This window comes from Microcystis panniformis FACHB-1757, assembly GCF_001264245.1.
GTDB classification, from domain to species: Bacteria; Cyanobacteriota; Cyanobacteriia; order Cyanobacteriales; family Microcystaceae; genus Microcystis; species Microcystis panniformis.
On the sequence record NZ_CP011339.1, the window covers coordinates 1 to 115,343 of the forward strand.

General features: G+C 42.7%; 110 protein-coding genes and 22 pseudogenes (1 of these 132 running past the window's edge). 72 read left to right on the forward strand and 60 right to left on the reverse strand.

Annotation, left to right across the window (positions count from 1 at the left end; genetic code table 11):
* Position 1: 1 nt before the first annotated feature.
* The 3 pseudogenes from VL20_RS00005 to VL20_RS00015 all read left to right on the forward strand — a co-directional run.
* A pseudogene (locus VL20_RS00005) lies at positions 2–554 on the forward strand (class I SAM-dependent methyltransferase); the annotation flags it as partial.
* A gap of 99 nt (positions 555–653) precedes the next feature.
* Positions 654–1,207: pseudogene (locus tag VL20_RS00010) on the forward strand (YqeG family HAD IIIA-type phosphatase).
* Positions 1,208–1,676: 469 nt separating this feature from the next.
* Positions 1,677–2,462 (forward strand): annotated as a pseudogene (locus VL20_RS00015) (ECF transporter S component).
* Positions 2,463–2,787: 325 nt separating this feature from the next.
* On the opposite strand, the pseudogene ilvC reads toward VL20_RS00015, so the two are convergent.
* The 3 genes and pseudogenes from ilvC to VL20_RS00030 all read right to left on the reverse strand — a co-directional run bounded on the left by ilvC (position 2,788) and on the right by VL20_RS00030 (position 5,745).
* Positions 2,788–3,776, reverse strand: a pseudogene (ilvC, locus tag VL20_RS00020) (ketol-acid reductoisomerase).
* A gap of 305 nt (positions 3,777–4,081) precedes the next feature.
* The gene (locus tag VL20_RS00025) at positions 4,082–4,303 is read right to left on the reverse strand and encodes a hypothetical protein (RefSeq protein WP_052275223.1); all 222 of its coding nucleotides are present in this window, start codon (positions 4,301–4,303) and stop codon (positions 4,082–4,084) included.
* A 119-nt stretch (positions 4,304–4,422) separates the two neighbouring features.
* Entirely contained in the window at positions 4,423–5,745 is a 1,323-nt protein-coding gene (locus VL20_RS00030; protein ID WP_052275224.1) for a tetratricopeptide repeat protein, read from the reverse strand.
* 540 nt (positions 5,746–6,285) lie between these two features.
* On the opposite strand from VL20_RS00030, the pseudogene pilM reads away from it, so the two are divergent.
* The 8 genes and pseudogenes from pilM (at position 6,286) to VL20_RS00065 (ending at position 14,007) form a co-directional block, all read left to right on the forward strand.
* A pseudogene (gene pilM, locus VL20_RS00035) lies at positions 6,286–7,398 on the forward strand (type IV pilus assembly protein PilM).
* A gap of 19 nt (positions 7,399–7,417) precedes the next feature.
* Positions 7,418–7,666, forward strand: a complete 249-nt coding sequence (locus VL20_RS32010) for a hypothetical protein (RefSeq protein ID WP_284525942.1) — start codon at positions 7,418–7,420, stop codon at positions 7,664–7,666.
* Between the two features lie 437 nt (positions 7,667–8,103).
* Positions 8,104–8,427 carry a hypothetical protein gene (locus VL20_RS32015; protein WP_284525943.1) on the forward strand — a complete coding sequence of 108 codons (324 nt, stop codon included), beginning with the start codon at positions 8,104–8,106 and terminating at the stop codon, positions 8,425–8,427.
* Between the two features lie 595 nt (positions 8,428–9,022).
* Positions 9,023–11,111 (forward strand): annotated as a pseudogene (locus tag VL20_RS00050) (secretin N-terminal domain-containing protein).
* A gap of 440 nt (positions 11,112–11,551) precedes the next feature.
* A complete protein-coding gene (locus VL20_RS32020; protein ID WP_283160162.1) occupies positions 11,552–11,680 on the forward strand; it encodes a hypothetical protein in 129 nt (42 codons plus the stop codon).
* Between the two features lie 12 nt (positions 11,681–11,692).
* Positions 11,693–11,890 carry a DUF751 family protein gene (locus tag VL20_RS00055; RefSeq protein WP_002737592.1) on the forward strand — a complete coding sequence of 66 codons (198 nt, stop codon included), beginning with the start codon at positions 11,693–11,695 and terminating at the stop codon, positions 11,888–11,890.
* Positions 11,891–11,931: 41 nt separating this feature from the next.
* A complete protein-coding gene (gene rbfA / locus VL20_RS00060) occupies positions 11,932–12,324 on the forward strand; it encodes a 30S ribosome-binding factor RbfA (RefSeq protein WP_002735717.1) in 393 nt (130 codons plus the stop codon).
* A 102-nt stretch (positions 12,325–12,426) separates the two neighbouring features.
* Positions 12,427–14,007, forward strand: a complete 1,581-nt coding sequence (locus tag VL20_RS00065) for a glycoside hydrolase family 3 N-terminal domain-containing protein (RefSeq protein WP_072924537.1) — start codon at positions 12,427–12,429, stop codon at positions 14,005–14,007.
* Here the strand turns inward: VL20_RS00065 and VL20_RS00070 are convergent.
* Positions 14,004–15,200 (reverse strand): annotated as a pseudogene (locus VL20_RS00070) (lipid-A-disaccharide synthase-related protein). The gene VL20_RS00065 and the pseudogene VL20_RS00070 overlap by 4 nt on opposite strands.
* A 475-nt stretch (positions 15,201–15,675) precedes the next feature.
* Here VL20_RS00070 and tsaE point away from each other — a divergent pair.
* Positions 15,676–16,146, forward strand: coding sequence for a tRNA (adenosine(37)-N6)-threonylcarbamoyltransferase complex ATPase subunit type 1 TsaE (gene tsaE, locus VL20_RS00075; RefSeq protein ID WP_052275225.1), 471 nt, complete (start codon positions 15,676–15,678; stop codon positions 16,144–16,146).
* 37 nt (positions 16,147–16,183) lie between these two features.
* Here tsaE and aqpZ read toward each other — a convergent pair whose 3' ends face one another.
* Positions 16,184–16,945 (reverse strand): aquaporin Z, encoded by a 762-nt coding sequence (gene aqpZ / locus VL20_RS00080; RefSeq protein WP_284525944.1) that lies wholly within the window; start codon positions 16,943–16,945, stop codon positions 16,184–16,186.
* Between the two features lie 421 nt (positions 16,946–17,366).
* Here aqpZ and VL20_RS00085 point away from each other — a divergent pair, with 421 nt between their 5' ends.
* The 4 genes and pseudogenes from VL20_RS00085 to VL20_RS33510 all read left to right on the forward strand — a co-directional run.
* On the forward strand, positions 17,367–18,452 hold the full coding sequence (locus tag VL20_RS00085; RefSeq protein WP_052275227.1) for a class I SAM-dependent methyltransferase: 1,086 nt from the start codon (positions 17,367–17,369) through the stop codon (positions 18,450–18,452).
* A 115-nt stretch (positions 18,453–18,567) separates the two neighbouring features.
* Positions 18,568–18,934: pseudogene (locus tag VL20_RS00090) on the forward strand (DUF2887 domain-containing protein); the annotation flags it as partial.
* A gap of 41 nt (positions 18,935–18,975) precedes the next feature.
* Positions 18,976–19,785 carry a hypothetical protein gene (locus VL20_RS00095; RefSeq protein WP_052275228.1) on the forward strand — a complete coding sequence of 270 codons (810 nt, stop codon included), beginning with the start codon at positions 18,976–18,978 and terminating at the stop codon, positions 19,783–19,785.
* 3 nt (positions 19,786–19,788) lie between these two features.
* A pseudogene (locus VL20_RS33510) lies at positions 19,789–20,280 on the forward strand (DUF2887 domain-containing protein); the annotation flags it as partial.
* Between the two features lie 70 nt (positions 20,281–20,350).
* On the opposite strand, the pseudogene VL20_RS26635 reads toward VL20_RS33510, so the two are convergent.
* A pseudogene (locus tag VL20_RS26635) lies at positions 20,351–20,545 on the reverse strand (SUMF1/EgtB/PvdO family nonheme iron enzyme); the annotation flags it as partial.
* Positions 20,546–20,680: 135 nt separating this feature from the next.
* On the opposite strand from VL20_RS26635, the gene VL20_RS00100 reads away from it, so the two are divergent.
* Positions 20,681–22,186 (forward strand): IS5 family transposase, encoded by a 1,506-nt coding sequence (locus tag VL20_RS00100; RefSeq protein ID WP_052275229.1) that lies wholly within the window; start codon positions 20,681–20,683, stop codon positions 22,184–22,186.
* A 41-nt stretch (positions 22,187–22,227) separates the two neighbouring features.
* Here VL20_RS00100 and VL20_RS00105 read toward each other — a convergent pair.
* The 4 genes and pseudogenes from VL20_RS00105 to VL20_RS00115 form a co-directional block, all read right to left on the reverse strand.
* A pseudogene (locus tag VL20_RS00105) lies at positions 22,228–23,640 on the reverse strand (protein kinase domain-containing protein); the annotation flags it as partial.
* Between the two features lie 147 nt (positions 23,641–23,787).
* Entirely contained in the window at positions 23,788–23,955 is a 168-nt protein-coding gene (locus tag VL20_RS31530) for a hypothetical protein (RefSeq protein ID WP_167341528.1), read from the reverse strand.
* Between the two features lie 168 nt (positions 23,956–24,123).
* A complete protein-coding gene (locus VL20_RS00110; RefSeq protein ID WP_052275230.1) occupies positions 24,124–25,296 on the reverse strand; it encodes a CBS domain-containing protein in 1,173 nt (390 codons plus the stop codon).
* A 238-nt stretch (positions 25,297–25,534) separates the two neighbouring features.
* A complete protein-coding gene (locus VL20_RS00115; RefSeq protein WP_052275231.1) occupies positions 25,535–25,975 on the reverse strand; it encodes a recombinase family protein in 441 nt (146 codons plus the stop codon).
* A 274-nt stretch (positions 25,976–26,249) separates the two neighbouring features.
* Here VL20_RS00115 and trxA point away from each other — a divergent pair, with 274 nt between their 5' ends.
* The 3 genes from trxA to VL20_RS00130 all read left to right on the forward strand — a co-directional run bounded on the left by trxA (position 26,250) and on the right by VL20_RS00130 (position 27,655).
* Positions 26,250–26,576: a thioredoxin gene (trxA, locus tag VL20_RS00120; protein ID WP_052275232.1), complete on the forward strand. Its 327-nt coding sequence runs from the start codon at positions 26,250–26,252 to the stop codon at positions 26,574–26,576.
* Between the two features lie 83 nt (positions 26,577–26,659).
* Complete coding sequence (locus tag VL20_RS00125; RefSeq protein WP_002751596.1) at positions 26,660–26,986, forward strand: hypothetical protein; 327 nt, start codon at positions 26,660–26,662, stop codon at positions 26,984–26,986.
* 51 nt (positions 26,987–27,037) lie between these two features.
* On the forward strand, positions 27,038–27,655 hold the full coding sequence (locus tag VL20_RS00130; protein WP_052275233.1) for a CP12 domain-containing protein: 618 nt from the start codon (positions 27,038–27,040) through the stop codon (positions 27,653–27,655).
* Positions 27,656–27,845: 190 nt separating this feature from the next.
* Here VL20_RS00130 and VL20_RS26640 read toward each other — a convergent pair.
* The 5 genes and pseudogenes from VL20_RS26640 to VL20_RS00150 form a co-directional block, all read right to left on the reverse strand.
* Positions 27,846–27,962 (reverse strand): annotated as a pseudogene (locus VL20_RS26640) (type II toxin-antitoxin system YoeB family toxin); the annotation flags it as partial.
* Positions 27,963–27,966: 4 nt separating this feature from the next.
* Positions 27,967–29,010, reverse strand: a complete 1,044-nt coding sequence (locus VL20_RS00135; RefSeq protein WP_052275234.1) for an IS630 family transposase — start codon at positions 29,008–29,010, stop codon at positions 27,967–27,969.
* Positions 29,011–29,045: 35 nt separating this feature from the next.
* Entirely contained in the window at positions 29,046–29,309 is a 264-nt protein-coding gene (locus VL20_RS00140; RefSeq protein WP_052275235.1) for a type II toxin-antitoxin system YoeB family toxin, read from the reverse strand.
* A complete protein-coding gene (locus VL20_RS00145; protein ID WP_002763754.1) occupies positions 29,299–29,583 on the reverse strand; it encodes a type II toxin-antitoxin system Phd/YefM family antitoxin in 285 nt (94 codons plus the stop codon). Before VL20_RS00145 ends, VL20_RS00140 begins: the two co-directional genes overlap by 11 nt.
* 456 nt (positions 29,584–30,039) lie before the next feature.
* Entirely contained in the window at positions 30,040–30,897 is an 858-nt protein-coding gene (locus tag VL20_RS00150) for an IS5-like element ISMae4 family transposase (protein ID WP_052278330.1), read from the reverse strand.
* A 267-nt stretch (positions 30,898–31,164) separates the two neighbouring features.
* Between VL20_RS00150 and VL20_RS30895 the strand changes: the two genes are divergently transcribed.
* The 3 genes and pseudogenes from VL20_RS30895 (at position 31,165) to VL20_RS00165 (ending at position 33,411) form a co-directional block, all read left to right on the forward strand.
* Positions 31,165–31,557 carry a hypothetical protein gene (locus tag VL20_RS30895; RefSeq protein WP_052275236.1) on the forward strand — a complete coding sequence of 131 codons (393 nt, stop codon included), beginning with the start codon at positions 31,165–31,167 and terminating at the stop codon, positions 31,555–31,557.
* A gap of 449 nt (positions 31,558–32,006) precedes the next feature.
* Positions 32,007–32,778: pseudogene (locus VL20_RS00160) on the forward strand (IS110-like element ISMae40 family transposase); the annotation flags it as partial.
* A 330-nt stretch (positions 32,779–33,108) separates the two neighbouring features.
* Positions 33,109–33,411 carry a hypothetical protein gene (locus VL20_RS00165; protein WP_052275238.1) on the forward strand — a complete coding sequence of 101 codons (303 nt, stop codon included), beginning with the start codon at positions 33,109–33,111 and terminating at the stop codon, positions 33,409–33,411.
* A 678-nt stretch (positions 33,412–34,089) separates the two neighbouring features.
* On the opposite strand, the gene VL20_RS00170 is transcribed toward VL20_RS00165, so the two are convergent.
* From VL20_RS00170 to VL20_RS00195, 8 genes and pseudogenes are all read right to left on the reverse strand, one after another.
* Positions 34,090–34,302 carry a hypothetical protein gene (locus VL20_RS00170; protein WP_052275239.1) on the reverse strand — a complete coding sequence of 71 codons (213 nt, stop codon included), beginning with the start codon at positions 34,300–34,302 and terminating at the stop codon, positions 34,090–34,092.
* A complete protein-coding gene (locus VL20_RS00175; protein ID WP_128575104.1) occupies positions 34,277–34,789 on the reverse strand; it encodes a transposase in 513 nt (170 codons plus the stop codon). The genes VL20_RS00170 and VL20_RS00175 overlap by 26 nt, the downstream gene beginning before the upstream one ends.
* Positions 34,790–34,813: 24 nt before the next feature.
* Positions 34,814–35,857, reverse strand: a complete 1,044-nt coding sequence (locus VL20_RS00180; protein WP_052275240.1) for an IS630 family transposase — start codon at positions 35,855–35,857, stop codon at positions 34,814–34,816.
* Between the two features lie 297 nt (positions 35,858–36,154).
* The gene (locus VL20_RS00185) at positions 36,155–37,000 is read right to left on the reverse strand and encodes an IS5 family transposase (RefSeq protein WP_052275241.1); all 846 of its coding nucleotides are present in this window, start codon (positions 36,998–37,000) and stop codon (positions 36,155–36,157) included.
* Between the two features lie 21 nt (positions 37,001–37,021).
* Positions 37,022–37,177, reverse strand: a complete 156-nt coding sequence (locus VL20_RS30900; RefSeq protein WP_158499303.1) for a hypothetical protein — start codon at positions 37,175–37,177, stop codon at positions 37,022–37,024.
* Positions 37,178–37,399: 222 nt separating this feature from the next.
* The gene (locus VL20_RS32035; protein WP_256378249.1) at positions 37,400–37,525 is read right to left on the reverse strand and encodes a hypothetical protein; all 126 of its coding nucleotides are present in this window, start codon (positions 37,523–37,525) and stop codon (positions 37,400–37,402) included.
* A gap of 303 nt (positions 37,526–37,828) precedes the next feature.
* Positions 37,829–38,993: pseudogene (locus VL20_RS00190) on the reverse strand (ISAs1 family transposase).
* A gap of 598 nt (positions 38,994–39,591) precedes the next feature.
* Entirely contained in the window at positions 39,592–40,449 is an 858-nt protein-coding gene (locus VL20_RS00195) for an IS5-like element ISMae4 family transposase (RefSeq protein ID WP_052278332.1), read from the reverse strand.
* Positions 40,450–40,623: 174 nt separating this feature from the next.
* On the opposite strand from VL20_RS00195, the gene VL20_RS00200 reads away from it, so the two are divergent.
* Together VL20_RS00200 and VL20_RS00205 are read left to right on the forward strand one after the other, a co-directional pair.
* Complete coding sequence (locus VL20_RS00200) at positions 40,624–41,592, forward strand: endonuclease/exonuclease/phosphatase family protein (RefSeq protein WP_249265016.1); 969 nt, start codon at positions 40,624–40,626, stop codon at positions 41,590–41,592.
* A 184-nt stretch (positions 41,593–41,776) separates the two neighbouring features.
* Entirely contained in the window at positions 41,777–42,622 is an 846-nt protein-coding gene (locus VL20_RS00205; protein ID WP_052275241.1) for an IS5 family transposase, read from the forward strand.
* A gap of 442 nt (positions 42,623–43,064) precedes the next feature.
* On the opposite strand, the gene VL20_RS00210 is transcribed toward VL20_RS00205, so the two are convergent.
* Positions 43,065–43,376: a HigA family addiction module antitoxin gene (locus VL20_RS00210; protein WP_052275243.1), complete on the reverse strand. Its 312-nt coding sequence runs from the start codon at positions 43,374–43,376 to the stop codon at positions 43,065–43,067.
* A gap of 46 nt (positions 43,377–43,422) precedes the next feature.
* Positions 43,423–43,701 (reverse strand): type II toxin-antitoxin system RelE/ParE family toxin, encoded by a 279-nt coding sequence (locus VL20_RS00215; RefSeq protein WP_002785804.1) that lies wholly within the window; start codon positions 43,699–43,701, stop codon positions 43,423–43,425.
* 503 nt (positions 43,702–44,204) lie between these two features.
* On the opposite strand from VL20_RS00215, the gene VL20_RS00225 reads away from it, so the two are divergent.
* The 7 genes from VL20_RS00225 to arsS all read left to right on the forward strand — a co-directional run bounded on the left by VL20_RS00225 (position 44,205) and on the right by arsS (position 50,091).
* Positions 44,205–44,657, forward strand: a complete 453-nt coding sequence (locus tag VL20_RS00225) for an HPP family protein (RefSeq protein WP_260441228.1) — start codon at positions 44,205–44,207, stop codon at positions 44,655–44,657.
* A gap of 508 nt (positions 44,658–45,165) precedes the next feature.
* Entirely contained in the window at positions 45,166–46,248 is a 1,083-nt protein-coding gene (psbA, locus tag VL20_RS00230) for a photosystem II q(b) protein (RefSeq protein WP_045358920.1), read from the forward strand.
* A 109-nt stretch (positions 46,249–46,357) separates the two neighbouring features.
* Positions 46,358–46,927 (forward strand): Uma2 family endonuclease, encoded by a 570-nt coding sequence (locus tag VL20_RS00235; RefSeq protein ID WP_052275244.1) that lies wholly within the window; start codon positions 46,358–46,360, stop codon positions 46,925–46,927.
* 32 nt (positions 46,928–46,959) lie between these two features.
* Positions 46,960–47,166, forward strand: coding sequence for a hypothetical protein (locus VL20_RS00240; protein WP_081417909.1), 207 nt, complete (start codon positions 46,960–46,962; stop codon positions 47,164–47,166).
* Between the two features lie 2 nt (positions 47,167–47,168).
* Positions 47,169–47,399, forward strand: a complete 231-nt coding sequence (locus VL20_RS00245) for a type II toxin-antitoxin system RelE/ParE family toxin (RefSeq protein WP_052275246.1) — start codon at positions 47,169–47,171, stop codon at positions 47,397–47,399.
* 326 nt (positions 47,400–47,725) lie between these two features.
* A complete protein-coding gene (gene arsM / locus VL20_RS00250) occupies positions 47,726–48,700 on the forward strand; it encodes an arsenosugar biosynthesis arsenite methyltransferase ArsM (protein WP_170863948.1) in 975 nt (324 codons plus the stop codon).
* Between the two features lie 413 nt (positions 48,701–49,113).
* Positions 49,114–50,091, forward strand: coding sequence for an arsenosugar biosynthesis radical SAM (seleno)protein ArsS (arsS, locus tag VL20_RS00255; protein WP_052275247.1), 978 nt, complete (start codon positions 49,114–49,116; stop codon positions 50,089–50,091).
* Between the two features lie 38 nt (positions 50,092–50,129).
* Here the strand turns inward: arsS and VL20_RS00260 are convergent, their stop codons facing one another.
* Both VL20_RS00260 and VL20_RS00265 read right to left on the reverse strand, forming a co-directional pair.
* A complete protein-coding gene (locus tag VL20_RS00260; protein ID WP_052275248.1) occupies positions 50,130–50,402 on the reverse strand; it encodes a DUF3143 domain-containing protein in 273 nt (90 codons plus the stop codon).
* A 5-nt stretch (positions 50,403–50,407) separates the two neighbouring features.
* The gene (locus VL20_RS00265) at positions 50,408–50,902 is read right to left on the reverse strand and encodes a J domain-containing protein (RefSeq protein ID WP_052275249.1); all 495 of its coding nucleotides are present in this window, start codon (positions 50,900–50,902) and stop codon (positions 50,408–50,410) included.
* A gap of 445 nt (positions 50,903–51,347) precedes the next feature.
* Here VL20_RS00265 and VL20_RS00270 point away from each other — a divergent pair, with 445 nt between their 5' ends.
* Together VL20_RS00270 and VL20_RS00275 are read left to right on the forward strand one after the other, a co-directional pair.
* On the forward strand, positions 51,348–51,911 hold the full coding sequence (locus tag VL20_RS00270; protein WP_052278334.1) for a thylakoid membrane photosystem I accumulation factor: 564 nt from the start codon (positions 51,348–51,350) through the stop codon (positions 51,909–51,911).
* A gap of 170 nt (positions 51,912–52,081) precedes the next feature.
* Positions 52,082–52,621: pseudogene (locus VL20_RS00275) on the forward strand (transposase family protein); the annotation flags it as partial.
* Positions 52,622–52,636: 15 nt separating this feature from the next.
* Here VL20_RS00275 and VL20_RS00280 read toward each other — a convergent pair.
* Positions 52,637–53,851 (reverse strand): annotated as a pseudogene (locus VL20_RS00280) (ISL3 family transposase).
* Positions 53,852–53,982: 131 nt separating this feature from the next.
* On the opposite strand from VL20_RS00280, the gene VL20_RS00285 reads away from it, so the two are divergent.
* From VL20_RS00285 to VL20_RS26695, 6 genes and pseudogenes are all read left to right on the forward strand, one after another.
* Positions 53,983–54,666: an ISL3 family transposase gene (locus tag VL20_RS00285; RefSeq protein WP_369800487.1), complete on the forward strand. Its 684-nt coding sequence runs from the start codon at positions 53,983–53,985 to the stop codon at positions 54,664–54,666.
* Between the two features lie 353 nt (positions 54,667–55,019).
* Positions 55,020–56,582 carry an iron uptake porin gene (locus VL20_RS00290; RefSeq protein WP_002763778.1) on the forward strand — a complete coding sequence of 521 codons (1,563 nt, stop codon included), beginning with the start codon at positions 55,020–55,022 and terminating at the stop codon, positions 56,580–56,582.
* Between the two features lie 298 nt (positions 56,583–56,880).
* A complete protein-coding gene (locus VL20_RS00295; RefSeq protein WP_052275251.1) occupies positions 56,881–57,069 on the forward strand; it encodes a hypothetical protein in 189 nt (62 codons plus the stop codon).
* A gap of 48 nt (positions 57,070–57,117) precedes the next feature.
* Positions 57,118–57,336: pseudogene (locus tag VL20_RS00300) on the forward strand (transposase family protein); the annotation flags it as partial.
* 99 nt (positions 57,337–57,435) lie between these two features.
* Entirely contained in the window at positions 57,436–58,269 is an 834-nt protein-coding gene (locus VL20_RS32040) for a transposase (protein WP_284525807.1), read from the forward strand.
* The gene (locus tag VL20_RS26695; RefSeq protein ID WP_052275239.1) at positions 58,244–58,456 is read left to right on the forward strand and encodes a hypothetical protein; all 213 of its coding nucleotides are present in this window, start codon (positions 58,244–58,246) and stop codon (positions 58,454–58,456) included. The genes VL20_RS32040 and VL20_RS26695 overlap by 26 nt, the downstream gene beginning before the upstream one ends.
* Before the next feature lie 223 nt (positions 58,457–58,679).
* Here VL20_RS26695 and VL20_RS00310 read toward each other — a convergent pair whose 3' ends face one another.
* Complete coding sequence (locus tag VL20_RS00310; RefSeq protein WP_052275253.1) at positions 58,680–59,366, reverse strand: ISAs1 family transposase; 687 nt, start codon at positions 59,364–59,366, stop codon at positions 58,680–58,682.
* Positions 59,367–59,519: 153 nt separating this feature from the next.
* Here VL20_RS00310 and VL20_RS00315 point away from each other — a divergent pair, with 153 nt between their 5' ends.
* Positions 59,520–60,563 carry an IS630 family transposase gene (locus VL20_RS00315; RefSeq protein WP_052275254.1) on the forward strand — a complete coding sequence of 348 codons (1,044 nt, stop codon included), beginning with the start codon at positions 59,520–59,522 and terminating at the stop codon, positions 60,561–60,563.
* Here the strand turns inward: VL20_RS00315 and VL20_RS00320 are convergent.
* The 7 genes from VL20_RS00320 to VL20_RS26705 form a co-directional block, all read right to left on the reverse strand.
* Positions 60,550–60,807, reverse strand: coding sequence for an ISAs1 family transposase (locus tag VL20_RS00320; protein ID WP_052275255.1), 258 nt, complete (start codon positions 60,805–60,807; stop codon positions 60,550–60,552). The two genes, VL20_RS00315 and VL20_RS00320, sit on opposite strands and share 14 nt — an antisense overlap.
* Positions 60,808–60,812: 5 nt before the next feature.
* Positions 60,813–61,229: a hypothetical protein gene (locus VL20_RS00325; RefSeq protein WP_284525946.1), complete on the reverse strand. Its 417-nt coding sequence runs from the start codon at positions 61,227–61,229 to the stop codon at positions 60,813–60,815.
* Between the two features lie 139 nt (positions 61,230–61,368).
* Positions 61,369–61,668, reverse strand: a complete 300-nt coding sequence (locus VL20_RS00330; protein WP_369800424.1) for a hypothetical protein — start codon at positions 61,666–61,668, stop codon at positions 61,369–61,371.
* 94 nt (positions 61,669–61,762) lie between these two features.
* Positions 61,763–62,977, reverse strand: a complete 1,215-nt coding sequence (locus tag VL20_RS00335) for an ISL3 family transposase (protein WP_052275257.1) — start codon at positions 62,975–62,977, stop codon at positions 61,763–61,765.
* 139 nt (positions 62,978–63,116) lie between these two features.
* Positions 63,117–63,374 (reverse strand): hypothetical protein, encoded by a 258-nt coding sequence (locus VL20_RS32045; protein ID WP_284525948.1) that lies wholly within the window; start codon positions 63,372–63,374, stop codon positions 63,117–63,119.
* Between the two features lie 385 nt (positions 63,375–63,759).
* A complete protein-coding gene (locus VL20_RS00345; RefSeq protein ID WP_052275259.1) occupies positions 63,760–63,999 on the reverse strand; it encodes a transposase family protein in 240 nt (79 codons plus the stop codon).
* Between the two features lie 219 nt (positions 64,000–64,218).
* Complete coding sequence (locus VL20_RS26705) at positions 64,219–65,373, reverse strand: ISL3 family transposase (RefSeq protein WP_128575107.1); 1,155 nt, start codon at positions 65,371–65,373, stop codon at positions 64,219–64,221.
* A gap of 490 nt (positions 65,374–65,863) precedes the next feature.
* On the opposite strand from VL20_RS26705, the pseudogene VL20_RS00360 reads away from it, so the two are divergent.
* From VL20_RS00360 to VL20_RS00380, 4 genes and pseudogenes are all read left to right on the forward strand, one after another.
* Positions 65,864–67,301, forward strand: a pseudogene (locus tag VL20_RS00360) (folate/biopterin family MFS transporter).
* A 473-nt stretch (positions 67,302–67,774) separates the two neighbouring features.
* A pseudogene (locus VL20_RS26710) lies at positions 67,775–68,443 on the forward strand (IS1 family transposase); the annotation flags it as partial.
* A gap of 439 nt (positions 68,444–68,882) precedes the next feature.
* Positions 68,883–69,104: a hypothetical protein gene (locus VL20_RS00375; protein ID WP_052275261.1), complete on the forward strand. Its 222-nt coding sequence runs from the start codon at positions 68,883–68,885 to the stop codon at positions 69,102–69,104.
* Positions 69,094–69,501, forward strand: coding sequence for a PIN domain-containing protein (locus VL20_RS00380; RefSeq protein ID WP_052275262.1), 408 nt, complete (start codon positions 69,094–69,096; stop codon positions 69,499–69,501). The genes VL20_RS00375 and VL20_RS00380 overlap by 11 nt, the downstream gene beginning before the upstream one ends.
* Before the next feature lie 123 nt (positions 69,502–69,624).
* Here the strand turns inward: VL20_RS00380 and VL20_RS00385 are convergent.
* Positions 69,625–69,828, reverse strand: a pseudogene (locus VL20_RS00385) (PEP-CTERM sorting domain-containing protein); the annotation flags it as partial.
* 99 nt (positions 69,829–69,927) lie between these two features.
* On the opposite strand from VL20_RS00385, the gene VL20_RS00390 reads away from it, so the two are divergent.
* Complete coding sequence (locus VL20_RS00390) at positions 69,928–71,256, forward strand: hypothetical protein (RefSeq protein ID WP_052275264.1); 1,329 nt, start codon at positions 69,928–69,930, stop codon at positions 71,254–71,256.
* On the opposite strand, the gene VL20_RS00395 is transcribed toward VL20_RS00390, so the two are convergent.
* Positions 71,243–71,710 carry a PEP-CTERM sorting domain-containing protein gene (locus VL20_RS00395; protein ID WP_284526197.1) on the reverse strand — a complete coding sequence of 156 codons (468 nt, stop codon included), beginning with the start codon at positions 71,708–71,710 and terminating at the stop codon, positions 71,243–71,245. The two genes, VL20_RS00390 and VL20_RS00395, sit on opposite strands and share 14 nt — an antisense overlap.
* Positions 71,711–72,268: 558 nt before the next feature.
* On the opposite strand from VL20_RS00395, the gene VL20_RS00400 reads away from it, so the two are divergent.
* The 5 genes and pseudogenes from VL20_RS00400 to VL20_RS00425 all read left to right on the forward strand — a co-directional run bounded on the left by VL20_RS00400 (position 72,269) and on the right by VL20_RS00425 (position 76,001).
* The gene (locus tag VL20_RS00400) at positions 72,269–72,862 is read left to right on the forward strand and encodes an IS607 family transposase (protein WP_052275265.1); all 594 of its coding nucleotides are present in this window, start codon (positions 72,269–72,271) and stop codon (positions 72,860–72,862) included.
* Positions 72,834–74,072: pseudogene (locus tag VL20_RS33515) on the forward strand (RNA-guided endonuclease InsQ/TnpB family protein). The gene VL20_RS00400 and the pseudogene VL20_RS33515 overlap by 29 nt, the downstream one beginning before the upstream one ends.
* A 58-nt stretch (positions 74,073–74,130) precedes the next feature.
* Positions 74,131–74,508 (forward strand): helix-turn-helix domain-containing protein, encoded by a 378-nt coding sequence (locus VL20_RS00415; RefSeq protein ID WP_052275267.1) that lies wholly within the window; start codon positions 74,131–74,133, stop codon positions 74,506–74,508.
* A gap of 162 nt (positions 74,509–74,670) precedes the next feature.
* Entirely contained in the window at positions 74,671–75,561 is an 891-nt protein-coding gene (crtR, locus tag VL20_RS00420; RefSeq protein WP_052275268.1) for a beta-carotene hydroxylase, read from the forward strand.
* A 122-nt stretch (positions 75,562–75,683) separates the two neighbouring features.
* Positions 75,684–76,001, forward strand: coding sequence for a hypothetical protein (locus tag VL20_RS00425; RefSeq protein WP_002785814.1), 318 nt, complete (start codon positions 75,684–75,686; stop codon positions 75,999–76,001).
* Here VL20_RS00425 and VL20_RS00430 read toward each other — a convergent pair whose 3' ends face one another.
* From VL20_RS00430 to rplI, 4 genes are all read right to left on the reverse strand, one after another.
* On the reverse strand, positions 76,002–76,556 hold the full coding sequence (locus tag VL20_RS00430) for a hypothetical protein (RefSeq protein WP_052275269.1): 555 nt from the start codon (positions 76,554–76,556) through the stop codon (positions 76,002–76,004). It lies immediately after the preceding gene.
* A gap of 134 nt (positions 76,557–76,690) precedes the next feature.
* Positions 76,691–77,494 (reverse strand): exodeoxyribonuclease III, encoded by an 804-nt coding sequence (xth, locus tag VL20_RS00435; RefSeq protein ID WP_052275270.1) that lies wholly within the window; start codon positions 77,492–77,494, stop codon positions 76,691–76,693.
* A gap of 22 nt (positions 77,495–77,516) precedes the next feature.
* On the reverse strand, positions 77,517–78,101 hold the full coding sequence (locus VL20_RS00440) for a chromophore lyase CpcT/CpeT (protein ID WP_002766818.1): 585 nt from the start codon (positions 78,099–78,101) through the stop codon (positions 77,517–77,519).
* 99 nt (positions 78,102–78,200) lie between these two features.
* Positions 78,201–78,659, reverse strand: coding sequence for a 50S ribosomal protein L9 (gene rplI / locus VL20_RS00445; protein WP_002737358.1), 459 nt, complete (start codon positions 78,657–78,659; stop codon positions 78,201–78,203).
* A gap of 317 nt (positions 78,660–78,976) precedes the next feature.
* Between rplI and VL20_RS00450 the strand changes: the two genes are divergently transcribed.
* Positions 78,977–79,264, forward strand: coding sequence for a YggT family protein (locus VL20_RS00450; protein WP_002766817.1), 288 nt, complete (start codon positions 78,977–78,979; stop codon positions 79,262–79,264).
* On the opposite strand, the gene VL20_RS00455 is transcribed toward VL20_RS00450, so the two are convergent.
* Complete coding sequence (locus VL20_RS00455; RefSeq protein ID WP_002741759.1) at positions 79,261–79,701, reverse strand: hypothetical protein; 441 nt, start codon at positions 79,699–79,701, stop codon at positions 79,261–79,263. The two genes, VL20_RS00450 and VL20_RS00455, sit on opposite strands and share 4 nt — an antisense overlap.
* A 60-nt stretch (positions 79,702–79,761) precedes the next feature.
* Between VL20_RS00455 and VL20_RS32060 the strand changes: the two genes are divergently transcribed.
* The 5 genes from VL20_RS32060 (at position 79,762) to VL20_RS00475 (ending at position 82,229) form a co-directional block, all read left to right on the forward strand.
* Positions 79,762–79,884 (forward strand): hypothetical protein, encoded by a 123-nt coding sequence (locus VL20_RS32060; RefSeq protein ID WP_284525951.1) that lies wholly within the window; start codon positions 79,762–79,764, stop codon positions 79,882–79,884.
* Between the two features lie 286 nt (positions 79,885–80,170).
* Entirely contained in the window at positions 80,171–80,431 is a 261-nt protein-coding gene (gene grxC, locus VL20_RS00460; RefSeq protein ID WP_052275271.1) for a glutaredoxin 3, read from the forward strand.
* Positions 80,432–80,446: 15 nt separating this feature from the next.
* On the forward strand, positions 80,447–81,427 hold the full coding sequence (gene gshB, locus VL20_RS00465; protein WP_052275272.1) for a glutathione synthase: 981 nt from the start codon (positions 80,447–80,449) through the stop codon (positions 81,425–81,427).
* Between the two features lie 171 nt (positions 81,428–81,598).
* The gene (locus tag VL20_RS00470) at positions 81,599–81,910 is read left to right on the forward strand and encodes a DUF2499 domain-containing protein (protein ID WP_002790576.1); all 312 of its coding nucleotides are present in this window, start codon (positions 81,599–81,601) and stop codon (positions 81,908–81,910) included.
* Entirely contained in the window at positions 81,903–82,229 is a 327-nt protein-coding gene (locus VL20_RS00475; RefSeq protein WP_052275273.1) for a DUF3593 domain-containing protein, read from the forward strand. The genes VL20_RS00470 and VL20_RS00475 overlap by 8 nt, the downstream gene beginning before the upstream one ends.
* 118 nt (positions 82,230–82,347) lie before the next feature.
* Here VL20_RS00475 and VL20_RS30905 read toward each other — a convergent pair whose 3' ends face one another.
* On the reverse strand, positions 82,348–82,491 hold the full coding sequence (locus VL20_RS30905) for a hypothetical protein (protein WP_158499304.1): 144 nt from the start codon (positions 82,489–82,491) through the stop codon (positions 82,348–82,350).
* Between the two features lie 2 nt (positions 82,492–82,493).
* Between VL20_RS30905 and VL20_RS00480 the strand changes: the two genes are divergently transcribed.
* The 3 genes from VL20_RS00480 (at position 82,494) to VL20_RS00485 (ending at position 84,830) form a co-directional block, all read left to right on the forward strand.
* Positions 82,494–83,498 (forward strand): glycosyltransferase, encoded by a 1,005-nt coding sequence (locus VL20_RS00480; RefSeq protein ID WP_052275274.1) that lies wholly within the window; start codon positions 82,494–82,496, stop codon positions 83,496–83,498.
* A gap of 15 nt (positions 83,499–83,513) precedes the next feature.
* Positions 83,514–83,666 carry a hypothetical protein gene (locus VL20_RS30910; protein WP_158499305.1) on the forward strand — a complete coding sequence of 51 codons (153 nt, stop codon included), beginning with the start codon at positions 83,514–83,516 and terminating at the stop codon, positions 83,664–83,666.
* Between the two features lie 288 nt (positions 83,667–83,954).
* Positions 83,955–84,830, forward strand: coding sequence for a Tab2/Atab2 family RNA-binding protein (locus tag VL20_RS00485; protein WP_052275275.1), 876 nt, complete (start codon positions 83,955–83,957; stop codon positions 84,828–84,830).
* Positions 84,831–84,874: 44 nt separating this feature from the next.
* Here the strand turns inward: VL20_RS00485 and VL20_RS00490 are convergent, their stop codons facing one another.
* The 3 genes from VL20_RS00490 to VL20_RS30915 all read right to left on the reverse strand — a co-directional run bounded on the left by VL20_RS00490 (position 84,875) and on the right by VL20_RS30915 (position 89,376).
* Complete coding sequence (locus VL20_RS00490) at positions 84,875–86,368, reverse strand: carotenoid oxygenase family protein (protein WP_052275276.1); 1,494 nt, start codon at positions 86,366–86,368, stop codon at positions 84,875–84,877.
* A 404-nt stretch (positions 86,369–86,772) separates the two neighbouring features.
* A complete protein-coding gene (locus tag VL20_RS00495; protein WP_052275277.1) occupies positions 86,773–88,944 on the reverse strand; it encodes a glutamine synthetase III family protein in 2,172 nt (723 codons plus the stop codon).
* Between the two features lie 240 nt (positions 88,945–89,184).
* Positions 89,185–89,376 carry a hypothetical protein gene (locus tag VL20_RS30915; RefSeq protein ID WP_128575108.1) on the reverse strand — a complete coding sequence of 64 codons (192 nt, stop codon included), beginning with the start codon at positions 89,374–89,376 and terminating at the stop codon, positions 89,185–89,187.
* Between VL20_RS30915 and VL20_RS00500 the strand changes: the two genes are divergently transcribed.
* A complete protein-coding gene (locus VL20_RS00500; protein WP_052275278.1) occupies positions 89,354–90,073 on the forward strand; it encodes a PEP-CTERM sorting domain-containing protein in 720 nt (239 codons plus the stop codon). The genes VL20_RS30915 and VL20_RS00500 overlap by 23 nt on opposite strands.
* Here the strand turns inward: VL20_RS00500 and VL20_RS30920 are convergent.
* Positions 90,070–90,216: a hypothetical protein gene (locus VL20_RS30920; protein WP_158499306.1), complete on the reverse strand. Its 147-nt coding sequence runs from the start codon at positions 90,214–90,216 to the stop codon at positions 90,070–90,072. The two genes, VL20_RS00500 and VL20_RS30920, sit on opposite strands and share 4 nt — an antisense overlap.
* 18 nt (positions 90,217–90,234) lie before the next feature.
* On the opposite strand from VL20_RS30920, the gene VL20_RS00505 reads away from it, so the two are divergent.
* Positions 90,235–90,480 carry a type II toxin-antitoxin system HicB family antitoxin gene (locus VL20_RS00505; protein WP_052275279.1) on the forward strand — a complete coding sequence of 82 codons (246 nt, stop codon included), beginning with the start codon at positions 90,235–90,237 and terminating at the stop codon, positions 90,478–90,480.
* Positions 90,480–90,701 (forward strand): type II toxin-antitoxin system HicA family toxin, encoded by a 222-nt coding sequence (locus VL20_RS00510; protein ID WP_002732388.1) that lies wholly within the window; start codon positions 90,480–90,482, stop codon positions 90,699–90,701. The genes VL20_RS00505 and VL20_RS00510 overlap by 1 nt, the downstream gene beginning before the upstream one ends.
* A 106-nt stretch (positions 90,702–90,807) precedes the next feature.
* On the opposite strand, the gene VL20_RS00515 is transcribed toward VL20_RS00510, so the two are convergent.
* Together VL20_RS00515 and VL20_RS00520 are read right to left on the reverse strand one after the other, a co-directional pair.
* Positions 90,808–91,080: a Txe/YoeB family addiction module toxin gene (locus tag VL20_RS00515; protein ID WP_002763656.1), complete on the reverse strand. Its 273-nt coding sequence runs from the start codon at positions 91,078–91,080 to the stop codon at positions 90,808–90,810.
* Positions 91,064–91,363 (reverse strand): type II toxin-antitoxin system Phd/YefM family antitoxin, encoded by a 300-nt coding sequence (locus VL20_RS00520; RefSeq protein WP_002753456.1) that lies wholly within the window; start codon positions 91,361–91,363, stop codon positions 91,064–91,066. Before VL20_RS00520 ends, VL20_RS00515 begins: the two co-directional genes overlap by 17 nt.
* 166 nt (positions 91,364–91,529) lie before the next feature.
* Here VL20_RS00520 and VL20_RS30925 point away from each other — a divergent pair, with 166 nt between their 5' ends.
* The gene (locus VL20_RS30925; protein WP_158499307.1) at positions 91,530–91,703 is read left to right on the forward strand and encodes a hypothetical protein; all 174 of its coding nucleotides are present in this window, start codon (positions 91,530–91,532) and stop codon (positions 91,701–91,703) included.
* Between the two features lie 165 nt (positions 91,704–91,868).
* Here VL20_RS30925 and VL20_RS00530 read toward each other — a convergent pair whose 3' ends face one another.
* The 8 genes from VL20_RS00530 to VL20_RS00560 all read right to left on the reverse strand — a co-directional run bounded on the left by VL20_RS00530 (position 91,869) and on the right by VL20_RS00560 (position 98,522).
* Entirely contained in the window at positions 91,869–92,912 is a 1,044-nt protein-coding gene (locus VL20_RS00530; protein ID WP_052275280.1) for an IS630 family transposase, read from the reverse strand.
* A 35-nt stretch (positions 92,913–92,947) separates the two neighbouring features.
* Complete coding sequence (locus tag VL20_RS00535) at positions 92,948–93,430, reverse strand: ABC transporter permease family protein (protein WP_284525952.1); 483 nt, start codon at positions 93,428–93,430, stop codon at positions 92,948–92,950.
* 6 nt (positions 93,431–93,436) lie between these two features.
* Positions 93,437–94,381, reverse strand: coding sequence for a phosphate ABC transporter permease subunit PstC (gene pstC, locus VL20_RS00540; RefSeq protein WP_052275281.1), 945 nt, complete (start codon positions 94,379–94,381; stop codon positions 93,437–93,439).
* Positions 94,382–94,401: 20 nt separating this feature from the next.
* Complete coding sequence (locus VL20_RS26740) at positions 94,402–94,566, reverse strand: hypothetical protein (protein ID WP_284525953.1); 165 nt, start codon at positions 94,564–94,566, stop codon at positions 94,402–94,404.
* 312 nt (positions 94,567–94,878) lie between these two features.
* Entirely contained in the window at positions 94,879–95,736 is an 858-nt protein-coding gene (locus VL20_RS00545; protein ID WP_052278013.1) for an IS5 family transposase, read from the reverse strand.
* Positions 95,737–95,844: 108 nt separating this feature from the next.
* On the reverse strand, positions 95,845–96,621 hold the full coding sequence (locus VL20_RS00550; RefSeq protein ID WP_284525954.1) for a substrate-binding domain-containing protein: 777 nt from the start codon (positions 96,619–96,621) through the stop codon (positions 95,845–95,847).
* A 20-nt stretch (positions 96,622–96,641) separates the two neighbouring features.
* Complete coding sequence (locus VL20_RS00555) at positions 96,642–97,739, reverse strand: sulfate ABC transporter substrate-binding protein (RefSeq protein WP_052275282.1); 1,098 nt, start codon at positions 97,737–97,739, stop codon at positions 96,642–96,644.
* A 108-nt stretch (positions 97,740–97,847) separates the two neighbouring features.
* Entirely contained in the window at positions 97,848–98,522 is a 675-nt protein-coding gene (locus VL20_RS00560; protein ID WP_052275283.1) for a cadmium resistance transporter, read from the reverse strand.
* A gap of 336 nt (positions 98,523–98,858) precedes the next feature.
* On the opposite strand from VL20_RS00560, the gene VL20_RS00565 reads away from it, so the two are divergent.
* The 8 genes and pseudogenes from VL20_RS00565 to VL20_RS00600 all read left to right on the forward strand — a co-directional run bounded on the left by VL20_RS00565 (position 98,859) and on the right by VL20_RS00600 (position 112,933).
* Complete coding sequence (locus VL20_RS00565) at positions 98,859–100,121, forward strand: sulfonate ABC transporter substrate-binding protein (RefSeq protein WP_052275284.1); 1,263 nt, start codon at positions 98,859–98,861, stop codon at positions 100,119–100,121.
* Positions 100,122–100,133: 12 nt separating this feature from the next.
* Positions 100,134–100,202: pseudogene (locus VL20_RS26745) on the forward strand (thiol-disulfide oxidoreductase); the annotation flags it as partial.
* 465 nt (positions 100,203–100,667) lie between these two features.
* Positions 100,668–105,128, forward strand: a complete 4,461-nt coding sequence (locus VL20_RS00575; protein ID WP_052275286.1) for a hypothetical protein — start codon at positions 100,668–100,670, stop codon at positions 105,126–105,128.
* Positions 105,121–105,315 (forward strand): hypothetical protein, encoded by a 195-nt coding sequence (locus VL20_RS00580; RefSeq protein ID WP_052275287.1) that lies wholly within the window; start codon positions 105,121–105,123, stop codon positions 105,313–105,315. Before VL20_RS00575 ends, VL20_RS00580 begins: the two co-directional genes overlap by 8 nt.
* Positions 105,316–105,362: 47 nt before the next feature.
* Positions 105,363–107,672 (forward strand): hypothetical protein, encoded by a 2,310-nt coding sequence (locus VL20_RS00585; protein ID WP_052275288.1) that lies wholly within the window; start codon positions 105,363–105,365, stop codon positions 107,670–107,672.
* A 94-nt stretch (positions 107,673–107,766) separates the two neighbouring features.
* The gene (locus VL20_RS00590; protein WP_052275289.1) at positions 107,767–108,024 is read left to right on the forward strand and encodes a hypothetical protein; all 258 of its coding nucleotides are present in this window, start codon (positions 107,767–107,769) and stop codon (positions 108,022–108,024) included.
* Positions 107,988–110,909 carry a DUF6603 domain-containing protein gene (locus VL20_RS00595; RefSeq protein ID WP_128575109.1) on the forward strand — a complete coding sequence of 974 codons (2,922 nt, stop codon included), beginning with the start codon at positions 107,988–107,990 and terminating at the stop codon, positions 110,907–110,909. The genes VL20_RS00590 and VL20_RS00595 overlap by 37 nt, the downstream gene beginning before the upstream one ends.
* Positions 110,910–111,016: 107 nt before the next feature.
* The gene (locus VL20_RS00600; protein WP_052275290.1) at positions 111,017–112,933 is read left to right on the forward strand and encodes a hypothetical protein; all 1,917 of its coding nucleotides are present in this window, start codon (positions 111,017–111,019) and stop codon (positions 112,931–112,933) included.
* Between the two features lie 177 nt (positions 112,934–113,110).
* On the opposite strand, the gene sigC is transcribed toward VL20_RS00600, so the two are convergent.
* Both sigC and VL20_RS00610 read right to left on the reverse strand, forming a co-directional pair.
* Complete coding sequence (gene sigC, locus VL20_RS00605; RefSeq protein ID WP_052278338.1) at positions 113,111–114,355, reverse strand: RNA polymerase sigma factor SigC; 1,245 nt, start codon at positions 114,353–114,355, stop codon at positions 113,111–113,113.
* Between the two features lie 160 nt (positions 114,356–114,515).
* Positions 114,516–115,343, reverse strand: the 3' portion of a protein-coding gene (locus VL20_RS00610; protein ID WP_052275291.1) for an anthranilate phosphoribosyltransferase family protein. The gene runs 234 nt beyond the window's last position; the window shows 828 of its 1,062 coding nt (coding positions 235–1,062); the start codon falls outside the window, past its right edge — the gene reads right to left on this strand; it ends in the stop codon at positions 114,516–114,518.

Consider the following 115,343-nt stretch of genomic DNA (forward strand, 5'->3'; position numbering starts at 1 on the left):
TGCCCTAGCGGTGGGTGGGGAGACCCGTTTTCGGCAATTGGCCCTAGAAGGTTTAAAAATCGCTAAAAATGACCCTATCCTCGATCTCTGTTGTGGTGCGGGTCAAACCACCCGTTATTTAGTACCCCTATCCGATCGCTGTGTCGGTTTAGATGTCTCTCCCGGGCCTTGGAGCGAGCTAGTTTAGCGGTGCCGCAAGCGCATTATGTGGAGGGATTAGCCGAAAAAATGCCCTTTAATGCCGGAGAATTCGCCTTTGTTCATACTAGCGCCGCTCTCCACGAAATGGAACCGGAGCAGTTAGAGCAAATCCTTAAAGAAGTGTATCGAGTTCTCAGACCGGGGGAATTTTTGCCCTCGTGGATTTTCATCGACCCACTAACCCGCTTTTTTGGCCTTCTTTAGCCCTATTTTTGCAATTATTTGAAACCGATACCGCTTGGCAGTTTATCGATCGGGATCTGATCCGATCTTTACAGGCGATCGGTTTTCGTGATTGTCAACAAAAATTATACGCTGGTGGCAGTTTACAGGTGATTCGAGCGGCCAAGTAAAGGGATTGACCGGGCAAGATTTTCAGAGGCAGTCGGTCATTTATACTAAGTAGGGAAGCTGAGTTCGATCGACTCGGTGCCAGTTATTTTTGAGAAGTAATGACTAGAGCAAAAATTCTACAACCCGATTTAATTTTAGGGGATACGATTCTCGGTCTCACTCTGGAGATTTTGAGTCAGCATCGGATTAAGGGATTGATTCTCGATGTGGATGATACCCTTGTTCCCCTCCAGGAAACGGCGGTTTCTGACGATTTACAGCGTTGGGTCGATTCCTTGCGTCTTGATCTACCGATTTGGTTGGTCAGCAATAATCTCAGTGAAAATCGGATCGGTGCGATCGCTGATAATTTACAACTTCCCTACCTTCTCGGTGCGGTGAAACCCTCTCGACGCAAACTCCGGCAAGCGATGGCAGCCATGAGTCTTCCCCCCCAACAAATTGCTATGGTTGGCGATCGCTTGTTTACCGATTTTTAGCGGGAAATCGTCTGGGAATGTTTACCATTCTGGTGAAACCAATGGTAAATCCCTTGACGGGGGGGGCAGCTTATCCAATCCACGATTTTGAGGTGTGGATATCACAAATTCTCGGCGTTTCCCTCCATCCGCAGCATTACTTAATAAAACCTGACCAATCCTCACAGAAGTAAATATTAAAAAATAATTAAGTATAGAGGAAACGATGGAAAAGTAGGAAATACTATAGACAATTTGAAATGAGGTCAGCCGAGATAAAGACCTTAAATATATGAAAGTCAGTAGATAGAAGGTGCCAGTTTTTGCGGATATACGCCAAAAGCTGGCTCTACTGTTTTTGAGTTTTATCTGTTTGGATGTCATACTATAGCGGTTCTCACACTATGTGGCACAGTTAAACCTTTGCTGAACAAGCTTTTTAACATCGATAATGTACCTCTTGCGAACAGGAAACGCTATAAATCCAGTTGTTAAAGACTGATTATTTATTCTCCGTTTTGCATGGGTGCCTGTCCTGGTATGTAGCCCATACTCAACGGATTTAGGATCACATTACCGTGCGCTGTTATCGAAAAAATCAATAATTGCCCGAAGAAGATCAAACCAGAGGATGATAGAAAAGTTAGAATTACCCTTGCAACTATGACCCTAGATATTATCCCGAAGGGGAAGAACGCAAAGTGGAAGCTGTCAGTAGTGCCGCCATTGATGGTGCGCCGATCGCCTATATTGTCGTCTTAGCCGCCATTGTCACCACCCTTTCTTTTATTCCCTTCTCCATTGTCCTCGCTTCTGGCGGTAGTATGCCCCTCAGTCAAGCGGTTTTTCCCCTCTTGGGTTGGTTACTCGGCCCGATCGCTGGAGCGATCGCTAGTGGCATTGGGTCCTTAATTGGGGCTTTCCTTGCCCCTACACAGCAGGAATTCCCGCTATTTCGGTCTTTGGGGCGATTTTGTCTAGTTTTGTGGCGGGAACGATGGTTTTAGGCAAAAAACGCCGTTATTGGTGGTTAGGATTAACGTTAATTTTTCTGATTCCCCTGTTTATCTACGCTAACCGGGCGATCGGACTGAACGGCATTTCGCCACGAATCTTTATTGCCGGGGCTTTCGTCGATTGGTCAGCTTTGGTATTATTTATCCTACCAACCCGGACTCTTTTTACCCATTGGATCAAAGGCAGCAATTTGGCCCTAGTAGCGGCGGGAATTTTTGGGGTACCTGGACCGCCAGCGGCCTCTCCCATTTAGGGGCCGTCGCCATTACCTACTCGATTTTTAACTGGCCCGAAGAAGTCTGGATCGCTTTAATTGGGATCGTTCCCCTAGAAAATCTGATTCGTTCCTTTGTCGGTATGGTGATCGGTTGTGGTGTGATTGCCGGTTTACGGGCGATCGGTCTGGTCAAATCACGAGAGGCGATCTACTAGACCTCTTGTAAAAATCAAAAATTGTTGTTAGGGTTAGGAGTCAGTAGCCGTCGTCGGAGTCAGGAGAAGAAAAAAGACAAGAGACGACTAGACTATCCATAAAACCTAAGATTATGTCGAATTTATCCGAGCTTTTAGATATTGTGACCCAATAGCGGCTCGATAACTTATTTTTGCAGGAGGGCTACTGAAATGGGAATACAGCAGTTATCTTAAATGGTGACATAGGAGTTTTCCTTTTGGGGTGTGGGGTGTAGGGTGTCGGGACGGACGCAAGGGCAAGAATTGCCGCGTTGCGTCCAACCCCCACCGAAAAAAAAGAGAACTAGCGTTTAAGCCAACTCATCATTGCCCGCAGGTCTTGGCCGACTTCTTCGATCGAATGTTCTGCTTCTTGACGACGCATAGCGGTGAAACCCGGTTTACCTGCTTGATTTTCGAGGACAAACTCTCTGGCAAATTGTCCCGATTGAATTTCCCCGAGGATTTTCCGCATTTCGGTCTTAGTCGCTTCCGTCACCACCCGCGGACCGCGAGTGTAGTCACCGTACTCGGCTGTATTGGAAATACTATCGCGCTTTTGGCCAAACCGCCTCGACGATCAGATCGACGATCAGTTTCACCTCGTGTAAACACTCAAAATAGGCTAATTCGGGCTGATAACCAGCTTCCACGAGGGTTTCAAAGCCAGCTTTAATTAAAGCACTTAAACCACCGCATAATACTGCCTGTTCGCCAAAAAGGTCGGTTTCTGTTTCCTCGCGGAAAGTGGTTTCCAAAACCCCGGCCCGAGTGCCACCGATACCTTTAGCGTAGGCCATCGCTCGATCGCGTGCTTGGCCGGTAGCATCTTGATAGACGGCGAATAAACAGGGGACTCCTTGACCTTGTTCGTAGGTGCGACGGACGAGATGGCCGGTCCTTTGGGGGCAACCATAACCACATCGACATTATCCGGGGGAACCACTTGACCGAAATGAATATTAAAGCCGTGGGCAAAAGACAAAACCTTGCCTGGGCTTAAATTCGGGGCAATTTCGTGGAGATAAATCGTTTTCTGCACTTCATCCGGTAAGAGGATCATGATCCAGTCGGCAATTTTAGCGGCTTGGGCCACATCATAAACCGGAATACCGGCTTCTTTGGCTTTGATTGCCGATTTACTGCCGGGATATAGACCAACAATCACATTAACGCCACTATCCTTGAGATTTAATGCGTGGGCATGACCCTGGGAACCATAACCAATAATAGCGATCGTTTTCCCGCTAATAAATCTAAATTGGCATCCTCATCATAGTACATTCGTGCCATCGAACTCGCTCCTTAACTTCTTTTGTCACTGTGCAAACTCCTAATTATACGGGAAAATCACGCCCGTCAGAAGCATTTGAGCGCCGGTTTCCTGGAGTCACGAAAAAATAGTGTCTAAAAAAATGAACTAGGCTAATCCGCTTCGCGCTTGATTAGCTTTGGAAACGCTAATCTCACAGATTTTGTGCTTTTGACGCTTCCTTTGGCAGACTTACCGTTTGAGTCCTGACGGCTCGACTAGGCAGCGGTTTTACCATCCACGTCTGACGACGCTAGTTCCTAACACCGTGGCTAAATATTTAGTTTTAGCCAGAAATATCTAAGGGACAAAACCTAATTGACCAATTGTCAATAGAGTTTTCAATGCGCTCACCCTGAGACTTTCTTGAGTATTTATATTTAGTGAATTGTTCGGCTTTTTCTGTCTTTTCCTTTGTCTTTTTCCACCTGCGGAATTTGGGTTGTATTGATTCGGACAATACCGATGAGCCTTTCTCTGTCAAATCTTGAGGAGTCTTGCGTTTCATTTTTGAATTGGCGTTGTTTTACTCCCTGATGGAATGAGCAGTTGAGGCAGCATTAACTTGAGCGATCGCATTTAAAGGTAAAGATTGAACAGGCCGAATGTTTTAGGTTTACCTTGAGTTTATTGCTGTAATTCTTTCAACAAATCTAAGACTTTTTGAGCTTGTGCTGTGTCACCCTGTTGCTGATATAAATTGGCTGCTTTTTCCAAGTCGGTGATCGCTTTTTGACGGTTTCCTGACATTTCATAGACAAGCCCTCGCAGGTTGTAAGCATCAGCATAGTTAGGATCGAGGCGAATTGCTTGGGTGTAGTCGGCGATCACTTTTTGATATTCTTTTAATTGACCATAGGCATTACCTCGAAAAAGATAAGCACGAGCATCGTTAGGATTGAGGCGAATTGCTTGGGTGTAGTCGGCGATCGCTTTTTGATATTCCCCTAACTCAAAATATGCGTCGCCTCGAAGAATGTAAGCAATAGCATCGTTAGGATTGAGACGTATCGCCAGGTTAAATTGTGCCAGCGATTGCACAAAATTTCCTTTTTTCCATTCCTCTATTCCATAATTAAAAAACAACTCGGCAAAGGCTAGTTTAGAATTAGGATTTGATCGAATGCTATCGATCAAATCCTGAGTTACTTTGATTAAATCTATGGTTGTCTGGTATGCTTCTGTATCTCCCTGTTTTTGAAGTAATTCTGCCGCTTTTCGTAGCTCTGTGATCTGATTTTCTAAATCTCCTAAACCCTTATATGCCATTGCCATGCCCATGTAAGCTTGAGCATAGTCGGGTTTGAGTTGAATCGCTTGGCTAAAATCGACAATTGCACCATCAAAATCTGCTTTGTCATATTTATCCATCGCCTGAACAAAAAAATCCTTAGCATTCCTTCCATTGGAAAAATATTGAGCGAGCGCGTTAGTAGTGGAGATACTTTGTTGAGGTGTTCTTAATTTATTCTGAGCAATTTCTCGGCCACTAATTGCTTGAGTGAAATTAGGATTAAGTCGTATTGCTTGAGCATAATCGGCGATCGCTTTTTGAGAATCTCCTAATTGATCATACAAAGTTGCTCGGTTATAGTAAGCTACTGCTGAATTGGGATTAAAGCGAATAAATTGGTTATAATCAGCCAGGGCTTGGTCATATTGCTGTAAACGACTATAGGCAATTCCTCTGTTGCCATAGGCTTGAGCATAGTTAGGATTAAGACGAATGGCTTCATTAAAACTATTAATGGCAGCCTCTAGATCACCTTGTTGTAATCTTTTTACTCCCTGATTGAAAAAGTCCAGAGCAGTTGAGGCAGCATTGACTTGAGCGATCGCATTTAAAGTAAAGATTGAACGGGCCGAGGGAGAGAAAGGAAGCCTAAACCGAGACAGAGGGTAATTAAGATAGAGAAAGGACGGAGAAACATGATTGATTTTCCTTGACAATGTTTTAGGTTTACGTTGAGTTTATTTTTGTATTATTTTAATAACTTCTAAGATTTCTTGAACTTTTGTCTTGAGGAGTCCTGCGTTTCATTTTTGAATTGGCGGGCTGTGAAAATGCCTCTTAGCTTAAAACCCGATGCCCGACCCCCGACACCCTGCCCCCACGAAAAACTTTTTGCCGCAACCCCTAACTAGGGAAAGCTGACTTGATCTAGTGGAGCAGAAAAAAAAGGGGGGGTAATGGCCAATTTTTAGCTTGGACTTGGTTCTTTCACCAAAATTGAGTACAATGTCACTATCAATAGGCACTTCCTCTCCTCTCACCCAGTTAAGATTAACCTCGATCTGAACACAGATAATCGGGTTATTTAGGGACGAAATAGCTTCTCTCCTTCTCGATTTTTACCTTTTCTGGGTAATTTACCCAGTCAGGATCGTTTATAGACTGATTTACTGCCTTGATCGACCCTAGATAAAATCAGGTCAAAAATTATTTGCTTTGTTAATCACTAATTCTCTTAGAGCTGCCCAGGAAAATCTATGGTAAGTTTTTTTAAAAAGCTATTGACAAAAAAACCTCAAGGTGTTGGGTTAGAGATCACCCCAGAGCGCATTAACATAGCTCAGATCGCCAAACAGGGACAAAATTATCAATTAGTTAAATGTTGTTCGTCGGATATCCCGGAAGGCATCTTTGAGGAGGGAAAAATCGTCGATTCCCCCGCTTTAGCGGAATTAATCCAAGAAGTCCTCAAGGAAAATAAAATTAACAGCAAACGAGTCGCTACTGGGTGTGCCGATGCGCGAGTCAATTATCCGGATGATCCCCATTCCCTCGGAATTGGACGAATCAGGAATTGCGAAATCTGGTCTTAAATCATGAGGGCTAGTTTATACCTTCCCTATCCTCGCGAGGAAGTGGATCTCGACTACCAAAAACTAGGCTACTTTCAGGATGAAGACGGGATCGAAAAAGTGCAGGTTTTGCTGGTAGCCACTCGTCGGGAGATTACCGATGCCTACATGGAAACCTTCCAACAGGCAGGATTACAGGTAGATGTGCTAGAAATTAATAGTTTTGCCCTAATTCGGACGATTCGCGAGCATTTGCGACAGTTTAGTTCCAATGAAGCCGCCGTTATTGTTGATATAGAATTGATAACACGGAAATTGCCATCGTGGTGGACGGCGTTCCCAATTTTCCCGCACTGTCCCCATCGGCACTTTCCAGTACAAAATGCCCTCTCCAGGGCGATGAATTTGCCCACCTCCCCGCAGTCCTGAGATTCTTTTGGGGATGACAATTCCGATTATTGCTTTGATAGTCTTAGCACCAATACCGGCACTTCCGGGGCCCCTACTAACGCCGGGATGACGGCACTGATGCGCGTTTTAGGGGAATTAACCGATGAGTTACGGCGATCAATTAATTTCTATCTTAACCAAAGTGATGACCTGGAAATCGTCCAATTACTTTTAGCCGGTCCCGGGGCGGTTTAGCGCACTAGACGAATACTTTACTCAACGTCTCAGCGTCCCACCATGGCAATCGATCCGATCGCATCACTGAACTTAGATACAACTCAAGAGATTCCTAATACCGAAAGACCGGGATTAGGAACAGTTCTCGGTTTAGGATTACGGGAGGTATAGACAAAAATTATGTATAGTCTTGACGTTAATTTTCTTAAGGATCGCCATCTTACCAAACGGGAAAGGAACCCCCGCAGCCAAGATTTCCACCGCTATTAACCTGCGTAAACAAACACCCCTGTTGATCGGTGTGGGAGTGGGGGCCGGATTATTGACACTGACGGGATTACTCGGTTTAATCCTCGGTTGGCAAACCAGCGAAACTCAGGCCCTAATTCAGCAACTGGATGCGGAATTAGGTCAACTGCAAGCCCAAGCAAAAAGCTAGAAGACATGAAGCGCAACTAACGGCGGTAGGAGAAGAAAATGAAGCTCTGGTAACGTATTCAATCAGATTAGGCCTTGGTCAGCTATTCTTCAGGAAATTCCCTGCCAAACTCCCCCTAGTGTCCAGCTAACCAGTGTGCAGCAGTGGAGGTTCCCGCTGCCCCAGATCAAGGGCAACAGAATCGGGCTACTCGCTTAAAAATCAGTGGTTTTGCCAGTTAATACGAAGCAGTCAATGATTATCTCTTAACCCTACAAGCTTCTCCTTTTTTACAGGGTAGGCAAACGGTGATCGAAAGTGCTGCCCTGGCCGATTACCCGTAGAGGTGGATAATCAGTACAAAATATTAATGTTACTTTCCCCAAGCGGTTCAATTTGTGATCACCGCCCAATTAAGTATACTCCCGCTACGGAACAACTGCCCAATCTCGCCCGGAATGGAGCGATCGGAGTTATCACTAGGATTAACACTCTCAAACGCCAAGGAGCCATTCAACCATGACTTTACCGAAGAATTTGAAGATCGGGAATTAGAGGAATTTGAGGAGTATCCTATCGCTTTCGGGATAACTTTTACTCCCCGCAATAGTGGCATCGCTGCCGCTGTGCTAGGTTTACTTGGCTCTTTCTATCTGCTTTTTAACTGGGTGATGCCCGCTTATGATACCTTGCAACAGTTGCAAAACGATGCAGCTGGCAAACAACAACAGATAGATCAACAAAAAAAGCGGTCTCGGACCGGCCGAATTAGCAAAAATTGAGAGTCAGTTGCAACAAAAAGAGGCAACTAAAACAGCAAATTCTCGCGCTTTTTGCTCAGAAAAGAACTTAAGCACAATTCTCTTAGATATTAGCAAGATCTTTAAGTTCTCGCAATGTTAAGCTGATTAGTTTCCAACCCCAAGTACTAGAACCAGTGGTGGTTTCGATGGTTCCCTCGGTAGCGCGGTTAATAATAAGCTCAAAACGTCAAACTCTTAACGTCAAGATCGAAGGGAATATGCTAACACTCAAGAGGTTATTCGGGATTTAGAAAGATTACAGCCGCTCATTTTGCTCAACAGTCTCAATACCAGATGGAAAAGGAAGGATCGGCGGTTCAAGTGGTTAGTACTGCAACAATAAAGCCACTATCGTTCCCCAAGGCGATCAACCCGTTACTACCACCTTTCTTCTCGATGTGATTATTCCTCTCAATGCTGAAGAATTGGCGAAATTAGCACCGCCCCCCCCGCCGAAGGTCAACCCCCGCCGAAGGTCAACCCCCGCTAGTCCGCGCCATAATAGTTTTCAATCCGGTGTGAGTGTTTAGTTTTTGTCCGTTGAATACCCCAATTGTTGAGGAGTGAAATTAAAGTGAATTCGTCCCGTTATGCTCTGTTTGTCCCCCAAATTGCCTCGTTTTATTGATGGCTCCCCTGAGCACTTTGGCCGAAACCCCCGAGTCCTTCGATGGTTCAGAGTTAAAATCGACTACATCAAAAATTGAATTTTCGCAAGAGTTTAGTCAAGAAAATTTACAAAAAAGACCTAAGAATTTCGTTCCACCCCCGATGCCGTACAAAAGGAGATCAGCGATCGCATTTTAGCTAGTGAAAAACTGCTCGCCCAAAGTGCGCCCCTTGTCCCCAACCCGAAATTATCATTCAAGGCGCACCCCAAGCCCCCGGCGCTCCCACCTACCCCGGGCCGTCGCCCCACCGGTGGGAGATATTGCCATCTCTAACATCGATGCTAGTGCCGAAAAGGTCAAATTCGAGCGTAATATGATTGTACCTCGTGTTTTACTCCGGAAGCTTCCGCTAGAGAAGTGTTAATGACCCTTGCTAACTATGCCGGTTATAACGTCGTTTTCACCAGCGCCCAGGGGGAAACTAACGCCACCTCTCAGACAGTTTCCTTAGAATTTACTAACGAATCGGTGGAAAACATTTTTAATGCCGTATTGTTAATTTCTGGACTCCAGGCCAACCGTCAGGGTACAACTATCTTTGTTGGGGCGCAATTACCCCAAGGCGCTCGTAATCTGATTAGCCGCACCCTGCGTCTCAACCAAGTTAAATCCGTCGCCGCCGCCACTTTCCTCGCTACCCAAGGGGCAGAATACCAGCGTTTAGTTACCCAAACCGAGGATATCGTCGATCCCCTCACCGGACGAGTCATCGGTCGCCGGGATGTTCCTCCCACCCTAGAGCCACTGGCCCCCCAAGAAACGAAAGGCTCAAAAGCTGCCTTACTTTTAACTGGTTTAAGAGTTGCCGCCGACGAGCGCCTTAATTCTATCAATTTAATCGGCGAAGCGCGGCAAGTCCAGATCGCCACCTCTTTATTAACCCAACTAGATGCCCGTCGCCGTCAGGTGGTAGTTAATGTCAAAGTTATCGATGTTAACCTACTCAATACAGACCGTTTTAACAGTAGTTTTTCCTTCGGTTTTAACGATGGTTTCTTTGTTCAAGATAACGGGGCGGCAGTGCTGAACTTTGGTAATATCAACCCACCCACTAGCTCGACTGTAGGCAGAGCGGGGGCTTTTGCACAGCCTGTTGTGCCGATTTTCGATATCATATCGGGTACGGGGACAGCAGAAATTCAACCTTTTTTTGACATTCAGAATGGCGCTCCCTTTGGCCGTGTTAACCAAGGACCCAATGACTTTTCAGGGGGTCTAACACCCTACTCGCGCCCTAGTTTTGGTCGCACTGTTAACCCCTTCCAACCCGGTTTGAGTGATGTTAATATTGACCCAGAGACGGGAATAATAGAGTACGAATACGAACCCCCGACCCTATTCCAATATCCCCAAAAATTCCTGATGACCCTGCAAGCCTCAATTCAGACAGGAAATGCCAAGATTCTCACCGATCCCTCCCTGGTGGTGCAGGAAGGTCAACAGGCCACCGTTAAGCTCACCGAGAAAGTGCTAGAAAGTGTGGCGACAAGTGTAGATCCTCTCAGTGGCGTACGCACCACTGTCCCTGTACTGGCCGATGCTGGATTAACTTTAGCGGTAAACATCGATCAGGTGGATGATAACGGCTTTATTTCCCTGTCGGTTAGCCCCACTGTTGCCTCTCCGGGATCTCCAATTCGATTTGATAGCGGTGGTCTGACAGTCAACACCCTTACCCCTCTGATTCGTCGGGAATTGACTTCTGGTTTAATTCGTCTCCGGGATGGACAGAGTTTAATTCTTTCCGGGATTATCCAAGAGCGCCAACAGAGTTCTGAGACAAAAGTGCCGATTTTAGGGGATATTCCCATTTTAGGGGCTTTATTCCGCAGTCGTACCAATCGCAACGACCGCTCGGAGGTGATTATTCTCCTCACTCCCAAAATCATCGAAGATACGGCCACCTCTACCCTCGGCATCAACTATCAACCGGGCCAAGATGCGGCGGAAATGCTTCAGCGTCAAGGTTTCCCCGTGCAGCCGCGACAGTAATCAGTAATCAGTTATATAGGGCTGGCTGAATAAATCTTAAAACCTTGTTGGATAAGACTTTTAGACTTTTTGTCAATCAAAAAGTACCCGGCATGGGAGTGATCAGGGGGCAAATTCAGGGACTTTTTCCCTGAAAATGGGTAAAACCCCAGACCCTGCCCCACGAAAAACTTTTTCAGCAAGCCCTAAATAATACTAAATCCGGTTATTCATCCCACGGGCAAAAAAATCAAGTTTGTCAGTTCCCCAAGAAACAACTGTAGGAGAGCCTTGGATTTCGCCACCCAGTGATTCCCATCCACTCCAATTGCTAGGACTTCCATCGCCCTAATTATGATGCACAGCCCCATCTTTTTGTCCGCGTATAAATACTTCTACCTTACCCGTTATCACTTTAGTTTTACCAGAAAAACAGATAGCGATCGGTCGGAATCCAGAGGATGTTTTTACCGATCCTTCTCTCAAAGGTTATCGAATTATCCTTGAACATGGCTGTGGCTAAGTCCCTTGAATCGGGCGGCGTGGCAGCATCGAAGCTTACTGCTATAATTACTTACGGACAAAGATAATAAATAAAATTTATGGGCGACTTTTTTGATAACGTGAGCCGTTACCCCCGCTATCTGATTAGCTTTAGTTTAGGGATTTTCTTCGCCTTTTTCGGCTGGTTGGCCCCTTTATTAAAAAATCCCCTCACAGCGATCGCACTTGTGGGTTTTCTGGGGGGAACTTTCGCCTTTCTTTATTTCACCCTCAAAGCCATGCTCGGATTAGCTTGATACAATGGTAAGGGTTTCGCTGTTTTTAGGGGACAAAAATTATGGCTAACGACCGTCGAGTATCTCGCGTGTCCTCGCTAATTAAGCGCGAGGTCAGCCAAATGTTATTAATGGAAATTAAAGATGATCGGGTCGGTGCTGGTATGGTTAGCGTTACCGATGTAGATCTCTCCCACGACCTACAACACGCTAGGATTTTTGTGTCTATCTACGGCAACAAAGATGCAAAGGCCGAAACTATGGCCGGGTTAAAAGCTGCTGCGGGATTCGTCCGGCGCGAACTCGGTCAACGCATCCGTCTCAGACGTACCCCCGAAGTGGTCTTCCTAGAAGATTCTTCCCTTGAACGCGGCGATCGAATGTTACACCTTCTTGATCATATTAAAAGCGATCGACCCCCAGAAGATGACGATTCCGATATCAGTGACCAGTGACCAGTAGAGGATAACTAAATTTAGGCAAAACTGGATTTAGACAAAACTGGGAACTTAAAACTTAAACCTGATAACTGATAACTGATAACTGATAACTGAATAGTGAGCGATCGCATTTTATCCCTAAAAGAACGCATTGGTCAGATGATAGTAGTCCGCGCTTCCGGCTATCTCTTTGACCAACAAATCCGCTATCCTGCTTGGGAACCTGTCAACGCCACCCTGAAACATTGGTTAGAAACCCTCCACCTCGGTGGGGTGATTCTGTTGGGAGGCAGCGCCGCCGAAATCGCTCTCCGTAGCCAACAATTACAAAGTTGGTCCGGGGATAATCCTCTGCTCATTGCTGCCGATATCGAGGAGGGAGTCGGCCAAAGGTTTTCCGGCGCTACTTGGTTCCCCCCACCGATGGCTTTAGGAAAAATAGCTGAAAAAAGCTTGACAAAAGCCACAGAATATGCTAGGGAAATGGGAGCAATTACCGCGAAGGAAGCACTAGCGATCGGGATTAACTGGATTTTAGCCCCAATTGTCGATGTGAACAATAATCCCGACAATCCTGTTATCAATATTCGTTCCTTCGCTGAAACTCCCGAAATCGTCGCTAATCTAGCTCAAGCTTTTATTTTAGGGGCCGATTCCTATCCAGTTTTGACCACGGCCAAACATTTTCCCGGCCACGGTGACACCAGCAATGACTCCCATCTCGATCTTCCCATCATCAACCACGATCATCATCGCCTAGAAGCGATCGAATTGCCGCCCTTTCAAGCGGCGATCGAGTCGGGGGTTGATAGTATTATGTCAGGCCATCTGTTAATTCCCGCTTGGGATGCCGAATTTCCCGCTACTCTTTCCTCGAAAATTCTCGGGGAAAAACTGCGCCAAAATCTCGGTTTTCAGGGTTTAATCGTCACCGATGCCCTGATTATGGGAGGAGTGACTAAAATTGCCAGCGCTGCCGCCATAGCAGTGAGGGCGGTACAGGCGGGGGCCGATATACTGTTAATGCCTCCCGATCCGATCGAAGCGATCGAAGCGGTGTATAGTGCCGTGCAAGCGGGTACAATTAGCGAAGCCAGAATTAATGATTCTTGGCAACGTATTCAACGAGCAAAGGAAAAATTAGGGCAAAGACAGCCATCCTTAGAATCCTTAAGCAGTTTAGCGGCACCGCAAGCTCTAGAGATTGTCAGCGATATTTTAAAAGATTCCCAAACAGTTAGCGGTAATTTACCCATTAAAGCCACTCAAGGCCGCAATTTAATCATTATCGATGATTTACTCAACTGTGACTTTCTCGATCGCTCTTGTCCGGCGGTGACAATTCCCCGACAATGGGGTTATCAAACCCAAATAATCGACCGTAGCACCTTTAATCAGTCCCTCGTCTCCCCAGAAACGACTCTCCTACAAGTATTCATCCGTGGTAATCCTTTTCGGGGTAGTGCCGGATTAAGGGAGGAAACGAAAGCTATCTATCAAGCTTTGCTGAAAACTGGACAAATTCAAGCATTGATTATTTATGGTAGTCCCTACGTTTTCCAGTGGTTTCGTCAACAAAGCGGAGAAATTCCCTATCTTTTCAGCTATGGACAACAACCAAGCGCCCAAAAAATCGCCCTAGAAACTATTTTTGAGGGGCCCACTAGCGGCGAAAATCAGACCGATACTTTCGTTTAAGGGCAAAAATACCCTAGTAACCATTGGGCAATGCGATCGGAGGCACCGGCCGATCCCATTCTCTGACGACCATTAAAGGCGATTTCTTGCCACTTTGGGGGATTTTGTAATAAATATTCTAACTTGTCCGCCACTGAGTCGGCACTATCACCTAAGAGAATTGAACAGCCTAATAAACGCTGTTGCAGTTTGGCAAAATGGGGAGTAAATTGTGGTCCAGATCCCGCAATTGTGATCGCCGGTTTACCCAAACCGACGAGCTGTTCCGTGGCAGTTCCCGCCATGGCGATCGCTAGATGGCAACGGCCTAAATATTCGGCGTAATCCCTTTGAGAAATAGTTATAAATACCTCTTGACAAATAAACTTGTTTATGCTTTGTTCTCGCCAACCCCGGGAAGTTAAAGCAGCCGTAAAAGATTCTAGGGGGAGAGGAGGAGCGATCGCTGCCAAAAATTCCAGCTTGTAATCGGGAAAACGTCCGATCATGGCCGTCACAGCTGCGAGAATTTGCTGCCAATTGTGGAGAGATTCGGGAAAGCGCGAACCGGGTAGCAGCAGAATAGTTAGGCAATCTTGGGGAAAATCGCCCGTTATCGAGGGTAAAAGGTCATCCATCATCGGATTACCCCATCGACAACGGCAATTGACCACTGTTGTAAAATTTTGCTAGTTAAACTATCCCGGGGAAAAACCCCCGACAGCGAGGATGAGCCATTAACCAGCGTTCCCAGGGATAATAATAGGAACCCCAGAGGCGATCGATCATCGAGCTACTATCTAACCATCCCTGCTCATCCCGGAGATAGTATTCCGATTTAGCCGTTCCCACAAAAGCATAATCTGTCCCGCTCAACCAAGCAAGGGCAAGGGTAAGATATCTCCCACTGCGACAATTTTTCCCCCTTCTTGGCCCCAATTTTTGACCAGACGGTATTGACGGGAGGTTAATCCTAATAATCCCTCCCGCAGATCTCGCCATAATTGTTTGGCATCCCTAGTTATAAAACCCCCAGAGGGCATTTTTTGACCTCGATCGAGAAGGGGAATCCCCAGACGAGTATAAGCATAACCGTTACCCACTAGGGATAAAGCAGTAATATCCGGACAGAGGGGAGATGATTGCAGTCTTTTAATAATCCGGATCGCGATCTCATCTTCACCGTGGCCATTACTCAAAAATAATAATTTCACTTTTTTTCTTAACTTCTGGCTTAAAGTCCTAAACTTCGGTTGTTTTATTGCCTTCGACCCTAGACAATGCTGATGGTTAGGGAACCATCAATTTTATAAAAGCAGTTAACCAACTCCCATTTAGTCTAATCTACCGGAAGGTTTCGCCGATCGCTTATCTCTGCCCTGATGGCGACCATTTGACCAAAGGTAAGACTAAAAGATAAGAGATGAGTTTAACTGCTTCTATTTTTCTCGATCAAAAGACCAGATTTAGCCCACCAGGGCCAAGAAGGTCAGAAACCTGCTCTGATCGCTAAGTAGCTGGTTATAATTAAATTAAAAATGGATTTTAGGTTCGATCCCCCTGCCCCCCTTGATAAGGGGGGTGCCGGTAGGCGGGGGATCCCCTCTTAATAAGGGGGGCATCTGATAACTTTTAACGCCTACCTACTCATATTAGAATCAGTGATTAATTGGCATCCTAGCGGAAAAAATGATTATCGACTTACCCGATCGAGAAGCTACTGTCAATTTAGGGGAAAAACTGGGGCAAACCTTGGCCCCCGGCAGTGTAATTTTATTAAAAGGCGATGTGGGAGCGGGAAAAACCACCTTAGTACAGGGAATTGGCCTAGGATTGGGTATTCAAGAGCCTATAGCTAGTCCTACCTTCACCCTCGTTAACGAATATAGCGAAGGCCGCCTTCCTTTGTATCATTTGGATTTGTATCGTTTGCAGGGTCAAGATATCGAGGCGCTGTACCTAGAAAATTATTGGCAGGGAATCGAGGTGGATTTAGGGATAGTGGCGATCGAATGGTCAGAACGTTTAACTTTTTTGCCGGAAAATTATCTAGAGATTACTTTACTCGATCGAGGCGAGCAAGGACGACGAGCGCTGCTCAATTTTGTCGGTGGGGACGAAAAAAATAGCGACCCCACAGGAATCGCTATCAGCACTTGACTTTTGAAGCAATCAAACTTTAGCGGTAACTTTCCACTTATTCTCTAACTCGCCTTTCTTCTAAAGTTTCTTCAAAGAAACTATTGTAGAGGAAACCCGCAGCCACGGCCCCAACAATGGGAGCAATCCAGAATAACCATAATTGACCAACGAGAGCCATATTACCGCATAAAAGAGCAACACCGGTACTACGAGCGGGGTTAACGGAGGTATTGGTCACGGGAATGCTAATTAAGTGAATTAAGGTCAATCCTAAACCAATAGCGATGGGAGCAAAACCCGCTGGAGCGCGTCGATCGGTAGAGCCTAAAATGATAATTAAGAACATGAAGGTCAAGACCACTTCCGTGACCAAAGCGGCGAATAAACTGTAACCACCGGGAGAATGTTCTCCGTAACCATTGGTGGCCAGAGGGTTACGGCCTCCCAGAGCGAAACTAGGTTGACCACTGGCAATAATGTAGATAATTACCGCCGCTAAAATCGCCCCTAAAACTTGAGCGATGATGTAGGGAAGTAGTTCCGAACCGGGGAAGCGTTTACCTGCCCAGAGACCGAAGGAAACGGCGGGATTAAAATGTCCCCCCGAAATATGCCCGAAAGCGTAGGCAAGAGTAAGGACGGTTAAACCGAAGGCGAGGGCGACACCCACAAAAGAAATCCCCAGATGGATATTAAAATCAGCACCATCTACGACACTCTTGGCTTTACCCACAAATACTGCCGCTAAAACGGCACTACCGCAACCACCGAGAACGAGCCAAAACGTCCCGATGAACTCTGCTAGATACTTTTTCATCTCTATATCAAGGTTGAATGATTTTGCTTTTAGGTTATCTCCCATCAGACCGGATTAAACTGTTATAAGATATTAAAAAATAGTTATTTTTTACCTTCAATTTGCCGTTCTCATGGGGAAACTATCAGCTTTTTAGGGATATAATAGTAAAAAAATCGGGAATTTCTGATAATTTCACACTTTCTTTAGATTTACTTCTATCTTGATGTCTGATTGGTTTTGGCAGTGGTTGACCCTTTTCGATCCTAGTTAATCATGGAAAGACAAAAGAAGAGATCGAGTGCTAAGTAGGTGGGTGGAATTAAATATAAAATGAACGTAGGTTGGGTTGAAGCATGAAACCCAACGCCCGCTCATGTTACGCTACCGCTAACCCATCCTACAAATAATTGTGCCTACCTACTTAATTATGAGATGAGCGATGCAGGAAGAAAAAGCGATATTTAATATCAACAATACTTTTTATCGACTGGAGAGTAAAATCGTCCGAGATTTAGGAGTTTTAGGGGCGGCAATTGCCCAAAAAGAGCGGGGCAGTTTGCGCGTTTTAGAAGTAATGAGCGGCTCTGGTGTGCGAGCACTCAGGTATTGGTTAGAAAGTGGTGCGGATTGGCTGTGGGTTAATGATGGTAATCCAGAAATTAAGCCAACTTTAGACGCTAACTTAGAGAGTTTATTACAACAGAAAAAAATCAAAATAACCTATAAATCTGCCCAAGAAGTTCTCCTAGAATGTTATCTTAAAAAAGACCATTATGATCTAGTTGATATTGATGCTTTTGGTTCTCCCGCATCTCTGTTTAGTGCTATTCCTTTAGCCACTAAAATCGGTGGTTTAATTTATCTAACTAATACCGATGGACGGACGCTGACGGGTCATAATCTAGAAAATAGTTTAGCTGATTATGGAGCCTCTGCTCGCAATCATCCAGCTGCCCACGAACAGGGATTAAGATTAATTATCGCCGGTTTGCAATTAGAATCAGCCCGGTTAGGTTTAGGAATTACGCCAGTTTTTTCCTTCTTTTTCGGTCAAAGTTATCGGGTGATGGTGCGGTTAACAGCTAATAGACAATTAAATAGTCATAACTACGGTTTTCTCGGTTATTGTCATAGCTGCGGGGAATATCAATCAGTGCCTTGGCCGAAGTTAGGCAAGATAGTTTGTTCTGGGGACGGGCAACCTTTAACTTTAACCGGACCCTTGTGGTTAGGCAGTTTACACGATCGCTTTTATCTAGAAAAAATGGCAGATTTAGCCGATCAATGGCAGTGGAAAAAGGTAGTTAAATTGTTAGAAATAATGAGGGAAGAGAACGATTTTCCTCCCTATTTTTATAGCTTTCGTGAAATTGGTAGAAGGGGTAAATTAGATTTACCCAAAAGGGAAGATTTAATTGCGGCTCTCTTAGAACAAGGTTATCGAGCCGCTGCCACCCATATTAACCCGCAAGCGTTGAAAACTAACGCTTCTTTAGCCCAATGTATCGCAATGCTCAAGGACTAATTAATTAAGGTTTGCTGAATAAATCTAAAGGCTTTTTTAAAAGCAAAAAGTGCCAGTCCTTGCAGTGTTCAGGGGGTAAAATTCTGGGACTTTTTCCCTGAAAATTAGGGAAGTGGAATCCCTGGGAATATCGATGTTACAATTAATTATAGCACCCACCGCAAGAGCGATCGAGCAGGGAAAACAATTAATTCCACGGATTAGACAAGAATTACCTCAGGTCAAACAACAGCAAGAACTTTTAGAATTGATAGAGACAATCTTGGTTTATAAGCTACCCCAAGTCAGTAGAAAGGAGATAGAAGCGATGTTTAGTTTAAGTGATTTAAAACAAACTAAAGTTTATCAGGAAGCTTTGGAGTAAGGCAGACAAGAAGCTGAATTAACAGCGTTTATTGGCATTAGGATTAAACTTTGAACAGATAGCACAAGCTTTAGAATTAGAGATCGAACAGGTTAGACAAGCGACTCAAAGGGAATAGGAAAAGTTCAAAGCGATCGCAATAAGGTAACATAGCGTATCATGCTAAACGACTTTTGTACTATAGCAGAGAGACTAGCTGTGTCATCATTAGACATCTCCGAAAAAAACGTAGGGAAAATTCATGAATTTTACTCCGAAAATGTAGGGATAATTAATAAATTTTACTCCGAAAATGTAGGGACAATTCATGAATTATACTCCGAAAATGTAGGGATAATTAATAAATTTTACTCCAAAAATGTAGGGACAATTCATGATTTATACTCCGAAAATGTAGGTATAATTAATAAATTTTACTCCGAAAATGTAGGGATAGTTCATGATTTATACTCCGAAAATGTAGGGACAATTCATGATTTGTACTCCGAAAATGTAGGTATAATTAATAAATTATACTCCGAAAATGTAGGTATAATTAATAAATTATACTCCGAAAATGTAGGGACAATTCATGATTTATACTCCGAAAATGTAGGGACAATTCATGATTTATACTCCGAAAATGTAGGGACAATTCATGATTTATACTCCGAAAATGTAGGGACAATTCATGATTTATACTCCGAAAATGTAGGGACAATTCATGATTTATACTCCGAAAATGTAGGGACAATTCATGATTTATACTCCGAAAATGTAGGGACAATTCATGATTTATACTCCGAAAATGTAGGGACAATTCATGATTTATACTCCGAAAATGTAGGTATAATTAATAAATTTTACTCCGAAAATGTAGGGACAATTCATGAATTGTCCCTACCAATAATTTCAGGTTACGCATATTTAATTTTCGGAGATATCCATTCTCTATTATCTGGGATTATTGGCATATCTGTAATGATTTGAGGGCAAGGAAAACAATTAATTCCACGGATTAGACAAGAATTACCTAATCTCAAACAACAGCAAGAACTTTTAGAATTGATAGAGACAATTTTGGTTTATAAGTTACCCCAAGTCAGTAGAAAGGGCTCTTCTCGACTTTGTGTGATAATTTTTGCTTATGGAATCGTGAAATGCTTATCGGGCAAGACTTTTAGGGCTATTTTGCGGAAGAAAGTATCAGTATAGACCTCGTTTCCACACAGAAACCAGAAGAGCCTAGAAAGGAGATAGAAGCGATGTTTAGTTTAAGCGATTTAAAACAAACTAAAGTTTATCAGGAAGCTTTGGAGTAAGGCAGACAAGAAGCTGAATTAACAGCGTTTATTGGCATTAGGATTAAACTTTGAACAGATAGCACAAGCTTTATCTCGTTATCTCGTTATCTCGTTCCCAGGTTCTACCTGGGAACGCTCTCTTCAGGTTCTACCTGAATATTGCTTTAAGGCAGAGCCTTAAATATTGTGTTTCAAGGCAGAGCCTTGAAACAAGGGAAAAAGGGTAAAAAGGGAAAAAAAGGGAAAAAGGGTTATAGAGTCCTCCCAGCACCGCACACCACCCGAAAACCGAGGAAGTTGAGAGGGTAGTCGCGGCGGTTGACGAGGCTGCGGGAAGCAGAACGGCAGAGAACTGGATGGCTGCACCAAGAACCGCCCCGCAGTATTTGAAAATGATTATCCCTTATCAGCCAAGCACTGCCATCCCTTGGCGCATTCTCATAGCTAGGGTTTGCTGAATAACTGTGAAATACTTATGATATAAGGATTACAGCCATATTAAATTCCCAAAAAGTCAAGAAAAAGGGACAGAAAACGGCTAAAATTGCTAAAATACCCTTGCACTTATCCGACAAGAACATATGTACCGAAAAACGAACGAGTCTTCAATTGCCCCAGAAAACTTTGAGTTGCCTTTTGAGGGAAAATTATCAGCAGATAATCGCTGGATAATAATGGCAGAGTTAATTCCCTGGGAAGAATTTGAAGAAGAATATGCCCAAAATTTTGACGAAGAAATGGGTGCGCCAGCCAAACCATTTAGGATGGCATTAGGAGCATTAATTATTAAGGAAAAATTAAAAACAAGCGACAGGGAAACCATAGAGCAAATCAAGGAAAACCCCTATTTACAGTATTTTCTAGGGATGTCAGCCTATAGTAATGAAGCTCTATTTGATGCGACAATGTTCGTTAATTTTCGTAAAAGAATCAGTAAGAATTTAATCAATAAAATTAATAAAAGAATGGTGATGAGAGAGAGAAAAAAGAAGGAAATTGAAGAAAAAAGTGAAAGAAAAGAAGAAGAAAAAGAGAGTCAAATAAAAAATAAAGGAAAATTAATATTAGATGCAAGTTGCGCACCTGCTGATCTAAGTTATCCCCAGGATTTAGGGATATTAAATCAAGCAAGAAAGAAAACAGAAAACATTCTAGATTGTCTCTATCAAAGTTTGAGAATCAAGCTGAAGAAAAAGCCAAGAACTTATAGAAAAAGAGCGAGAAAAGATTATTTAAAAGTAGCCAAAAAACGTCGTTGTTCTCAAAAAGAAAGACGAGAAGCTATCAAGAAGCAACTGCAATATATCAAAAGAAATCTATCTCAAATAGAGAAATTAATCGAGGGGGGATCAGAGTTAAGTAGTCTCAGCAAAAGAAACTACAAAATGTTGTTAGTGGTGACAGAAGTTTATCGTCAACAATTGTGGATGTGGGAAAATAAATCATCGAGAATTGATGATAGAATTGTGAGTATAACCCAACCACACATCCGCCCTATCGTTAGAGGAAAAGCAGGAAAACCAGTTGAATTTGGAGCAAAAATCTCAGTAAGCTGTTTTGAGAGTTATGTATTTTTAGACCATTTAAGTTGGGATAATTTTAATGAATCTGGGGACTTACAAGCGCAAGTAGAAGAGTATAAAGAATTCACAGGATATTATCCAGAATCAGTTCATGTTGATAAAATTTATCGAACTAGAAAAAATCTAGCTTGGTGTAAAGAAAGAGGAATTAGAATCAGTGGAGTTCCTCTAGGAAGACCACCTAAAAATATTAGTAAAGAAACTAAAAAACAAGCTCTTGAGGATGAAGGAATTCGGAATGCAATTGAAGGTAAATTTGGTCAAGCAAAAAGAAGATATAGTCTTGATTGTATCATGACAAAACTTGATAAAACTTCAGAAACTTCCATTGCCATTACTTTTTTAGTCATCAATCTTTCTAACCTGCTTAGACAGGTTAACTGTCTTTTTTTGTCCCTATTTCTTTATACATCTAAATTTAGCTTTATTCATCCCTCTTTGATTAGAAAAGATGATAAAAAAGCTGATTTCTCAACAGAAAAACTTATCTTAAATTCGGGCTGATTTTTGAGAGTTTTTGTTTTTTACTTTTTCAGCAAACCCTAGCTATCATGCCAATTGTCCTCGCACCACTCAAAAACATTGCCACTCATGTCATACAGTCCCCAAGCATTGGGCTTTTTCTGGCCCACAGGATGAGTTTTATCCTGAGAATTTCCGTCATACCAAGCGTAATCTCCTAACTGATTAGCATCATCACCAAAATAATAGCGAGTAGTGGTCCCCGCACGACAAGCATATTCCCATTCCGCTTCCGTCGGTAGGCGATAGGTTTTCCCTGTTATTTGACTCAATTTTTGACAAAAGGCTTTAGCGTCGTTCCAACTAACATTTTCTACCGGATTTTGCTGATTATTTTTCAACCAAGAGTTGTTTTTAAAATGAGAGGGATTGGTTCCCATTACTGCTTGATATTGTGCCTGAGTCACTGGATATTTCCCAATCGCAAAACTGTTGACTTTAACTTGGTGTTGAGGCTTTTCATAGCTTTTAGCATCGGGATCACTGTCAGCAGATCCCATGAGAAATTGACCTGCTGGTAAGTTCACCATCTCTAGTGTGACTCGATTGGGTAGTTTTTCGGTAAATGGAGTAGGTGAAACAGGCTTTTTGACTGCTGCCGGTGCTGGTGGAGGTGACGGGGGAGAATTCCATCCCACAGGTTGTAAGGCATTTAAAACCTGTTGTGCTGTCCATCTTTGTTTTCTATCTTTTTGCAAACACCCTTCAATAATCGGTTTAAACTCTTTCGGTAAACTGGGGATTTGTAGCTCACAATTCATCACCTTGGCCATTAACTGGTTAATATCATTATTAAACTTATAGGGAAGTTGATTAGTCGTCATTTCGATTAACATAATACCTAATGACCACAGATCCCAAGCTGAGGAAATATCCCCCCTAAAGGCCTCAGGAGGCATATAAATAATTGTACCGCTATTGTGGACGGTTTGAGTGTGGCTTTTGTTATTTAAGGTTCTAATTAAGCCAAAATCTGCTAACTTGTATTGTTGATTAACCTTGAGGATATTACCCGGTTTTAAATCTCGATGGACTTTATTTTGTCCATGAAGATAATTTAAGCCCTGGGCGACTTGAGCAGTAATATTTTTAATCTCACTTGATGATAAACCGCCTTTGGCAATGTGATTTTCTAGGCTACCCTGTGCCAATTCCATCACTAAATAAAGCATTTCAGTATTGAGAAAAGTAAATTCCCCCACCGAATAAGCCTTAATTAAATTAGAATGTTCTAACTTTCTGGCATTTGTTAATTCAATTAATTTATCATCGCTACTTTCGGGGATAACTTTAATGGCAACTTCTTGTACCGATGTATTTCTGACCATTTCACTAGCATGAAATACACCACCAAAACCACCGGCACCGAGAAACTTATTAAGACGATAGGGGCCTATTTGTTGCCCTTCTAACATCTTCATCATTTGGTCTAGCATAATAATAACTCCTGAATTAGCCAATTTTTACGTTGTGTAACTATCCTATTAAGTGAGTGGTTATAATTATTAAATTGAAGATAGATTGTGCCTTTGATCCCCCCTTAATCCCCCCTTGATCCCCCCTTAATTCCCCTTGATCCCCCCTTAATTCCCCCTTGATCCCCCCTTAATTCCCCCTTGATAAGGGGGGCGCGGATCCTCCCTTTCACTAGCATGAAATACACCCCCAAAACCACCAGCACCGAGAAACTTATTAAGACGATAAGAGTTTATTTGTTGCCCTTCTAACATCTTCATCATTTGTTCTAGCATAATAATAACTCCTGAATTAGCCAATTTTATTGATAGTAGGGTTAATTGATAGTAGGGTTAATTGATAGTAGGGTTGATTCATGAATCAACCCTACCCCGATGTCGGGGGTTTAGGGGGTCTTGCTTCTTGCCTCGTCTCAACAAGCAATTTAAATTACGAACAGCTTACTAAGAGCTAATTTCACGGCCGAGGTACTCAAGCTTATCGAGAACAGATTGAAGCAAAGATCGCCGCTGCTCGACGACAATATCTAAGTTAGCCAACATATACTTTACGTCTTTGTAGGCATTGTCCAGCAAGGTAAGTAATAACTCGCGATCGCCTGCGCTCTCTTTTTCTGATGGGGTGCGGGTCCGTTGGGGTAATAAGTCCGCTGGTGGAGAAGGAGGGAAGGGCGATCGCTCGGACTCTAGCTGTTGAATCGTTTGCTGTAAATTTTCAATCACCCCATACATTTCCATCGGGTCAAAAACCCTTAACAGACTGGTTTGTGTAACAATACCCAACCCCCGACCCCAGTTCCAAGAAACCACCAAACGCCCCACCCGCCGTTTTTGCATTTCCTGATGGGCCGTCCACAGGGAATCCTCGGGACTGAGGAGAAATAAGGGCGTACTCATCACCGTCTGGGCCCTAGTTTTGTGCAGATCGATTTGAACTGCTTGAAACTGGACAAGATCTCGCTCTGTCACAATACCAACAGGGTAGTCATTGTCTTCGGAATTTCTCTGGGTGATCACCACACAACTGACACGATGTTCCGCCATTAACTGGGCCAATTGCAGGACTGTGGCGGTGAGTGGGGCCTGTACCACTTGACTGGTCATCACATCCGATACGCGACGAAATCGCAATAGATTGGCCGGACGCAATATCTGGCGAATACTTTCATGGGATATCACCCCGACTAATTGTCCTTGGTCATCGACAATCGGCAAATGGCGAATGCGGTAGCGCCGAAACAAAAACAGGGCAGCAAAAATGTCTTGAGCAGATTGCTGGGGTAACGTGATCAGGGGATGCACCATCACATCAGCAACGGTTGTCTCAGTCAGGTTAATTCCTTGAGCGGTGAGTCGCACCACATCCCGTTCTGTCAAAATTCCTAATAGCTCTTGCCCTTGCACCACCAGCAGACAGCTAACACGCACCTCTCCGGCCGGAGCAGCTAGAGGGGATAGGTCATCGGTGAGTAAACACAGACGGTTATAGGCCTGGCCGATCATGGCGATCGCATCTGCCAGGGAAGTGGTTGGCGGCACCGTCAAGGGTTGGCGATTGATCGCCTTTTCCAGATCGGGGGCCCAACTCAGAGGTGTATCGAGGGACATCAGCACCATCCTGCGATCGCAAAGGACAAGATAGACAGAACAGTCACTGGGCAAAGAACCCAGACTCTCAGAGTTGCCAAAACCCGTTCTAAAACTATCTCAAAGTGTAGCGTCATTTAACTTTTTCCTAAAAGATGTAACGTTTTGTTACAATTTTTATTAAACTCGTAAAGATTTTAGACCCACTTCGGTGTATCATAGAGGGATGTAACAGGTTAAAGCCTGAAACTTTTTATTTAGCGGTTATTCAGCCTCTAATGGTTTCAGGGGCGGCATCACCAGACGCTGGGGTGAGTACTTCCGGGTTCTGGTCGGCCTGAAGGGTTACTCCGGAAATTCTGGACACCTTTCCATAAAGTCGATCCAGCACTCGCTTTACGGAAATACGCTGCCATGGTAGACCGCGTTTGGTGGTGTAGCCCTGTTCATTAAGCCAATCGGCGATCTTCTGCAAGGATTTCCCTGATTTGTGATGACGGCGAATCAGTTCAATGACCCGGCACTCTTCCGGATCATCCACTAATTCCCCATCGATCGATCGTTGTCCAAAGGCAGGGGAGCCGTAGCCCGCATAACCACCGTTGCTTGCTTTTGCTTGTCTGCCTTGTTCTAGCCGCTCCCAGGCAGATAAATCGTTGGAAGGGGTCGCTGTCATAGGGTATCTAAATGCAATAACTTGCAAAACCATATTATCGCAACTTAACGTCGCAAATTTGTTTTGATTGGGGGCAGCCGATGACGACTTACAAAGTAAAACCCCTGCATGAGCAGGGACTAGATGTCACCATCGATGTCTGGGACAACCAAACTATAGACGATACCCCCGGGAGGCGGACAAAGTTAAAGGGTCAAAGGCCAAGCATTTTTAGATGAGGAGCGGTTCAAAGCTGAATTTCTATTGTAAAACGCAGCGATCAGAGAATTTGTCCTAAGTTACACAGCATCAATCTGGAGATATAAACATGGGTACGGCTACATTTATTCAAGATGAAACTGAATTTGATTCCCTCTTAAAGAGTGAATCCCTGTTGGTGGTAGATTGCACAGCAACCTGGTGTGGACCTTGCAAACTGGTGGCACCGTTGATCGATCGATTGGCCGATGACTATCGCGATCGTGCCAAAGTCTTTAAACTTGACCTAGACAGTAACAAACTCGTGGCCAAACGCTTTGGGATTAGAAGTATTCCTGCTGTCATGGTATTTAAACAGGGGGAATTGATAGAAACATTAGTTGGGGTTAAACCCTATGAAGAATTTACGGAAGCCGTAGAACGACAATTACGGTGATAGTCTTCCACCGTTAACAAACACTCTGGGCAAACCTCCGACGTTGACCCTTTCCTTCTCACACCACTATTTAATTTTGAGGTATGGCGATGAACAAGCTTATAGAAATTCGGTGTCCTAACTGTGGCAGCGTAGCTCAACGGCTCTTGAGCGATCGCCTACCCGCAGGATATAAGTGTCCGGCCCGACAGGTTGCTCAGACGGAATGCCCAGTGTGTGATTATTTCATTGCCATGTGTTGGCAAAACGGCGCTGTGCTGGAGGCCTATGCTCCAGGCATTCAGGGGAACACAGCTGCGGCCATGCCGCCCCAGCCCCAACCAGCGATCGCCCATTGGTCTTTGTCATCTGTGTTCAAAGTGGCACTCAGCCCACAAGAGTCTAGGAAATTGCTATCGGGGCAACCCTAGTCAACTTTTGCGTTTATACCGGTCCTTTCATTTAACCAAACCAAACCATATATGCTACAAGCTCAAGAAATTATGACTCAAAACGTTGTCACCATTCGTGGTTCGGCAACGGTTGCCGATGCCGTGCAATTGATGAAAGAAAAAAAACTGCGGGGTTTGATTGTCGAACCGCGCCATGAACAGGATCCCTATGGAATTGTCACCGAAACCGACATCGTTTACAAAGTGGCGGCCTTTGGCCACGATCCTAAAACTATGCGGGTCTATGAAATTATGGCCAAGCCCTGTGTGGTTGTCAATCCCGAACTGGGGGTGGAATATGTGGCCCGGTTATTTGCTCAAACCCGCATTCGCCGCGCCCCAGTGATTCAGGGTAAAACTTTGCTGGGCATTATTTCTGTGAGTGATATTCTCTTCAAGAGCGATTTTGTCGAAAAGCCGAAGCGGTTGTTCATTGAAGATGAAATTGAAGCGGCTCGCGAAGACGCGCGGGCAATTTGTGCGGCCAAGGGTGAAACCTCTCCCGATTGCGCTGCGGCCTGGGATGTGGTGGAGGAACTCCAGGCCGAAGCCTCCCATCAACGGGTCAAAAAACAGGGGAGTAACTCATTTCAGGCTTACTGCGAAGCCAATCCCGATGCCTTAGAGTGCCGCATTTATGACGATTAAATCCTGGAGGAATGTAAAGATTTATTAAATTGTAACATAGGCTACAGCTTTGCTTGGTTTATTGTGTATTGCTTCACTGTCCTCCTTCTGTCTTGGGTTGGGCTATCCCTTAACCCAAGCTACGAGGGGGAACGGACTACGTTCCTTGTCCCCTTTCTCCTGTAACAGTTCTTGATGGGTTTGTCTGAGTTTAGCCTGATTGATAATGATAGCGAGCTTGTAAAAAATAAACCTTATTTCCTGTGACTTTATAAACTAAACGATGCTCTAAGTCGATCCGTCGTGACCAAGTGTCGGCAGCAATATATACTTTAGACGTTCATAATCTGAGATTTATTAAACTTCTGAAATCGTAGAGTCAGCAAGGAATCCAGTTCTTTTTTATGTTTCAGATGGGCATCATTCAGACATTCATAAATAGCTGAAGAAAAGTCAGAAAAGTTCTCATAATATTTACCATATAAACATTTCTTTTTGACCAATTTCCACAGCCTTTCAATTAAATTTAGATTAGGTGAATAAGACGGCAGATAGAGCAGCTCTATTGACAAAGAAAGAGCCAATTCTTCAACAATTTTACATTTTTGATAGCGGGCATTATCTAAGACTAGAGTGATGGGAATCATTAGTCCTAAAGCAGCTATTTTTGACCGGAGTTCACAGACTTGAGTTGCCGTAATATAAGTTTCATATGTTACCAGAATAACTTCATGAGTTATTGCATTTAATGCTCCTAAAACATTGAAGCGTTTACGCCCGCTCGGTGACTTAACAAAAAGTCTCTCAAAACACCAAACAAAACCGAGAAATGCTCCCATGACGAAGTGAGCGGCATCAACAAAAAAAACAGCCCTTTTTCCTTCTTTTGCCTCATTTAGTCTGGGTTCTAGCTTTTTTTCTTTGTAGTCCTCTTGTTCATCTGGGTCAGCTTTAGAAGGAAGAGAACCTACTTTTAAACATTTCATTCCCATTGATTTTAAAAATTTTCTCACTTGGGTAGGACTTCGTTTTATTCCCGTCAATTCTTCTATCCTATATACAGCTTCATTTATTGTGGCTGGTGGATTTTTCTCGAAGTATTTTTTGAGGGTTTCTTTTTGAAACTCTAATTCACTTTTAGGGCGATAGAAGTTGATTTCTTTTAATTTTTCTATTCCGCCTTCTTGATAATCGCGAAGATAGGTTAATAAGGTATTTGGCGAGATTCCTGCTAACTGACAAATTTTTTGGTGCGGTATCTTTTGGCTTTTTAACCAGAGAACTTCCATCTTCAGTTGAACCCGGGGATGGGGATGATGAAATCTTTCATAATACAGTGAGTTCTTTTCTTCTTCCGTGAATTCTAGGTTAATCATGTTTTTAATGAGTGCTTTGCTTCTAATTATGACTCTTAAACTATATTATTGTCCTTGAGTAAAAAATGCAAGTTGTAGCCGTGCAAAGTATACTTAAGAGGTTCGGGTTTACCCAATCCTGTAAACGGATCGCCATCCAAAATATCTGCCACTAAGTCTAAAATTTTATCGCCTTTTTTCGGTTCGTTCCGATACCACCAAGCTAAATCTGCTTTGAAATCAGGACTAAAAACGGGCAAATAACCATGAATAGGATTATTTTGAGGTTTATCTGGCTTATTTTCTCTTTTAGGACTCAATTCCTAACTCCTCTTTCAATTCAGCTAATGTTTGAGGAGTTGCATCTTCTGTCTGGGTCCATGCCAAAGAGCGAAATAAGCGTTGGGCATTTTCTGGCGAGCGCAATAAATAAACACACTCTAATAAACTGGAAAGCTCATCTTCAGCAATTAAAGCCACATTTTTCTGATTGCGACGCTTAATGACGATAATTTGAGATTCGTCACACACCTGATCTAAGAGACTGGCTAAATTCATTCTCGCTTGAGAGTAGGTGGTTTCTTTGCTTAACATGATTTTTGGGGGAGACTTGTACAACCTTATTGTACAATTCCACGCTCTTGAACTCCCCAAAAACCCCAAAATCTGAAGGGAGAGGAATATAAAGATTTATTAAATTGTAGCTTTTGTGAGGGGGGAGTGTGTATTGTTCTACTATCCGCCTTTGGTGTTGGGTTGGGTTGTTGCTTCACCTAGCTGCGAGGGGGCGAACGCACTTTGAGGAGATACATTAGACCTCTTGCAAATTAATTATATGTTATAATGATGGGTTAACTAATTTTCCCCAAAAAATCAGTTAACCAGTACATTCATTCTAAATGAAAACTTGAAGTTTAACTTTTAACTCAAAACTCTTTAGATATGCTTTAATTTGGTTATCAAAACCTCTTTATTTAAGCGGCACAAACTATCTCAATTATAAAAATTGAGAATAAATTCTCCTTGACTTGATTAATCTTTAGGCAACTTTTAAGAAGCTGCTATACCTATCCCTAACTCACAGTTATAAATAGCCGCCAACAAGTTAACTCTTAAACTATATCTTCGACGACGATTCCGATATTTACAGGATAAGATTTTAAAGGTTTTGAGTTTCCTATTTATATGTTCAATGATAATCCTTTCTTTGGCTAAAGCCTTGTTATACTCTTTTTCTAACTCTGTTAATTTTCTATTTTTCGATTTCTTTTTCGGTGTATAACTATTACTATGGTATGCAGCTATTCCCTGATAACCACTGTCTTCTATGCTGGTAGTTAAAGGATGAAAACGAACTCGACTTTTTTTAAATAAACTAAAATCATGACCTCTACCTTTCCCACAAAAGACACAGATAATTTCCTCGGTATTTTGATCAGCTACTAATTGGGATTTTAAAGTATGATAACCTCTTTTACCTCCCAAAAAATCTTTCTGTTTCTTTTGGGGGCGTTCAATGGGAGTTTCCGTTACATCCATTACCGTTATGACCGGTATCTCTGCTTGATTGAGTAAAGCTTTTTTTCCTTTTAAACGGAAGTTTCCCGATTGTAAAAGCATTTTTTCCGTCTTATTTACAATCCGACATATAGTTGATTCTGATAGTTCCCAGCTTGTACCAATGTGAAAATATGTTCTATATTCTCGCCAATATTCTAACGTTACTAAAACTTGTTCTTCTATAGATAGTTTAGGTTTCGGTCCCCTTTTAGATGGTGAATTAGAGTCGGCTTCAACACTTTTTACTGATTCTACCATCTTTCTATAGGTTTGTTTATACACACCGAAACGGCGTTTGAATTGTTCATCTGATAAGTTTTGATAATCCATAATTTTGCTAATAAACATAGCAAAATTATAGATGATTTCCTGACCTAAGATCACATTTTATTCTTTTTTCCACTTCAATCTAAGAATTGAGAAAAAAGCAAAACCCTCCATTATACCATAAAAAAATTGGCTCTTCTCGACTTTGTGTGATAATTTTTGCTTATGGAATTGTGAAATGCTTATCGGGCAAGACTTTTAGGGCTATTTTGACGAAGAAACCATCAGTATAGACCTCGTTTCCACACAGAAACCAGAAGAGCCAAAAATTATGCAAGAGGTCTATTGATGAAAACAAGTGTAATATACATAACGGCTGTATTAACTTTATTGGGACTAACTGTGTCTCGACCCGTAGAATCAACAGGAGGCTCTAAAGTAGAGTCTAACCCTAAAAAATTTAACTTAAGTGAGAACAAAGACTTTTTAATAGCTCAATCTGGTCGAGTATATAGGTGTATTAATCGAAGTAACGAAACCTATATAGTGCCAGCTATGACTGGTGCATATGCCACTCAAGGAGCAGGAGTTGGTATTTGTTTTATACCCGTGAAATCAGGAAGATGTATGGAAAAAACTGTTTTTCGTAAAGCTCTTGTACCTTGTCGTACAAGTACAGGGGATAGGAGATATTATTGGATCGCTGCTTTCGGTGGTGAGACACCTTTCATCATATATTAATTCAACTCACTTTCCGCACTTCTTAACATTCAATTGATAATTTTTAGTGATATATTGCCTAAAACCCATTGCCAGACTCGTAGGTTGGGTTGACGCAAGGAAACCCAACAACTTCCTGGAATATTTTCACAATTTTTGTTGGGTTTCGCCTTTTGAGCCGATGGGTAATACCGAAGCAATAATGATAGCTCAACCCAACCTTGTATCTTGAGAAGTAGGCAACCCGTCCCAACCTAGGTAAAAAATACCGCTTTGTAGCTTGGGTGCCTATATTCTGAAAAAGGGCGTGGACATCCAGTTCAACCGAGGTGCTTGACACCGTTGGGTAGCCACCGGAGCCACGCCGTCATCCCGAGGAGACAAGCTCGAACAATCGCCCTTAGGATTAACCTCGTCTTCGCAAGGACGAGTTACCAAAGGGACAAAATAACTTAACCCCAGCATAAACGATGACAGAAGAAAAAACATGGGTAGGGATCGATGTCAGTAAAGAGGTTCTAGATATCTACGTGTTGCCGCAAGGTCTGACCTTGCAACAACCCAACAGCGACGTTGGCGTTCAATCGCTGATTGAACAATTACATCCTCTCTCACCGAGTTTGGTGGTGGTGGAATCGACGGGTGGATTAGAGCGCGCACTCGTATCGGGCTTACAAGCCGCCACCATACCGGTAGCGATCGCCAACCCCCGCAAGGTCAAAGGGTTTGCGACGGCATTGGGGAAAGCAAAAACGGACAAATTGGACGCACAGGTAATCGCTCAATTCGCACGAGCCGTGCAACCCCAACCCCAACCCGTGGTTGCCCCCCAAGCCCAACAATTGAGCGACCTAGTACGACGACGACAGCAGTTGGTGGAGATGCAGGTGGCGGAGAAAAACCGCCTCAGTCGTGCGTCTGAGACGGTGCAACTAGATATCAAAGCCCATATTGAGGAAATCCAACAGCGTATTGAAAGCCTCAACGAGCAGATTCAGTCCCTCGCCCAACAGCAAGCCGATTGGCAAGGCAAAAATGAAATCTTACAATCCGTTAAAGGGATCGGCAAAGTTTCATCTGCCCTATGTTTGGCGGAATTACCCGAGATGGGAACACTCTGGCGAAAAACAGATTGCCCGGCTGGTCGGGGTCGCTCCTATCAACCACGATAGTGGCCAGCACAAGGGTAAACGCATGATTTCGGGGGGACGCACCTCGGTTCGCTGTGGCTTGTACATGGCCTTCAAGGGGTGACAAGGCGACTAAAAGGCTTGCTGGATAAGGCGCATAGCCGTTAGACCCCTAGAAAAATCGGGGTGTTTTCCTGGCTTGAGGCGGATCAAAGAAAAGGCGAGTTCCGAGTACGCGTCCATCGACTCGATCCAGAAGCTCCCATAAGTAAGTAGTCGTGCAAAATTAATTTCCTAGTGAAGATAGGCAAGAGGCAAGGGGCAAGAGGCAAGAGGTGGTTAGCTGACTGACGGACACAAGTGGGTCAAAACCTGACAAGACAAGGGTTGCCAAAAAGAAAAATATCTGGGTAGATAGGGAAAAAGCAAGAATCCCTACAAGATGAAAACCGAGAACAGAATCTTCTCCCAAGTTTATTCCTATCTAGAACAAGGAAGCCGATTTGTGGATAAAAGACATTTAACCGTCCTCAGTTGGATGGTGACAGCCCTACTCAGTAGTCAAAGTCTCAATCAAGCCAGATGGGAACCCTTTGTACAAAGCAGAGCCGAACAAGCCAATAGTTATCAGAGACGGTGGAATCGCTTTTGCCAGAATGGAAGAGTAGCGGTGGAAAAGATATACATCCCCTTAATATTGAAAGCCATCGAGACTTGGAAGGAGAAGGGGGAAAGACCTGACTGACGGACACATTTTTCAATACAAAGACAAGTACTGTTATGTGAAAGCCTCAAACTCCTGAATAAAAGAAAAGGTAATTTTGCCATAATAATCCTGACGAGCTTTGCGAGAAGCAAAACAGGGAAAAGGGTCAACAGAAAATAAGTGGTCAAGTCGCAAGAAGGGACGCGCCTTATGAACAACTCCCGCCAGCCAACGTCAACCAATTTTCAAATAACTCAAACCACGCCGAAAATGAGCATCAACCTGACGGCGAGAGCCAGATTGTTGAACCGCCATGCCCTGACTGACGGACACATTTTTCAATACAAAGACAAGTACTGTTATGTGAAAGCCTCAAACTCCTGAATAAAAGAAAAGGGGTTCTTCGTTACTTGGTATGGTTCGATAGGGGGGCATAAATCGACTAAATCCTTATCTGACAAGAGACTTAATTGATTAGTTCGCTCTAGAGCAAAAACAATTGACAAAAATCGCTAAATGCCTTTCTATATAAAGGTTCCATCCCTTATAACCCCCGTCCATTGCATAACACAAACCGAAGAACCAGAAAAGGTAATTTTGCCATAATAATCCTGACGAGCTTTGCGAGAAGAGCCAACAGGGAAAAGGGTCAACAGAAAATAAGTGGTCAAGTCGCAAGAAGGGACGCGCCTTATGAACAACTCCCGCCAGCCAACGTCAACCAATTTTCAAATAACTCAAACCACGCCGAAAATGAGCATCAACCTGACGGCGAGAGCCAGATTGTTGAACCGCCATGCCAGTTAAAGTAGCAAAGAGAATAGAAATGGCAACAATGAGATAGAGACGTTCTAAACAAGCAGCAGAGCGAACACGAGAATGTTCCCAGTCAAAAACGCCCGATTTACTGCCCTTGAAAGAGATGTTCAATGGGAAAACGAAGACCATACTGCCAGAAGGTGTCAAGGGTAGGAGGTTCATCGCTCAGAATTGCCCAATTATCCTTAACCCCTGGAACAGAGGCTAAAGCAAGATGAGCAGTGATTCTAGCCTCCTGCCAGACTTGAACGTTGCGATCAAAGCAGGCTTGCCGTTTGGGAGGATAGAGTTCTCTGACCTCATAGCCAAAACCCCGACGGCGAACACCGTAAATGAGGGTATCGCAAGGTAAGCGAAGACACCAATGCCAAGTATTTTTCCTGAGCCATTGAATTAATTGCTGATTGGCAAAGCCTCGGTCGGCTAACAGCATGACATTCTCAAAGCCCTGAAGATAGCCTTTGGCTCTGTCCAACAAGGGTTCGTATTTCTCAAAAGCTAGGCTGGCACTACCATGTTCTAATCCCATCCACATCAAGGGGACGGCTCTCCCCCCGCAGACCACCGCTAGATAGACAAAGCAGTATTGATTCCACAACAGAGTGGTATCTATTGCTATACTTTAGACGTTCATAATCTGAGATTTATTAAACTTCTGAAATCGTAGAGTCAGCAAGGAATCCAGTTCTTTTTTATGTTTCAGATGGGCATCATTCAGACATTCATAAATAGCTGAAGAAAAGTCAGAAAAGTTCTCATAATATTTACCATATAAACATTTCTTTTTGACCAATTTCCACAGCCTTTCAATTAAATTTAGATTAGGTGAATAAGACGGCAGATAGAGCAGCTCTATTGACAAAGAAAGAGCCAATTCTTCAACAATTTTACATTTTTGATAGCGGGCATTATCTAAGACTAGAGTGATGGGAATCATTAGTCCTAAAGCAGCTATTTTTGAGCGGAGTTCACAGACTTGAGTTGCCGTAATATAAGTTTCATATGTTACCAGAATAACTTCATGAGTTATTGCATTTAATGCTCCTAAAACATTGAAGCGTTTACGCCCGCTCGGTGACTTAACAAAAAGTCTCTCAAAACACCAAACAAAACCGAGAAATGCTCCCATGACGAAGTGAGCGGCATCAACAAAAAAAACAGCCCTTTTTCCTTCTTTTGCCTCATTTAGTCTGGGTTCTAGCTTTTTTTCTTTGTAGTCCTCTTGTTCATCTGGGTCAGCTTTAGAAGGAAGAGAACCTACTTTTAAACATTTCATTCCCATTGATTTTAAAAATTTTCTCACTTGGGTAGGACTTCGTTTTATTCCCGTCAATTCTTCTATCCTATATACAGCTTCATTTATTGTGGCTGGTGGATTTTTCTCGAAGTATTTTTTGAGGGTTTCTTTTTGAAACTCTAATTCACTTTTAGGGCGATAGAAGTTGATTTCTTTTAATTTTTCTATTCCGCCCTCTTGCTCATCTCGAAGATAGGTTAATAAGGTATTTGGCGAGATTCCTGCTAACTGACAAATTTTTTGGTGCGGTATCTTTTGGCTTTTTAACCAGAGAACTTCCATCTTCAGTTGAACCCGGGGATGGGGATGATGAAATCTTTCATAATACAGTGAGTTCTTTTCTTCTTCCGTGAATTCTAGGTTAATCATGTTTTTAATGAGTGCTTTGCTTCTAATTATGACTCTTAAACTATATTATTGTCCTTGAGTAAAAAATGCAAGTTGTAGCCGTGCAAAGTATAGATACAGTCTTTCCCCCTTCTCCTTCCAAGTCTCGATGGCTTTCAATATTAAGGGGATGTATATCTTTTCCACCGCTACTCTTCCATTCTGGCAAAAGCGATTCCACCGTCTCTGATAACTATTGGCTTGTTCGGCTCTGCTTTGTACAAAGGGTTCCCATCTGGCTTGATTGAGACTTTGACTACTAGACCTCCTGCAAAAGTCTTATTCAGCTACTTGATGATAGCCTAAAGCAAGTTCATAGTTGTAAATGCCAGCGATTAAATTAAATCTCAGACCAAAACGCCGTCTCCGATTCCTATATCTTGATGATAAAATTCTAAATATCTTCAGACTTCTGTGAATATGTTCGATAATAATTCTTTCTCTTGATAACTGGCGATTAAATTCTTTCTCTTCTGAACTTAATTCTTGATTTTTCTTCTTTTTGTCAGGAATCCTACTATTTTCATGCTGTTTTTGGATTCCTTGATAGCCCTTATCTGCTAAACATTCAATACTTTTATCTATCCCAATTTGACTATTTTTCCAAAGGTTAAAGTCATGTATTCTTCCCTTTCCATGAGCGGTACAGATTATCATTCCTGTTTTTTGAGCCGCAAGAACTTGAGATTTTATTGTATGATAGCCCTGTTTCCCGCTATAGTAATCTTTCTGCTTCTTTTGAGGTCTTTCTATCTCATGCTCTGCTACATCTACTACCACTACCTCTAGGTCACTATTGGCTTGTTGAACTGTCTTTTTACCTGGCAGATTAAATAATCCTGATTTCATGAGAATACCTTCTACCCTTCTAGTGATTCGTAGGGCTGTTGTCTCATTAATCTCCCAGTTAATTGCGAGATGGAAATAAGTCCTATATTCCCGCAAATACTCTAAGGTCATCAAGATTTGGTCTTCTAAACTTAATTTACTTGGTCTTCCCGATTTTTTTTGCAGAACTTTTTCGGCGGCCAGAACTTTCACCATATCCTTAAATGTTTCAGGATATACTCCACAAAAGCGTTTAAACTCTTCTGGATTCAAATTTTTTACTTTTTCGTAAGTCATTGTTTTTCTGAGTGTTTTACTTTATTTTACATAATCAGTTCCTATTTTTGCAGGAGGTCTACTGAGTAGGGCTGTCACCATCCAACTGAGGACGGTTAAATGTCTTTTATCCACAAATCGGCTTCCTTGTTCTAGATAGGAATAAACTTGGGAGAAGATTCTGTTCTCGGTTTTCATCTTGTAGGGATTCTTGCTTTTTCCCTATCTACCCAGATATTTTTCTTTTTGGCAACCCTTGTCTTGTCAGGTTTTGACCCACTTGTGTCCGTCAGTCAGACTTGAATCTTTTCCCAAAAGCTCTGAATATTCGACGCTAAGTGCTCATGTACCCTTCTTCTATCGAACTCATGATGGAGCAGATAATGAACTAAACAGTATTATGCCCATTCGAGTTCCATCTCAAATTGCCAAAAGAATTTTAGGCAAATTATAAGTGCGATCGCTATTGCCGTAGCCGTAGGGTGCGTTCCCTAAGGTCAGTCCTACTACTGCACCGATAGATTTTGGGGAACGCACCTTACTCATTCATTGAAGTTGATAAGTCTAGGTAATCTAATATCCTCTGCCAGATTAGCACTTAATTGGGGATAGATCATCAGGGTAATCGCGCGTTGACCGAGCCCTTGAATTCCGAGAAGTTAGTCTAAATTTTGGCGTTTGTTCCGATTCTATCCGAGTAATTTTCCGAAATTTAGGGGGTTTCTAATCCTCGAAAACCGATGAACTCAGAAGGAACTTTATCTACTGGGTTCTTTCATTCCAGACTGGATTGGTCGCAACGCGCTCGCTGCGCGAGAACGCTCACAAGTCTAATTGACACCTCCTTTTTCAGTCAACCGCACTGGCCTCCAAGATTTTTACCATGAAATTATCATCCATGCTCGCCCTATAACGTTTCATTTTCAGACTCATTTTCGAGGGCTCCTGCTTCAACAAATTCACACTTAAACGGCGCAACAGACCTAGGTTTTCCGCTCCATGCCCCAGACGAACCCGACTGGCATCTTCATTAAAGGTAACATCGAGTACCCAATGGAGACTATTTTCAATACTCCAATGTCCGCGAATCACCTCGGCGTGTTTTTGGGCATCCGCTGCTAAACTACTGATGAAGAAGCGAATTTCTGTCGTAGTTTTATTCCATAATTGGCGGACACTGCGAACCATGACTACGGTGGTTAGGCCAGGCCACAGACTCTGCCGATGCAGGGGCGGTAATTGGGACACCGGCACCACCCAAATTTGACGGGTTTCGATCCGGTGATGCCCCGACTCCACCTTTTCGTGGTAGCTGTATTCAATCCCTTGCCAATCCCCGGCTATAGCTTGGTCAAACCAGCCTTCTACTTGTTGAAAGAGCTTGCCCTGATTGCCTTTGAGGGCTAAGACGTCATCTCCGCCCCCAGACTTGATTTGTTGGGCAATTTCCGTCTGGGTTCCCATGGCATCCAAAGTGACTATCGCTCCCTTGAGATTGAGCAATTGCACTTCTGAGCGGCACGGCGGTAATTTCATTGGATTTACTGTCCACTTTTTCTTGGGCTAAGACTAACCCATGTTCGCTACTCCAAGCACTTACTGTGTGCAAAGCCTTTAGTTTCTTTTCACGGTCATAGGAACCCTTGGCGGTTTTCCCATCTATGTGGATTAGTTCTAGGTTCAATTTTTCGGTGATTTCCCCGATCCACCCTAGGAATCCCGACCTTAATTGCTCGGGTTCTAGCATTCCTAAGACTCGACCCAAGGTGTCGTGGGAAGGTATCCCATTGGGTAATTCCAAAAAGGTTTTCAACCAGGATTGTTTGGCTTTTCCGTAGGCTTCTATGGCGACAAACCCGTCGGCACCCGCTAAGACCGCCAAAATGGCTAGGGCAATTAGGGATACCAGGCTGTGATTGCGTCCCCTGTCCGCTCTGGGGTCTTCTAGGTGCTGAAAATGTTTCAAGACACTCTTTCTTAAAAGTTTTGCCTCTCGCTCTTGCTTGGGGTTCAAGACTAGGGGACCAAATCCTTCTGCCATACTCAACCACTAAAATACAGGATTTTTCACTTCCTCTCAGATTAACTCAGGCCAGTTCGTCGTCACCAAATTAACAGTTAGGGATTTTTGTCTGTTACCATCTATACAAAACGACGCGCGATTACCCTGGATAGATCATCTATTTCTTACATTAGTATGATCGCTGCTCTGGTAGTGGTGGAGGGTTCATAAAAAAATGTGCTAATCGGCATAACAGACTTATTGTCGTGTTATTGGGAAAGTTTCTTGCGATCGCTCTATTTGAGAGTAATATAGAGAAAGATTTTTTTTAAAATGTGTATTGGGGGTGATGTGTGGAAAGTTTTCGTATAATAGAACTCTTGCAAATTAATTATATGTTATAATGATGGGTTAACTAATTTTCCCCAAAAAATTAGTTAACCAGTACATTAGTCCTGAATGAAAACTTGAAGTTTAACTTTTAACTCAAAACTCTTTAGATATGCTTTAATTTGGTTATCAAAACCTCTTTATTTAAGCAGCACAAACTATCTCAATTTTTATAATTGAGAATAAATTCTCCTTGACTTGATTAATCTTTAGGCAACTTTTAAGAAGCTGCTATACCTATCCCTAACTCACAGTTATAAATAGCCGCCAACAAGTTAACTCTTAAACTATATCTTCGACGACGATTCCGATATTTACAGGATAAGATTTTAAAGGTTTTGAGTTTCCTATTTATATGTTCAATGATAATCCTTTCTTTGGCTAAAGCCTTGTTATACTCTTTTTCTAACTCTGTTAATTTTCTATTTTTCGATTTCTTTTTCGGTGTATAACTATTACTATGGTATGCAGCTATTCCCTGATAACCACTGTCTTCTATGCTGGTAGTTAAAGGATGAAAACGAACTCGACTTTTTTTAAATAAACTAAAATCATGACCTCTACCTTTCCCACAAAAGACACAGATAATTTCCTCGGTATTTTGATCAGCTACTAATTGGGATTTTAAAGTATGATAACCTCTTTTACCCCCCAAAAAATCTTTCTGTTTCTTTTTGGGGCGTTCAATGGGAGTTTCCGTTACATCCATTACCGTTACGACCGGTATCTCTGCTTGATTGAGTAAAGCTTTTTTTCCTTTTAAACGGAAGTTTCCCGATTGTAAAAGCATTTTTTCCGTCTTATTTACAATCCGACATATAGTTGATTCTGATAGTTCCCAGCTTGTACCAATGTGAAAATATGTTCTATATTCTCGCCAATATTCTAACGTTACTAAAACTTGTTCTTCTATAGATAGTTTAGGTTTCGGTCCCCTTTTAGATGGTGAATTAGAGTCGGCTTCAACACTTTTTACTGATTCTACCATCTTTCTATATGTTTGTTTATACACACCGAAACGGCGTTTGAATTGTTCATCTGATAAGTTTTGATAATCCATAATTTTGCTAATAAACATAGCAAAATTATAGATGATTTCCTGACCTAAGATCACATTTTATTCTTTTTTCCACTTCAATCTAAGAATTGAGAAAAAAGCAAAACCTTATATTATACCATAAAAAAATTATGCAAGAGGTCTAATATCTGGTTAGTCCCCGGTGACAAAGTCATTGGATTTTCAATAGATGTTATGCTGACCAGTATTTTGCTGTGGTCGATCGCACTTAGCCTGTTGCTAATCAGCTTCACACCTGGAGTATGGTATAAGCTATGGTTTTTTGAGATTTTGGGGACAGGCTATCTTTGGTTTGCGGGCTTGACTTTGATCTTGCTGTTGGCTCTGTTTTTACCCAGGTTCCGCCCTTCGCGCTGGAAATTGATGATCACGTTAGCTGTCGGACTGGGGTTTTATGCCAGCACAATTGGTACCTGGTATGTTCCGAGGTTGCGAGATGCTAGAACTGGTGGTTTCCCATTGACTGTAATGACCTACAACGTCAACTACCAACTATGGGAGACCAGTGCCGTGACTGACCTGGTTCGGGCAAATCCCGTAGATGTATTCGGGTTAGTTGAACCGTTCAAGGAGCAGGCAGCAGAGCTACTAGACAATGTGCAGGATCTTTATCCTTACTATTACCGCGCAACGGGAGGCGGACTGAGTTTATTTAGCCGCTATCCCATTACAGAAGCAACGACTGACAACTTGGGAACCCGCCACCATAGCCTATTCGCAAGCGTTAATGTGACAGGACACCCCATTCGGGTTGTTGTTGCCCATCCCCTTGCCCCTATATCTATGCCTAACTTTATCAATCGTAACCAGGCGATGGTGGCCCTGGCAGCCTATGCAGCACAGCAGTCAATCACTACCGTAATAATGGGTGACTTTAACCTCACCTCCTGGTCGATTTATTTTCGCAACTTTATCATTAACTCAGGATTACGCAGTGTCAATCTAGGGCATGGACTAAATCCAACCTGGTTTTATACTGACGAAGCGCGATCGCTATCCCATCTCGATCATTGGAAACAAGCTCTAAAAATTCCCATTGACCACATTTTCGTCAGCCAAAATGTCAGGGTTGATCAGGTCATCACACTGCCTTCAGGTGTATCTGATCATCGTCCAGTGATTGCAAAACTACGCGTGATGTAGCTTGTTTTAGCTCAGGTTCATAGCGATCGCAATACGGGGCAATGCGATCGTTATCGCCGTAGGGTGCGTTCCCTAAGGTCAGTCCTACCACTCCACCGATCGATTTTGGGGAACGCACCTTACTAGACCTCCTGCAAAAATAGGAACTGATTATGTAAAATAAAGTAAAACACTCAGAAAAACAATGACTTACGAAAAAGTAAAAAATTTGAATCCAGAAGAGTTTAAACGCTTTTGTGGAGTATATCCTGAAACATTTAAGGATATGGTGAAAGTTCTGGCCGCCGAAAAAGTTCTGCAAAAAAAATCGGGAAGACCAAGTAAATTAAGTTTAGAAGACCAAATCTTGATGACCTTAGAGTATTTGCGGGAATATAGGACTTATTTCCATCTCGCAATTAACTGGGAGATTAATGAGACAACAGCCCTACGAATCACTAGAAGGGTAGAAGGTATTCTCATGAAATCAGGATTATTTAATCTGCCAGGTAAAAAGACAGTTCAACAAGCCAATAGTGACCTAGAGGTAGTGGTAGTAGATGTAGCAGAGCATGAGATAGAAAGACCTCAAAAGAAGCAGAAAGATTACTATAGCGGGAAACAGGGCTATCATACAATAAAATCTCAAGTTCTTGCGGCTCAAAAAACAGGAATGATAATCTGTACCGCTCATGGAAAGGGAAGAATACATGACTTTAACCTTTGGAAAAATAGTCAAATTGGGATAGATAAAAGTATTGAATGTTTAGCAGATAAGGGCTATCAAGGAATCCAAAAACAGCATGAAAATAGTAGGATTCCTGACAAAAAGAAGAAAAATCAAGAATTAAGTTCAGAAGAGAAAGAATTTAATCGCCAGTTATCAAGAGAAAGAATTATTATCGAACATATTCACAGAAGTCTGAAGATATTTAGAATTTTATCATCAAGATATAGGAATCGGAGACGGCGTTTTGGTCTGAGATTTAATTTAATCGCTGGCATTTACAACTATGAACTTGCTTTAGGCTATCATCAAGTAGCTGAATAAGACTTTTGCAGGAGGTCTATTCATTCATTGAAGTTGATAAGTCTAGGTAATCTAATATCCTCTGCCAGATTAGCACTTAATTGGGGATAGATCATCTACTTCTTACATTAGTATGATCGCTGCTCTGGTAGTGGTGGAGGGTTCATAAAAAAATGTGCTAATCGGCATAACAGACTTATTGTCGTGTTATTGGGAAAGTTTCTTGCGATCGCTATATTTGAGAGTAATATAGGAAAAGATTCTGAAAAAAATGCTTATTTGGCGTGATATATGGAAATTTTCTGGATAATATCTAGTTAGGCTGCTTAAATTTTTGGTGAGATAGTATTTTAAGTTTATCTGTCAAATCTTCAGCAGAATGCTATATGAACTCTTATCTCGACAGGTAAGAGTTCATATCACAATTTAAACTTAGCTAACAAGCCAGGATAGATGTATCCCGTTATGCTATCGTTGGCAATTTTTTATATTCTTCCTTATGCTTTTGTATCGCATCCCAGATGTCAACCTTTTGCTGAAGGTTGAGCCAAAGTTGAGGACCATTCCCTAAGGTTTGCCCAATACGAATTGCCATGTCCACCGTGATTGATCTTCGACCTTTAATAATTTCATTAACAGTGCGCCGAGACACACCGAGAAGCTCAGCAAAGGTTGTTTGAGTCATTTCAAGATCTTCAAGCACATCTGAAATGACCTCTCCAGGATGTACTGGTCTTATTTGCCTCCCATTAATAATGTCTTGTAAGTCTTTCATAAATTATTTTCCTGCTTGAATCAAAACTCTTTGTTTTTCGTTATAGTCAGTGATAATCTTCAAGGTTTAAATCGTAGGCATCATTATTGATAAATGTGAAAGTAATACGCCAGTTACCTGATACCTTTATTGACCAAGTTTCTCTTCTATCCCCTTTAAGCTGGTGTAAATCATAACCCGGTATTTTAAGGTCATCTATAGCTGTTGCAGAATCTATCACTTCAAGTCTTCTCCTTATTCTTTTTTCTAAATCTTTGGGTACACCTTTTGCATTACCTTCTTTTAATAATCTTTCTAATGCCTTATTTCTAAAAGTTTGTATCATTCAATGGATTTCTCCTATATTTGATATTAAATCTTCGTCTATAAAAGTTTAATGAGAGTTTAATCTTATACATAAATATATTTTTTGTAACTTTGTAGGTTACAACTCTACTGTAATGTGGAAGGTTACAAATGTCAAGGCTCAAACTACTATGAAAGCAAAAGGGGTTCTAACAAAAGGGGTTCTAGCAAATGCGGCTCTCTTCGGTTTGGTGGGTAAAATGTATTCTAAGATACAGTCTTGCGGGCGAGCGAGTGGAAGGAACCACAGAGACACAGAGGACACAAAGATCGATCACTACTATATAAGTTAAACTGACCACACAAAGAATAAGAGAGCCTCTAGGCTTTGCAAGGAATCAAAAAGCTTGGAACCTAATTTTTGCTGCTATAGATGCCTCTGAATGAACATCATAATCAAAAAATCTGTAAATTTGAATACTTTTTCAAAGTTTCTTGAGGAAGTCATGATATTCTAACTTCAGTAACAATTATTACCATTTTATGCTCTCCTACAAAAAGATTCGATCGATGTGGGAAAACTATTGGTTCAAAATCTTCCACCGATGGCGCTCCTGCTCTTTAGCCTGTCCAGTCGAGAAGCCTCATCATCGACACGTTTTTTGGAGTTGGTTCGGCAGTTTTATGGCAATCTCGATTTGTGCTTACCTGACGATGGAAACGAATTCGCCCTTGCTGATGGCTCCGTTTGGTGCCACCAGTGTTTTGATTTTCGGCGCTCCCGATAGCCCATTGGCGCAACCGCGTAATGTCATCGGCGGGAATGTCTTAGGGGCGCTTGTCAGTCTAACACTTCTGCATTTTTTCGGGGCTTCACCTCTAGTCGTTGGCATGGCAGTATCGCTAACGATAGGCATTACGCAACTTACCGGAACGTTGCATCCTCCCGCAGGTGCTGTTGCCTTAGTTGTGATGTTGACATCCTCGCCGCCCTAAAAGTGCGGCGATTCCTAAACCTCACGATTTAAGTTTCTGCTTCCACCACCGTCGCATACCACAGTTAAAAAACCATGTACTGTCTTACACAGAGTCCACAGACTTTCGCCCCATTTCAGAAGCCCGATTCCCGGTGTCCCACGGTACGTTGACCGCCTATAGCTTCTTGTACTTGTTGCGCGCGACTTTTTACCCGGCCAAGCTTTTCTGGTCGGAACCCCCTAAGCCGAGTTTTCAAGGTGCTGCGCCGTCCACTTGGTTTTCGAGACTGGCCTTTTAATTCTAACGTAAAGCCAACCTAGAACGGCGGGGTTTCAGACCCAAAATTTCCGATGAGTTTATTGTCGGCAAATCGATCGCTTCGACCAACTAACCGAACATAAGCCCACCTTATCATTCCGACAAGAAATACTTTTGTCAAACCCCTTTACAAACCGTTACAAACTCTCTAAGATAGAAACATCATCAATCAATCGTACCTCGATAACTTAATAGGAATCATAAACCAATGACCACCACTCTACAACAGCGCGAGAGCGCTTCCCTGTGGGAGCAGTTCTGCCAGTGGATTACCAGCACCAACAACCGTTTATACATCGGTTGGTTCGGTGTCATCATGATCCCCACCCTGCTCACCGCCACCACCTGCTTCATCATCGCCTTTATCGCCGCTCCTCCTGTAGATATCGACGGTATTCGCGAGCCTGTAGCTGGTTCCCTACTCTACGGAAACAACATCATCTCTGGTGCAGTTGTTCCCTCTTCTAACGCAATTGGACTCCACTTCTACCCCATCTGGGAAGCAGCTTCCTTAGATGAGTGGTTATACAACGGTGGTCCCTACCAGTTAGTCATTTTCCACTTCTTACTAGGTGTCTTCTGCTACCTCGGTCGTCAGTGGGAACTGTCTTTCCGTTTAGGAATGCGTCCTTGGATTTGTGTAGCTTACTCTGCACCTGTATCCGCCGCAACTGCTGTATTCTTAATCTATCCCATCGGACAAGGTTCCTTCTCTGATGGTATGCCTTTAGGAATCTCTGGAACCTTCAACTTTATGTTTGTGTTCCAAGCAGAACATAACATTCTGATGCACCCCTTCCATATGTTAGGTGTTGCTGGTGTGTTCGGCGGTTCCTTGTTCAGTGCAATGCACGGTTCCCTAGTAACTTCTTCTTTAGTGCGTGAAACCACTGAAATCGAATCTCAGAACTACGGTTACAAATTCGGTCAAGAAGAAGAAACCTACAATATCGTTGCCGCTCACGGTTACTTCGGACGTTTAATCTTCCAATACGCTTCTTTCAACAACAGCCGCTCTCTGCACTTCTTCTTAGGTGCATGGCCGGTAATCGGTATCTGGTTTACGGCAATGGGTGTTAGCACCATGGCGTTTAACCTCAACGGTTTCAACTTCAACCAGTCGATTCTCGATTCTCAAGGTCGTGTAATCGGTACTTGGGCCGATGTGTTAAACCGCGCTGGTATCGGTATGGAAGTAATGCACGAGCGCAATGCACATAACTTCCCCTTAGACTTAGCTAGTGGTGAACAGGCTCCCGTAGCTCTGACCGCTCCTGCTATCAATGGTTAATTCCTAGTCTGAACGAAAAGGCACTCCCGCGAGGGGGTGCTTTTTTGTTGTTAGAATTGGGGAACAATGAAAAACGCTGCAAAATGCTTATTCTCAAACAATCATCATTATGACCGCTCTCACTGGAAAATATACTCTTAGTCAATATTTTGAGCAGGAAATACAATCCCAAACTCGTCATGAATATCTGGATGGAAAAATTATTGCTATGACAGGAGGAACACCGACTCATAATCGCATTATTAGTAATTTATTAGTGGCTTTATATACTGGACTAAAGAATCAACCCTATGCCGTTTTTGTCACCGATCAGCGTTTATGGATACCTGAGCGTCAAATAGCTACCTATCCTGATATTATGGTGATGCCTGAACCTCTCACTTATCAAGAAGGACGCAAAGATACTTTAATTAATCCTGTTTTGATTACTGAGGTTTTGTCTGCTGCAACGGCAAGTTACGACAGAGAAGAAAAGTTGGCCGCTTATCGAACCATTGCAACTTTTCATGAATATTTATTGATTTCTCAGGAAAAATGTTATATTGAACATTTTCAAAAGGAAGGCGATTGCTGGGTGTTTACAGCTTATGAATATGATACGATAATTCATTTAAATTCTTTGGAAATTCAGATAGTAATCGCAGATGTTTACCATAAAATTATCTTTGAAAATAATTAAAATATAAGGAAAATAGTTTAAGAGGTAAAATGATGACTTTGCAAGAAATGATCAAATCTTTTGAGAATTTATCAGAGGATGAACAAGAGTCATTGTTAGAGATTTTGTCTCAATATAGAGCTAAAGGAAGAGAAAGAGAAATTTTAGCTAATTTTAAGGAATTGAAACAGGCGATCGCTACTGGAACAGCCAGAAGGGGAACCGCAGAAGATTTGATTGCTGATTTGAATGAGGATTAACAATGGCTCTAATATGGAGTGATGGGTTTAAGCGTTCGTTTAAGAAGCTAATCAAGAAAAATCCCCAGTTAAAACCTAAAATTTTCGATGTACTTAGAAAGCTGGCAGAAGACCCATTTACACTGTCTTTAAAAACCCATAGGTTAAGTGGTAATTTAGAAGGGTTATGGTCTTGTACTGTGGCTTACGATTGTCGAATTATTTTTAGTTTTTCGGAAGATGGAGAATATTGAGAAGTTATCATCTTGTTAATTGATATTGGTAGTCACGATCAGGTGTATAGAAAATAGGCTAGACTAGAAAGCGATCCCGCAGGTTTCGGCGTTGCGGTAAGTAGTCATGCAAAATTAATTACCTGCCCGATCGAGCTAAAACCCTTACGGGGCAATGATCGTCATGTGTAAATAATTTTGCCTAGGTACTTATTTCGAGATCCCGGAGCATCAAGATAAGCTAAGACGAATTTTAACCGCTTATAGGTCAGTAGGAATGCTACGATAGCGTTGGGCGAGGATGTGAAGTCGGTCCTTGAATTGATCAGAGAAAAGGAGTTTAAAGGATGAAAATGACTTATCTGGAAGCTACTGCCAAATTTTACAGCGAAGTGGCCCAAACTCCCGAAGTGGGGCTATGTTGTGTTCAAAGCAGTCCTTTGCAACTACCGGGGTTAAAAATCCCTGCCATTATGCAGGAGATGAACTATGGTTGTGGCACGACGGTGCAGGCCAATGAATTAGGCAATTCTCCTAGGGTTTTGTATGTGGGTGTGGGTGGTGGTTTAGAAGCACTGCAATTCGCCTATTTTTCCCGTCGTCCGGGGGGAGTGATTGCGGTAGATCCAGTGCCAGAAATGCGTTGGGCAGCCCAAAGAAATCTCAGCGAAGCGCTGCTGGAAAATCCCTGGTTTAGTCTCGATTTTGTGGAAATTAGAGATGGTTCTGCCTTTGAATTGCCGGTGGAGGATGCCTCCGTCGATGTAGTGGCGCAGAATTGTCTTTTTAATATCTTTAAACCAGCCGATTTACAGTTAGCTTTACGGGAAGCTTTTCGCGTCTTAAAACCGGGAGGACGTTTACTGATGAGTGATCCGATCGCCCCTCGTCCAATTCCCGAACATTTGCAAGAAGATCAGCGTTTACGCGCTATGTGTCTATCGGGGGCCTTGACCTACGATGATTATATTCAACAGTTGATCGCTGCTGGTTTTGGTCAGGTAGAAATTCGGGCCCGTCGTCCCTATCGTTTACTGGACTGTCAGAGTTATAATTTAGCCGAGCCGCTCCTCTTAGAAAGTTTAGATTCCGTGGCTTTTAAAGTAGCTATTCCCGAAGATGGGGCCTGTATTTTTACCGGCAAAACTGCTATTTATACTGGTACGGAGGCAATTTTTGATGATGGTGCTGGACATATTTTAGCCAAAGGATTGCCAGTGGCCGTCTGTGATAAAACTGCGAGCAACTTGGCTCGTTTCTCTCCCCAAGATATCCTCATCACCGAGTCCACTTGGCACTATAATGGGGGCGGTTGCTGTTAAAAAAGTACGGTCGAGACAAGTTCGATCCCTCAGTTATCAGTTATCAGGAATTAAATATAAGATGAACGTAGGTTGGGTTGAAGCATGAAACCCAACGCCCGCATAGTTTACGCTACCGCTAACCCATCCTATAAATAATTGTGCCTCCCTACTTATCAGGCTCTTCTGGTTTCTGTGTGGAAACGAGGTCTATACTGATAGAATATCCGCAAAATAGCCCTAAAAGTCTTGCCCGATAAGCATTTCACGACTCCATAAGCAAAAATTATCACACAAAGTCGAGAAGAGCCCTTATCAGTTATCATTGATTAGTTATTGGTCACTGATTACTGTTCACTGATTACTGATTACTGATTACTGATTACTGATTACTGATTACTGATTACTGATTACTGTTCACTGATTACTCTCCCATGACTCCTTTTTTCGAGAAACTAAAAACTCCTTTAACTAAGCAAAAAATCTCGGTTATGCAAATTAATTTGGGAAAAAAATGTAACCTTGCTTGTAGCCATTGTCATGTGGAAGCTAGTCCAGTTCGCTCCGAAGAAATGACTCCAGAAGTGTGCGAACAAATTATCGAACTGATCGCAAGATTTCCCCAAATTAAAACCGTCGATCTGACTGGCGGCGCTCCCGAAATGCTCTACGGTTTTAAACCAATTGTGGAAACCTCTAGAAAAGCGGGAAAAGAGGTAATTGTGCGCTCGAATTTAACTATTTATTTCGAGAAAGGATTTACTGATATTCCTGAATATTGCGCTGGACATCAGCTGCGGGTGGTGGCTTCTTTACCCTGTTATCTTGCCGATAATGTGGATAAAATGCGCGGTCTGGGAGTCTATGATCGATCGATTGCTGCTTTACAATGGTTAAACCGTCTTGGCTACGCTCAAGAGCCGAATTTGATTGTGGATTTAGTCTATAATCCCCAGATTCCTAAGTCAGAGAATTTTTCTCTCACACCAGATCAGGTATCCCTAACACAGGATTACAAAAAGTTCTTGCAAGAACATTTTAATATTTCTTTTAACAATCTGTTTACTATCACTAACCTACCCGTCGGCAGGACGCGCTTCCATCTGGAACACCAGCAACTCTATCAACCCTATCTTCAATTCCTCGAAGACCATTTTAATGGCGATACTGTCGAATATTTGATGTGTCGTAATCAGCTTTCGATCGATTATTTGGGTAATATCTATGACTGCGATTTTAATCAGATGGAGGGTCTGGCCGCTTGCACCAGTCAAGGCCAAAAATTAACCCTGCCGGATTTATTACAAGCGGGTACTTTAGAGCTAATTACAGAGGTACAAACCGCTTCCTATTGCTACGGTTGCACTGCCGGCAGCGGTTCCAGTTGTGGGGGAGCTTTGATTTCAGTCTGAACAAGTGTACTGGAAATAGTCAAAAGTTTGGCCGATGATTAGGGACCAGAAAAAACCGCCGATTCGATATCTTGGCGACTCAGGGAGTATTTAAAAGCGCGATTGATGTCACTGCCGTCATTGGCTGCCCGAAGGTAACGAACGGTGATTTCTTCGATATCGAGGCAGATTTCCGCTTTCCATGTCGGTTTTTCCACAGTCCAACAGTGGACATTCTCGGTATTTTTCCGACAACCTAATTTAACTAGCCATGCTTCGATCGCCGGTAAGGGATGATTATAGAGGGGAGTATCAGCAGTGGGAATCTTCATCGCATCTAAATCAAAAATAATTGGGCTACAGTGACAGCATTCTCTCCTCGAAGCATAGCAATAATCACCGCCAGTAACAAGCAGCCGAGCAGGGTGAGTGCCAAGATAAACAAAGCAAAAATCTCTCCCGAAGATAGGGGCCGATCAGTCGGATCGAGATAGGCGCTACGATTAGCTATGGGTTGATCGCTATCGGGGATGGTTTGGATGACATTCCAGCGCGAGTAACCTATCTGTAAATCATACAGGGAACGGCGATCGGGATTACTCAGGGTGGCATAAGCTTCGTTAAGACGCTGGAATTTAACCTTTGCCACTTCGGGGCTGAGTTCGGTAGTATCGGGGTGGTATCGTTTGCTTAGTTCCCGATAGGCGCGTCGCACTTCGATCACTGAGGCGCTCGGATGTAGTCCTAGAATGGCATAATAGGTATCGGCAAAGTGCGAGTTAGCGGCAATGACTCGCGGGGTAGTTTGGGAATTATCGCGCTCGAAGGTCACAAGATTTTTTACACTAAAAATTGGGTTTAAAGCCTCGCCCTTTTAGGGCGACTTTATGTGATGTATGATATTAAGAATAGCGGGCCGGGTAAGCAACCGCTTAAAAAACCCAGTCATCGCAGGATGAACGCACCTTGAAAACTAGAGTTATGGGGTTCTATAGGGGAATGCTCCTATAGGTAAAAGCTCTAAGCGTCAAGTACCAGAGAAACCAATTATTTTAGAGGTTTTGAACTGTATCGTAGGGCATACGAAAACAGGCTTCTGTAAGGGAGCGAAAGTCTGAGGAGAGAACCACCTCTGGGTGGGATTTCGCCAGGAATCTAATTCAAGTGGACTCGTTGAGCCAGAAATTCTCAGCAGTGATGCTAGAAGAATCCACGTCCGTTTACGGCGTGGGGTATGTCAAACTAAAAATTGTCTTAATATTCTAACCCTGTTGATCATGAAATCTCGTTATCGGCTGCGTCTTCGGATCTGTCTTGTCTTTCTCATTGTTGCTCTGACGAGTTTCTCTCCTTGGCTAACCCCTAGCGCCTATGCGGGAATCGATGACGATCGCCTTGATGGTAATATTTTTGTGGTCTATGCGGGTAATGGTTCCCTCGTACCACCGCGTTTAAATTTAGCGGAAACTTTTCAACGGAAAATTCCGGCTATTATTGTCTATTATCTGGATGATAGTAGCGATTGTAAGCGATTTGCGGCAATTGTCTCCCGTTTTCAAGAGTTTTATGGTCGCGCCGCCAGTATTATCCCCGTAAGTGTCGATTCTATCCCCTTAAAGTCTTCCTATCGTGCCGATGAACCGGGTTACTATTATCGCGGCGGGGTTCCCCAAACAGTGGTTTTAGACCAACAGGGTAAAGTGGTTTATGATGGTTTGGGCAATGTTAAATACGAAGATGTGGATGATGTCTTAAGAAAGGTTTTTGATCTTCTGCCTCGATCAGAATCGGTAGAGTTAAAAAGACGCTCTTTTAACGAGTTTAACGCCGAATTGCGCTAGTTACCTCTTTTTTATCCTCAATTGAACCAAAAATAATCATTTAGAGATGCTGTCAGCAGCGTCTCTATCTTGTTTTTAGGAAAAATAAAATTATTTACCTATTGTTTTTATGGCTCTTCTAGGTTCTGTGTGAGCATGGTATAATAGTAACACAGAACAGGAGGTGGGTTATGTGGATAAATTTTGATCAACTCCTCGATTTACCAAATGCAACAGTGGTCAATTATCAAAAAATTGCTCAGACAATTTTCCTAAAGCTTGCTCTTTTAAATGAAACAATTGAATGTCCGAATTGCCATCAAACCTTAGACAGAATCAATCAGACAGAGTATAATCTAGTCAGAGACTTGTCAATATTAGGTAATCCAGTATATTTAGAAGTACCACGCCGTCAGTTTCATTGTCAAAAGTGCCAAAAGTATATCAGCGAAAGACTGAGTTTTATGAGATTAAGACAGCATCATACAATTCGCTATGAATCGATGATTTATGAGAGAGTAAAAAATTGTAGCATCGAAGAAATAAGTCGAGAAGAAGGGTTAGGATGGTCAGAAGTTGAGTTAATATTTAATCACTGTGCTAAAGAACTAGAAAAGGAAGAGTGGGAAGCACCAGAACGAATAAGCTTAGATGAATTTAGTAACTTAAAAGGACATAAAGATTTCATCACAACGGTCGTAGATATGGACAAGAAAATTTGGCTCTTCGTTACTATTTATGCTAAATCAACAGACAAGATGCCAAGATAACATACTTCTAACCCAAAAATTACGAAAGTTTCTCAAGCCATAGGCTCTCCGTTTTATTAGTTTCAGTTTATTGTTGATTCCCTCGACCACCCCATTCGTTGTCCTTCGCTCGAAATAACTAATGATTTCTCCAAACCAGTTTCGGATTGTTTGACAACTCTTGGTAAAAACACTGGAGGATTTTGCCAACCATTCCGAGATGGATAGCAGTCCTTCTGTCGGATTCTCTGAGGTTTCATAAATCTTTCTAAATTCTTCCTTTAACTCGTGCATCTTTTTCAAATTTGGTCAATTTTCTTTGATAGCTTCTAGTTTGATTTTTTGAGTTTCCGTTAAATCTTTTTCATTTTTTAACAAGCTATATTTACTTCGCTTTAAAACTTCTAGCTTCGCTTCTTTTTTCGCTTTCTGTTTTTTATTTTTCTGCGCTTCTACGGCTCTTTTTTCTGCTTTTCTTTGTTCGTCTAACTCTTGATTAATTTGTTTCATTACATGGAATCTATCGGCGACTACCTCGGCCGATGGCATCAATTCTTTCACCAAATTTTTATAGGGCAACCAAAGGTCTATGCTGACTTCTTCAATTTGCTCTAACACCTCTTTTCCCCACCCTGTAAGCGTTTCCCTCAATTCTTCTTGTGTTCGCTTCTCTAGAATAGCTATTAGTTTTCCCGTATCTAAATTTACTAAAACCGCACAGTAATTTTTTTGTCCTTTGACTAGAGCGATTTCGTCAATTCCTAGTCTTTTTAATTTCGATAGGTCTGTCTCTGTAATTTCTTCAGCTATGTCCTCTATCATTCTTTGAATCTCTTCTTCCGTTACGTCATTTCTTCGACTAACATTTAAAATATCTCCTTCTTTTAATTGTTCGAGTATATTCTCGGCTAGTCTTTTCGTATAGGTTCGTTTCTTGGCGACAAAATCTAACTCTTCGCTAAAGGGTTTCTGACAATTATCGCACTTAAATTGACGACGATTAACCTGTAGGTACACTGGTTGTCCTGAGATTGGTAAATCTTTGACTAAATGTCGATGATTTTGGTGGAGTTTATCGCTCTCTAACCCACAACGAGGACAGGTTGCTTTTTGATTTTTCGATTCGATTCGGCAAACTATACCGATATTTTCTAGGTGTAGATAGCCTTGAATACAGGTTCCTTTTAGGTTCAAAAATTTGTCAAGTATCATAAGTAAAATAATCTCGTTTTTGGCTATTATATCAAATCTTAACTCAATTGTCTATCTTTTGGTATTAACCTGTTTGTGCCTTAAGTCCTTTCCTGTATGAATTTCAGCTACTTTTGAGCGTAGTTGCTCTCATCGAATTTTATTTGAAGTTAATTATTTGCATAACAATTCCCGAAGAGCCGAAAATTTTACTAGATGTGATTAAAGGACATAAGCAAGAAGAATTAATGGAAGCCTTAAAAGCACAGCCAGACGCAGTTCGGGAGAAAGTGAAAGAAGTGAGCGTCGATATGTGGTCAGGATTTACAGCAGTGATCAAGGAATTATTTCCCAATGCTAAAATCATCTATGACCGTTTTCATGTAATGGCTATCATCAATGACGAGCTTAATAAATTGAGAAAGTTAATGGGGGTGCATGAAAAAGGATTACCTCATTTATTATGGAAGAATAAAGAGGACTTAAAGGACGAGCAAAAACAACAACTAGAAGTTATTCTGAAAGAACATCCATGCTTAGGAATAGCCGGGGAAATGAAAGAAGAAATTAGACAAATTTATCAAAGTAGTAGAACGTTCAGAGGTGCTGAGAGAAAATTGGAAAAATGGATAAGAATAGGCGGGATATTATATGAAAGTAGTGCCAGGATGATCCAGAAGCATTTGCCAGGTATTTGTAATTACTTTGAAAATCAGACAACCAACGGATTAATTGAGGGAATGAATACCAAAATAAAGCTTATTAAAAGAATGAGTTATGGATTTACCAATTTTGAACATCTTCGACTTAAGCTGTTTGCTTGCTTTAATTCATAACAAAAATTAACACACGAAAACCAGAAGAGCCTTTTTTTTATTATCATTTAAGATTTATTTGAACCAATAAATGCTAGGCAATTCAGATTTTGGCTCTCTTATTCTTTGTGTGATCAGTTTAACTTACTATAGAAGCGATCAATCTTTGTGTCCTCTGTGTCTCTGTGGTTCCTTCCGCTCGCTCGCCCGCAGGACTGTATCTTAGAATACATTTTACCCACCAAACCTAAGAGAGCCAGATTTTATCTTAAATAACACTTAAAAAATATTGGCAACAGTGCCAAACTGGAAAAAGTTTGCTAACCTGATTACATTGATAATAAGAATCATTCTTGTAGGTGTGAGAGACAGCAATGAAAATCAAGCAAAATTTCCTAACAGCAGCGATATTACTGGGTTTTTCTGGTCCGGTACTGGCTAATAGTCTCGAAAACCTCTCTAGTAACCCCATGGCACAGGTAACAAGTGTCAATCAATTGCGGGATGTTTCTCCCACCGCCTGGGCGTTTGAGGCCTTAAGAAGTCTCGTGGAGAGGTATGGTTGTATAGTAGGTTATCCTGACCGTACTTTTCGCGGTGAACGCGCTTTAACTCGTTGGGAATTTGCCGCCGGGTTGAATGCTTGCTTAAATACCCTAGAAAGATTGATTCAAGAAGGAGTAGCGGTATTAAAAGAAGATCTAGACAAAATCAAGCGATTAGTTAGCGAATTCGAGACCGAATTAGCGGCATTGGGTGCTAGGGTTGATAACTTGGAAAATCGAGTCGCTTTTCTGGAAAATAATCAATTTTCCACCACCACTAAATTAACCGGGGAAGTGGTGATGGCATTATATGGGGTAGCCACAGGAGAAAAAAACGGTGGTGAAGGGATTCCCCAAGTGCCAGCTTTTGGTTATCGGGCCCGTTTAGAATTAAATACTAGCTTCACAGGCAAAGATTTACTCTATACCCGTCTAGCAACGGGAAATATTGCCGATTTAGCCGATACTACGGGAACTTTTGAAAGTACCTTAGCCTTTACCCAACCGGACGGCAACGATTTATTGCTAGAAGTTTTAAACTACAGTTTCCCCCTAACGGAAAATATCCAACTCTGGTTAGAAGCGACGGGAGGTGCTAAAGATGACTTTACCAATACCCTCAACTTTTTGGATGGAGATGGTGCTAGTGGGGCGCTTTCCGCTTTTGGTACTCGCAATCCCCTTTATTTTGCCCCCGGACAAACTGGACTCGGTTTACAGGGTAATTATGGGGCTTTGCAATTCAGCGCCGGTTATCTTGCCGGGGATGCTAACGATCCTAACCCGGGTGCGGGTTTATTTAACGGTTCCTATACTGCCCTAGGGCAGCTGGGTTATGTTCCTAACGAGAATTTTGGCATTGCTTTATCCTACCTTCATGGTTATAACCAATTAGATACGGGAACGGGAAGCCAGCGCTCGAATTTCCGATTTTTCACCGAAGAACTATTCGGGGAGGCCGTGCCGACAATTAATAATAGTTTGGGTTTACAATTTACTTGGCGAATTGTCGATGGTTTTGTCCTCGGTGGTTGGGGTGGCTATACAAAAGCTATCACTCTTAGCACCTTAGATGGACAACTAGAACGCGGGGATTTAGATATCTGGAATTGGGCGGTAACTTTGGCTTTTCCTGATTTATTTAAGGAAGGAAATACGGCGGGTATTATTGTTGGTATGCAGCCCTGGGTATCTAGTTCTAGTATTAGATTAAATGATGGCAGTGCTACTAATGATCCCGATACTTCCTTTCATATTGAAGGATTTTATGAGTGGAAACTCACTGATAATATTGCCCTTACTCCGGGGGTAATCGTGATTACTTCTCCTAACTCTAATAACAACAATTCCACCTTAGTTATCGGTACTATCCGCACGACTTTTACTTTCTGATTTGTCTAGGCAGCCAGTCAGAGATAAAGATAAAATATGACAGGACTTGAAATCATCTCTCCACTGGCTGCCATTTCGCACTCTAAACTAACTGAGTGAAGGGGGCATTTATGGTATTTTTAGAAGCAATTTAGCCTACTTTTGTGGTTTCTTTTTTGATGGATTTAGAGGGTTTTAGTTTATGCTTGAGGGTTGAAGTTGTGGCGAAGAGGTCAAGGACGATTTGAGGAACACTGTTAAATGTGATTAAATAGAGTACAATGAAAGTTGAAGATACACCTAGTTACCTAGTTAAGCCATGAAACAAGTTATCAAAAATATTAAGGTATCGGAGATTCCTACACTAATCGCTCAGTTAGGTCTTTCTCCTGAACAAGAAGTTAATCTGACAATTGAGGAAAATTCAGAAAGTCTTATCTCAATTATGGATAAAGTCGGCAAAAAGGCTCAAGCTAAAGGTTTGACAGAAGATAAACGGCTCTTCTAGGTTCTGTGTGAGCATGGTATAATAGTAACACAGAACAGGAGGTGGGTTATGTGGATAAATTTTGATCAACTCCTCGATTTACCAAATGTAACAGTGGTCAATTATCAAAAAATTGCTCAGACAATTTTCCTAAAGCTTGCTCTTTTAAATGAAACAATTGAATGTCCGAATTGCCATCAAACCTTAGACAGAATCAATCAGACAGAGTATAATCTAGTCAGAGACTTGTCAATATTAGGTAATCCAGTATATTTAGAAGTACCACGCCTGACTGACGGACACAAGTGGGTCAAAACCTGACAAGACAAGGGTTGCCAAAAAGAAAAATATCTGGGTAGATAGGGAAAAAGCAAGAATCCCTACAAGATGAAAACCGAGAACAGAATCTTCTCCCAAGTTTATTCCTATCTAGAACAAGGAAGCCGATTTGTGGATAAAAGACATTTAACCGTCCTCAGTTGGATGGTGACAGCCCTACTCAGTAGTCAAAGTCTCAATCAAGCCAGATGGGAACCCTTTGTACAAAGCAGAGCCGAACAAGCCAATAGTTATCAGAGACGGTGGAATCGCTTTTGCCAGAATGGAAGAGTAGCGGTGGAAAAGATATACATCCCCTTAATATTGAAAGCCATCGAGACTTGGAAGGAGAAGGGGGAAAGACTGTATCTAGCAATAGATACCACTCTGTTGTGGAATCAATACTGCTTTGTCTATCTAGCGGTGGTCTGCGGGGGGAGAGCCGTCCCCTTGATGTGGATGGGATTAGAACATGGTAGTGCCAGCCTAGCTTTTGAGAAATACGAACCCTTGTTGGACAGAGCCAAAGGCTATCTTCAGGGCTTTGAGAATGTCATGCTGTTAGCCGACCGAGGCTTTGCCAATCAGCAATTAATTCAATGGCTCAGGAAAAATACTTGGCATTGGTGTCTTCGCTTACCTTGCGATACCCTCATTTACGGTGTTCGCCGTCGGGGTTTTGGCTATGAGGTCAGAGAACTCTATCCTCCCAAACGGCAAGCCTGCTTTGATCGCAACGTTCAAGTCTGGCAGGAGGCTAGAATCACTGCTCATCTTGCTTTAGCCTCTGTTCCAGGGGTTAAGGATAATTGGGCAATTCTGAGCGATGAACCTCCTACCCTTGACACCTTCTGGCAGTATGGTCTTCGTTTTCCCATTGAACATCTCTTTCAAGGGCAGTAAATCGGGCGTTTTTGACTGGGAACATTCTCGTGTTCGCTCTGCTGCTTGTTTAGAACGTCTCTATCTCATTGTTGCCATTTCTATTCTCTTTGCTACTTTAACTGGCATGGCGGTTCAACAATCTGGCTCTCGCCGTCAGGTTGATGCTCATTTTCGGCGTGGTTTGAGTTATTTGAAAATTGGTTGACGTTGGCTGGCGGGAGTTGTTCATAAGGCGCGTCCCTTCTTGCGACTTGACCACTTATTTTCTGTTGACCCTTTTCCCTGTTGGCTCTTCTCGCAAAGCTCGTCAGGATTATTATGGCAAAATTACCTTTTCTTTTATTCAGGAGTTTGAGGCTTTCACATAACAGTACTTGTCTTTGTATTGAAAAATGTGTCCGTCAGTCAGCTAATTGACACCTCCTTTTTCAGTCAACCGCACTGGCCTCCAAGATTTTTACCATGAAATTATCATCCATGCTCGCCCTATAACGTTTCATTTTCAGACTCATTTTCGAGGGCTCCTGCTTCAACAAATTCACACTTAAACGGCGCAACAGACCTAGGTTTTCCGCTCCATGCCCCAGACGAACCCGACTGGCATCTTCATTAAAGGTAACATCGAGTACCCAATGGAGACTATTTTCAATACTCCAATGTCCGCGAATCACCTCGGCGTGTTTTTGGGCATCCGCTGCTAAACTACTGATGAAGAAGCGAATTTCTGTCGTAGTTTTATTCCATAATTGGCGGACACTGCGAACCATGACTACGGTGGTTAGGCCAGGCCACAGACTCTGCCGATGCAGGGGCGGTAATTGGGACACCGGCACCACCCAAATTTGACGGGTTTCGATCCGGTGATGCCCCGACTCCACCTTTTCGTGGTAGCTGTATTCAATCCCTTGCCAATCCCCGGCTATAGCTTGGTCAAACCAGCCTTCTACTTGTTGAAAGAGCTTGCCCTGATTGCCTTTGAGGGCTAAGACGTCATCTCCGCCCCCAGACTTGATTTGTTGGGCAATTTCCGTCTGGGTTCCCATGGCATCCAAAGTGACTATCGCTCCCTTGAGATTGAGCAATTGCACTTCTGAGCGGCACGGCGGTAATTTCATTGGATTTACTGTCCACTTTTTCTTGGGCTAAGACTAACCCATGTTCGCTACTCCAAGCACTTATACTTTGCACGGCTACAACTTGCATTTTTTACTCAAGGACAATAATATAGTTTAAGAGTCATAATTAGAAGCAAAGCACTCATTAAAAACATGATTAACCTAGAATTCACGGAAGAAGAAAAGAACTCACTGTATTATGAAAGATTTCATCATCCCCATCCCCGGGTTCAACTGAAGATGGAAGTTCTCTGGTTAAAAAGCCAAAAGATACCGCACCAAAAAATTTGTCAGTTAGCAGGAATCTCGCCAAATACCTTATTAACCTATCTTCGCAATTATCAAGAAGGCGGAATAGAAAAATTAAAAGAAATCAACTTCTATCGCCCTAAAAGTGAATTAGAGTTTCAAAAAGAAACCCTCAAAAAATACTTCGAGAAAAATCCAGCAGCCACAATAAATGAAGCTGTATATAGGATAGAAGAATTGACGGGAATAAAACGAAGTCCTACCCAAGTGAGAAAATTTTTAAAATCAATGGGAATGAAATGTTTAAAAGTAGGTTCTCTTCCTTCTAAAGCTGACCCAGATGAACAAGAGGACTACAAAGAAAAAAAGCTAGAACCCAGACTAAATGAGGCAAAAGAAGGAAAAAGGGCTGTTTTTTTTGTTGATGCCGCTCACTTCGTCATGGGAGCATTTCTTGGTTTTGTTTGGTGTTTTGAGAGACTTTTTGTTAAGTCACCGAGCGGGCGTAAACGCTTCAATGTTTTAGGAGCATTAAATGCAATAACTCATGAAGTTATTCTGGTAACATATGACACTTATATTACGGCAACTCAAGTCTGTGAACTCCGGTCAAAAATAGCTGCTTTAGGACTAATGATTCCCATCACTCTAGTCTTAGATAATGCCCGCTATCAAAAATGTAAAATTGTTGAAGAATTGGCTCTTTCTTTGTCAATAGAGCTGCTCTATCTGCCGTCTTATTCACCTAATCTAAATTTAATTGAAAGGCTGTGGAAATTGGTCAAAAAGAAATGTTTATATGGTAAATATTATGAGAACTTTTCTGACTTTTCTTCAGCTATTTATGAATGTCTGAATGATGCCCATCTGAAACATAAAAAAGAACTGGATTCCTTGCTGACTCTACGATTTCAGAAGTTTAATAAATCTCAGATTATGAACGTCTAAAGTATACTGTGTGCAAAGCCTTTAGTTTCTTTTCACGGTCATAGGAACCCTTGGCGGTTTTCCCATCTATGTGGATTAGTTCTAGGTTCAATTTTTCGGTGATTTCCCCGATCCACCCTAGGAATCCCGACCTTAATTGCTCGGGTTCTAGCATTCCTAAGACTCGACCCAAGGTGTCGTGGGAAGGTATCCCATTGGGTAATTCCAAAAAGGTTTTCAACCAGGATTGTTCAAGGGGTGACAAGGCGACTAAAAGGCTTGCTGGATAAGGCGCATAGCCGTTAGACCCCTAGAAAAATCGGGGTGTTTTCCTGGCTTGAGGCGGATCAAAGAAAAGGCGAGTTCCGAGTACGCGTCCATCGACTCGATCCAGAAGCTCCCATAAGTACCTATCCAAAAATCGCTATGTCTTTCCGGACCGCGTTTCGCTTCTTTGGAGCGACAAATATAATCGCGAGTTCCCGATTTCTTGAGATTTTGACCACGGGTTGTATTCAAAGAGTAAGCGATAGCGATTAATAAAATTAAGGCGAGAAAGCGAGGCTCGCTCACTTTCGTTTTTTCAAGATTATATCCTCCCGTTTGACAATCTTTGAACATCGCTTCAATCCCGAATCGAGATTTATATAACTTGAGAGTTATCTCTAAAGATTCTAGGTTGGTCAATAAATACCAAGGCTCTTTAGACCCTTTAGTTCGATAACCTCTTTTCCGGCTCTTCTCGACTTTGTGTGATAATTTTTGCTTATGGAATCGTGAAATGTTTACTGGGAAAGACTTTTAGGACTATTTTGCGGATATTCTATCAGTATAGACCTAGTTTCCACACAGAAACCAGAAGAGCCCTTTTCCCATAAGTTGCTAGGTTGAACCCCTCGATCTCATGGCTTTTCGTGTGGGTCACTCCCCGAAAGAAGTTTCGCTCGCCCCGGTTCGGTTCTAACTCGGAAAGGGCTTGATAGTTTTCTCCATCTTTCAATCGCGTGTAGGTACTTTTCTTTTGACGGAAGATAAAAGCTACACCTCTGTCGTCAAGCCACTTCCCTAATTGCGCTGACTGAAATTCACGGTCTCCCATTACGACGAGCGGATAGGGTTTCAACAACCCTAAGACTGGCTTGAGGAATTTTTTCGGTTCCCCGAGAGCGCTACTTCCTTTTTTATTCAGTAACAGGCTCTTCGTTACCCTTTATGCTAAATCAACATACAAGATGCCAAGATAACATACTTCTAACCCAAAAATTCCGAAAGTTTCTAAAGCCATAGCCTCTCCGTTTTATTAGTTTAAGTTTATTGTTGATTCCCTCGACCACCCCATTCGTTGTCCTTCGCTCGAAATAACTAATTATTTCTCCAAACCAGTTTCGGATTGTTTGACAACTCTTGGTAAAAACACTGGAGGATTTTGCCAACCATTCCGAGATGGATAGCAGTCCTTCTGTCGGATTCTCTGAGGTTTCATAAATCTTTCTAAATTCTTCCTTTAACTCGTGCATCTTTTTCAAATTTGGGAAATTTTCTTTGATAGCTTCTAGTTTGATTTTTTGAGTTTCCGTTAAATCTTTTTCATTTTTTAACAAGCTATATTTACTTCGCTTTAAAACTTCTAGCTTCGCTTCTTTTTCCGCTTTCTGTTTTTTATTTTTCTGCGCTTCTACGGCTCTTTTTTCTGCTTTTCTTTGTTCGTCTAACTCTTGATTAATTTGTTTCATTACATGGAATCTATCGGCGACTACCTCGGCCGATGGCATCAATTCTTTCACCAAATTTTTATAGGGCAACCAAAGGTCTATGCTGACTTCTTCAATTTGCTCTAACACCTCTTTTCCCCACCCTGTAAGCGTTTCCCTCAATTCTTCTTGTGTTCGCTTCTCTAGAATAGCTATTAGTTTTCCCGTATCTAAATTTACTAAAACCGCACAGTAATTTTTTTGTCCTTTGACTAGAGCGATTTCGTCAATTCCTAGTCTTTTTAATTTCGATAGGTCTGTCTCTGTAATTTCTTCAGCTATGTCCTCTATCATTCTTTGAATCTCTTCTTCCGTTACGTCATTTCTTCGACTAACATTTAAAATATCTCCTGATTTTAATTGTTCGAGTATATTCTCGGCTAGTCTTTTCGTATAGGTTCGTTTCTTGGCGACAAAATCTAACTCTTCGCTAAAGGGTTTCTGACAATTATCGCACTTAAATTGACGACGATTAACCTGTAGGTACACTGGTTGTCCTGAGATTGGTAAATCTTTGACTAAATGTCGATGATTTTGGTGGAGTTTATCGCTCTCTAACCCACAACGAGGACAGGTTGCTTTTTGATTTTTCGATTCGATTCGGCAAACTATACCGATATTTTCTAGGTGTAGATAGCCTTGAATACAGGTTCCTTTTAGGTTCAAAAATTTGTCAAGTATCATAAGTAAAATAATCTCGTTTTTGGCTATTATATCAAATCTTAACTCAATTGTCTATCTTTTGGTATTAACCTGTTTGTGCCTTAAGTCCTTCCCTGTATGGATTTCAGCTACTTTTGAGCGTAGGCGCTCTCATCGAATTTTATTTTAAGTTAATTATTTGCATAACAATTCCCGAAGAGCCCAGTAACACCCAATATACGGGCAAAGCTCTCCGACCACAAATCACACTGGCGACGAATAAATTTCTACCCTTCCAATCGGTTCTATCTATGACGACTAATAATCTTCCCGCGTGTTTCAGTTTTTTGAGCCTTCTTCTTGGCTCTCGATTTTTATTTTTTCCGCTAAATTCTAGCTTGACGATCTGTTTGATCAAAGGAAACCACAAGAGTTTCACGTTTAGTTGCGGGAGCTTAAGAAATCTCTGCAAATTCCGTCTTCTACTTTCAAAGGTTATCGGTTGCGGGAAAAGAGCGGCCAGTTTCTCTAGTTGGACTATCCGATGACTTTGTAAGAGCAGGATTAGGAGCTGTAAGGTCAAATAGCTCGCCTCGCTAAGGTTCGCCTGTAAACAAGCCTGATAGAATGAAGGTAAGTACCTAGGCAAAATTATTTACACATGACGATCATTGCCCCGTAAGGGTTTTAGCTCGATCGGGCAGGTAATTAATTTTGCATGACTACTTAACATTTTAAAATTTTGAGTGGTTGTCCTAACCACTCTATTTCTTTAGGGGGTCGTTTGGCTAGACCCCCGCTCTATCTAGCTTGTAGCCCCTCTGTCACCCCTTGAACCAGGATTGTTTGGCTTTTCCGTAGGCTTCTATGGCGACAAACCCGTCGGCACCCGCTAAGACCGCCAAAATGGCTAGGGCAATTAGGGATACCAGGCTGTGATTGCGTCCCCTGTCTGCTCTGGGGTCTTCTAGGTGCTGAAAATGTTTCAAGACACTCTTTCTTAAAAGTTTTGCCTCTCGCTCTTGCTTGGGGTTCAAGACTAGGGGACCAAATCCTTCTGCCATACTCAACCACTAAAATACAGGATTTTTCACTTCCTCTCAGATTAACTCAGGCCAGTTCGTCGTCACCAAATTAACAGTTAGGGATTTTTGTCTGTTACCATCTATACAAAACGACGCGCGATTACCCTGGGGTTACTGTCCAGTTGTCTCTATTCTAGCTCGACCAGGAAAATTGTTAAAGAATTACTGGCTCTTCTGGTTTTCGTGTGTTAATTTTTGTTATGAATTAAAGCAAGCAAACAGCTTAAGTCGAAGATGTTCAAAATTGGTAAATCCATAACTCATTCTTTTAATAAGCTTTATTTTGGTATTCATTCCCTCAATTAATCCGTTGGTTGTCTGATTTTCAAAGTAATTACAAATACCTGGCAAATGCTTCTGGATCATCCTGGCACTACTTTCATATAATATCCCGCCTATTCTTATCCATTTTTCCAATTTTCTCTCAGCACCTCTGAACGTTCTACTACTTTGATAAATTTGTCTAATTTCTTCTTTCATTTCCCCGGCTATTCCTAAGCATGGATGTTCTTTCAGAATAACTTCTAGTTGTTGTTTTTGCTCGTCCTTTAAGTCCTCTTTATTCTTCCATAATAAATGAGGTAATCCTTTTTCATGCACCCCCATTAACTTTCTCAATTTATTAAGCTCGTCATTGATGATAGCCATTACATGAAAACGGTCATAGATGATTTTAGCATTGGGAAATAATTCCTTGATCACTGCTGTAAATCCTGACCACATATCGACGCTCACTTCTTTCACTTTCTCCCGAACTGCGTCTGGCTGTGCTTTTAAGGCTTCCATTAATTCTTCTTGCTTATGTCCTTTAATCACATCTAGTAAAATTTTCTTGTCCATATCTACGACCGTTGTGATGAAATCTTTATGTCCTTTTAAGTTACTAAATTCATCTAAGCTTATTCGTTCTGGTGCTTCCCACTCTTCCTTTTCTAGTTCTTTAGCACAGTGATTAAATATTAACTCAACTTCTGACCATCCTAACCCTTCTTCTCGACTTATTTCTTCGATGCTACAATTTTTTACTCTCTCATAAATCATCGATTCATAGCGAATTGTATGATGCTGTCTTAATCTCATAAAACTCAGTCTTTCGCTGATATACTTTTGGCACTTTTGACAATGAAACTGACGGCGTGGTACTTCTAAATATACTGGATTACCTAATATTGACAAGTCTCTGACTAGATTATACTCTGTCTGATTGATTCTGTCTAAGGTTTGATGGCAATTCGGACATTCAATTGTTTCATTTAAAAGAGCAAGCTTTAGGAAAATTGTCTGAGCAATTTTTTGATAATTGACCACTGTTGCATTTGGTAAATCGAGGAGTTGATCAAAATTTATCCACATAACCCACCTCCTGTTCTGTGTTACTATTATACCATGCTCACACAGAACCTAGAAGAGCCAATTACTCTCAGTTACGAGTGCAAGACCTCCACCCAGAGCCAGCTAAATAGACATTATAAATAAACCTCCCCTATATCACACCAAATATACACTTTTTAAAAAATCTTTCTGTATAAGTAGTCATGCAAAATTAATTACCTGCCCGATCGAGCTAAAACCCTTACGGGGCAATGATCGTCATGTGTAAATAATTTTGCCTAGGTACTTATTAACAGAGCGATCGCAAAAAACTTTCTTGATAAAATGACAAGGAGCCTGTTATGCCGATTGGGAATAGGGAAGTGTGGAGCAGGGAAATTCCACTAAAACCCTAAAACCCAATACCCAACCGCCAAAACCTAAAGCTCAACAGTTAAACCCCAACAGCTAACGCACCGATCGAGCGCTCAATCATTATTATAGAGACAGTAACAAATATTTATGAAACTTCATGCTTATTAATCGCCTTGGCATCGATCGCGGGAAAAAATTCCTTAAAGAGAGTATCTTATTCGGAAATGACCCTAATCCCGAATTAATTGGCATTTTAGGGGTTTATTTCGTGCAGGGCATTCTCGGACTCTCCCGATTAGCGGTTAGCTTCTTTTTAAAAGACGATTTGGCCTTGAGTCCCCTCTCAGATGGGGGCATTAATCGGAGTGGCGGCGATTCCTTGGGTGATTAAACCAGCTTTTGGCTTTCTTTCGGATGGTTTGCCTATTTTCGGCTATCGTCGTCGGCCCTACCTAATTTTATCGGGAATTCTCGGGGTTTTAGCTTGGTTGGCCCTAGCAACTGTGGTGGAGAATGCTTGGCAAGCGATGGCCGCGATCCTGCTTGGTTCCCTTTCTGTCACCATTAGTGATGTCATCGTCGATTCTTTGGTAGTAGAAAGAGCGCGCAAAGAGTCCTTCACTCAATCCGGTTCTCTACAGTCCTTAACTTGGGGAATATCGGCGCTAGGCGGCTTAATTACGGCTTATCTGGGTGGTTGGTTACTGGCACACCTCGGCACTCGTCCTGTCTTCGCTCTCACGGCTATTTTTCCCCTGATTGCCTCAGCCATGGCGTTTTTAATTACAGAGGAAAAAGTCAAGAATAACAATGATTCACAATCCACGCCGAAAGTCAAGGAGCAAATCGGGCAACTATGGTCAGCCATTAGACAAAAATCAATTTTATTACCCACTGCCTTTATTTTTCTCTGGCAGGCTACCCCTAGCGCCGATTCTGCCTTTTTTTACTTCACCACCAACGAGTTAGGATTTGAACCGGAATTTTTAGGACGAGTGCGCTTAGTCACCAGTTTAGCCTCGATCCTGGGGATCTGGGTATATCAACGGTTTTTAAAAGCGATTTCCTTTCGTTTAATTTTGGGTTGGAGTACGGTGATTTCTGCGCTTTTAGGGATGACTACCCTACTCTTAGTTACCCATACTAATCGAGCGCTCGGTATTGACGATCATTGGTTTAGTTTGGGGGATAGTCTCATCCTCACCGTCATGGGACAAATTGCCTTTTTACCCGTCTTAATTTTATCAGCGCGTCTTTGTCCCGTGGGCATTGAAGCATCTCTATTCGCTTTATTAATGTCTATCTGGAATATGTCAGGATTAGTTTCCCAAGAAATCGGCGCTTTATTAACCCATTGGTTGGGAGTTACCGAAACTAATTTTGATAACCTTTGGTTATTGGTAGTGATTACTAATCTCTCTACTCTCCTACCTTTACCCCTAATTAAATGGCTACCTTCTACGGATCCCCAATCTCAGGAAGTCAAGAAAACTTTTCCCCCCGCAGAAGTCTTTGAACATCATGTTACTGGTTCTTTAGCTGAACCGGGTTTTATTCCTGAACTTGTCCCCGAATTAATCGAGACAAGAGATTGACACTCCCATTGATTATTCCAGAAAACGGGTTTCTTTGAGAAACCCGTTTTCTATGGCAAATTCTCAATGCCATCTTCATCTTGCTTAATTGAGAACAGTTTTTAACTTTTCCAAGACAGAATTGTTTAACGTAATTTTTCCCATTCTTCTAATATTTGCTGGCTGTAAAATTTTATCCAGCAAGCTTTTGCTGATATCTCCTTAGTGTGGATTAGGAATCCAGATTTTGGTAATGATTCGGTAGTAGTGGCGTAGCCCTCTTGCTTACCTGGTATGAATTGTGTAAAATATTTATTAATAAAAATAATTGGAACCCGCTCAGTCTTTAAACCTCTAGCTTGCTCATGACTTTTCTGATAAATATCTTTTTCTGGCTCCTGTCTGGCTTACTCAAATATCAGTCTAGCACCGAACAAAATACCCCCCCTAGTTCACCTCTATTCCCCTGTCCTAATTGTGGTTCTCACCGTACGATCAAGAATGGTTCTATTCCTAAGGGAAAACCCAAACGTCAAGGTAAAGAATGTGGTCAACCGTTTGTGATCAATCCCACTAATAAAACCTTCTCTGACGAAACCAAACAATTAATTGATAAACTCCTGCTCGAACGAATTTCCTGACGAGGAATTGCTAGAGTAACAGGAGTAAGTTGGTCATGGTAACAAAACTATGTTAATAATAAATTTAGCCAAGTTCCCCGCCAAGTCAAGATAACAGACAAACCTAAAGGCAAATTAATCATAGAAATTTCTGTGATGAGTTATGGTCATTCGTATTTTGTAAGAAAATCAAGGTATATATTTGGTTAGCTATCGATAGAACTACCCGAGAAATTATTGGTTGCTATGCGCGGAGATAGAAGTCGTCAATCAGCCAAAAAACTTTGGGGCCAGTTTACCCGGTGTTTACCGACAATGCGCGGTTGCTTACACAGACTTTTGGGAGTCCTATAAGACAGTAATTCCTAGTAAACGCCATCGACTGGTCGGGAAAGAAACTGGTCAAACTAATCCTATTGAAAGATTAAATAATACCTTTCGACAAAGGATTTCTCGGCTGGTGAGAGAGAGTCTATCTTTCTCTAAAAAAATGGAGAATCACGTTGGGGAACCCTTTGGTATTTTATCCATGACTACAATGCACAGCAAAGCAAAGGATTAAGCCGCCATCACTACTACCGAATCACCACCGCAAAAGGAACTTTTGAGTGGCATAGAACACATTGTTTAGCTAAATTCCCCCCTACTCTACCCTCGCCCGCCCATTTTGTCAAGATTTTTATCATTTATATTTCTTATACTTCATTTACCTATTGATTACTCGATTAGGGATTGAGGGCGATCTCCCAGAGATGCGCGAAGGGGTGCGCTTTTCTGGGGTGCGGGGGGTTATAGTATCATCAAAGAAATACTCTAGCCGCCGATCGCTCTTTTCATTGGCCAAAGACAAACAAAATAACTAGCATTAAAATAGTTATAGTCTCCGTTTCGGTGTTCCCGTTGTCCCAGTTCCCCTGATAGGATTTAATCGATCGCTTAACTCTAGAGCTAAAGTAGAGATAGGGTTTAATTGGAGCTATGTATGGAAGCGATCGAATTTAGGACGGTTATTTATGACGGTCAGGTGAGCGTTCCCCCCCGATATTCTTCTCGATGGGAAGGTAAGATGATGCGGGTGATTGTTTTGGATGACTCGGAAATCGTCCCCGATCCGAGCCAGAAAACTGAAAAAACGATGTTCGAGGCGATTTCTTTAAATACACGGGGATTTACATTCGATCGGGACGAGGCTAATGCCCGATAAAGTTTTTATCGATACTAATGTCTTAATTTGCGGGTATTCTGAGGATGAGCCGGATAAACGACAGCGAGCGATTGATTGTGTTCGATCAGGTGAGGCTTGGATTAGTACACAAGTTTTAAATGAAACGATAAATGTATTAAAACGGAAATTTTCCCTAAGCTATTCGCAAATTCGAGACGCTGTACAAGAGCTTTCCGAGGGATTCCCAATCGTCCTCGTTTCTGTTAATACGATAGAGATGGCATTGAATCTAGCGGAACGTTATCAATATAGTTACTTTGATAGTTTAATACTGGCCAGCGCTCTGGAAGCGGGCTGTCAAATTCTCTACAGTGAAGATTTACAAGATGGTCAGCGAATCGAGAATCAATTGATGATCGTTAATCCCTTTAGTTAAGTAGGTAGGCGTTAAAAGTTGTCAGACACCCCCCTTGATAAGTAGGGTTGATTCATGAATCAACCCTACTATGAATCAACCCCACCTTGATAAGGGGAGGCAGGGGGGATCAGTCGGTCAAAATTACCCTTCCATTTTCCGGCCTTTGCACAATAAACCGACCCCGGCAACGGAGAGTAAACCGAGAACCGTCGCCGGTTCGGGAACGGTGGGAGTACCAGCCGGGGTCAGGGAATAATTGGCGAGAACGAAGAGTTCGCCGCCTGGAAGAGGAACAGAACCGTAGCCACCGATGGAAGCGAACAGGTCGAACGGATTACCAACAACCAGCAATTCCAAATTCAAACGGTAGTGTAGGATACAGAATTGATTTCGCTTCTGTCCCTCAAAATAGAGTGAACGAGTTGCCCATTGGGTTTTGCAGGAATGGAAGTCCAAGATTTGAGTTTTATAGGGATGCTGAGCTACTTCCACAGGGCTATCGCTGGCATGGTTGACCCGCGCAGTGCTAGCAATGCTACTCGCTACAGTCTAAAAGACGCGGTCTTGGGGGCATTTGCTAGCTTCTTTATGCAAAATGAATCCTTTCTAGAATATCAGCGTCAATTGAATAGTCGTTGTGGACGAGATAATGCTCAAAGTCTGTTTGGTCTGGTTAATATCCCGACCATAGAACAGATAAAGAATATTCTCGATAGAATAGCCGCAAAGCCTCTTTTTTCACCGTTCAAATGGATTTATCAAGGTCTGAGAGAACAAGGCTATTTGAGGCTGTTTACAGCCTTGGATGGCAACTTACTCGTCGCCCTAGATGGGACTCAGTACTATGATTCAGAGAAAATTAGTTGTCCTTGTTGCTCAACCCGCACCTCGAAACAGGGGAAGGTAACTTATCACCATCAAGCTATTTTGCCTGTAATTGTCTCTCCTGACCAAAAATCGGTCATTTCCTTGCCACCAGAATTTATCACTCCTCAAGATGGCAGTGAGAAACAAGACTGTGAGCAAAACGCGGCAAAACGCTGGATAGCGAGCCATGCGTCCTGGTTTGAAGGCCAGCCCATCACCCTCTTAGGCGACGACCTCTATAGTCGCCAACCGATGGCTGAATATTGTTTGGAACACCATTTCAACTTTATCTTTGTCTGTTTACCGTCCTCCCATCCGACTCTCTATGAGTGGGTTTCTTTCCTGGAGGCTAATCAAGAAGTCAAAACCACTCAACAGCGACGTTGGAATGGGCGATACTTTGAAATTTGGGACTATCGTTATCTCAATCAAGTCCCCCTGCGCGAACAACAACCCGCCTTACTGGTCAATTGGTGTGAGGTGACCGTTAAGCGCGAGTCGGATGGTCAACTTCTCTATCGCAATAGCTGGATTACTAACCACGACCTGACTCCCCAACGGGTCATTCTGGTCTGCGCTGCTGGACGGAGCCGTTGGCGAACCGAAAATGAGAATCACAATGTGCTCAAAACTCGGGGCTATCATTTGGAGCATAATTTTGGACATGGTCAGCAACATTTGTCCTCTTTTCTGTTGACCCTCAATCTCCTGGCTTTCTTATTTCATACTGTTCTGCATCTAGTCGATGAACGCTATCAACGGGCTCGGATGCAAAGGGGGACTCGCAGAGGCTTTTTTAACGATGTTCTTTGCTTAACCAAGTATCTGCTGTTTGAAGGCTGGCACCACCTTTTAGACTTTATGCTCGATGAGGCCATCCCTGTTACTCGCGTTAATTCTTCTTGATTTTGGATGGGGAGCTACAGGGCAAAAGCGTTTTGTATTCTGTATTCCTTGCTACATTCTGAATTTGGAATTGCTGACCAACAACGTTAGGGGGTGAAAAGCCGAATCCACTACTACTACAAGCCGTGTTGTCACAAGCGGCAAAATCTAGTCCCGATCCGTCTAAGGATAGCACCGCCTGACCCGTTACAGAACCACTAGAGATGACACCGGCAAAAGAACCTACGAACGGAAGAGCGGGGGCGGGAGAGCCGTTAAAGGTGGTATTACTGATAGAACTGACGAATACCGTGTTGTTATCCGGTTGCAGGGTTCCGTCCACCGTCGCAGTGATGGTTCCTAAGCTGGAGGTGTAGGAAAAGTTAAAAGTTGCGGCGCTGGCAACTGGTGCGAGGGTGGCGGTGGCTACCGTGGCGAGGGCGACGGAATAGCAAAAGGAACTTTTGAGTGGCATAGAAGACATTGTTTAGCTAAATTCCCCCGAACTCTACCCCCCCCGCCCATTTTGTCAAGGTTGTTGCTATTTATATTTATTATGCTTTATCTACCTATTGATTACTCGATTGGGGATTGAGGGCGATCTCCCAGAGATGCGCGAAGGGGTGCGCTTTTCTGGGGTGCGGGGAGCGATCGGTCAAATTGGCATACACTATAATTATTAGAGCGATCGATGTTTAAGTAGGTAGGCGTTAAAAATTATCAGATGCCCCCCTTATTAAGGGTGATCCCCCCGCCTATCGGCACCCCCCTTATCAAGGGGGGCAGGGGGGATCGAACCTAAAATCCATTTTTAATTTAATTATAACCAGCTACTTATCTAAGTTAAAGACAACAATAAAACTAGCGATCGATGCACGTGATCAGTAAAGTTAAATTACGAGAGTTTTGGCAACGCCACTCGGACGCAGAAGACGCTCTTAGGGATTGGTATTGTAAAGTTTTGTAAAAAATATATGCAAATGACTGCAAACAACTGCTAATATGGTTAGTACAAGTTTACGTTGCAGTTCACATGAAACTATCAGATTATGCTAAGAAAAAAGGGATCAGTTATGACACTGCTTGGAGAATGTGGAATCGAGGGCAGTTACAAGGAGAACGTCTTCCTACAGGAACAATTATTATTTTTGAAGATGACCGTTCTTGCGGTGAAAATAAAGTAGCTATTTATGCGCGAGTTTCTAGTTCAGAAAATCAATCTGACTTAGAGACTCAGGCAAAAAGATTGGAAGCTTATTGTATGGCGAAAGGCTATCAAATTGTTCGAGTAGTTAAAGAAGTAGGAAGTGGAGTCAATGATCATCGAAAGCTATTATTAAAACTTCTAGAACAAACTGATTATAATTTGATTGTCGTAGAACATAAAGATCGTTTAAGCAGAGTAGGGTTTAATTATCTGAAAGTTCTTTTAACTCAAACAAATAGAGATCTAGAGGTCGTTAATCTAGCAGAAGAAAGAAAAGACGATTTAATGCAAGACTTCGTGAGCATAATTAACTCATTTTGCGCTCGATTATACTCATTAAGACGACGAAATAGAAAGACAGAATGTTTAATTAAATGCCTTGAGGAGAATGATGAAATTAGTTCAAAAACATCTAATTAAATTTAATCACAAAAATTATTCAGTAATTGATAAATTAGGATTTTTATCGAAGAATCTGTATAATTGTGCTGTTTATTTAAACCGTCAAGGTTTCTTTTCACATCAACCATTTTTAACAATGAATGAGTTACATCATGCCTTAAAAATGAGTCCAGATTATCAAGCCTTACCCGCCAAAGTAAGTCAGTTAGTATTAAAGCAAGTAGAAAAAACCTTTAAATCCTACCAAAAAGCGAAAGAACAATACAAAAAATCGCCAGATAAATTTACAGGAGAGCCTAAGTTGCCAAGATACAAAGACAAGGAAAAAGGTAGAAACGTTTTAACTTATAACTATCAAGCCATTTCTAAAAAAGCGTTGAAGTAAGGTTTAATCAAGCTATCAGGGACTAATTTAGAATTTAAAACTAATTTAAAGGAAGTCTTAGAGGTCAGGATTATTCCTAAATTGGGTGCTTATTGTTTAGAGATTGTCTATGAACAACCATCCTCATCAAGTCAAGAGGGAGAAAGATATGCTTTTATCGATTTAGGCTTAAATAACCTAGCTGCTGTTACCTCTAATATTCCCGAATTTCAGCCAACTTTAGTATGTGGAAAAGCCTTAAAATCCTGCAATCAAAAGTACAACAAGACACTAGCTAAACTCAAATCGGAATTACCCAGTCTCCAGAAGACCAGTAAAAGAATACAAGGTTTAACTTTAAAGCGTAATTGTAAGGTGGATTATTACCTCCACACCGCTAGTAAATATATTATTGATAAATTACTAGCTCATCAAATTAACCTTTTAGTTATTGGTCATAATCAAGGCTGGAAACAAAACCTTAATATTGGAGATAGAAATAACCAGTCATTCATAAATATTCCTCATTCAAGGTTTATCGAACAACTTACCTATAAAGCAAATTTAGTAGGAATAGAGGTCAAAAAAACTAATGAAAGCTATACCTCTAAATGTAGTTTCTTGGACTTAGAGTTTATTCAAAAGCAAAAAACCTATTTAGGCAAGAGAATTAAAAGAGGACTATTCAGAAGCTCGTCGGGTTATTTCTAGGGAGCAGATATTAATGGTTCCTTAAATATTGGAAGAAAGGTAGTCGGAGAGGCCGCCTTTAGCGGGAATCCGATAGAGAGGTTCGTAGTTAACCCAGTACGGGTCAAAGCGTACAAAGCTAATTCTAGATGCAATATTTGCGTACAGAATTAGTAACTATAACTTCGCTAGTAAGGCTAACTGGAAAAATTTAGTAGAGGTTCAAGGTCGCTTGCAGTATCAACCGAAACCGATTAATAACTCGCAAGAATACGAGCGATTTTTAAGCATAATTGAAGGGATGATGTCACGGGAGTTAAGCAATGACGAAGGACTATTATTCGATTTACTGGTCTTATTAGTGGAAGAATACGAGCGGAAATATTATCCGATCGCCCGAACAAATCCTACCGCTACGTTAGAATCTTTACTGCATGAATTCGATATCGATAGGGAGTGTCTTGTCGATATTTTCGGCGATCGGGATAGAGTAGAATCGGTGATGCTGGGGAAACAGGCGATCGCTCCCTCTCAAGCCGAGTCTCTGGCCGAATTTTTTAATCATTTAAGTGCGAAACTGGCGTTAAGCGCCCGTGATTTTCTCTTGTAGCCTCGTTTTTCCTTCGGGGACTGAGGGGGAAGACCATATAACAAATCCTTACTTTCTTCATAGCTTTAGATTAATTAAGATAATGTTACAAAACTTTATGAAAAAGGCGTAGTATGATAATTTACGCCAGTAAAGCGAACACAATAAGGAGCAACACCCATAATGCAGTCGGCCGAGATGTTGCTGACAGTCCCCAAAGAGTATTTAAAAGCACCGGGGGGCTTCAACCCAAACGTTACCATGTTTTTCAGTGCCTTGAGCCTAATAACCCTATCTACCTGTGGCTATTGGCTATGGTCCTGGCCGGACTGGATTTGTTTTAGTGCTAATGTCCTCGCTTTACATTTATCGGGGACAGTTATCCACGATGCCTCTCATAATTCTGCCCATAGGAATCGGGTATTTAATGCTATTTTAGGTCATGGTAGTGCTTTAATGCTCGGTTTTGCCTTTCCGGTCTTCACTAGAGTCCATTTACAGCACCATGCTCACGTTAACGATCCCGAAAATGATCCGGATCATTTTGTCTCCACTGGTGGACCTTTGTGGATGATTGCGGCCAGATTTTTTTATCATGAAATCTTCTTTTTTAAGCGGCAACTCTGGCGAAAATACGAACTGCTGGAATGGTTCCTCAGTCGTCTTTTTGTGGCTACCATAGTCATCGTCGCCTGTCAATTCGGTTTTATTGGCTATGTGATGAATTTTTGGTTTGTTCCCGCTTTAGTGGTGGGAATTGCCCTCGGTTTATTTTTTGATTATCTTCCCCATCGTCCTTTCCAAGAGCGTAATCGTTGGAAAAATGCCCGAGTTTACCCCAGTCCCCTCTTAAATCTGCTGATTTTAGGGCAGAATTATCATCTCGTGCATCATCTTTGGCCGTCGATTCCCTGGTACAAATACCAACCGGCATACTATGCCACTAAACCGCTTTTAGACGCAAAAGACTGTGAACAGTCTCTGGGTTTACTGCAAGGTAAGAATTTCTGGAGTTTCCTCTACGATGTCTTCTTGGGGATTCGCTTTCACTCCCATTCTTCTAAAACTTCTTGATCTCACTTATCGTAATGGTGAGGTACAAAGTTTTCATTTTAGGGATTCAGTGGTCGATTTTATGAGAAACTCTCTATCTGTACTGGTTTTGTTGTCAACCTGATTTTTTGAAGGAGGATTTTATGGGTCAACATTGGGGAAAAGCCTTAATTTTAACAACAACTTTCTTGACAATTAACATCAATTATGCTAGGTCTTTAACCTTTGGTGAGGCCGTTGGTATTGGAGCGGGGGCGTTGTTAATCAACCGAGCGGTACAGGATAATAGACAACGTTATCGATTTGTGCCACCAGAGCAAGAATTTCAGCGCGGACTAGAGGACGGTTTTAACTTTGCCCGCTATGATAATCCGCGCAATTCCAGAGACTACGATGACGGTTTTATCGAGGGACGAAGACGGCGGGAGTCGGGTTGGTCCAGTCCCAACCGGAGAAGTTAATTATTTTTTTGGTCTGCGTCCCACTTCGGCGGTTTCTTGAATGGAAAATATCCTCAATTTGCCGTCGATGGGAGCGACTTTAGCCACTGCTTCCGATGCCACTATATAGTTATCACCCTCGGTGTTGGTAATATTGACTACCCGCTCGCGAGTGATAATCGCCATCTCGTCATTAGCAAGAATATCCACGTCCCAATTCTCAGAAAGAACCTCTATACTTTTGATATTTTTGTAGGATTCCTCTAAAAATATTTTATGTTCCGTGATGCCATCTAACTCAAAAATTTCGGTACTAGCATCGGTTTTAATGGTCAATTGCGAGGAAATAAACGGGGCATAGTGTTTGAGGATTAGGGCGATATTTTTATCTTTAATAGCGGTTTCAATGTCTTGAATCATTGCTTTAATTTCCGCTTCACTGATTTTTTGTCCCCCATCGCGATTACTCGATTGTTTCACTGGCACTATCGAGGGACTAGCATGGACAAAAGCGGGGGAGATGCTGGGGAGAAAGGATAAACCGAGCAATAGAACAATTAATTGGGGAGAACGCATAATTTAATAAACTTGGTAAATTCAACCCGAATCATAGCATTTTCTCGTTACCGAATAAATCCTCAAGGTGAAAGTCCCCGGTTAGGGAAGCTAAGAGAGCAAAATTCTGGCTGTGCAAAGTCTAGGTTGATCCTTTAGCTATTTTTGCTTGATATTTCTAGAATAACAGGGGTATGATCGCTAGGTTTTTCTTGTTTTCTGGGTTCTCGATCGATCAGACAATTAACGGCTTTTTCGTATAGCTGAGGAGTTAAATAAAGATGATCGATTCGCCAACCTCGGTTACGAGCAAAACCACCGCTGCGATAATCCCACCAACTATAATGTCCTGCTGCCGAGGTGAATTTTCTAAAGGCATCTTGTAAACCAATTTCTAAGACCTTTTCTAAAGCTTCTCTTTCTTTAGCTGAAGACATAATATGATTTTCTTTGCCCTTGGGATCATAAATATCTTTATCTTCTAAGGCAATATTAAAATCACCACAGATACATAATTCTTGGGGTTGAGAATTAATTATTTTATCTAGATATTTCCTAAGAGTTTCTAACCATTTAAGCTTATAAATATACTTGTCACTATCTAGGGAAGAACCGTTAGGAACGTAGAGATTAATAATCCGAATATCGCCGATTACTCCAGTAATTAAACGTTTTTGTTCGTCTAGTTCTCCCGTTAAATTTTCGCCGATAATTGGACTAAATCCCACAGTGATATCGTCCATCGGTTTTCGGCTAAAAATCGCTACACCATTATAGGATTTTTGTCCAGAAATATAGAGATGATAACCCAAAGATTCAAAAGCTTCTCTGGGAAAATCTCGATCGATTACCTTAGTTTCTTGCAAGCACAAAACCTCAACGGGATTGAGTTGTAACCAATTAATTACCTGCTCTTGTCGGCTGCGAATCGAGTTGACATTCCATGTGGCGATTTTCATAGCTAAAAACCGAGAATTTTTCTCACACTTCCTCAGCAAAACTACTGCGACGCACAAACTCAAAGGGACCGGCGATCGAACCCCAGACTAATTGATCGGTTTCGGGATCTAAACCGCGATCAACGCTAATTAATCCCTGTTCACTAATTTCAAAACTATTATCCAAATAAGTCATTCTATCTTTGCGAAAGATTAAACATTGTTTCCCCGGTTTCACCACCCCTTTAAAACTGTTACCTGTCCAAGTTACATTCATATCACAACCCGGCATCGGTTCTAATAGGTCTAAGCTGAGATTTTTGAGACGTTGGGGTTCTCTAGAAGCACCAAAAAAGTTAGCTTCCTCTTTAACTTTAAAGTTTTCTAGTTCAATATGGTCATCGACTACCGATAATTTAAATACTCGCAAACGATAGGGAGTATTGAGCATAAAATCGTAGGCCTGCTCTAAAAATAAACTGGTTCCCTTCAGTAATTCATCGGGCAAAGGACGCATACACACGCGAATATGGGCAAAAAAAGGCGGATTAGCAAAAGCTTGTTCTTGATTACTAAAATCCGCCGCCATCCATCGTGCTAGGGTTTTTATGTCCGTGGAATGAGTCATAATTGTTGATATTTTAATGGTTATTAGCTAGCAGCCATTAGCTAGTTAATCGCTCTGATAAATTTTCACTGATTACTGATAACTATGCCCCGATAATTGTTATTGTGCGATTACTTTAATTTCGATATCGGCACTAACTTCGGGATGGAGTTTGACTTGTACTTTATAGACTCCCAATTGACCGATATCGGGGACGGTAATACCACGGCGATCGATTTCTAATTTAGCATTTTCTAGAATAACCGTAGCCACATCTTGACTGGTGACAGTACCGAAAATGGCCTCGTTTTCACCCACCTGTTTAGGGATGGTGTAGGGACTGAGTTTTTCGATCGCAGTTTTTCTGGTTTCCGCTTCTTGTTTTTCGGCAAGGAGACGTTGACGCTCTTTTTCTTTCCTAAATTCTGCCTGTTTAATCGCACCCTTGGTGGCTAAAACGGCCACCCCTTGGGGGATAAGGTAATTGCGCGCATAACCGGGTGCCACTTCCACCACATCGCCATTTTCACCCAATTTGCTGACTTTTTGATTGAGGATAACCTGCATTCGTTTCGCCATGATCTTGACCTAAAACAATAGTTCCAAAACCTTTATCATACCATGCAATCGTTTTTATCTGTCCTCCCATCCGGACCGTCAGTTAGCTATGGAAAAACTACTTGAACAATCCGAGTCTCCCCAAAAGGAAAACTTCGTACCTCACCATTAAGATAACTGCTGTATTCAGTTTTCTTACCCGGTGTCCGTCAACCAGAAGGAATAGCGATAGCTGGTCAAAACCACTAAGATAGGACGGCGAGAGTAACTTAAGACGATTTTTTTGGTAAGATCAAAGCTAAACTAACCATCACGCCCTCTTGAGGGAATATTTATTTATGAGCGATATAGGGTTTATTTTGACGATAATCAACAATTTCCTGCAAATTTACTCGGTAATCCTAATTGTTAGGGTTTTACTGACTTGGTTCCAAAATGCTGGTTGGGCCTATCAGATTATGTCTTTTCTCAGTCCGATTACCGATCCCTATTTAAACCTTTTTCGCTCGATTATCCCACCCCTAGGCGGGATGGACTTGTCCCCGATTCTCGCATTCCTGCTGCTCAACGTTGTTCAGAGTGTCGTAGCCACAGGGGCCACCAGTCTGGTCAGTAGCGGTTTCTAAATCCGCGGATCCACACTACTGGTAAAACCGGAAGCTTTGAATTTTTCCAGTCGCAGGGGGGTTGGTTGATTGGTAGAAACAGAAATTCTGATCTCGAAATCACTAATCCCCGGTGGCACTTCGGGAATTGCCCCGACTCGGCTACGATTTTGTAAAGCTGGTTCCCCGTTAGCATCGTAAATCCGACCAAAAACATCGGCATCATAGACGGTTTTTCCAGAATTATTTTTAGCTTTGCCGGTGATTAAAAAACAATTAGCCGGAAAACTGGTTCCCCCACTGGTGACACTCCCCTCGGCTAATTCGGGGGGACAGTCTTTGTAAGATACATCTAATAGTTGAATTGGGGTCAAAGCTTGAGCAGTAGGGATGATAAGCCAGCTAGACAGCCAGAAAAGAACAGAAAGGAGCAAAACGGTGAGCGAGCGTGGTGTCATAGATGAGTGATTTTACGGTATGATTTCCCCAATACTTAGATTATCGTGGATCGTCACCCTTTGAAATCAGCTTTTTTAGGACTCTCATGGGAATGGATTCCCACAGACGCTCTCGATAGTTGCGACGGGTTTACCTGTGAGGTAATAGGTGTAGGGCTAATTCATGAATTAGCCCTACAATAGGCGTTGTCAAATGGAAAAATGATCCGAATCAGCACCGGAACTGAAATTACTTTGATAGCAAGGATTGCATGGCATCTTTCCTCTTCTGATCTGACAACGCCGTAAATGAAAGTGAGGATGACTCCCACCCTGTTAGTTGCCGTATTCGCTTTCAAAACGGTGAAGAATGGCAAATACAAGCAATATATCAGTGGAATCGCCCTAATTGGCGTTTTCTGACTTGAAGGAAGATCACTGCTCGGTTATCGGCTAAAATTAAGAACTGTAAAGAAAACAGATAAATTTTATGGCCGCTAAAGTTGAGATCTATACTTGGAGTTCCTGTCCTTTCTGTATCCGCGCTAAAGCATTACTCAAGAAAAAAGGAGTGGAGTTTACCGAATATTGTATCGATGGTGATGAACAAGCGCGAGCCAAAATGTCCGATCGAGCCAATGGTCGTACAAGCGTACCACAAATTTTTATAAACGATCAACACATCGGGGGCTGCGATGACATCTATGCTTTAGAGAGAAGTGGTGGTTTAGCTCCCCTGTTGCAGAATTAAGGATAAAAACTATTAATGAAACTAGCCTTTATTATCGATCCGATCGAGTATCTAGATCCGGGCCATGATACCAGTGTAGCTATCATGGAAGCGTCCCAATTATTAGGTCATGAAGTCTGGATTACTTCCATCACCGATCTCAGTGCAATTGCGGGAAAAGCTTGGGCAAAACTAACTAAAATTGAACTGGTTCCTGTGGAGTTAAAAGATAATCATTGGGAGGCTGTATCTCAATGGTATCAAAGACAAGAAACAGTTTTTACCTGTCTAGAAAACTTCGATTTTGTCTGGATGCGAAAAGATCCACCCGTGACGATTGCCTATCTTTATGCCACCTATTTATTAGACTTGATCGACCCCCAAAAAACCCAAGTAATTAACTCAACTAGGGGTTTACGCCATGCCAATGAAAAGTTATATACTATTCACTTTGCTCAGGTAATGCCTGCTACAATTGTTTCCCAAGATAAAGCGACAATTAGGGAATTTGTCAACCAAAAAGGGGCGGCAGTTATGAAACCTTTGGGGGGTAAAGCAGGGGAGGGAATTTTATTTCTTAGTCCCGAAGATCGCAATCTCAATTCAATGATTGAAATTAGCACAAAATGGGGACAAGAACCGGTAATGATCCAAGATTATTTACCAGCTGCCAAAGAAGGAGATAAACGCATTATTGTCCTCAATGGTGAACCGATCGGGGCAGTTAATCGCATTCCCACCGGTTCAGAATTTCGCGGTAATATGGCCGTGGGTGGACGAGTAGCAAAAACAGAAATCACCGATCGAGAATTAGAAATCTGTGCCACTTTAGCCCCAAAATTACGAGAAGATGGCCTATATTTTGTCGGATTAGATGTGATTGGTGGCTATCTGACGGAAGTTAATGTCACCAGTCCCACCGGCATTCGCGAGATCGATCGATTAAACAATGTTAGCTTAGGTCAACAGGTAATTAAATGGCTAGAAAATTTTGCTTGTGCCAAGGCTCTGTCTTGACACACAATATTTAAGGCTCTTTATTAAAATATCCTTCAGGTAGAACCTGAATAAAGGGTTCCCAGGTAGAACCTAGGAACGAGATAAGAACTCAAATCTGATAACTGATAACTGATAACTGATAACTTACCCACTGATAACTGATAACTGATAACTGATAACTGTAAAAAAATGAATGCTTTATCAATACCGACGTGGATAGTTCATGTATCGAGTGTCGTAGAATGGATAGCGGCGATCTGGTTAGTGTGGACCTATGGCGAAATCAGTAGCGATCGATCGTGGCGAATGTTATCTTGGGGAATGTTACCCGCTTTAATTGGGGCCATGTGTGCCTGTACATGGCATTTTTTTGATAATATCAGTGCCTTATCCTGGTTAGTCACCCTACAGGCAGCCATGACTGTCTTAGGAAATTTTACCCTCTGTGCTGCCGGTTGGTGGCTGTGGCGTTCCAGTAAAATTAGCGTTAACAATGAATAAAGAGAGTTTATTTGCCATTTCCCTGTTTCCCTATCTGGGGTTTCTTTGGTTGATCACTCGTTCAGGAAAAATGCCCCGTTTAGCCTTAATTGGCTTTTATGTGCTGTTAATCTTCGTTTTTATCACCATTCCTGCCGGTATCTACGCCAAAATCCACTATGGTAAAGAATTAGCCAACGTCGATTGGTTACACGGCAGCGCCGAACTTTTCCTCACCCTCTCCAATATTCTTGTCGTTTTAGGTTTTCGTCAGGCAATTTTAGCCAAAAAGGAAACAGAGAACAGGGAACAGGGAACAGGGAGCAGTGAACAGGGATAAGGGGTGTAGGGTGTGGGGTGTGGGGTGTGGGGTGTGGGAAGTGGGGAAGTGGGGAAGTGGGAAGTGGGGGGTATTTTCAGGGAACAGTGGACAGTGAACAGTAAACAGTAAACAGTAATCAGTGAACTGATGACTGATAACTGATAACTGATGACTGATAACTGATAACTGATGACTGATAACTGATAACTGATAACTGATAACTGATAACTGATAACTGAATTGTGATACAATCGCCCCAAAACGTCCCCGCGTCAGTCAAATATGTCCCCGATTACACCGTCCATCAGTGTCAACGAACCCAACCCGCAGGCTGCTATCCAGACTTTATCGGTAGTGGTTCCCATATATAACGAAGTGGACAGTATTCCCCATCTCGTGGAGAGTATCGCCTCGATTTTGCGTTCTTATCAAATTAACTACGAGATTATCTGTGTTGACGACGGTTCTAAGGACGGTTCTACCGAGGTTTTAACTAATTTAGCCAAAAATCGCGATGATCTCAAGGCGGTAATATTGCGACGCAACTACGGACAAACCCCCGCCATGGCTGCCGGATTTAATTATGCCACGGGACAGGTCATCATTACCCTCGACGGCGATTTACAGAACGATCCCAATGATATACCCCTATTATTGGCCAAATTGGAGGAAGGTTATGACCTCGTGAGTGGCTGGCGCAAAAATCGCCAAGATGACAAGGTAAAACGGCTTTTACCCTCAAAAATAGCTAATTGGCTGATTGGCAAGGTAACAGGGGTCAAATTACACGACTACGGTTGTTCTTTGAAAGCCTATCGAGCCGAATTAGTCGCCGATATGAATCTTTACGGGGAATTACATCGCTTTTTACCCGCATTAGCTTTTATTGAAGGGGCAAAAATAACCGAAATTCCCGTTAATCACCACCCTAGAAGGTTCGGACAGAGTAAATATGGTTTAGGTCGCACAATTCGCGTGATTATGGACTTATTTACTGTCTTTTTTATGAAAAAGTTCCTCACCCGTCCGATGCACATTTTTGGATTCTACGGACTGTTATCGATGGTAGTGGGGATTATTTTAGGTACTTATCTGACTATTCTCAAACTCGGTTTCGGACAAGAAATCGGCGATCGACCTTTGTTAATCTTGGCCGTGTTATTCTTTTTAACTGGGGTACAATTACTCTGTTTTGGTCTTTTGGCAGAAATTTTGATGCGAACTTACCATGAATCCCAAAAACGTCCTATCTACCGCGTTCGTACTGTTGTCGGGAATAGGGGATAGGGAGACCACTTCGTTATGAATTATGAAGTGGGGAAGTGGGGAAGTGGGGAGATGGGGGAATTTCAACTAAAACCCCAACACCCCCCGCAACGCGTAGGACTGATTCATTCTCCGAATCTAATTCTTTTTTTGCTACCTTTAATCGCTTATGAGGTAAGCATCGACTAAAAACGTTGCCAGATAAAAATTTGAGAGAATGACATTTGATAGAATGAAACGACCCTACCCGGCTCTTCTGGTTTCTGTGTGGAAACTAGGTCTATACTGATAGAATATCCGCAAAATAGTCCTAAAAGTCTTTCCCAGTAAACATTTCACGATTCCATAAGCAAAAATTATCACACAAAGTCGAGAAGAGCCCCTACCCGCAACGCGCACGCAGTGACCACCCTAAAACCCCAACACCCTAACCCCTCACTGATAACTGATAACTGATAACTGATAACTGAAAAAAATATGACTATTTGGGAACTTGATTTTTATTCGCGGCCGGTGGTGGATGAAAATAATAAAAAAAGATGGGAATTATTAATCTGTGAAACTCCGGCAACAATCGATCGCCCCTCCGATACAATATTTAAATATGCCAGTTATTGTCCTAGTACGATGGTTAATTCCCAATGGTTAGGAGAGGCAATTACTGCAGCTATCAAGGCAGCGGGAGTAACTCCCAAAAAAATTCGTTTTTTCCGTCGTCAGATGAATAACATGATTAGCAAAGCTTGCGAGGATATCGGTATTCCCGCTTCCCCTAGTCGTCGCACTCATGCTTTAACGAGATGGATAGAAGAAAGAATGGTTAATTTCTATCCTCAAGAAGTTGGTTATGATCAAAATTTAACTAAAACTGCTTCCGTGAATTATCCCCCTTTAAATGCTGTTCCCCTTCCCGATGCTGTCCGAGGAGATAAGGCAGATAAATGGGCTTTTGTTACGCTAGAATTGTCTTCTTTTCATGATCTAAAAGATTGGGATATTAGCTTCGGAGAAAATTTGCCTATACTAGGGATGGGATTAGATAAGAATCTAAAAATCCCCGGTTTAGTTATTTTTTCCCCCCGCGCTTTACCCCTAGCTGGTTGGATGTCAGGGTTAGAAATGGCCTATTTAAAGTTAGAAACTGGTTCCCGTCCCGTGCTACGTTTAGAAACGGGTGCTAGTGATAGCTGGATTCTCGTCAATGTCACTAATGCCAAGACTTTAAACGAAGCCAAAAACTTTGAAGAAGCTAAACAAAAAGCCAATAATCTGCATTTTTTAGCCGTTCAATCTAACCCTGAATCGCAATCCTTCGCTGGTTTTTGGCTATTACAAGAAGGCTCTCAAGAGTAAAGTTTAGTCAAGGTGGGTTTTCAATCCACCCCTAGACAATTAACTTAAAAACATTGTCTGGCCCAACTACCGTGTAACCCGTAGGGAATATGATGTTTAAGATGGATAACCCCTAGGGAATTAGTGATATCTTTAGCATCTAAGATTACCACATTCGATCGATGATTGGCCGCATCGTAAGTAACTACCAATAACCAACCATCATCTTCAGCAATTCCATCGGGTTTAGGCACAAAAATTGGTTCACCTGCGAATCCCCGGGGAGCAAAAGAATGTAATTGTTTTTCTCCCGTTAATAAGTCCAGTTTTAAGATTGCTTGCAAAGGAGCATTACCGGTGGCATGATGAGTGGCAGCGATGTATAAGTAACGGTAATCTCGACCAACTTTTGCAGGATTGATGCTGGGAAACTCACAACAATGCTCTAGAATACATTCTCTTGTAACGGTATTTTCTGATAAATTTAGTGTAAATCGCCACAGATGTCCGGGTGCTAAACTATCAAAATCTACCGATTGAAAACTGCTATTTGAATCCAGTTGTGGTAAGGATTGATAACAAATAGAATCAATATAAATTTTCTCCCCCCCTTCGACGTAGCTCGGGGCAAGTTGTTCAAAAGCATTGCTATGGTGGAAGACAAAACCTGATGGAGTTTCTAAAACTTTCACTTCTCTTTTGTTAGGATCCCGGGGGATAATAATAATCTTAGTTAACTTGTCCGGTTGATTGATGACGCATTCTCCCGCACCTTTTAACCCAAAAAGAAAGGGAAAAGGATTATAACCAACCGGGTTTTGGAAAAAGATAGCGTAGTGGGGAGTAATAACAAAATCGTGGATAAAACAAAAGCCCGGTATACTGTGGGTATGACGACGTAATAACTTACCCGTGGGACTAATTTCGTAGAGAGTAATTGAACTAGACAAACCCGTTTTTATAGCAAAATTTACCAGACAAGGTTGATGATTATCGAAAATACAAGCGGGATCGATGCGAGGATGAGCGGCAAAAGCATCGCCTTTTTCTAAGATACCATCGAGATAGTCTAAACCAATAGTATCAAGGGTTTTAGAATCGAGGCGATGGGGTTCGGCCGCTTCCCAAAGTGCCAGTAATTTATCACCCCAGTAGATAACATTAGTATTAGCAATATTTTTCAGACGCAAATCAAAAGCATTGCCGAAAATTCCCCCCGGTTTTTTCGTGCCGAAAACACCGCGATAAAGGGGTTTTCCCGCTTCCTTTTCCTTGAGATAACCCTCAGTTTTCACAAAACGATTACGATAATGTACGCGGCCATGGTTGAAGCTAATCGCGCTGATCATACCATCCCCATCAAAGGGATGAGCGATCGCAGTGCCAGCGATATCGAGTAAACCGGGGCCGTTTTTAAAGACTGTACCCTGTAAATCGGGGGGAATTTGCCCCTCGATGTCTTCTACCTCGTAATCGTACTCGTTAGGTTGGGATTGATAGCCTTTTTGCCAATCCTGACGATTATAGGATTTTTCGCCAATTGTCGGAGTTAATACCATAGTAGTTTTACGTTTGTATTTACTTTTCTTAACATAACTTAAAACTACCAGAGCTAACGAAGGCAGGAGGCAGGAGGGAAGAATCTGACTAGAAGGCGAGGTTTTAGACAAGGGTTGTTGGGTGCATCTCACATTTGCAGAAATACCGACAATCAGCAATTATCAGTGACCCTTAAATTATTACAGATATATCAGCAGCTGCCTGTAAGCATCCCACCGAAAAACTAATGCGCTCTAGGGTTTGGGTAGGGTTGATTCATGAATCAACCCTACTATAGAGTTCTTGCATAATTAATTTTTGAGAGGGCAAAAATGAGATGCACCCAGGGTTGTTTCGATAACAGCTAAAAAGAAGGGGGTGGCCAATCATTTTTCCAGCTATTCACCCCCTCCTTGCCGTCATGTTATTTAACAAACAACATTTCTTGATAGGTAGGCAGCGGCCAGAAATTGTCGGCCACTTCCCCTTCCAGTGTGTCAGCATATTCGCGCACCTTATCCATCAAGGGACGGATCGTTTGAGCGGAATACTGCATATGTTCCTCGATCGAGTCAAAATCGTCTTTAGCCATGGCCTCACTCAGTTTGCTAACGCCATCCATCAGTAATTTAATTAAATTCGAGACGGTTTGGGCCCTTTCCTTATCCATCTCGATGCCGATCGCCGCCGCATTAGCGATCGCCAAAGACAATTCCGACAAGTAGCGAACGGCAGCGGGATAAATAATCGTTTTAGCCATACTCACCACCAGTTTCGCCTCCACCTCGATGGCCAGCAAATACTGTTCCGCATAGACATCAAAACGACTTTCCAGTTCAACGGGGGTAAGCACACCCATGCGGGTAAACAGTTCTTCAATATAATCGGCTTTCAGCACGGGTAAAGCATCGGCGGTGGTGCGGAGATTAGCCAAACCGCGCTCTTCTACCGCCATTTTGTGCCATTCTGGGGAATATCCGTTACCTCCGAAGATCACATTTCTGTGTTTGTCCATGATCTCCTTGAGAACACCCTGGGCGGCAGTATTGAGGTCTTCCCCGGCTTTCATCCGACTTTCTAAGTTATCCGCCACCCAAGTCAGGGAATCGGCTAGAATCGTGTTCATCGCCACCAGCGGCCCAGAAACTGACTGATTAGAACCCACGGCGCGGAATTCAAAGCGATTGCCCGTAAAAGCAAAAGGAGAGGTACGATTGCGATCGCCAGGATCCTTGGGGAATACCGGCAGGGTATCGACACCGAGATCCATCAACCCCGGAGCATCAGAACCCTCAATTCGGCCTTGGCTAATTTGGTCAAATACCTTTTCTAACTGGCTGCCCAAATATACGGAAATAATGGCGGGAGGAGCTTCATTTGCCCCCAAACGGTGATCATTGCTGGCAGTAGCCACCACTGCGCGTAAAAGCGCCCCGTACTTGTGAACACCACGAATTACCGCCCCACAGAATAACAAAAACTGCATATTAGCGTGGGGAGTATCGCCTGGATCTAACAAATTGCCCTGGGTAGCGTTGCCTACCGACCAGTTAACGTGTTTTCCCGAACCATTAATTCCCGCAAAGGGTTTTTCATGCAGTAGGCAAACAAAACCGTGTTTTTTAGCCGTACTTTTCAGCAAAGTCATAATTAACTGCTGATGGTCACTGGCCACGTTAGCAGCCTCGAAAAAGGGGGCAATCTCGAACTGTCCGGGAGCGACTTCATTATGGCGGGTTTTGGCCGGAATGCCGAGGCGATACATTCTTTCCTCCACTTCCTGCATAAACACCTGAACCCGTTCGGGAATCGCACCAAAATAATGATCGTCGAACTGTTGACCCTTAGCGGCGGGTTTACCAAATAGGGTGCGACCGGTGAGCAGTAAATCGGGGCGACTATGGGCAAAATGAGCATCTACGAGGAAATATTCCTGTTCAGCACCGCAGCTGGAGTTAACGGGGGCGACTTCCGTATGTCCTAATAGTTTAAGCACCCTGGTGGCGGCTTTACTCATCGATGAAATCGAACGTAAAAGGGGCGTTTTTTTGTCGAGGGCCTCTCCTGTCCAAGAGATAAAAACCGTGGGGATACAGAGGGTGACACCATTATCCGTCTCCATAACGTAGGCGGGACTGGTGACATCCCAAGCGGTGTAACCCCGCGCTTCAAAGGTGGAGCGAAGTCCGCCGTTAGGAAAGGAGGACCCGTCCGGTTCTCCCTGTACTAAGACTTTGCCGGTAAATTCTGTGATCACTGAACCATCGCTCTGCACGGAGATAAAGCCGTCGTGTTTTTCGGCGGTGGCGTTGGTCATCGGATAGAAGACGTGAGCATAGTACAGCGCCCCTTTGGACGTGGCCCAATCTTTCATCGCTGCCGCTACCGCACTGGCGATGGAAACGTCTAATTTTCCCCCGGTTAAAATCGTGTTTTTGACCGATTTGAATACGTCTTTGGGAAGACTGGCCTGCATTTTGCTCAGGGTAAACACATCGGTTGCCCAGAGGGCCTCTAAACGTTGAGGAATTTTGCTAGGTAGGGGTTTACGATCCGTTACTTGAGAGATAGCTTGAACACGCGTTCCATAACTCATAAGTATTTTTCCTATTGTGTTGTGTCGTGGATAAAGGGTTACTTTACTTAGGCGATGACAAGTTTCCTACTAACTTTGATGTTGAATTCCGGTCAGAGGCTATTCTCCGCTTAATAATTTTGATCCCACGGCACAAGCTTCTCTGCGGTTTTTATCTGCTTGCGCCGGCCTCTTTCCCGATCAATGAGCAACACCAGCCTTAATCTTAAGAACAGATAATCCAGAGCTTTGTATCAAAGATTACAAATATCCCAAACCCGATCTTCCCCAAGCGATCGCACTGAGAAAACGGGTTTCTTTGAGAAACCCGTTTTCTGGAGATAAAACTCTATAGCAATCGATAAAAAAGCGATATTTGACAAAATCGGGGGGGGAGTAAAATGCTGGTGGAATTTGCCCAAAATTGCCCATGAATTTTACAACTAACTTCAAATCTCTCTCTCTGGCTGGTGTTGTCTTCGCTGGCACAGTTAGCGCGATCGCTGGACTGACTATCCTCCCCGTCCAAGCGCTGCCGATCATCTACAATCCGACTCCAACCTTAACGCTTAATGCAGGCTCTGCTACTCCCAACGTTGGAGCCTTAGTCAACACTGCCAACGGCAATGGGTTGACTGGACCTGGAAACGCTTTGCAGCAACAGCACGTCGCAGGTATGGATTTTTCTAATTTCTGGGGAGTACGTTTAGAAATCGGGACGACTCCTGCTGATGTCAATCTTGATTTTGATTTTGGCAGTTCTGTGTTCTTAGATACCTTGGCTTTGTGGAATTACAACGTTTTTAATACCATAGCTACTGATCGCGGAATCAGGGATTTCACACTAATTCTCTCCAATAACGCCAACTTCAGCAGTCCAGTTTATGTATCAGGAACCCTAACACTACCTGAAGGTACGGCAAATAACATACCAGCGACAATCTTTTCCTTTCCAGTAATTCAAGCCCAATATGCCAGGCTAGATGTAGCAAGTAACTGGGGTCCGGGATTTCAGGGATTAGAGCCAAACGTGATTGGACTTTCTGAAGTCCGGTTTGCCCAGACTGTTCCTGTTCCTGAATCAAGTTCTGACTTAGGTTTGCTGGCCCTAGGCTTACTGGGAACGGCAGCGGCATTTAGGCGCCATTAGGGCAGCCATAGAAAACGGGTTTCTTTGAGAAGAAAACGGGTTTCTTTGAGAAACCCGTTTTCTGGTAAGCTGAGAAACAGGGCAAAATTATCGCCAAGTTCAAAACAACTGATCATCAAATCGACAATCTTCGAGACAATCACTGAGCTTTATTCCTGTCAATGATGCTAACAAAATATCTAAAACAAGCAATGGAACTGGCAACTTATGAAGTTCTAGAAGACGGTACTTTTTATGGAGAAATTCCGGGATTTGAGGGAGTATATGCTAATGGGACAACTCTCGAAGCTACTAAGGAACAGTTACAGGAAGTTTTGGAAGGCTGGGTTATTTTAGGACTACGCTTACAGCATCAGTTACCGATTATTGACGGTATCAATCTAACCCCTCAACAAAAAATCGCCTGATGCCACCTTTTGCCCCCATCAAAAGGAAAGAGTTAATTCGCCAGTTGAGAAAGCTGGGATTTTCTGGTCCTTTGGTAGGAGGAAATCATCAATATATGGTGCAGGGAAAATTAAAAATCTGGATTCCTAATCCACACCAAGGAGATATCAGTAAAAGCTTGCTGGCTAAAATTTTACAACAAGCAAATATTAGTAGAGAAGAATGGGAAAAATTACGTTAAACAATTCTGTCTTGGAAAAGTTAAAAACTGTTATCAATTAAGCAAGATGAATGCCATAGAAAACGGGTTTCTTTGAGAAACCCGTTTTCTGGAATACATAAGCTGTTTAAGTATAGTGATATCGTGCTGCTAAAAACTCAATGCGGTCATCTTTGACTCGATAGACTAGACGGTGTTCTGTGGTAATTCGGCGTGACCAAGTATTAGCTTCAAGATACTTTATGGGTTCTGGTTTGCCTATTCCAGTAAAGGGATCGGCGGTGACAGATTCTACGAGATCGAGTAGGCGAAAGGCGATTTTTTTATCTGTTTTGTACCACCATCTTAAATCTTCTCGAAATTGACTGTCAAAGACAATTGCCCTACTCTTGGCGTTCAATTCCTAACTCCTGACAAAGTTCTGTAACTGTCTGTCCCGGTATTGTTTTAACGTCCCTCTCCATTGAACGTTCCAGTGCTGCCAATAACTTTCGAGCATTCGCAGGCGATCGCAAAAGATAAACGGTTTCTAATAAGCCAGTTAATTCCTCTGCGCTTAATAGTGCCATATCTTTATGACCAGGGCGAGTAATAATCGCCATACTATTCTCGCTTTCCAGTCGATCCAGAAGGCTCGCTAAATTTTCTTGAGCTTGAGTGTAGGTAGTTTGGATAGAAAACATAAGGCGAGGGCAACGAGTTGATTTGATTTTAGCTTATTTCATCAACTGAGAAAACGGGTTTCTTTAAAAAACCCGTTTTCTGGAATAAGAGGCGATCGCTAGGGGGTGCTAACTCGCGCTAAACTAGATTAAAATAATTAATTAACTCCCAATTATTTGTTTAACCATGAGTCAAGCTGCTGCTGCAATCAATACTAAACTAATTGATTCCCTTGCTCAAATTATCCTTTCCTTAACTGACGAAGAACAACAGCTTCTCCTACAAAAAATCCAGCATCCAGCCTTATCTGATGTCGATTTTCATCAAGGTTTTCCCTTTGATGTTCAAATTCCTAAGTAGTCGTGCAAAATAAATTTCCTAGTGAAGAAAGGCAAAAGGCAAGAGGCAAGAGGCAAGAGGTGGTTAGATATGTGTAATTAATTTTGCTTAGGTACTTAATACAGAAACGCTCGCCGCCATTGAAGAAGTAGAAAAACATCCTGAGCGTCTTAAGCGTTATATACTTTAGACGTTCATAATCTGAGATTTATTAAACTTCTGAAATCGTAGAGTCAGCAAGGAATCCAGTTCTTTTTTATGTTTCAGATGGGCATCATTCAGACATTCATAAATAGCTGAAGAAAAGTCAGAAAAGTTCTCATAATATTTACCATATAAACATTTCTTTTTGACCAATTTCCACAGCCTTTCAATTAAATTTAGATTAGGTGAATAAGACGGCAGATAGAGCAGCTCTATTGACAAAGAAAGAGCCAATTCTTCAACAATTTTACATTTTTGATAGCGGGCATTATCTAAGACTAGAGTGATGGGAATCATTAGTCCTAAAGCAGCTATTTTTGAGCGGAGTTCACAGACTTGAGTTGCCGTAATATAAGTTTCATATGTTACCAGAATAACTTCATGAGTTATTGCATTTAATGCTCCTAAAACATTGAAGCGTTTACGCCCGCTCGGTGACTTAACAAAAAGTCTCTCAAAACACCAAACAAAACCGAGAAATGCTCCCATGACGAAGTGAGCGGCATCAACAAAAAAAACAGCCCTTTTTCCTTCTTTTGCCTCATTTAGTCTGGGTTCTAGCTTTTTTTCTTTGTAGTCCTCTTGTTCATCTGGGTCAGCTTTAGAAGGAAGAGAACCTACTTTTAAACATTTCATTCCCATTGATTTTAAAAATTTTCTCACTTGGGTAGGACTTCGTTTTATTCCCGTCAATTTTTCTATCCTATATACAGCTTCATTTATTGTGGCTGGTGGATTTTTCTCGAAGTATTTTTTGAGGGTTTCTTTTTGAAACTCTAATTCACTTTTAGGGCGATAGAAGTTGATTTCTTTTAATTTTTCTATTCCGCCTTCTTGATAATCGCGAAGATAGGTTAATAAGGTATTTGGCGAGATTCCTGCTAACTGACAAATTTTTTGGTGCGGTATCTTTTGGCTTTTTAACCAGAGAACTTCCATCTTCAGTTGAACCCGGGGATGGGGATGATGAAATCTTTCATAATACAGTGAGTTCTTTTCTTCTTCCGTGAATTCTAGGTTAATCATGTTTTTAATGAGTGCTTTGCTTCTAATTATGACTCTTAAACTATATTATTGTCCTTGAGTAAAAAATGCAAGTTGTAGCCGTGCAAAGTATAGTTAAAAACCGCTAATCCTAATAAGCCGTAGACGATCGAGGGAACCCCGGCCAGATTGCCGATATTCACCTCGATCAGTGCCGTCCACCAAGTTTTCGGGGCGTATTCCTCTAGATACAAAGCCGACCCGACCCCGATCGGTACCGCCACGAGAAGCACGATAATTCCCAGATAGAAACTACCGATGATCGCCGGACGGATACCGCCCCTTTCCGGGAAACGGGAAGGCGTTTCCGTGAGGAATCCGGGGGTTAAGAGTCGTCCGAGTCCATCGTGGGCGATATTCAACACCAACAGCGCCAGAACGAACAAACCGATCAGTAAACCGAAGAGGAAAAGATACTCGCAGAATTTGCCGATCGCCTCGCGACGTTCGAGATGGTCGATAAATTCAACGGTATCGGATTTGACAGAGGATTTAACCATGGGAAATCAATCGTATTTTTCTTTAAAACGGTGGGATATCCAGTAACTGGCTAGATTCAGCACCAGCGTGATCAGAAAAAGCACCGCGCCGACCGCGTAGAGGGTTTTAAAACTGAGACTGCCCCGGGGCGCATCTCCCCCGGAAATCTCGGCCATAAAAGCGGTCATCGTGGCGATCGACTCGAAGGGATTGAGGGTAAGCCGGGGTTGCGAGCCGGCGGCGATCAACACCGTCATCGTTTCCCCCACCGCCCGGGACATTCCCAGAATAATCGAGGCCATGATCCCGGAGAGGGCGGCGGGGAGAACCACTTTAAAAATCGTTTCCAGCTTGGTAATTCCTAGCGCGTAGGAACCCTCGCGCAGGGAACGAGGAACCGCTCGGATTGCGTCTAAACTAATCGATCCCACCGTGGGAGTGATCATGATCCCCATCATTAACCCGGCACTGAGGGCGTTAAAAATCTCGACGGGGAAAAGATTCCGCAAAGTGGGCGTGACAACGAGTAGGGCGAAGTACCCATACACCACCGTGGGAATCCCGGCGAGAAGTTCCACCGCGGGGCGTAAAATCGCCGCCAGGTTCGGTTTCGCGTATTCGGCGAGGTAGATCGCGGAAGATAGGCCTAAAGGAACCGCGACGGACATAGCGATGGCCGTGGTTAAAAATGTCCCGTTAATTAGCGGCCAGATACCGAAATGAGGGGTGGCGAACAGTGGAGTCCAACGGGTATCGAGAAAGAATTGGGCGAAAGATACCTCTTGAAAAAATCCCCAGGTTTCACTAAAAATAATCGCCACGATGCCGATCGTCGTCGCCACGGAAACGAAGGCGCAAGCGAAGAGAATGACCGCGATTATCTTCTCTTGAATATCGTCGCCGGGGTGCTTGAGGAGTGAATTATCTCCCGCGAAAAAAGAATTATCGAAAGAACTCGGGGTTAAGGTCATGGTTTAACAAAATTCCTTTTTTAGATAAAGTTCGTGATCGGTTCTCCCGGTTTAGCTTTGCCAAATTTCGATCCCGTTTCCCCGCGCTCGAATTTCCGCAGGGTTTTGACGTAGGCCTCATCAGGTAAAGCGACGTAACCCACGCCATCGACCCATTTCCAGGAATTTTCTAAATAGAAGCGCACGAATTTTTCCAGGGATGGATTCGTTTTTAAATTATTCTTGTTGACGTAGATAAACAGGGGACGGGAAAGGGGATTAGAACTCTTGCAAATTAATTATATGTTATAATGATGGGTTAACTAATTTTCCCCAAAAAATTAGTTAACCAGTACATTAGTCCTGAATGAAAACTTGAAGTTTAACTTTTAACTCAAAACTCTTTAGATATGCTTTAATTTGGTTATCAAAACCTCTTTATTTAAGCAGCACAAACTATCTCAATTTTTATAATTGAGAATAAATTCTCCTTGACTTGATTAATCTTTAGGCAACTTTTAAGAAGCTGCTATACCTATCCCTAACTCACAGTTATAAATAGCCGCCAACAAGTTAACTCTTAAACTATATCTTCGACGACGATTCCGATATTTACAGGATAAGATTTTAAAGATTTTGAGTTTCCTATTTATAGGTTCAATGATAATCCTTTCTTTGGCTAAAGCCTTGTTATACTCTTTTTCTAACTCTGTTAATTTTCTATTTTTCGATTTCTTTTTCGGTGTATAACTATTACTATGGTATGCAGCTATTCCCTGATAACCACTGTCTTCTATGCTGGTAGTTAAAGGATGAAAACGAACTCGACTTTTTTTAAATAAACTAAAATCATGACCTCTACCTTTCCCACAAAAGACACAGATAATTTCCTCGGTATTTTGATCAGCTACTAATTGGGATTTTAAAGTATGATAACCTCTTTTACCCCCCAAAAAATCTTTCTGTTTCTTTTTGGGGCGTTCAATGGGAGTTTCCGTTACATCCATTACCGTTACGACCGGTATCTCTGCTTGATTGAGTAAAGCTTTTTTTCCTTTTAAACGGAAGTTTCCCGATTGTAAAAGCATTTTTTCCGTCTTATTTACAATCCGACATATAGTTGATTCTGATAGTTCCCAGCTTGTACCAATGTGAAAATATGTTCTATATTCTCGCCAATATTCTAACGTTACTAAAACTTGTTCTTCTATAGATAGTTTAGGTTTCGGTCCCCTTTTAGATGGTGAATTAGAGTCGGCTTCAACACTTTTTACTGATTCTACCATCTTTCTATATGTTGGTTTATACACACCGAAACGGCGTTTGAATTGTTCATCTGATAAGTTTTGATAATCCATAATTTTGCTAATAAACATAGCAAAATTATAGATGATTTCCTGACCTAAGATCACATTTTATTCTTTTTTCCACTTCAATCTAAGAATTGAGAAAAAAGCAAAACCTTATATTATACCATAAAAAAATTATGCAAGAGGTCTATTATAGATATTGCGGAGAACGTTATCGATGGGAACCGGTTTGACGCATTTTCCTTCATTGTTTTCGATCGCCACCAAGTTCAATCGATCTTGGTTCTGCATATAGAAAGAGATGCCTAAATAGGCAAGCGCGGATGGATTGCCGATCACCCCCTGCACGAGCGCGTTTTGATTGCGGTTCGGGGTGAAATCCGTACGGCTATTTCTCCGTTTTCCCGTAATCGCTTGGGTGAAATAATCGAAGGTTCCCGTATCGGAAGGCGGGGCGAAAAGTAATAATCTCTCGTCGGGAAATTTGGGATTAATCTGTTTCCAACTGGTAATCCTGCCCTCCGCTTTCGTGTTCCACATTTTATCGAGTTCTTTAATCGTTAAACACTTGGCGAATTGATTTTTTTTATTGACGATCACCGCCAATCCGTCGATCGCCATCGGTAATTCCAGAAATTCCACACCGTTTTCCCGACATTTCTCGATCTCTTCTTTCCGGATCACCCGCGATGCCCCGGCAATGTCGAGATTTCCGGCGCAGAACTTACTAAAACCGCCCCCGGTTCCACTGGTGGCGACGCTTACCCGCGCTTCGGGATGGATTCTCTGATATTCTTCGGCAACGGCGAGGGAGAGGGCGAAACCCACCGCACCACCGTCGATCGAGACTGGTGCTTCTTTCTCGGCCGAGTCGGCCGGGCGACCGCAACCGGCGATCAAATTACTGGCCATCAGAAGGGAGATTAGGAAAAAATAATGAGAGAATTTCATAGATTAAAGCGGGAAAAATGTTAGGAAGCCGACTGGTTTTTAATCTGCTCGAAGATGCCGTTATTGGCCAGAAATTCCTTTTCGATCAACGTCCAACCCCCGAGATCTTGGGCGTTGAAAAGGGTCTTGATCGGCGGGAATTGTAATCCTTCATCCTTGGCCACGAAGGGATTGACCGAGCGATAGCCCAATTTGGCGAATTCCTGTTGTGCCGGCTCGGAATAGAGGAAATTCACAAAGGCCTCGGCCACCTCTTGCGTGCCGTGTTTATCGACATTTCTATCCACCACCGCCACGGGATTATCGATCGAGATATTGACCGAAGGGACGAAGTAACTGATGTCGGGTTGATTTCTTGCCGCTAGAATTACCTCGTTTTCGTAGGTGACTAAAACATCCCCCTTTCCCTCTTGGAAAAAGGCATTGCTGGCTTCCCGTGCGTCCCTCGCTAGGGTGGGAATCTTTTCATAGACTTGGCGGACAAAATCCAATGCCTGTGCTGGTTCGCCCCCCGTTTGCGTCACCGAACCCCAGAGGGCTAATAACTGCCAAATAGCGATCCCGGAAGTTTTCGGATCGGCGGATAGAACTGTAACGTCCTCTCTAGCCAGATCCGCCCAGGATTGGATATTTTTCGGATTTCCCGCCCGCGTCACAATCGCCGCAACCGATTGACTCACCACTCCCCTTCTCGGAACCCGATCTTCCCAACCGCGATGGATTAACCCCGCGTCGGCGATGCGCGTCACGTCTAGAGGTAGGGCTAGATGTACCACGTCCGCCTCTTGTTTCCCTGCGATCTCGCGTAGCGAGCGCTTTGCGTTCACGTCATCGGCCTGGGCCAGGGAACCGCCGTAACTGCGCTGGAAAATGACTTTTTGGTTATGCTCTTTCCGCCATTTCTCGACGAATTTCGGGATAATCTGGTCGTGGGCGGCTTTCGTGACCGAGAAGGAAACGAGATTCAGTTTCACCTCCGGTTTTGAGCCGATTCCCCCGCAGGAGGCGAGGGCGAGACTTGCCAACAGTCCCACTAACAGGAAGGAAAGGAAGCTCCTCCCCGATAAGGAACGAAAGGGACGAAACAGCGATCGAATTGGCAACAGTGATACATTCATCGGGATTTTCTCGATAAGGTTGCTCTAAACCAACTAATTTTTATTCTCTCTTCCTGAATTTTGACTCCCGTGGGAGCCGGAGATTGGCGATTTTTACGGGGGCCTAATTTACCCGATGGGAATCAACAGGCGATAGGAACCGTTATCGAGAATAATCCGTAGGCCCAACCACATCAGCACAAAAGGGAAAAGCTTACTGGCATAACGGCTGAGGACAACTGCGATCCCCGGTTGGCGGGTTAGATGATAGGAGAGAAATAACCAAGTACAGACGATTAGATAGCAGATCGGGATGATTACGGCTAACTGCGCCACGGTACTATTGGCGAATAGGGGAATATAGATACCGAGATTATTGCCGCCATTGGATATCGTGACCGCGGAAACTTTATAGGTTTGGCGATCTCTGAGGACTTGACCGAGGGATAGTCTGCGGGAGGCGAACCCATGAAATTGGGCATTTCTTCGCAAATTCACCTTGCGATCTGCGCTTTCCCTCTCGTTATCGCGATTTAAAGTCACTAAATTTCTCACACCGATGAGGATCGGCAGGATTCCGAGAAGACCGATATAAATCGGCGGGATGATTAGGCCGAGGAGAAAACCCAGCAAGCTAACCGATACTAAGGCCGTAAACCCGACTAGCTCGCCTACGACAACGTGAACCGGGCGAAAGGTACGATTTACCTCGCTAAAAAAGCCGGTTAGATAAATATTGTCGTCGAAGGTGGTGGCTATGCCGGTGGCCACCGCGATTTTGACGATTTCGATCAACCAATCCATCCATATTACCTCGATCTCTCAAAGGCGGGCGCAATTTTGTTTTAAAACTATATCATTTTCAATACATTTATAAATGTACTTTGTTACACAATCGAGGAGTCGTGGATTTCTATAGTATGTAGATAAGTAGGGAGGCACAATTATTTGTAGGATGGGTTAGCGGTAGCGTAACCCGTGCTGGCGTTGGGTTTCATGCTTCAACCCAACCTACGTTTATCTTATATTTAATTCCACCCACCCACTTAAAACTAATGGAACCTCTCCCGATCGAGTTGGGAAACCCTTCCTTCTTGTCTCCTTGCCCGACGATAAATCTTGTTTTCTGCGAGAAATCCCATGCTCCACCGTTCGATCAAGTGTCTCTGGAAACCGTGGCGAAATTGCCGGGGAGTTCTTCCCGCGCTGCTTTTTTTGACCAGTCTGGTCGGGAGCTTTCTCCTGGCTGGATTTTCCGACACGAACGCAAAGCGCTCGCTACGCGAGATCGCCGTCGGTCAAAATTCTCGATCCGATAACCTGATTCTCAACCTCGTCGATAGCTTTAAATTCCCCCGGAATACGACTCCCCGGCTATTGGAAACCGTGGGATTATTTATCGCTGGAATTCTCTTCTGTATCCTGATCGATCGCTGGTTCAAGCGCTCGACCCCCTCCGATATCACTCCCCTGGCCAAACAAGCCCGGCGGCTAGGAACCCTCAAGATCGGCTATCCCGAGGGCATGACCAATCTGGAAGTTCTCCGCGCCCAGGCCTTTCTGGAAAGACGCTTAAAACCCTTGGGGGTGACGGTAACGTGGACGAGTTTTCTTTCCGCTTCCTCGCTGATCGAGGCCTTGAGCAACGGAATGATCGACTTCTGTGGTGGTGGCGGTACGGCGAGTATTTTCTCGCAAGCGGCCGAACACGTCTTCGTCCGGGTAGCTAAAGAAAAATATACCGCCCCGAAAGGTCAGGCGATTCTCGTGCCTGAGGATTCGCCAATACAGACCTTGGCGGATTTAAAAGGCAAAAGAATCGCCTTCGATCGAGGTTCGAGCGCCCATTATGTCCTCATCCGCGCCCTGATGAGAGTGAATCTAGAATTAAGCGATATCGAACCGGTGTATGCGACTCAACCGGAAGCACTGGTGCTTTTTCGTCGCGGTGAGATCGACGCTTGGGTGGTCTGGGTTCCCTATTCCCCCACGGAGACGCGCACCTATCCGGGAAGATCGGTGGCGGATCTAGAGAGTATATTCGGGGAAAACGCCTCTCTAGAAGTGCCGACCTATTATTATGCGGTTCCCGAATTGGTGCGGGATTATCCCGATGTACTGAAGGTGATTTTAGAAGAGGTGAACGAGGCGGGGGCCTGGGCGAAACAACAGGAGTTAGAGGCGACGAGACGCTTGGCAGCTCACCACGAGATCGATCCGGCGATCGTGGCTAATCTCGAACAACGGGCCTCTGAACGTGCCATTATCCCGATCGACGATCGCTCTCTGACGGCCCTACAACACCAAGCTCATATCTTCCGAGACCTGAAGCTGATCCCCCATCGGGTCAATGTGCGCGACGGAACCTACACCCTACAGACGAAACAAAATTGGACCTATTAACCAGACATCGGCATTTTGGGCATCGGTTGGATTTATGCCGCTACCAAATGGCCGATGATCGGGTTTCTAGTGGATATTATCCTTTTTCTGACAATTGTCATAGAAACGAGCAATAACGACCATGCTCATTTAGCAGATGCTTTTCTAGCAGTAGAACTTAAAGCATCGACAAACTTGAAATGTTTTTCGATTTTGGATTTTAGATTTTGGATTGAGAATCCTGAAAATCCTGATTAGATTTTGGCTTGTTAGAACTTCCTGTAAATATTGACTTTACTCTGTTCCCTGTTCCCTTAATTCTAAAAATTATAACGATATTATAACAAAAAATAACAAAAAAAATGATAAAAATTTACAAAAAAAATGCCACAAGTGTTGACAAAGAAATCAAGAGTTCTTACCATTCAAAAAATAAAGAAAAAAACGAATCTTAAGGACTTCTCCAAGTGGGTTTTGCCCCTTGACATTCTGTCGCAGTATAACAGCGAAGATTGCTAAACCTCACGATTTAGGCTTCTGCTTCATTCATCCCTACATACTACAGTTATGACCACACTCCTAGTTCCGGTTTACCTTGATGCCCTCTACCTCCCGAGCCAGACGAAGGTACTGGGGGAAATGACTGATTATAGTAAGCTCCCCTACTATAAAAATAGCCAATTAGTAAATCCCGGTAGGGCTTATATTAGCGAAACTGTATTAACGGTTCCCTTGACAAAACCTGAATTAGGTCTAAAAGCAGGCATTCACCTACACTGGTCTTTACCAGATGCGCTGACTAACGGTATAGCAAGAGATGGAGAACAAGGCATCACATTTCCCCTTGTACCTAATCGCTGGCTAATTATACGACGTGGGAGCAATATAGCAGAAAAAAAATGGGTTGTAGAAAGTGATTATCTGTATCCTGAAGGTGCTACACCAGAAGATACAATTAATATCCTCTATTATCCAGCTACCAATGAGTATCAACCCTATCGTTTTCTGGGGCGTAAATTAGAATTGGGAGCATGGCGCTCAAGGCCAACAAATTCCCAATATATTCAGGAATTGTCCGCTATTGGACCCTTCGCCACAGTTGACAACTTAGACAACGAAAAAGTTGCCTTTGCTGGTTTTTATCCTAACTGTCGTAGTGTGTTCGGTTTTCATGATGGGGACTTCACCATCAATACAACCCCGCCCAAAGACCTACGATATGATGTCATTGGCTGGTATAGCGACGGCACCAAAGATTATCTTGACAAATTTATCAAAGAACAGTACCCAGACAGAGATACTTTAAGCCTTTTAGACACTCTGCAAAGTAAAGCTGGCTGGACAGTAGAAATAGGCAATAACCAAAGTTTCCCCGATCGTCTTCTTTGTCATGCTTCCCTAAGTTTTGCGCCTGGTGCTTCTGTAACTAACCCACAAGCGATTAAATTCCAAGGAACGATCGCCGTAGGAAACAACCAAGAAGAAGCCATAGCAGCTTATGTAGCTCGTCAACTGGACACAACAAATACAGAAAATCGCAAAACGATTGAGGAGCAGCTAGAAGCCTTACAAATGGGTGGGCGTTTAGTACAGCAAAATCTCGACTTTGGACCCAAGTTTCGACAAGGACTACACGAGGACAGCTTTACTGGCCAATGTAAAGAGATATCATGGCAGGTAGTGCCGGAATCTGATCCGAAAATTTCCCAGTCGGGAAGTGCCAACCCAGCAAATGCAGTGCAAGGCGAGGGAATAATGCAGGTGACATTATCCGCCGCCATCGGCGATCGCATCAGTGAAGTTAATGAAGCACAGCGTGAATACGACCAACAATTAGCAAAAGTTGGCTCAATTCGAGAACAAGTCTATGCTGATTGGTATAAGTATATGCTGGCCACTTATGTTCTTCCTGATCGGGATAAGGAGAAAAGCTTGCTAGATAGAAGCAAAATACAAACACTGGAAATATACGAAATTTTTGAGGAAACGAGTGACATGGATCTAATCAAGGCGTTTCTTGAGGGACCTCCAGAGGAAAATCAATATGGGGTAAAAGCCTTAGAGAATGCCATCAAAGCTGCTGGGGTCTTGAACTTACAGAAAAATACAGAAGGTCAAATTATCAGCGCTGCTGCTCCTAAGAATTTTTCTGGCTCCTCTTTTAACAGTGATTCAAAAGCGAGCGGACTTGCCTGGTCGATTAACAGACCTTTTGACAGTAATTCAAATTTTGACAGCGATTCAAAAGCGAGCAGACTTGCTGGGTCGATTAACACACTAATTGCTGAAGTTCAGCAGTTTAACAAAGAATCCCGTTTAATTGCTCCCAAAAAATCAGTCCAAGTCACTGGCGATTCTACCTTAGTGGATGACGATATTGCCATGAAGTGTTTATCTTTCGATGGCAATCAGAATTATGAAATCTCTAATTTAGGAAATATCCAGTCCCTCTCGATGTGGGTAAACATACCAGAGGGAGTTCAGGGTTCCCTTTTAGAGGTGAGAAGTACCAGCCTTTATGTTAATTCTACTAATGGAATTAGCAGCACTTGGCAAAAAATTTACATTAACGGACAACAGGTAAACGGACCGATTAACTGGAGAGCAATTCCTAAGAATCGGTGGGTTTTCCTCCACTTAGAGGCTAATAACCCCTTTAGTCACACCGTCTATTTAATGTCTAACTCTTCCGGTAGCCATCGTTTACGGGGACGCATCGCCAGCGTTAGCTTCCACAAAAACCCCCTATCTCCGACCGCAATTGACCGGGATTACCAAGACAAAATTGGTTTGTTCCGACCATCTTACACCATCAAAATAGTTCCAGGTCCTCGCTATTGGCAGCCAAATGATCCCGTAGTTTTAATGACTGGGGAAGTCGCTAAACCGACTCGCAACCGTGACGACGAGCGTTTAAGGACAGATGGTTTGCTGCAATGTAAATTATTAACTCAGTCCATTGACTTGCAGAGCTTATCTGACAACACCTTAAATATTTTTGTCCAATTTCTCAACGAGTTTGGCAACAAACCCACGGAAAAAATTGGCTTCCGTCAATGGAAAAATCAGCCTTGGAACCCTTTCTTGTTGGAATGGCAAGTGCAATTGAAAGGGCTAAACCATAAAATAGAAAGCGAGACATACAATCAAAGCACAAACTACCCTCCTGACATCATCAAAAAGAACTATCAATTGCCAGTCGATGGCCTTGAAATTACCCCGACGGCTGCAAGCGCGAGTAATTTGGCTGATTATCCCGACCTTTACACGGGAGCTAGTTTTCTCTCTTCCTCGGCTAGTATGTTGCTCAAGGACAATCTTATAGATTACTTGACCAAGTATTTGTTGCCCGACTATTACCAAGACAAAAATATATCCCCAGACGACCAAACCGAGGACTACCTAGTCAAGAATTTTACCTCTGTCAAGGGGTGGTATGACCAGAAAAACCCCACAGCTAGTGATCCTTTTTCTACGGCGCTGCGGGCCTATCAACAACTGCAATCTCTTAACGGCTGTCTCGCCCAGAGTCTCGGCGGCTTTAGTGATGCACTACTCACCTATAGTCGGACAATTCAGTTAGATGTCAACGATAATCTACTTGCAGCAACTGGACCTGCAAAAGATTTCCTGCAAAACGTGCAGAACACTTTAGAACTTAGCTCTCGTCTCGTACCGGACAGTCTTTTGCGATCGCCTTTAACTGGATTCGATTTTAGTCCCATTCGTGTAGGAGGATTAAAGATTACTGATTTACGACTTGTGGATACCTTTGGACAGGTTAATGTCGTGCTTGACGCTAACAATCGCCGTGAGATTGTCCCTAGCCAACCCCTAACACTGCCAACAGCTTTTGCTAATGTATTATCATCCCATCCCATCTACCTGCCACCCCGTTTAGCCCAACCCGCCCGCTTGAATTTTCGCTGGCTATCGGCCACTCGACCACAGGGGACTCGCAGCCGTCAACAAGATCAGGAAATGAATGATACCCTCGCCACTAAACCAATCTGTGGCTGGGTTTTGCCCAACAACTTAGATAACAGCCTGACCATTTATGATGATGAGGGCAATGCTCTAGTGATGATTGACCGCACCGCTAGATTGCGCTCTGTTCCGGGACGTGATTACACTGAGCGGGAAATTAATGACATTATTGCTGGGACTAACCCCTATCTCAAGCAAATGGTCCAGTATCTGAGAGATCAAGGACCGGCATTTATGTCCGATTTCCTCACCACTGTCAATGCAGCCTTAGAAACCATTGACCCCGAAGGATTTGCTCAAAATAAAGCCATCTCCTTGCTAGTGTCGCGACCTTTAGCTCTAGTGCGCTCACGCGTCAATCTAGATATCCAAGGCATACCCGCCGTTAGCCAGAACAGGATATCCTTCTCTGAAGACATCTTCGGCAATAAGCTGCGAACGACGGACGCTTTTGAACAGGTCAAATTCCCCATCCGTATTGGTGAATATCAGCAGTTTAACGATAGTTTAGTGGGCTACTGGATAGAAAGCGCCAATGGCACTTCTTACGCAGGAGACATTTTTTATGCTCCCCAAAGTTGCTATGTTCCCCACGAAAAGATCAAAACCCTGTTTGATGATGAAAAAGATCCCACCCCTGACACTCCCTTGAATCTGGAGCAAACCTTAGAGGAAAATACAGCCCAAACTCTAGTGATGTTAATCGACCCTCGTGGACAAGTTAACGCGACTTGTGGCATACTTCCTGCTAAGAGTATTTCTATTCCGCCGGAACAGTATTTACCTGCTTTACAAGCGATCGAAGTTACCTTTTTAGCGGCACCACTTCTGAGTGATCTTAACCCAATCAATGATCTTGATCAGATCAAGCTTTCCCTTCCTGAAGTACCCAATTATGAGTGGTCTTGGTTAGGAAAAGATGGGGATATCTGGTCAAATCGTCCCCTAGTTCCCTTTGATTCTCAGTCGGTTTACTCCAGTCCACAAAAAATCTATGATGGCTGGCTAAAATTAACCAGAAAAACAGAAACTAATGAATGAAGCCGAACAAATTTCCCTCAAATTAACTTTGGGGGAAGTCAACCAAGTTTTAGAAGCTTTGGGTACTATGCCTTACCGCCAAGTCTATCAACTGATTGGCAAAATCCAGAGACAAGGAGAAGCCCAATTACAGCAACCTGAATCAACCGATTCATGGACTCAAGAAATCCCAACTGTCAGCGAGTAAAACCCAACCACAAAAAACAATTTCTTTTTTCTCAAGGAGTAATGATCATGATTAACCCAGTTCCCCCAGAAATTCTTCAAAAGGAAAAGGCCATTAATCCTAGCAATATGACAACCCAACAGCCTTTGGTATTTCAGTTTTATTACGGACAGAGCGGCAAGGCTGACCTTATTAACACCATCTATTTAGAAGATGGCAATGAGGCCTCAAAGTTACATTTAGAGGTGTTGAATGTTAGCAAAAATATCATCGTCTTGAGCCCTGTCTTGAACTCTCCTCCCGAAAAATTAGCTACTGTTGCACAAGGAGGCGCTAATGCGGCTAGTCCGGAACGATGCCATTTTCAACTTCGTTGGCAAAAAGATTTAGGGCTTAACCCTAGTGAGATCACAATAGACAATACTAACGATTGGATCGTCAATTATAACGAAGAAGAAAACTTTTTCTCGATGTATTTTCTTCGCACAACTGAACTGACGTTACAACCAAACGAGAAGATTCAAATAAGTTTCTCGAAACTTACAGCTAATAATCGCACTGTTAAAAGCAGCAATGTTGAATTGTTGTATGGTGGAATCGGTCTAATTTCGAGCAAACCAACGGCGACAGCAACAGCAACCCCACTTAAGGAGCAAGTAAGTTCCAAAAACGCGGTTTCTGTAATCAATCATCTCCGCAAGACGCAAATTCCTTTACAATTTCGGGTCTTAGGTTCTAATGCGATTCTCAATGATGGAACTACTCAAAACACTCTGAAATTAAAGGTACTCAATTCCCCTTTATCTAATAACACGCGACCAATTCTCTCATTAGACCAAAGTTCAAAGTTTATTGTCAGCTTTGAGCAGGGAAATCATCCAGACGCACTGGTGGCAACAACTAGCCAGTTAAACGGCGTTCAAATCCAAGTAACAGATAACAATTCTTGGGCATCAGACCATACGGCAAATTCCACTCAGTGGAGTTTTACACCCAACGCATCCCTGAAGCAATTAACAGCAGGACAGGGAATCGAGCTAACAATTAGCAATTTAGTGACCAGCAGCGCTTCTGGACTAGCCTGTATATATATTGACTATCAAAACATTGGTAGCTATCCCGATGGGCGGCTAGTTATACCTATCGAAAAAACGCCACTTTTGTATAGTGGGAGCAAGGTCGGCATCGGTACTAAGACTTTTGACCGGGAGACGACTAAACTTAAGGTTAACGGCGATATAGTTTTAGGGAAGGATGAAACAAATAAAAAATTTATATTTCACAGTCGCACAGATGGTGGAGGCGACTTTCTGCAAATCACCCATGACAAGGATAATAATGATTGGGATTGGAACCAAGGAATCACTTTACGAAGAGGTGGCAATGTCGGCATCGGTACGAGTACTCCCGCAGCAAAACTTCATGTGAATGATGGGAATGCAGTTATCAGTGGTAGCGTCGGCATCGGTATTACGAATCCCGCAGCTAAACTTCATGTAAATGGTGGGGATGCGGTTATCAGTGGCAAGGTCGGCATCGGTATTACGAATCCCGCAGCAAAACTTCATGTGGATGGTGGGGATGCGGTTATTAGTGGTAAGGTCGCTATCGGCACCAAGACTATTCACGCAGATACTCAACTTCAGGTTAACGGCAATATAGTTTTAGGGAAGAATGAAAACAACAAAAAATTCATGTTTTACACTAGTCCCAACGACAATGGTGACTTTCTGCAAATCACTCATGATAACCAGTCTGGAAATTGGGAGTGGAATCGAGGAATCTTTTTAAAAAGAGGTGGCTATGTCGGCATCGGTACTCGCAATCCCCAAGTTAAACTTCATGTGAATGATGGGGATGCGTTTATTGATGGCACTGCGGTTATCAATGGCAATGTCGGCATTGGTACTGACAAGCCCCAAGCTAAGTTAGATGTTAATGGTTCTGTAAAGTTCGGTGGAAATAGCACAATTATAAACCGAATGATTTGTGGTCAAGTCTTTTACGATACTACCAGAAAACATTGGGGATACAGAGGTTTCGCAAAAGGTGCGAAGGTCGTTTTATTGCAAGTTTCTGTTTTTCCAGTGTGGAAGTTTCGCATTTATTATGGGTTTACTGTGAAACATAGACAGGATCTTGTGATTTTAGCCACAGTATTGGATCGCTTTGCAGACGACATAGTTTGTGTCTCAGATATTCAGGCTGACTATTGTGAGATAACTATTCGCGATGCATTCCAGAATGTTCTGGAGCGTCTAAATTTTTCCTTGATGATTATTCACTATGCTTGTTGGGAGGGTGCAGATAGTTTCTATCCTATAGAGAATGGTAATGTTACTGATGACTACCCTTCAATACTCGATTATACGGTATGAAAATTAGATACTGTAGGTGTTTACTGCAAATTTTCTCTTGAGCTTTATTCCTTAACCTTTCTAACTCATCAACCCAACCAACCCCAACAAACCTATGACGACAAACACCGAACCTCAATTAAAAAAAGACCTAGAAGAAGCCCTAGAAGCTTCACCGGAAACAGATAAAAAAATAAAGATTTCTTTGAGCGAAGAAGAAGGGATCGACGTTATCTGTGAAGTTAAACCTGATAAATTACCAGATAAAGGTAAAACTGTTGTTGCTTACACAGCTTACCAAGAAGGAAAAGATGGCTCTTCGGTTTGTGTTATGCAATGGACGGGAGTTATAAGGGATGGAACCCTTATATAGAAAGGCATTTAGCGATTTTTGTTAATTGTTTTTTTCTAGAGCGAACTAATCAATTAAGTCTCTTGCCAGATAAGGATTTAGTCGATTTATGCCCCCCTATCGAACCATACCAAGTAACGAAGAACCGAAAAGATGAACCCTTCAAAGTCACCCTCCAAGCTTTGATGGCAACCTTCGAGCCAAGCATCCTGTTACCAGAGGGACTCGGGAATAAGGCCATCAGTTTCAAAAATCTGATGGTGATTTACAGAAAAGAAGGTAAAGAAAGTAAAGGACAATGGCTGTTTGTCCTAGATTTAGATATTGCAACCAAAATCAAATTAGGCTCTCTCCCCGTAGTGGGTGATTTAATCGCCAATGAACTCGCTGAAGAAGAAATAGTTCCATCCCTGCGAATTGTCGTTGCTTCTAAAGCCTTTACCATCAAAGAAATTCGCGTTTTCAACGACAAAATCCCTGAGATTATCTCTCCAATACCGGTTCCCAAAGAGGGAAGTGAGGAAAAACTCTCTGTCTGTAAAGGTTTCAGCTTCTCCGGTCAATTAGAATTACCTGATTTTTCCAGGATTGTGAGCTTGCCAGTAAGTCCACAAGAAGAAGAAGAAGAGGGGGGAGAAGAAGGGGGAGAAGAATTAGCTCCAGGTGGAGAAGAAGAAGAAGTCACCAACAGTAAATTAGCCGTTTGGTTTGATCTAGAAAAAACCTTCGGACCGTTTTCCCTCAAACAGATTGGCTTCCAATATGGCACAAAAGAAGAGAAGGGAGAAAAAAAAGGAGAACTAGCCATCCTCATTGATGCTGCCATCAAAATCTCTGGCTTGACCCTCTCTTGCGACGATTTAGGTGTTGGCATTGCCTTAGCTGACTTAAAACCATCCTTTAAAATATCGGGCATTGGCATAGAGTACAAGAATCCAACTCTTGAAATAAGCGGGGCCTTACTGCGTTCCGAAAAAGAAAAATACACAGAATATCTGGGTTTAGCCAGCATCAAATTTAATCTAGCAGGTAAAAGTTTTGGTGTCAGCGCCATCGGTGCCTATGCCTACTACGACGGTAAACCCTCCCTATTTCTATATGCCGTTCTCAACGTCACTATAGTAGTTGATCCCTCCTTCATTATCACGGGATTTGCTCTGGGTTTCGGCTACAACCGCGATCTGAAAGTACCTTCCATCGACAAGTTACTAAAATTTCCCCTAGTTGCCGAAGCGGTAGAACCCAGCGACAGTAAATTTTCCGATGATAGTGAACTGATTACCAAAAAACTGGGCCAGATGGATGAATATATGCCCATATCCATCGGCTCCGGCTTTGTCGCCATCGGACTCAAGTTTACCTGCTTCAAGATGTTAGACTGCTTTGCGCTGCTAACCGTCGCCATTGGGGAAGATTTCGAGATCAACCTGTTGGGAATTGCCAAGATGAAAATTCCCACTCCGGCAAAAGACTCGAAAAATACAAGCTGTATTCTCAATATGACGATGCTCCTACGAGCCAGATTTTCTCTGAGTGAAGGAGTAATCTCCATAGAAGGTCAATTAGCCTCAGATTGCTATCTCTTATCCCCAGATTGTCGCTTAACTGGTGGCTTTGCCGTCTGTCTCTGGGTTTCTGGTCCTCATGCCGGTGATTTTGTCATTACTTTAGGTGGTTATCACCCCTTATTCAAAAAACCTGCCCACTATCCTACAGTCCCTCGTCTAGGCTTCCACTGGAAAGTAGGGAATTGCCTATCCCTCAAGGGAGAAAAATACTTTGCTCTGTGCGCTCATGCCATCATGGCCGGTGGCCGACTAGAAGCCAATTTCAAACTTGGTAAACTGTGGGCTAACTTTGTCGCTGAGGCTCATTTCCTCATCTCTTGGAAACCCTACTACTACGAAATCCTAGTACAAGTGAGGATTCAAGCTGGCTATGGAATACTCGGACCGGTTAGTTTAGGGGTGCAACTCCATATTTGGGGTCCAGAATTTGCCGGTACAGCCACATTTAGAATTATCTTCGTCAAAGTCACTGTGGAATTTGGCGATCAATCTTCTCGCTTACCAGAGCCTATCGATTGGGAAAGTTTCCAAAGTTCCTTCTTACCCCCTGCGAAATCAACAGCACAAGGTTCATCAACAGCTGCAGACGTTTGTAGTGTTGTTGTCAATCAAGGAGTCACCAAACAACTCTCACCGGCAACAACCAAAGAAGTCGCCTTTGTCGTCAATCCCAAAGAGTTAGAGCTAGTAGTTAATTCTGCTATCCCCAGCAAGCAAGCATTGTACGATAAAAAATCTCTCGGTATTGGTGAGGCAAAAACTAATTTTGGGATTCGTTCTATGGGGGTTACAAAAGAGCAACTAGACACGAGTTATAACATTAAGATTAAACGGCAGGAAAAGGGAGGAAGTGGCTCAGTAACTGTTCCTCAGAACGAGTTCCAATTTATCCCGATAACTCAAGATGTACCAACTGCACTTTGGGGCGATGCTAAGGTTAAATTGACGAAAGTAAAGGGTAAAGACTCAGAACGAATTCTTCTCCCTGAAGCTAACGATCAGCAATTTGTTAAGAACACTCTCTCAGGTTTCCGTATTGTTCCTCAAATCAAGAAAGATGTCTGTAGCACTAATAGTATTGATGTCAACGAATTGCTACACGATACCACCGCCATAGATAAGGTTTACACTTGGCAAAATATGACGGCTTTTTCTGGGGTTTCAGCCGATAATCAAGCAACGAGAACTACTGCGGTCAAAAACAGTATTGTAACTAACAATACTAAAAATAATCGCAAAAATCTTCTACAATCTCTCGGCTTTAATCCAGACAATGATGTTCAATTAACTGAGTCTGTCGCCAATTCTTTTGTCATTGCACCCCAGGTTAAAGCGTAATTCAGATCAAGTCAGGGCGGTATCTCTAGCCCGCCCTTATTAAGCTTTCGCCCGAACTAGCTCCTTCAACAACTCTCTAACACCTATTTACCAAGAGGATTAATCTTATGTCCACCTCAGCTACTAACATTAAAGTTCAATTTATCGAACATCGTCAACCTCCCCTAAATAGTGGTACTTATACAGTGGAAGTTGAGCAAACTGTTAAGACCAAAAACTCTCAGAAAATACCTGAGCAGACATTCAGTAAAGAGCTTACCTTTTATGTAGATGGCCATCGTTTTGCTCCCCTAACTCCTGATAGCATTTATGCCGTTTTTCCCCCTGCGGGAAACTTGGGCGAGTATTCTAATGCCTTGCCCCATATCATCCTCAAACGCGGTACTCTGCCTTGGGAGCGTACTATCAAATCAACAGATACTGATCTCCCTTGGTTAGCTCTCCTTCTGTTTCAGGAATCAGAAAAACCTGAACCAAAAACAATTAAATTAAAGGAACTCAAACCAACTTCTGGTAATATTAAATTTCCCACATTTAACTATGAAACTGGACAAAAAGATGAAGATGAGCTTACGGTAATTGATGTTCCTAAAGGCATTTTAGAAAAAATCCTGCCTTCGGAAGAAGATATAGCTCTCCTTGCTTATATTAACCAAATAACTAACGATCAAGGTAAATCTCTCAGTGAACCTTTAGCCACTATTTTAGGCAACCGTTTACCCAAGAAAGGGGAAGTGAGTACCGTTCATTTAGTCGCCCTTGAAGAACGCTATATTGAAGAACGCTATAATGGAACATCTGGAGAATTTGACTATCAAGGCGCAGGACCTAACGATTTAATCCGCTTAGTCAGCCTTGTCAGTTGGAGTTTTGCCTGTGTTAATAGTAAGCACAATTTCGATGCCCTGCTCAAAGAAATTGATCGCAAACCCGACACCCTCAGACTTCCCTCCGAAGGTAATAATCCAGCAAAGCAATACCTAGATTTAGGTTATGTACCTCTCCACCACGCTCTGCGACAAGGAGATAAAACAATTTCTTGGTATCATAGTCCTTTAAGTACAGGCCAAAGCCAAGATAACCTAACTGCTCCTGTTCCTATAGCTGATCAATTGATGCGTTATGATCCTAATACGGGTATGTTTGATGTTTCCTACGCTATGGCTTGGCAATTAGGACGAATGCTTACCCTACAAAATCAACCCCTTGCTGTGGAGATTTTTAACTGGAAACGCTCTAAAGCTCAGGAGTTACATCAGATACAGCAACAAGTACTGCACCTACCTTTCCAAGGCACAACTGAAACTAACGGGGATCTACCTACAGCGATCGCCAATTGGTTCCAAGATTTAGAATTGCTCAAAAACGTTCCCTTTAACTATTTGGTTCCCGATACACGGTTACTTCCCCCCGAATCTTTGCGCTTCTTTTGGGTAGATTCCTATTGGGTTGACTGCTTACAAGATGGGGCTTTTAGTGTCGGACGAGTCACGAAAGAAGACTTGCGATTAGATGTTCAAAGTCGCAGTTTACGCCGAAGCAAAACCCAGTCTGATAAAACTATTACTGGCTTCTTGTTACATTCAGAAGTAGTATCCGGTTGGCCCGGTTTAGAAATAGAAGGTTACGTCAATCCCGTAACCGGAAATAATTTTGTCGGACCGGAGAATCAACTAACCATAATCCGAAGAGATCGGCTATCAGATAACATCTTACTCTGTTTTTTTGCAGGGGAGGTCAAAACTCTTGATCTTTCTCTTAAGGCATCATCCGTTAATTGTGGTGTAGATCCAATTGAAACAGGAACTAAGATTACTAAAGGACTACGACAACTCGACGGTAAGCAAACAACCGGAAACATAGAGGTTCCCTTCCGCAATCAAGATCTAAGAGTGATTGATATTAAGGAAATGACCAACAGGCTCAAACAAGGGTTAAAATCTACCTCCCAATTCACTTCTGCTCAATTTGCAGCCACCATGATTGAGGGATCGCCCAAAGTTAGATTTGTCGCACGGGGTTAGAGTTGTTGGGTAATGTCTTTGGGCTTTTGGGAAATCAAAAAGTACCGTATCTGGGAGTGTCGGGGGGAAAATTCCGGGACTTTTTCCCTGAAAATTAGGTAATTGACCCCCTCAAAATCGGTAAAACCCCACACCCCACACCCTACCCCCACGACAAACTTTTTCAGCAAACCCTAACTAACTCAAACCTTCAAAATAATCGCGAATTTGATGACCTCGCCCGGATTGACGCAATTTTTGCAATGCTTTCAACTCAATTTGTCGTACCCTTTCCCGGGATAATTCCAAAGTGCGACCGATATCGGCTAAAGAATGGGATTTACCATCGAGAAAACCATAGCGCAATTCAATCACTTCTCGTTCGCGAGTGGTTAAATCTGCCAATAATTCTCTGATATCTCTTTGCAAAGATTCATAGACAAAATGATTTTCTGAAGACACTGCTTCGGTTTCCAAAAGGTCTATTAATTCCGTATCTTTTTCCTTACCTACCTTAATTTCCAAGGAAACCGAACGCGGCACTGTCATCAACACTTCCCGCACAGCTTCAGGAGTCACAGCTAACTCTTGGGCAATTTCCTCTACGGTCGCAGTGCGACCGCGGATTTGGGAGATTTTCCGTTGTGCCTTCTTAATTTTGTTGAGTTTTTCGGTAATATGAACTGGTAAGCGAATCATCCGGCTTTGAGTTGCGACCGCTCTCGTCATTCCTTGACGGATCCACCAGTAGGCATAGGTACTAAAACGATAGCCTTTGGTGGGATCAAATTTCTTGACGGCCCGTTCTAAACCCAGGGTTCCCTCTTGAATCAAATCCAATAATTCTAAACCGCGATTCTGATATTTTTTGGCCACCGACACCACCAGACGTAAATTGGCCTTGATCATTTGTTCTTTGGCACGGGTACCAAGGGCAATAATTTCTTCTAATTCCCCCACTTCTAAGCCCGCTAGGTGCGCCCAACGCTGTTTTCCTGCTTTTAAAGCATTTTTTAACTCAGACACGCTGATTTGGGCAGTTTTTGCCCAACGTTCTAGGGAAGGACGATGGGCTAACCGAGCGGTTAGCTGATCGCGCACCTCAATTAACTTGACAAATTGCTGTACTTGTGCATCACCTTGTTTAACGGCGGCGGCGCATAATTTCAGTAAAGACAGATGACGCTGTACCTGTTGCGCTTGTTCAACTTCCTCGTCCCGTTTGAGCAGAGGCACTCTGCCAATGTCTTGTAGGTATAAACGTACTAAATCGGTAGTTGTGCCGTTGCTGTAGCTTTTTTCGGGACTAGATACTAAATCATCTTCCAAATCACTGCCGAGAAAATCTTCATCCAGGTCGATCGAGTTTTCCTTCAATTTTAGGACAGAAAAAGAGGGAGAGATAAATTCAGTTTCGAGCGTCGAGGGGTTAATTGCAGACATGATGGCTTCTCTACGGCGACTGTGATAGGAATTAGAAACTTTTAAATCGTTTTCCGTAGTCATAGCTTTCCCACTTAAGCGAGGAAATGATGCAGTTGGGAAAATTTTTTTCTCAAAAGTATTTATAATGGAGTGATTTTCCTGACAGTCCTATTCCTATCTATTCCTGATTTTCCAGATAATTACTGATCTCTTCTAGTTTAGCCAGGGCTTTTCCCGACTGTAAACATTGTTGTGCTTGCTGGAAAGCCGTGGGGATATCCGGGGCAATTCCACAGCGCCAAAGATAAAAACCACCGTTAAAAATTGCCGCATCGGTTAATTCGTTATTTTCTCCGGCTAATAAACCCTTTAATTTAGCGGTGAGCATCTCTAAAGATTCGAGGGGATAATCTGAGGGACAGAAGCCATAATCGCGAGGATTTAGGAAAAATCGCTGAAAGGAAGGGGGGTCGGTGGGATTTCCCAGACCAATAATCGCCGTCCGATTACAGGCTAAATCACAACTCCCCTCTAATCCTTTCACGGTGGTGAAATGAGAGATATTTCTCAGGGCAAAAGTTTCGCAAAAACGATCTTCGGTGGGGGGGTGAACAAAACCCGATATTTGATGAATATTACCGACAAAAGGCGACCACATTAACTCTACCGTGGCCATGGGCGGACGTTTACCGATTTGCTCCCGATAGGTGATGAAATTCTGTACTAGGGGAAAATGGCGCGGAATATAGAAAAAAGTCAATCCTGTGGTGATTAAACAGTCTTTCACTGCTGCTAAGGATAATTGACTAAAATCTGCTCCTAATTGCTGCCAGATTTCCCTCAGGGAAATGCCGTATTTAGTTGGCATTCGATCGCCCCCGTGCAGGACTACGGGAATCCCCGCCGCCGCTAAGATTAAAGTAGTGATCGGGGTAACTGGGGCAGTGCGAGAGCGTCCATCGTAGGGATTGCCAAAAATAGCGATCGGATGCTGAAAAGAGGCTGA

Bases quoted from the DNA above. Each gene is read 5' to 3' on its own strand.
- VL20_RS00375 (WP_052275261.1), top strand. From the start codon at position 68,883: ATGGAAGCGATCGAATTTAGGACGGTTATTTATGACGGTCAGGTGAGC.
- VL20_RS00025 (WP_052275223.1), bottom strand. From the start codon at position 4,303: ATGAAACGCAAGACTCCTCAAGATTTGACAGAGAAAGGCTCATCGGTA.
- VL20_RS00560 (WP_052275283.1), bottom strand. From the start codon at position 98,522: ATGGATTGGTTGATCGAAATCGTCAAAATCGCGGTGGCCACCGGCATA.
- VL20_RS32035 (WP_256378249.1), bottom strand. From the start codon at position 37,525: ATGAGTAAGGTGCGTTCCCCAAAATCTATCGGTGCAGTAGTAGGACTG.
- grxC (WP_052275271.1), top strand. From the start codon at position 80,171: ATGGCCGCTAAAGTTGAGATCTATACTTGGAGTTCCTGTCCTTTCTGT.
- VL20_RS00550 (WP_284525954.1), bottom strand. From the start codon at position 96,621: ATGAAATTCTCTCATTATTTTTTCCTAATCTCCCTTCTGATGGCCAGT.
- gshB (WP_052275272.1), top strand. From the start codon at position 80,447: ATGAAACTAGCCTTTATTATCGATCCGATCGAGTATCTAGATCCGGGC.
- VL20_RS00130 (WP_052275233.1), top strand. From the start codon at position 27,038: ATGCTACAAGCTCAAGAAATTATGACTCAAAACGTTGTCACCATTCGT.
- VL20_RS00205 (WP_052275241.1), top strand. From the start codon at position 41,777: ATGACTTACGAAAAAGTAAAAAATTTGAATCCAGAAGAGTTTAAACGC.
- VL20_RS00485 (WP_052275275.1), top strand. From the start codon at position 83,955: ATGACTATTTGGGAACTTGATTTTTATTCGCGGCCGGTGGTGGATGAA.
- VL20_RS00310 (WP_052275253.1), bottom strand. From the start codon at position 59,366: ATGAAATTACCGCCGTGCCGCTCAGAAGTGCAATTGCTCAATCTCAAG.
- tsaE (WP_052275225.1), top strand. From the start codon at position 15,676: ATGATTATCGACTTACCCGATCGAGAAGCTACTGTCAATTTAGGGGAA.
- VL20_RS30900 (WP_158499303.1), bottom strand. From the start codon at position 37,177: ATGAAAACCGAGAACAGAATCTTCTCCCAAGTTTATTCCTATCTAGAA.
- trxA (WP_052275232.1), top strand. From the start codon at position 26,250: ATGGGTACGGCTACATTTATTCAAGATGAAACTGAATTTGATTCCCTC.
- VL20_RS00400 (WP_052275265.1), top strand. From the start codon at position 72,269: ATGAAACTATCAGATTATGCTAAGAAAAAAGGGATCAGTTATGACACT.
- VL20_RS00145 (WP_002763754.1), bottom strand. From the start codon at position 29,583: ATGTTAAGCAAAGAAACCACCTACTCTCAAGCGAGAATGAATTTAGCC.
- VL20_RS00195 (WP_052278332.1), bottom strand. From the start codon at position 40,449: ATGTTTATTAGCAAAATTATGGATTATCAAAACTTATCAGATGAACAA.
- VL20_RS00535 (WP_284525952.1), bottom strand. From the start codon at position 93,430: ATGGTTAAATCCTCTGTCAAATCCGATACCGTTGAATTTATCGACCAT.
- VL20_RS00135 (WP_052275234.1), bottom strand. From the start codon at position 29,010: ATGATTAACCTAGAATTCACGGAAGAAGAAAAGAACTCACTGTATTAT.
- VL20_RS00440 (WP_002766818.1), bottom strand. From the start codon at position 78,101: ATGACTCATTCCACGGACATAAAAACCCTAGCACGATGGATGGCGGCG.
- VL20_RS00185 (WP_052275241.1), bottom strand. From the start codon at position 37,000: ATGACTTACGAAAAAGTAAAAAATTTGAATCCAGAAGAGTTTAAACGC.
- VL20_RS30925 (WP_158499307.1), top strand. From the start codon at position 91,530: ATGAGTCAAGCTGCTGCTGCAATCAATACTAAACTAATTGATTCCCTT.
- sigC (WP_052278338.1), bottom strand. From the start codon at position 114,355: ATGTCTGCAATTAACCCCTCGACGCTCGAAACTGAATTTATCTCTCCC.
- VL20_RS00530 (WP_052275280.1), bottom strand. From the start codon at position 92,912: ATGATTAACCTAGAATTCACGGAAGAAGAAAAGAACTCACTGTATTAT.
- VL20_RS00225 (WP_260441228.1), top strand. From the start codon at position 44,205: ATGCTCTCCTACAAAAAGATTCGATCGATGTGGGAAAACTATTGGTTC.
- VL20_RS00505 (WP_052275279.1), top strand. From the start codon at position 90,235: ATGATGCTAACAAAATATCTAAAACAAGCAATGGAACTGGCAACTTAT.
- VL20_RS00490 (WP_052275276.1), bottom strand. From the start codon at position 86,368: ATGGTATTAACTCCGACAATTGGCGAAAAATCCTATAATCGTCAGGAT.
- VL20_RS32020 (WP_283160162.1), top strand. From the start codon at position 11,552: ATGTTTTTACCGATCCTTCTCTCAAAGGTTATCGAATTATCCTTGAAC.
- VL20_RS00055 (WP_002737592.1), top strand. From the start codon at position 11,693: ATGGGCGACTTTTTTGATAACGTGAGCCGTTACCCCCGCTATCTGATT.
- arsS (WP_052275247.1), top strand. From the start codon at position 49,114: ATGACTCCTTTTTTCGAGAAACTAAAAACTCCTTTAACTAAGCAAAAA.
- VL20_RS00480 (WP_052275274.1), top strand. From the start codon at position 82,494: ATGTCCCCGATTACACCGTCCATCAGTGTCAACGAACCCAACCCGCAG.
- VL20_RS00575 (WP_052275286.1), top strand. From the start codon at position 100,668: ATGACCACACTCCTAGTTCCGGTTTACCTTGATGCCCTCTACCTCCCG.
- VL20_RS26705 (WP_128575107.1), bottom strand. From the start codon at position 65,373: ATGTGGATAAATTTTGATCAACTCCTCGATTTACCAAATGCAACAGTG.
- VL20_RS00495 (WP_052275277.1), bottom strand. From the start codon at position 88,944: ATGAGTTATGGAACGCGTGTTCAAGCTATCTCTCAAGTAACGGATCGT.
- VL20_RS00215 (WP_002785804.1), bottom strand. From the start codon at position 43,701: ATGATACAAACTTTTAGAAATAAGGCATTAGAAAGATTATTAAAAGAA.
- VL20_RS00345 (WP_052275259.1), bottom strand. From the start codon at position 63,999: ATGGCAGAAGGATTTGGTCCCCTAGTCTTGAACCCCAAGCAAGAGCGA.
- VL20_RS00390 (WP_052275264.1), top strand. From the start codon at position 69,928: ATGGAAGTCCAAGATTTGAGTTTTATAGGGATGCTGAGCTACTTCCAC.
- xth (WP_052275270.1), bottom strand. From the start codon at position 77,494: ATGAAAATCGCCACATGGAATGTCAACTCGATTCGCAGCCGACAAGAG.
- VL20_RS00425 (WP_002785814.1), top strand. From the start codon at position 75,684: ATGGGTCAACATTGGGGAAAAGCCTTAATTTTAACAACAACTTTCTTG.
- VL20_RS00200 (WP_249265016.1), top strand. From the start codon at position 40,624: ATGCTGACCAGTATTTTGCTGTGGTCGATCGCACTTAGCCTGTTGCTA.
- VL20_RS00455 (WP_002741759.1), bottom strand. From the start codon at position 79,701: ATGACACCACGCTCGCTCACCGTTTTGCTCCTTTCTGTTCTTTTCTGG.
- VL20_RS00240 (WP_081417909.1), top strand. From the start codon at position 46,960: ATGACTTTGCAAGAAATGATCAAATCTTTTGAGAATTTATCAGAGGAT.
- VL20_RS00270 (WP_052278334.1), top strand. From the start codon at position 51,348: ATGAAATCTCGTTATCGGCTGCGTCTTCGGATCTGTCTTGTCTTTCTC.
- VL20_RS00235 (WP_052275244.1), top strand. From the start codon at position 46,358: ATGACCGCTCTCACTGGAAAATATACTCTTAGTCAATATTTTGAGCAG.
- VL20_RS00555 (WP_052275282.1), bottom strand. From the start codon at position 97,739: ATGAATGTATCACTGTTGCCAATTCGATCGCTGTTTCGTCCCTTTCGT.
- VL20_RS00590 (WP_052275289.1), top strand. From the start codon at position 107,767: ATGACGACAAACACCGAACCTCAATTAAAAAAAGACCTAGAAGAAGCC.
- VL20_RS00150 (WP_052278330.1), bottom strand. From the start codon at position 30,897: ATGTTTATTAGCAAAATTATGGATTATCAAAACTTATCAGATGAACAA.
- VL20_RS00520 (WP_002753456.1), bottom strand. From the start codon at position 91,363: ATGTTTTCTATCCAAACTACCTACACTCAAGCTCAAGAAAATTTAGCG.
- arsM (WP_170863948.1), top strand. From the start codon at position 47,726: ATGAAAATGACTTATCTGGAAGCTACTGCCAAATTTTACAGCGAAGTG.
- VL20_RS00565 (WP_052275284.1), top strand. From the start codon at position 98,859: ATGCTCCACCGTTCGATCAAGTGTCTCTGGAAACCGTGGCGAAATTGC.
- aqpZ (WP_284525944.1), bottom strand. From the start codon at position 16,945: ATGAAAAAGTATCTAGCAGAGTTCATCGGGACGTTTTGGCTCGTTCTC.
- VL20_RS00100 (WP_052275229.1), top strand. From the start codon at position 20,681: ATGTACCGAAAAACGAACGAGTCTTCAATTGCCCCAGAAAACTTTGAG.
- VL20_RS00580 (WP_052275287.1), top strand. From the start codon at position 105,121: ATGAATGAAGCCGAACAAATTTCCCTCAAATTAACTTTGGGGGAAGTC.
- VL20_RS00260 (WP_052275248.1), bottom strand. From the start codon at position 50,402: ATGAAGATTCCCACTGCTGATACTCCCCTCTATAATCATCCCTTACCG.
- VL20_RS00095 (WP_052275228.1), top strand. From the start codon at position 18,976: ATGCTAAACGACTTTTGTACTATAGCAGAGAGACTAGCTGTGTCATCA.
- VL20_RS00290 (WP_002763778.1), top strand. From the start codon at position 55,020: ATGAAAATCAAGCAAAATTTCCTAACAGCAGCGATATTACTGGGTTTT.
- VL20_RS00545 (WP_052278013.1), bottom strand. From the start codon at position 95,736: ATGTTTATTAGCAAAATTATGGATTATCAAAACTTATCAGATGAACAA.
- VL20_RS00125 (WP_002751596.1), top strand. From the start codon at position 26,660: ATGGCGATGAACAAGCTTATAGAAATTCGGTGTCCTAACTGTGGCAGC.
- VL20_RS00430 (WP_052275269.1), bottom strand. From the start codon at position 76,556: ATGCGTTCTCCCCAATTAATTGTTCTATTGCTCGGTTTATCCTTTCTC.
- VL20_RS00245 (WP_052275246.1), top strand. From the start codon at position 47,169: ATGGCTCTAATATGGAGTGATGGGTTTAAGCGTTCGTTTAAGAAGCTA.
- VL20_RS00115 (WP_052275231.1), bottom strand. From the start codon at position 25,975: ATGGTTTTGCAAGTTATTGCATTTAGATACCCTATGACAGCGACCCCT.
- VL20_RS00585 (WP_052275288.1), top strand. From the start codon at position 105,363: ATGATTAACCCAGTTCCCCCAGAAATTCTTCAAAAGGAAAAGGCCATT.
- VL20_RS00500 (WP_052275278.1), top strand. From the start codon at position 89,354: ATGAATTTTACAACTAACTTCAAATCTCTCTCTCTGGCTGGTGTTGTC.
- pstC (WP_052275281.1), bottom strand. From the start codon at position 94,381: ATGACCTTAACCCCGAGTTCTTTCGATAATTCTTTTTTCGCGGGAGAT.
- rplI (WP_002737358.1), bottom strand. From the start codon at position 78,659: ATGGCGAAACGAATGCAGGTTATCCTCAATCAAAAAGTCAGCAAATTG.
- VL20_RS32040 (WP_284525807.1), top strand. From the start codon at position 57,436: ATGAAAACCGAGAACAGAATCTTCTCCCAAGTTTATTCCTATCTAGAA.
- VL20_RS00295 (WP_052275251.1), top strand. From the start codon at position 56,881: ATGAAACAAGTTATCAAAAATATTAAGGTATCGGAGATTCCTACACTA.
- VL20_RS00335 (WP_052275257.1), bottom strand. From the start codon at position 62,977: ATGATACTTGACAAATTTTTGAACCTAAAAGGAACCTGTATTCAAGGC.
- VL20_RS32015 (WP_284525943.1), top strand. From the start codon at position 8,104: ATGGAGCGATCGGAGTTATCACTAGGATTAACACTCTCAAACGCCAAG.
- VL20_RS00180 (WP_052275240.1), bottom strand. From the start codon at position 35,857: ATGATTAACCTAGAATTCACGGAAGAAGAAAAGAACTCACTGTATTAT.
- crtR (WP_052275268.1), top strand. From the start codon at position 74,671: ATGCAGTCGGCCGAGATGTTGCTGACAGTCCCCAAAGAGTATTTAAAA.
- VL20_RS00470 (WP_002790576.1), top strand. From the start codon at position 81,599: ATGAATGCTTTATCAATACCGACGTGGATAGTTCATGTATCGAGTGTC.
- VL20_RS00595 (WP_128575109.1), top strand. From the start codon at position 107,988: ATGGACGGGAGTTATAAGGGATGGAACCCTTATATAGAAAGGCATTTA.
- VL20_RS31530 (WP_167341528.1), bottom strand. From the start codon at position 23,955: ATGCTAGAACAAATGATGAAGATGTTAGAAGGGCAACAAATAAACTCT.
- VL20_RS30910 (WP_158499305.1), top strand. From the start codon at position 83,514: ATGAATTATGAAGTGGGGAAGTGGGGAAGTGGGGAGATGGGGGAATTT.
- VL20_RS00395 (WP_284526197.1), bottom strand. From the start codon at position 71,710: ATGCCACTCAAAAGTTCCTTTTGCTATTCCGTCGCCCTCGCCACGGTA.
- VL20_RS00450 (WP_002766817.1), top strand. From the start codon at position 78,977: ATGAGCGATATAGGGTTTATTTTGACGATAATCAACAATTTCCTGCAA.
- VL20_RS00165 (WP_052275238.1), top strand. From the start codon at position 33,109: ATGAAAACCGAGAACAGAATCTTCTCCCAAGTTTATTCCTATCTAGAA.
- VL20_RS30895 (WP_052275236.1), top strand. From the start codon at position 31,165: ATGAAAACAAGTGTAATATACATAACGGCTGTATTAACTTTATTGGGA.
- VL20_RS00380 (WP_052275262.1), top strand. From the start codon at position 69,094: ATGCCCGATAAAGTTTTTATCGATACTAATGTCTTAATTTGCGGGTAT.
- psbA (WP_045358920.1), top strand. From the start codon at position 45,166: ATGACCACCACTCTACAACAGCGCGAGAGCGCTTCCCTGTGGGAGCAG.
- VL20_RS00315 (WP_052275254.1), top strand. From the start codon at position 59,520: ATGATTAACCTAGAATTCACGGAAGAAGAAAAGAACTCACTGTATTAT.
- VL20_RS00085 (WP_052275227.1), top strand. From the start codon at position 17,367: ATGCAGGAAGAAAAAGCGATATTTAATATCAACAATACTTTTTATCGA.
- rbfA (WP_002735717.1), top strand. From the start codon at position 11,932: ATGGCTAACGACCGTCGAGTATCTCGCGTGTCCTCGCTAATTAAGCGC.
- VL20_RS00110 (WP_052275230.1), bottom strand. From the start codon at position 25,296: ATGGTGCTGATGTCCCTCGATACACCTCTGAGTTGGGCCCCCGATCTG.
- VL20_RS00475 (WP_052275273.1), top strand. From the start codon at position 81,903: ATGAATAAAGAGAGTTTATTTGCCATTTCCCTGTTTCCCTATCTGGGG.
- VL20_RS00510 (WP_002732388.1), top strand. From the start codon at position 90,480: ATGCCACCTTTTGCCCCCATCAAAAGGAAAGAGTTAATTCGCCAGTTG.
- VL20_RS00210 (WP_052275243.1), bottom strand. From the start codon at position 43,376: ATGAAAGACTTACAAGACATTATTAATGGGAGGCAAATAAGACCAGTA.
- VL20_RS00600 (WP_052275290.1), top strand. From the start codon at position 111,017: ATGTCCACCTCAGCTACTAACATTAAAGTTCAATTTATCGAACATCGT.